Consider the following 113546-nt stretch of genomic DNA (forward strand, 5'->3'; position numbering starts at 1 on the left):
TCGCGGGTGCCGCCTTGGCGGCGCCGACGCAATATCCGCTGACCCTGGAGAACTGCCGCGAGAGCGTGACCTTCGCCGCCCCGCCCAAGCGCGTCGTCGCGATCGGCCAGACCCAGACCGAGATCCTCTACGCGCTCGGTCTCGGCGACCGCGTCGTCGGCACCGCCGTCTGGTTTTCGCCGGTCGCCAAGCCCTATGAGGCGGTGAACGCCAGGGTGAAGCGCCTCGCCGACAACGATCCGAGCTTCGAGGCGGTGCTCGCCCAGGAGCCCGACCTCGTCACCGCGATGTTCGAATGGCATGTCGGGCCGAACGGAATCGTCGGCAAGCGCGACCAGTTCGCCAAGGTCAAGGTGCCAACTTACGTCTCGCCGACCGACTGCGTCGGCAAGGACAATTCCGGCGCCGGCGACGGCGTGCGCACCCAGATGTTCACGATGGAGCTGGTCTATCGCAACATCCGCGAGTTCGGGCAGATTTTCGACGTCTCCGATCGGGCCGATGCGCTGATTGCCGAGCTGAAGGCGCGCGAGGACAAGGCGGTGCAGGCTGTCGCCAGCCTCAAGGCCAGGGACGTGCCGGTCGTGGTCTGGTTCTCCAGCAAGGACATCAAGGGCGACGGCTTCATGGCCGGCAAGAACGGCGTGCCCGCCTATATCCTGTCGAAGCTCGGCGCCCGCAACATCATCACCACCAACGAGGAATGGCCGCTGGTCGGCTGGGAGAGCATCGCCGGCGCCAACCCGGCTGTGATCGTCACCGTGAAGATGGATCGCCGCCGCTTTCCGGCCGATGATATCGAGAAGAAGCTCGACTTCCTCAAGACCGACCCCGTCGCCAGCAAGCTCGACGCGGTCAGGAACAACCGCATCGTGATCCTGGATGTCGGCGCCACCCGCGCCGGGCTCGACACGGTCGACGGTATCGAGACGCTCGCCAAGGCGATCTCCGGCTTCGGCCTCTCTCCTTGAGCCACGCTGCCCACGGCCCGAACTGGCCGGCGCGGATCGCGATCGCGCTGGCCTCGCTCGTCGCGCTCACCGTTTCGGTGGCGCTGGCGGTGACGATCGGCGAGATGCGCATCCCGTTTGATACGGCGCTGCGCGCGCTCGGCAATGGGCTGTTCGATCTCGATTTCCCGGTCAGCGCGATCCAGCAGGGCGTGATCTTCGATTATCGCCTGAGCCGGGCGCTGATGGCGGGACTCGGCGGTGGCGCGCTGGCGCTCTCCGGCGCGATCCTGCAGGCTCTGCTGCGCAACCCGCTGGCGGAGCCCTATGTGCTCGGCATCTCCGCCGGCGCCTCGACCGGCGCCGTCGCGGTGCTGATCCTCGGCGTCGGCATCGGCGGCACGGCGTTGACGGTCTCGGCCGGCGCCTTCATCGGCTCCTGCGCCGCGCTCGCGGTCGTGGCGCTGCTGGCGACGGGGGCTGGCGGGGCGAGCGATCGCGTCATCCTCGCCGGCGTCGCGACCTCGCAGCTCTTCAACGCGGCGACGGCGACCATCGTCACGACCATGGCCAGCGCCGAGCAGGCACGCGGCGTGATGTTCTGGCTGCTGGGAAATTTCGGCGGCGTGCGCTGGCCCGATCTCTGGATCGCCGCGCCGGTCGCTTTCATCGGCTTCGGCATCTGCATGCTGCACGCCAAGGCGCTCGACGCCTTCGCTTTCGGTGTCGATGCCGCCGCCTCGCTCGGCGTGGCCGTAACGCGGGTGAAGGTCGTGCTTTTCGCCACCACGGCGGTGATGACCGCGGTGATGGTTTCGATCGTCGGCACGGTCGGCTTCGTCGGGCTGATCATCCCCCATGCTGCCCGCTTCCTCGTCGGCTCCGGCCATGCCCGTTTGCTGCCGGCCTGCCTTGTCGTCGGCGCGATCTTCATGATCCTCGCCGACATCCTCTCGCGCGTGCTGATCCCGCAGCAGATCCTGCCGATCGGCGTGGTCACGGCGCTGTTCGGCGCGCCGGTCTTCGCGCTCATCCTCTACCGCGCGAGGCGTTCCGTATGACGCTCGCGACTCGTGAGGTGTGCTGGGGCGCCGCCGGCCGGATGATCGTCGACGGGGTGACGCTGCAGGCGGCCCCCGGCCGGGTGCTCGGGCTGATCGGGCCGAACGGCTCGGGCAAATCGAGCCTGCTGCGGCTGCTCTGCAGGCTGCGCAATGTCGCGAGCGGGGTGGTCACGCTCGACGAGCGCGACATCGCTGCAGTGCCGCGGCGCGAGCTTGCGCGACGTCTCGCCTTCGTCGAGCAGCAGGCGACAACCGAGATTCAGCTCTCGGTCTGCGATGTCGTCCGGCTCGGGCGCACGCCGCATCGCGCGGCGCTGGCATCGTGGAGCGGCGCCGACGAGGCGGCGGTGAACGAGGCGCTGGCGCGGGTCGGACTCACCGAGCGGCATGACCAGTTCTGGCACACGCTTTCGGGCGGCGAGCGCCAGCGCGTCCATATCGCCCGCGCGCTCGCCCAGGAGCCGAGCGAGCTGATCCTGGACGAGCCGACCAACCATCTCGACATCCAGCACCAGCTCTCGATCCTCGGCCTGGTCCGCCGCCTCGGCATCACCTGCATCATGGCGCTGCACGATCTCAACCTCGCGGCGATGTTTTGCGACGAGATCGCATTGCTGCATGAGGGGCGGCTGCAGGCGGCGGGGACGCCGGACGAGGTCCTGACCGCAGAGGCGATCCAGCGCATTTTTGGCGTCGCGGTCTCGATCCGCACGGGAGCGTCGGGGCGCCGGCACATCGAATATCTCATCGAGACGGAACGGAGGCAGTCATGAAGCCGGCCGAGGCGCAGACCCAGGTTTCCGATTACTGGACCCGGCGCGCGCCGGCCTTCGACGGCGTCGCCTCGCATGTGGCGCAGGCCTCGCTCTGGCGCGACGTCCTAGCTGCCGCCTTCGAAGCGGAGGAGGTGAAGGATGTCGTCGACCTCGGCACGGGCACTGGCGCCTGTGCGCTGATCGCCGCATCGCTGGGGCATCGCGTGCGCGCCTGCGACGGCTCCGCCGGGATGCTCATAGTTGCCCGGCAGGCTGCCGCGGCATCCGGCTTCGATGTCGCCTTCGAGCAGGCTCTGATCGAGGAGGCCTCTTTAGAGCCGGGCTCGGCCGATATCGTGACTCTGCGCAATGTGCTGTGGACGCTGCCCGATCCGATGGCGTCGCTGCGCAAGGCTCAATCCATCCTGCGTCCGGGTGGGCTGATCCTGGTCTCGGACGGGCTTTGGTCGGTCGCGGCCCAATACCGCTCGACCTATCCCGAGACGCTCGCCAACAGCCTGCCGCGCCATGACGGGCTGACGGAAGACGATGCCCGGGCGATGCTGAGCGAAGCCGGCTTCGGCCCGGCGCGGAGCTGGCAGCATCTGTTTCCGGCCTCGCCCTATCCCGGCGACGTGCCGATGTTCGTGCTGACGGCGAAGAAGGGCTGACGCGTCCGCCGATGCGAACAGGGCCGGCAAAGGCTCGGCTGCTCGCGATCGTCCATGTCCGGCATGTGAGGGCCGGTCGCGCTTCCTGCTGACGAAGCGCGGTGCTGCTCGGCTTTGGCTGGGCGGCTCGTTGAGGGCTTTTCCTTTCTCCGCCCACCATCCATTCCAACCCGTTCCGTCCCGCCGGCGCCCGCTTGAGCCAGACTCCGGCGCAAGCTGCGCGGCCCCGTTTTGCCATTGTTGTCGACAGTATTCAGGTTTTAGAGTCTGGAGCGCTTGTCATTCCTGCGTTGATCTGCAATTTATGTCGACAATAATGGTGGTGGCATGAGCCGCCGCTGCGATGCGAGGGACGGTCTGGCGATGGCGAGTGGCAGCAACAACGAACGGCCGGCTCCGGACGGCGTCCTCGTCGATATCGCCGACTATGTGCTGGGCTATCGTGTCGACAGCGCGCTCGCTTACGAGACCGCCCGCAACTGCCTGATCGACACGCTCGGCTGCGGGCTGGAGGCGCTGGACTATCCCGCCTGCACCAAGCTGCTCGGCCCGGTGGTGCCGGGCACCGTCGTGCCGAACGGCGCGCGCGTGCCCGGTACGCCCTACCAGCTCGATCCGATCCAGGCCGCCTTCAATATCGGCACGATGATCCGCTGGCTCGATTTCAACGATTGCTGGCTGGCGGCCGAATGGGGCCATCCGTCCGACAATCTCGGCGGCATCCTCGCCGTGGCCGACTGGCTGTCGCGCAGCGCGGTCGCGGCCGGCCGTCCTGCCCTGACGATGCGCGACGTGCTGACCGCGATGATCAAGGCCCATGAGATCCAGGGCTGCCTGGCGCTGGAGAACGCTTTCAACAAGGTCGGCATCGACCATGTCATCCTGGTCAAGGTCGCCTCGACCGCCGTCGTGGCCGGCCTGCTCGGCTTGAGCCGTGACGAGATCGTCAATGCGCTCTCGCTCGCCTTCGTCGACGGCCAGGCACTGCGAACCTATCGCCACGCTCCCAATGCCGGCTCGCGCAAGAGCTGGGCGGCGGGCGACGCCACCAGCCGGGCGGTGAAGCTCGCCTTGATCGCCCGGACCGGTGAGATGGGCTATCCTTCGGCGCTCACCGCCAAGACCTGGGGCTTCTACGACGCCTCGTTCCGTGGCCAGAGCTTCAAGTTCCAGCGCCCCTACGGCTCCTATGTGATGGAGCATGTGCTGTTCAAGATTTCCTACCCGGCCGAGTTCCACTCGCAGACAGCGGTCGAGGCGGCGATGAGCCTGCATCAGCGCCTGCGTGAGATGGGCCGCAGCAGTGACGACATCGCCTCGATCCGGATCAGGACGCACGAGGCCTGCATCCGCATCATCGACAAGCGTGGGCCGCTGCATAACCCCGCCGATCGCGACCATACCATCCAGTACATGGTCGCCGTGCCGCTGATCTTCGGCCGGCTCACCGCCGCCGATTACGAGGACGACGTCGCCGCCGATCCGCGCATCGATGCGCTGCGCGACAGGATCGAGTGTGTCGAGGATCCCGCCTTCACCCGCGACTATCACGACCCCGACAAGCGCTCGATCGCCAATGGCATGACCGTGACGCTGAAGGACGGGACGGTGCTGCCCGAGCTCGTGGTCGAATACCCGATCGGCCATAAGCGCCGCCGCGCCGATGGCATCCCGCTGCTCGAGGCGAAGTTCCGCACCAATCTCGCCCGCCGCTTCGTCGAGAAGCGCCAGCGCCGGATCCTCGATGTCTCGCTCGACCAGGCGAAGCTCGAGGCGATGCCGGTCCACGACTACGTCGACCTCTACTGCAACTGAGCGCCCATGCCCTATCTCGTCGCCTCGGAACTGCCCAGCGAACCGGCCGGCCAGCGCTTCCGCGCGCTGGTCGAGCGCGGCGGCATCCTGCGCCTGCCCGGCGCCCATAACGGCATGGCGGCGCTTCAGGCCAGGGCGGCCGGCTTCGAGGGCCTCTATCTCTCCGGCGCAGCGATGACGGCGTCGATGGGCCTGCCCGATCTCGGCATCATCACCGTCGACGAGGTCGCCTTCTTCATCCGCCAGATCGCCCGCGCCAGCGGCCTGCCGCTGCTGGTCGACGGCGACACCGGCTATGGCGAGGCGCTCAACGTCATGCACATGGTGCGCGTCTTCGAAGAGGCCGGCGCCGGCGCCGTCCATATCGAGGACCAGCTGCTGCCGAAGAAATGCGGCCACCTCAACGACAAGAAGCTCGCCGATGCCCATGACATGGCAGCCAAGGTCGCAGCCGCCGCCAGGGCCCGCCGGCACCTCTACCTGGTCGCTCGCACCGATGCTGCGGCCAGCGAGGGCATCGACGGAGCGGTCGCCCGGGCGAAGCTCTATCTCGAGGCTGGCGCTGACGCGATCTTCCCGGAAGCGCTGAACACCGCCGAGATGTTCCGCGAGTTCGCCAGGCGCGTACCCGGCGTGCCGCTGCTCGCCAACATGACCGAATTCGGCCGCACGCCCTTCTTCACCGCCGACGAGTTCGAGGCGATGGGCTATCGCATGGTGATCTGGCCGGTCTCCTCGCTGCGCGTCGCCAACAAGGCGCAGCAGCGGCTCTATGCGGCGCTGGCCCGTGACGGCGGCACCCACGCCATGGTCGACCAGATGCAGACCCGCGCCGAGCTCTACGGAACCATCGGCCTGCACGACTACGAGGCGCTCGACGCCTCGATCATCGAGACGATCATCCCCGAGGGCATGCCGCAGCGCGGGCGCAGCACCTGACGACGATCACGGCACCCGCGCCCGGCGCGGCAAGAGACGACCAGCCGAACAAGGCGGCGTAATCGACAACGGGAGGGAGACGACGATGCTGAAGCGTTTGACGATGGCCGGCGCGCTGGTGCTCGGGCTTGGTGTGACGACGGCCTTCGCCGATCCGGCGAAGGTGATGATCCCCGCCAATCCCGGCGGCGGCTGGGACGGGGCCGGCCGCCAAACCATGGCGGCGTTCGCCCAGAGCAAGATCTTCACCGACGGCGCCTCCTTCACCAACAAGGGCGGCGCGGCCGGCACGATCGGCCTCGCCGAATTCGTCCGCACGGCGAAAGGCGACGACAACGCCCTGCTGGTGACCGGCGTGATCATGGTCGGCGGCGTCATCACCAACAAGACGCCAGTCTCGCTGGCCGATACGACGCCGCTGCTGCGGCTCACCAACGAATACAACGCCATCGCCGTTCCCGCGAACTCGCCGATCAAGACGCCGCAGGACTTCATCGCGGCGCTGAAAGCCGACCCGAGCGCGCTCTCGGTCGGTGGTGGCTCGGCCGGCGGCGCCGACCATGTCATGCTGGCGCTGCTCGCCAAGCACGCCGGCGCGCCGGTCGCCAAGATCAACTTCGTCTCGTTCTCTGGCGGCGAGATTCTCGCGGCGCTCGGCGGCGGCAAGATCAAGGCTGCGATCTCGGGCGCCTCCGAGTTCCGGCAGTTCGCGGAATCGGGCCGCATCCGGATCATCGCCGTCTCCGGGCCGACCCGTGTCGAGGGCATCAATGCGCCGACGCTGAAGGAATCCAGCATCCCGGTCGAGATCGGCAACTGGCGCGGTTTCGTCGGTGCACCCGGCATGAGCGAGGACGCCAAGAAGCTCTGGCTCGAGCGCTTCGCCAAGCTGCACGAGACGTCGGCCTGGAAGGAGACTCTGAAGACGCAGGGCTGGGAGGACGCCTATCTCCCCGGCGACAAGTTCAGCGCCTTCCTCAAGGAGGAGGAGGCGAACTGGACGAGCGCGCTCAAGGACGTCGGCATCCTCAAATAGTCGCCACGCTGCCGGCACGTGGCTGACGGTCGCGTGCCGCGCCCAATCGATTCCGGGGAGCGGACGATCATGCCAGGCGCACAAGAAGCAGAGGTGCGAGCTCGCCGGCGCAAGCCCTGGTGGCTGGGGCTCGCCCTGGCCATCATGGGCGCGCTCTGGCTCAACGGCGCGCGGAGCATTTCCTCGACCACCAACTATATCGGCCTCGGACCGGCGGCGATTGTGCTGGCCGTCGGCCTCGGCCTGACCGTGCTGGGCATTCTCCTGGCCCTCCAGGCGCTGCGCGGGGAGTTTGCAGCCGTCGACGACGAAGCCGAGGCGCCGCCCTCGCGCTCTGCCTTCCTGCTGGCGCTGGCCGGGGTCGCTGTTCCGTTGGCGACGATGCGCTGGCTCGGCTTTCCGCTCACGGCGATGCTGGCCTTCGCCCTCGTCACCCATGCCTTCGGCTCGCGCCGCACAGCCCTCGACCTGGCGATCGGTTTCGCACTCGGCAGTGCGGCCTGGCTCGGCTTCTCCCGCCTCGGCATCAGCCTCGGCGGCTTTCTGCCGCTGATCGGGTGAGGCGATGGACATCCTGAACCAGCTCATCGGCGGCTTTGCCGTCGCGCTGCAGCCGATCAACCTGTTCTGGGCGTTCGTCGGCTGCGCGCTCGGCACTGCCGTCGGTGTCCTGCCCGGCATCGGCCCGGCCCTGACCATCGCCTTGCTGATGCCGGTGACGGCGCAGGTCAACCCGGCCTCGGCCTTCATCATGTTCGCCGGCATCCTCTACGGGGCGCTCTATGGGGGATCGACCACCTCGATCCTCCTCAACACGCCGGGCGAGAGCGGTTCGGTGATGACTGCGCTCGAGGGCAACCGCATGGCCCGCAGCGGCCGCGGCGCGGCGGCGCTGGCGACGGCGGCGATCGGCTCCTTCGTCGCCGGCACGATCGGCACGCTCGCGCTCACCTTCCTCGCCCCGGCGATCGCCGAGCTCGCCTTCGTCTTCGGCCCCGAGGACTATTTCGCGCTGATGGTGCTCTCCTTCACCTCGGTCGCGGTGGTGATGGGGCGTTCGCTGGTGCGCGGCTTCGCAGCGCTGGTCTTCGGCCTCGCGCTCGGGACGATCGGCATCGATACCCAGACCGGCCAGACGCGCATGGTCTTCGGCATGCTCGAACTGCTCGACGGCGTCTCCTTCACCGTGGTCCTGGTTGCGCTCTTCGCCATCGGCGAGACGCTCTATGTCGCGAGCCGGCACGCCTCGGCACCGCCCGCGATCAACCCGCTCTCCGGCGGCCACTGGATGACCCGGCAGGACTGGGCGCGCTCCTGGAAGCCCTGGCTGCGCGGCAGCGTCATCGGCTTCCCGATCGGGGCGCTGCCGGCTGGCGGCACCGAGATCCCGACCTTTCTCTCCTATGCGCTGGAACGGCGCCTGACGCCGCATCCCGAGGAGTTCGGCCAGGGCGCGATCGAGGGCGTCGCCGGGCCGGAAGCGGCCAACAACGCCGCCGCCGCCGGCATATTGGTGCCGCTGCTGACGCTCGGCCTGCCCTCGACCGCGACGGCTGCGGTCCTGCTCGCGGCGTTCCAGAATTATGGGCTGCAGCCCGGGCCGCTGCTCTTCGCCACCAATCCCACCCTGCTCTGGGGCCTGATCGCCTCGCTCTATATCGGCAACCTGATCCTGCTCATCCTCAACCTGCCGCTGGTCGGCATCTGGGTCAGGCTGCTGCTGATCCCGCGCCAGTACATCTATGGCGGCATCGTCGTCTTCGCGCTCGTCGGCGTCTGGGGCCTGTCCACCTCCTGGATCGACCTTGCCCTGATGTGCGGGCTCGGCCTGATCGGCTATGTCGCCCGCGTCTACGATTTCCCGGTGGCGCCGGCGCTGATCGGCCTCATCCTCGGCCCGCAGGCCGAGATCCAGCTGCGGCGGGCGCTTGCCGTCAGCCAGGACGATTGGAGCGTGCTGGTCGGCACGCCGATCTCGGCCTCGCTGCTCGCCATCGCGGCGCTGGTCCTCACCGTGCCGCCCTTGCTCGCCTGGCGGCGCAGGCGCGCCGAGGAGGCCGTAGCACAGCCCGCCTCAGCCGGCTGACCGGCCACCGCGCCGTCGCGCCGCGGGCCTGGCGCTTTCGGCGCTGGCGAGTGCGGCCTGCAGCGCGGTGCGCGCTGCCCGGATATGGCGGCGCATCAGGATCTCGGCCAGCTCGCCGTCGCGATGGCTGATCGCCTCGGTGATGCGGATATGCTCGTGCCAGGCCTCGCGGCCACGGCCGGGGACGGTCGAATGCAGCCGCCGGCACAGGCGCAGCCGCGGATAGAACTGCTCGCAGAGCAGCTCCGCCAGGATGGGATTGCCGCTGCCCTTGGCGATCCGGCGGTGGAAATCGGCCTCGGGCTCGTCCTGCAGATAGGCGCCCGTCGGGTTGCGCTCGATCTCGCCGCGGTGCCCCTGGACCAGCGCCTCCAGCGCGGCGATCTCCGCATCGCTCATGCTTTCGGCCGCAAGCCGCGCCGCCATGCCCTCGGTCGCCTCGCGGACGTCGAGCAGCGCCAGGAATTCGTCGGCGCTGGGCTGGGCGACGCGCGCGCCCTGGTTGGTGACGTAGCTGACCAGCCCGCGTTCCTGCAGGCGGCGGATCGCCTCGCGGACAGGGGCACGGCTGACGCCGTAGCGGCGCGCGATCACCGGCTCGCTCAGCTTCTCGCCCGGGGCGATCGCCCCCGTCACGATCGCGCTGGTCAGGGCGTCATAGAGCTTGTCGCCAATTCCGGGCCTGCCAGCCGGAACCGGATCCGAAAGCTCCGCTGTGTCCGGCTCGCCGGTCATCGCCATCGCCATTGTCGCCTTGCCGAGAGATCATGATTCCGGGGCGCGCGGAGTATGCGCGATTGCCGGGGCAGGGGGCACCGGAAAATCGATTGCCGGCTTGCCGCGCCGGTTGCCCTGACGGCCATGGGCATGCGGGCTTGCGCCCATCTCTGCCTTGAAGGCGAAAATGAAGGCCGAGGCCGAGCCGTAGCCCAGTTCCATCGCGGTCTGCGTCACTGACATCCCGCCGCTGAGCAGCTCGATTGCCCGGAACAGGCGCAGGCGGCGTTTCCATGAGCGCAGCGGCGCGCCGATCTCGGCCTCGAACCGGCGCGTCAAGGTCCGGCTGGAGAGGCCGAGCTCCCTTGCCCAGTTCGCGGCGCTGCGCTCGTCGGCCGGATCGAGATAGAGCGCCTCGCAGAGCGCGGCGAGGCGGCTGTCGCGTGGCCACGGCAGGGCTGTCGGCAAGGCCGGGGCGCGGCGCAACTGGTCGAGGATCAGGGTCACCACCCGGCTGCCATAGCCGTCTGCGTGGCCCTGGCCTTCGATCGCTGCCGCCTCGACGATCAGGGCCTTGAGCAGCGGCGACACCGCCAGGACCGTCGGGGCGAGCGGCAGCCCGCTCCCGGCCTCAGTCGCGATCCAGAGGCTCCGGAACTCCGCGCCGAGCAGAGATCCCACGCGATGCGGCACGCCCGTCGGCAGCCAGGCCGCTTGGTCCGGCGAGGTGATGAAGGTCTGCCCGATCGTGGAGACGCTCAGCACGCCGTCGATCGCATAGACCAGCTGATGCCAGTCATGGGCGTGCTCCGGGAAATGATGCCGGGGCGGAATCGATTGCGCCCGCATCGTCATCGGTCGCGGCGGCAGGGCTTCCGGCGGGGTGGTGATGATCGACCAGCTCATGGTGTCTCTGTTTTGTCCGGTATTCTATAGTTTTTGGCAAAGCGTCGAAAGCAGGTCAGCTGGCTTTCTGATAGGCGAAGGGAATGGACGGTGGGCCGGTGCGCTTGCTGCAACCGGTTCGTCGCTCGCATAAGCGGGGAGCGGGCTGCCGTATCGCCGGGCTTCACCGCCTGGCCCTCTAGGTCATCGCGCGTCCGAAGGGACGCGGTCATGATCTATCTTATTGTTGTCGCATCGGATTCTTCCGAAAAGTGGATTCCATTTTTCGGTCCGATGCTGGGGAGAACTCAGGTCGCCGCATGACCACGACATCCATTCTTCCGGACGCCGACGCGGCGATCTCGCTTCGGCAGGAGCGCAGCAATGTCCTGCGTCTGGCGATCTGCCAGGCGCTCGCCGGCGCCAACGCCACCGTCGTCTTCGCCACGGGCGCGGTCGTCGGCGACATGCTGGCGCCCAGCAAGGCCCTCGCGACCATGCCGGTCTCGATCTTCGTCGTCGGCATGGCGCTCTGCACGCTGCCGGCCGGCGCGATCGCGCAGCGTCATGGCCGCGGCATGGTGTTCATGCTCGGCACCGGCAGCGGTGTTCTCGCCGGAGTGCTGGCGAGCCTCGCCATGCTCGTCGCCTCGTTCTGGCTGTTCTGCCTCGCCACCTTCTGTGCCGGCGTCTATGCAGCGGTCGTCCTGTCCTTCCGCTTCGCCGCGACCGATTGCGCTGCGCCCGAACGGCGCCCGCGCGCCTTGTCGGCGGTGATGGCCGGCGGCGTCTTCGCAGGCGTCATCGGCGCGCAACTGGTGACGCATACGATGAACCTCTGGCCGCCCTATCTCTTCGCGGCCACCTATGTCGGCCAGGCGGCGGTCGCGGCGCTGTCCGCCCTCATCCTGCTCGGCGTCAAGCTGCCGATGCCGACTGCCGCGGAACAGGCGGGCGGCCGGCCGCTCGGCATCATCGTGCGCCAGCCCCGCTTCATCCTCGCGGTGATCTGCGGGGTCGTCTCCTACCTCCTGATGAACTTCCTGATGACGGCGGCGCCGCTGGCGATGAAGCTGTGCGGGCTCTCCCAGGAATCGGCCAATCTCGGACTGCAATGGCATGTCGTCGCCATGTACGGGCCGAGCTTCTGGACCGGGCGGCTGATCACGCGCTTCGGCGCGGCGAAGGTCGTCGCCGCCGGCCTCATCCTGACCGGGGCTGCGTCGGCGGTCGGGCTGTTCGGCATCGACGTCACACATTTCTGGGCGACGCTGATCCTGCTCGGCCTGGGCTGGAACTTCGGCTTCGTCGGCGCCTCGGCCATGGTGCTGGAATGCCACCGCCCGGAAGAGAAGGCCCGCGTGCAATCCTTCAACGATTTCGCGGTGTTCGGCACGATGGCGATCGGCTCCTTCCTCTCCGGAGGCCTGCTCTCCGCCTTCGGCTGGAACATGGTGCTGATGCTGTCCTTCGCACCCTTGCTTGTCGCGATCCTAGCCCTCGCGGTCGGGCGCCGTGCGACGGCATAGCGATGTCGAGCCAGCCCGCAAGCTGAGCGGGCATGACGTCGGCGGATAAGGCGTACTTGCTCGCCTCATCCGGAGTTTTGAATGCTTATACATATAAACTATTGTAATTGCTTGGATTTTTGATCTCGGCTAGGCTGGTCGCGTATTCGCCGCAGCTTATCGTTCCGAGCGTTTTTCCATGAACAGCCAGCCTCTCCTGTCAGTCTTGACCGGCGCCGGATGCCGCGATCGCGCCCGCGGCTTGCCCCGTCCGACGGCTATGCGCCCGGCAAGGACGGTCGCCAGCGCGGCGGTCTTCAAGGGCGAGACGGAGATCGGCATCGAGCATCATGGCGAGCTCTATCGTCTCAGGATCACCCGGCAGGGAAAGCTGATCCTGACCAAGTGATGGCCGCCCCCGGCGGGCAGCGCGCGGCCCAGATGGCGGCCTCGCGCGACCGCAAAGGCTCGATCCGGCCATGCCGTGATCGCGCCGCCAACCGCAAGGAATCGAGACCATGACCAGCGCCACTGAAACAGGCGTGCCGGACGGACGCCTGCCGAAGCGCCAGCGCCACAAGGTGGCGTTGCGACGCCTCGACGTCCTGCGCGTGATCGATCTCAGTCCGTCGATGCGCCGGGTGACACTGGGCGGGCCGGAGCTCGAAGGCTTCGCCAGCCTCGGCTTCGACGACCATGTGAAGATGTTCTTCGCGGCGCCCGGCGAGACAAACCCGGTCTTGCCGGTTGTCGGCCCGGATGGGCTGGCCTTCCCCGAGAGCAGTCCGCGGCCACTGGCGCGCGACTTCACGCCGCGGCGGCATGATCCGCAGGCGCGCGAGCTCGATATCGACTTCGCCCTCCTGCATGACGGGCCGGCCAGCAACTGGGCGGTGCAGGTCAAGCCGGGCGATTCGGCCTGGATTGCCGGCCCGCGTGGCTCCTTCATCGTTCCTTTCGATTTCGACTGGCATCTGCTGGTCGCCGACGAGACCGGGCTGCCTGCTCTGGCGCGGCGGCTGGAGGAGCTGCCACAGGGCAGCCAGGCACTCGCTTTGGTCGAGGTTGGTGGCGCAAGCGAGGAACTGCCGCTGCATAGCTCCGCCGGCATCGAGGTGGTCTGGGCTCATCGGGCCGCCGGGGCGCAACCCGGTGCGGCGCTGCTCGCGGCCCTGCCGGCTCTGGCCTTCCCCGATGGCGATTACTTCGCCTGGCTCGCCTGTGAATCCAGCGCCGCCAAGCAGCTGCGCAGCGTCCTCGTCGACGAGCGCGGCGCCAATCGCAAATGGGTTCGTGCCCACGGCTACTGGCGCCGCGGCGCCGTCGCCGTGCACGACGATTTCGACGAGTGAGGCGCCCCGCGCGCCATCCATCGACATCTGCCGAAGCCTAGAGGAGACCAGCAATGGCTGCCGACTTCGACCATGTGCTGACGCACGCCGAGCAGCAGCGCCTCGACGCCGCCCTGCAGAAGCTCTCGGGGAGGGCGACGCGAAGCGAGCCTGTGGCTCCGGCCCCGAGCGAATACGAGGAACATGTCTGGCTGGCGCAGCAGCAGGTTCCCGAGGCGGTGCTCAAGCATGTCGTAGCCTGCCGGCTAAGCGACGCGCCCGATCTGGCGCGCCTCATCGGCGCGATCCGCGATGTCGTGCGCGCCTGGCCCGGCCTGAATGCCCGTTTCCGCTTCAGCGAGGATGGCGAGCTGCACAAGCGCTTCGCCGGCGAAGAGGGGCGGATCGTCAGTCTGATCCGGGCCGAGACGCTGGAGCAGGCGATCGCGGCGATCTTCGATCGGCAGGCGGCAAGTTGGGACAGCGATGGCGAGCCGCCTTTCGAGGCGCTCGTGATTAGCTGCCCGCAGGAGACGGTTCTAGCGCTGGTCCTGCATCGCATCCTCGATGCGGCGCACCCTGCCGCGGAACTCCTGCTCGCACTTGGCAGGGCTTATGCGGGCGAGCCGGTCGCGCCTGCTACCTCCGCCGCCGTGGCGCGTACTCCCGGTACGCCACTGCTCGCCGCCGGCGAAGCCTCGGCCATGCTGCCGGCATGGATGCGCCGAAGTGGAAGCGTTGCGGGTCTCGACATCGTCGATTTCGGCAATCTCCGTGCCCCGCGGTCAGAGCAGGCGCTGGCCGGTCGATACGGCTCCGCGATCACGCTGGAGGCCCTGAACGGCCTCGCGCCGGATGCGTCTGATCAGGAGGTTCTCGCCCATCTCACCGCGCTGTTCGCCCGCTATTTGTCCGCTCTGTCCGGCAAGCGCGAGATCGATCTGCTGATTCCGAGCGGACCTGCCGCGCAGGTCTGCGATCCCCCCTCATCCGTCACCGGTGGAGACGCTGTCATCCTGACGGTGGACGCACAGGCTCCGGCGACGACGACCGTTCGTGCGATCCAGGACCGGCTCTGCCTGACGGCGAACGCTCCGACGCGCCGCGCGGGGAGGGCGGAGCGGCCCGTCCTGTTCGTCAATTGGCTCGACGATCCCGCGGATAGCTTGCAGATGCCGGGTGTGTCGATCGAGCGGTTGCCGTTGCCGACCCTGGAGACCCGCCCCGATCTCGCCTTCGCCGTTGGGCGTAGCAAGCAGGGCGGCGTCGCGGTCGAACTCGTGACCGGGCAGGGGCTTTCGCCGCTGGTCGGCCCCGTCCTGCTGGAGCGCTTCCTGGCCTGGCTGGGAGAGGGCGAGGCCGCCTTGCCGGGCGTCTCGCCGGCTGTTGCCGCCGACAAGCCGCAAGGCAGCAACGCCACTGCAGCCGAGGTGCCGGCAGTCGACGCCGTGGTGGCCCTGATCCTCGCCGAGTTCCGCGCCGCGCTCAACGCGCCGGCGCTGGGGCCGGACGATGACTTCTTCGACCATGGCGGCCACTCGCTGATCGCAACGCGGATCATCGGGCGCCTGCTCAGCCAGCATGGCATCGAGCTGCACTTCAACGACCTGTTCAGCTATCCGAGCGCCGCCGCGCTCGCGCTCAAGGCGCGCCGCACCGGCGAGGCGAGCCCGGAAGCGTCGCGTGCCGCGCCGATCGAGGAGGCTCCGAGCGCGCCGCTGTCGCTGGCGCAGGCATCGCTCTGGAAGGCCTATGCCGCCTTCGGCTTCAACGAGATCTTCAACCTACCCTTCGCGCTCGACTTCCTCGAACCGGTCGACGAAGCCCTGTACGGGCGTGCCTTCACCGACGTGCTTGAGCGTCATCCCGGCCTGCGCAGCCTGTTCCGGCGCGAGGACGAGAGGATTGTCCAGCAGGTCGTGCCGACGGCCGAGCTATCGCAGTACAAGTGGTTCTGGACGAGCGCCGAGAGCGTGGGCGTCGATCGCCGCGACGAGGCGCAACACCATTTCGATCTGGCGCAGGAACTGCCTTTCCGCCTGCGCTTCCTGATCGATCCGGCGACAAGCCGGCAGGTGCTGTCCTTCCTGTTCCATCACGTCGTGCTCGACGAATGGTCGGTCAACCTGATGATGGACGAGATCGCCTATTGCTACCGCGTGCGCGCGGCCGGCGGCATGCCGGTCTGGTCGGATGCGCCGGCGCCGTTCCACGAGTTCGCCCGGCTTCAGAATGCGGCCGGCGTCGACCAGGAGCATCTCGCCTACTGGACGAACATGCTTCACGGTGCGCCGGAGCCGCAGCCGATCCTTCGGCGTCAGGACCGAGCCGAGTCCGTCGGCGAGGAAGCGTCCGCTGCCGGCGGCTGGGTCGAGTTCAAGCTCGACCGGGAGGCGACGGAAGGGCTCTACGCCCTCGCCAAACAGAGCAGCGCTTCGCTGTTCAACGTGGTCTATGCCGGCATCGCCGCCTCGCTGCGCCAGCTCGGCTCACTCCCGGAACTGGTGGTCGGCACTTCGGCTTCGGGCCGCAGCGACGCCGCCTTCTTCGACACGGTCGGCTATTTCACCACCGTCGTCGCCCACCGCATCCGCTTCGACGAGGCGATGAGCCTGGGCGGGCTGGTCGGCCTAGTCAGGAACCTCGTCAACGAGTCGCTGCCATCGAGCGAGATCCCGATCGACCTGGTCGAGGAGGCGCTCGGCATGACCCCTGGCCGCGACCATCTCTTCGAGGTCTTCATCCAGATCCACGCCAAGAACAAGCTGAACGGCGAGCTGGGACTGCCGGACGGGCGCAGCATCACCTTCCGGCAGGTCGATCCCGAGCGGCACGAATCCATGCTCGGGCTGCACTTCGAGGTGATGGAGGAGGCCGATCTCGCCGGCGAGCGCTCGATCCGCGTGCTGATGAGCTATCGCTCGGAGCATTATGGGCCGCAGGAGGTCGAGAAGATCACGGCGACGACCAGCGGTGTCTTCACGCTGATGGGCCGGGCTGGTGGGGCGCAGGTGAGGCTGGCCGAGCTGGGCGCGCATCTGCCGGAGGGGTGAGCGCCCAAGGGCGCTGCCTTTTCGCCATGGTCGGGCTTGTCCCGACCACCCACGCCTTCCTTGATACAAGGCTGCGTTCAAGACGTGGATGCTCGCCACAAGGGCGAGCATGACGGCACTGTCGCGCTCAGATCAGGCCGAGTACATCCTCTCGCTGCTCCGCCAGAAGCTCCGCGACCGGCCGAGCCAGCGCCTCCGATGCGAGTGCCCGCGCGAGAAAGGCGGGCAGTTCATCGCCATGCCGCTCGAACGGTTCCCTGGCGAACATCGCCGGGTCGGCCGACATCGCGAATGACAGCTCGCTGCCATCGTCCTCGCCGCGTAAGGTGAGGTCGATGCCCTCGCCCTGGCCGCTGCCCATGATCTCCCGCGCCACCTTGCAGTCGTGGAAGCTTGGCGCGCTGAAAGGCAGGACGTTGATGAGCGGCGAGAAGAAATAGCGGCTACCCTCGGGCATGCCGTTGTCCATGGCGATCTGCTCGATCCGGTAGCGGCCATGGCGGCGCTGCGCCCGCAGCGTGGAGGCGTTCCCGCGCAGGACATCTTCAAGGCTTTCCCCCGGCCCGAATGAGAGATGGAACGGCAGGATGTTGACGACCATGGCGGGCGTGTGGGCGGCGAGGCTGCCCCAGCGACTCATGAAGGGCAGCCAGAAGGCGAGGACTTCACGCCCGTCGATCCGTTGTCGCGGCAGGCTGCGCGAGAGATAGAGTCCGGAGAGCAGCACAAGCAAATCGGGCCAGCCGATACCCGTCTCCGTTGAGAGCCGCCGCAAGCCCGCGCTCACATCTGCTGGCAGTATGCCATAGACCTCGTGCGGCGCTTCGCCTGCCTGCTTGTCGCCACGATGCAGCACCGGCAGCGGGGCATGCGCGGCGAACTCGCCTCGCCAATAGGCGCGGTCGCTCTCATGGCGGCGGCTGGCACGATAGGCTCCCTCTTCCGCGATGAAGCTGGCGAAGGGGTGGAAGGCGGGGCCGGCCTCGCCGCCGGTCAGGGCCTGCGAGTAGAGCTGGCCGCAGCGCTGCTCGATCAGCGTGAAACCATAGCCGTCGAGGACGATGTGGTGGGCGCGGATGTACCAGAGATAGCGTCGCTCACCGACGCGCATGAGCCAGGTCGCCGCAAGGCCGGCGCCGCGCAGGTCGAGCGGCGCCGCGACGTCCGCTTCCATACGGAGCCGCGCCTCCAGCAAGGGATCGGCGGCGCTCCTCAGGTCATATTGCTGGAGGACAGGCCGCAATTGCGGATCACAGCTCTGCAGCGGCGTCTCGCGGCCCTGCTCGACATGGAAGCGCACGCAGAGCGCGTCGGCTTCGGCGACCGTCTGGGTGATGGCCGCGACCAATGCCGGTTCGTCGGTCACGCCGTCAATATCGAGGCAATGCGCGACGGTCGCGATCGGCTCGTCGGGGTGAAAGGTGAACTCCTCCCAGAAATCGAGCTGCGGCAGGGTGAGCGGCATCAGGGCGCGGCGCGGATCGGCCTGCGACATGGAAATCTCCTGTTCGGACTATAGCATCGGACCGAAAAGTGGAATCCACTTTTCGGAAGAATCCGATGCGATAACAATGTGATAGATCATCGTGACCGCATCTATTCGGATGCGCGATGATCTATGCGGGCGGCGGCGCGTTGCCTCACCGCTCCTGATCGCGGAGCAGCAGCGCGACCTGCCCGGCATTGCGGCAGCGTAGTAGCTGATGCGGCGTCAGCTCGGCGTCGAGCTCGTCGCGGATACGGCTCGCCACGGATTTGAGGTGGGAAGGCAGCAGGCCGAGGCGGATGAAATCGGTGGCATCGTCGATCTCCGCCGAGGCCGGCTCGCCGAGCACGGCGAGGTAGAGGTCGAGGATTTTGCGGCTGCGCGAGTTGGCTGGCGGTGCCGTCTCTGCCGCCGCCGGTTCGCGGCGCTCGGCTGCAGCCGCGAGCAGCTCGCGGGCTTTGCGGCGGTCCGGCTTGCCGTTCGCCGAAAGCGGCAAGGCCTCGACTTCGACGAAGCGGGTCGGGACATGCGACTCCGGCAACACGCGCCTGGCATGGGTGCGCAGTTCGGCGGCGCTCGGCTTGCCCGCTTGCGCCGGCAGATAAACGACGCCGATCTCGGCCTCGCCGCGCTGCTCGACGCCGCAATCGACCACCAGCAATTGGCGGATCTCGGGGTGGGCGCCGAGCTCCGCCTCGATATCGGGCAGCGAGACACGCACGCCGCGAACCTTGACATAGCCATCGACCCGGCTGGCGAAGAGGATGTTGCCGTCATGGCGATAGCGGCCGCGATCGCCGGTGCGGAAGGCGCGCACCGGCTTGCCGGCTTCATCCGCGACGGTGACGAAATCGCTCTGGCCGAGCACGCCGTCCTGGAGATAGCCGAGCGCGACGTTGACGCCGGCGGTGTGGATGCGCCCGACGACCTCGGGCGGGCAATGCTCGCCGCGCTCGTTCAGGATGAAATAGCGATTGCCCGGTAGCGGCCTGCCATAGGGGACCTGCCCGGTGTCCTCAGGACCGATCTCGTGCCAGATGCTCCAGATCGTCGTCTCGGTCGGCCCACCGAGCGAGACGAGGCGCAGCGCCGGATCGAGACGGCGCAGTTCGGCGATCACCGCCGGCTTGATGTAGTCGCCGCCCTGGGCGATCAGCCTGAGCGAGCGCAGTTCGTCGCCGCGTCGGCAGGACAGCAGCATCTCCAGGATCGCCGGCACCGAACACCAGAGGCTGACCTTGTGCTCGGCGACGAGCCGGTTCCAGGCGATTGCGTCCTTCTCCTCGCCCGGCGCCGGCTGGACCAAGGTCGCGCCCGCCGTCAGGCAGCCGAAGACGTCGAAGATCGACATGTCGTGATGCAGCGGCGTCACCGAGATGAAGACGTCGCTTTCGTCGGCCTGCCAGTTCTCCAGCGTGCGGCCGATGACGTTCGAGGTCGCCCGGTTCGAGAGCACCACGCATTTCGGCCGGCCGGTGGTGCCGGAGGTGTAGAGGTAATAGGCAGGCTCATCGCTGGCCGAGAGCGCATCGAGCGCCGGCAACAGTGCCAGTGGATCGGCCGGCGCCTCGCCTGCCAGCAGGGACTCGGGCGTCGCCGCCTCATGTCCTGTGACCGGGACTGTCGATATCACCAGAGCCGGCCGGCAATTGGCGAGGAGATAGTCGAGCCGTTCCGGCGGTGAAGCCGCGTCGATCGGCACCCAGATCGCGCCGGAGAGCGCGCAGGCGAGTGTGATCGCGGTGTGCTCGGGCCCGCGCGGCAGGCAGATCGCGACGACATCGCCCTTGCCGACGCCGCGCTGCTGCAGCGCCGCCAGCGCCTTGCCCACATTCGTGCCGAGCTCGCCATAGGAGATCCGGCGGGCGCCTGAGATCAGGGCGATCTTGTCCTTGTCGCCGGCGAAGAGATTATCGGCGATGCGTTGCAGGAAGCGGCTGCAGGCGAAATCGCTCTCCGAGCCGTTGAGCCGGTGGTGGCCGAGGTCGAGCATCTCGCCCCGCACGGTCTCGAAGGCGTCGCGTTCGCAGATCGTGGCGACCTGCCGGTCGAGCGCGGCGAGGATGTCGCTGATGATTCCGCGGCCGATCGCCTCGCGGGCATGGTCGATCTCAATGACGAGAGTGCCCTCGTCATCGTCGCGGAAGCGGATATCGACGGCGACCTGCGGCGTCTGCGTCAGTCCGCCATGGCGGCGGATGCCGGCATCCGTCGCCAGTTTCGGCCAGCCGAGCCCGTTGGTGACGACGACGGGCAAGGCCGGCCCGCCGGGATGGGCGTTCATCAGGAGGCGGCTGATCTGGACGCCGGACTGGGAAAGATGCTCCAGTCCCTCCAGCACATCGCCCTGCAGGGCCTGCGCGCGCTCGCGGAAGCTGCCCTGCCGCGCATCCCAGTTGACGGCGATGAAGCTTGACCGGTTGGCGAGCTCGGCCGAGGCGGCGGGGGCGACGGGAATACCGATGCACAGCGCGCCTTCGCCCAGCCAATGCGACAGGGTTTCGAGAATGACGGCCGTCACCGCCGTATTCTTGAACAGGCGTTCCCTGGCGGCGAGGCGGCAGAGCGTAGTGAAACGCTCGCGGGCGATCGTCAGGCTCTCGCGCTCGTAGCGCGAGGCGGCAATTGCCTCCAGCGGCTTCGTCCAGGGCAGTTGCGGCGGGCCTTCGACGGGCTGGAGCTTGCGAGCCCAATAGGCGGCGTCGTCGCGCCGCTTCGCCTCGTCGGCCGGCAGCGGCAGGGCCGCAGCCTCCAGGCTTGGTGCTTCACCGCCCAGCAGCTCGACCAGCAGCGAGGCGATGGCGCGGCCGTCGAGGATCAGGGCATCGAAGCGGGTGAACAGCACGCAGGTCGTCCGGTCGGAATCATCCGCCTCCGGCTCCGGCAGGCGGAACGCCGTTACGTTCCAAGGTGAGCGCGCGAGGTCGAACAGGCGATGCGCATAGTCCTCACGCTGCCCGTCGATCCAGGCGAGCGCCTCGGCGTGTGACAGGCCGCGCAGGTCGATCTCGTCATGGTTGACGGTCGGCTCGGAGGAGACCCACGAGACTCGCCGCTGCGCGTCGATACGGGTGCGCAAGGCGGGATGCCGCCCGACCAACGCCAGAAGGCGCTGCGGCAGCGCCTGAATGTCGATCGCGCCGCGATACTCGCGGAACTCCTGCATGGCGACGCCGCCCAGCGGCAGATGCCGCTCGCGGCCGAGCAGATAGGCCTGCTGCAGGTCGGTCAGCGGCGTTTCGTCCCGGCCGTGGGCGCCGCCCTGCGCGGCATCGGAAAAATCATCCCGCATCGATCGTCTCCAGGAAGATGCGCGCGATCTCGTCGGAGGCGCCGCCGGAGCGGGCGCGGACGAGACGGGCGAGGCTGCGAGGCGTCGCCGCCTCGTCGAAATCCGCATGCGACGGCGCGCCGGTGGGGCAATAGCGGTCGAGGAAGCGGGTGATCTCGGCCTGGGCGGCCGCGCTGATCACGCTGCCCTGATGCACCGCTTCGCCCGGTGACAGGCGCCCGAGCAGGCCGATCAGCATGTCTTCGGTCGGGCTGGTGGTTTCCCGGGCCGGCCGTGCCTTCGCCGCCGGTGCAGCGTCGAGCGCCTCCGGCCGTGCGGCGATCTCGCGCAGCAGTGCGACATAGGCCTCGAAGGTCTCGCGAACCCAGGCTTCCGGCAGAGCGTCGAGGCGGACATCCCAGTTCACCAGGATACCACCGTCGCAGGCCGCGACCTGGGCATCGATCGCGACCTGCGGCCCCTGCGAGATCACCCAGTTCATCGGCCCGAAGACACGCCTGACGGTCTCGCTGAAGAGCTCGCCGCCGGAAAGCCCGAGCCCGGCGGTGAAGACGACCGGGGCAGTCTGGATCGAGCCGTGCAGCCGCGACAGGTCACGCATTACGCTGACGCCGGGATAGCCGTCATGGGCGATCAGCTCGACCATCTGCCGGCCGATCTTGCGGCACAGCTCCGCCAGCGTCGCAGGAGCAGCAAGGTCGATGCCGAGGATCAGCACGTTCGAGAAGTCGCCGACGATCCGCTCGACCTCGGGAACGAGCGGCACGCGCCAGAAGCTCGGCACGTTCAGGCGGAAGCGGGCCTGCCCCGTCGCCCGGCCGAGCACGGCGGCGAAAAGGCCGAGCGCCAGCACGGATGGCGTCACCCGCAGATCGCGAGCACGCCTCTCCAGTGCGCGTCGCTCATCGGATGAAAGCCGGGTTGCCAGGCGCTCGCTTGCCGGCTCTGCCGGAGCATGAGGCGCTGTGGGCATTTCCGGCGCCGGAGGGACCTCAGCGAGGCGGGCGCGCCACCAAACCCTGTCGCGCTCGCGCCGTTTCGCGCCGTTGGCTCCGGCGCCTACCCGGTCCAGCCAATCAAAGAAGCCGTGAGAGGCGGGCGCTTGCGGCTGATCGGGGTGCTCGTAGAGCCGGGCGAGATCCTCGATGACGATCCGGAAGCTGTTCGGATCGATCGCGATCATGTCGGTGTCGACATGCAGCCGGCAGAAGCCATCAGGCAGCAGGCTGAGGCCGAACGCTGCTGCCTCGCCGCGGGCGAGATCGAGCCGGCGATGGCTCCAGCTTCGGCGCTTGGCGAGGAGGCGGGCTTCTCGCGCATCCGCCGAGAGCTCCCGCATGTTCTCGACATCGAGCGGCAGCGGGTCGGCTGTCGGATCGAGGTGCTGGCAGCCTTCGGCATCGACCCGCAGCCGCAGCATCGGGTGCAGTCGGCAGAGCCTGCGAACGGCATCGCGCAGCCGCTCGGGCTCGAGGTCGCGCCCGTCGAACTCGCCATAAAGATGTGCCGTCACGCCTCCGAGGGAGGTGTGTGATTGGCGGCCAAACCAATAAGCCGCCTGCATAGGCGTCAATTGTCGCATGTTCATGGCATTTGTTTTGAAGATTTATAATCGATTACTGCAAATCGATTTCGATTGACATTGCTTCTTACGAAAGCAAGAAGCTGTCAATGTCTGCGATCAGCATCGCTGAATGAAGCCTCTTTAGAAGTAGAGTAACTTCAATGCTGGAAAGTTTAGCCTTGAAACAGAATCTTAATTTCAAATTTGGTGCTTTATTCGCATCGAATGGGCGAGAATTGTTGTCATCGGGAATCCATGAGTGGATCTCCGTGCCAGCCCATGGTGGCCAGGATCGCGGACAGGGTCTGCACGCGGCGGTTGAGGCAGCTTTCGAGCGAGCCAGGCGGGCAGGGCAGGGCAATCCGATCCTGATCGGCGCCATTCCCTTCGATGTGCGCGAGCCGTCCTGTCTTTATGTCCCGGCGGCCTATGAATGGCGCGAACAAGCCGCTCCGGTGGAGGCGGCAGGCGAGCAGCTGGACGTTCCCGACCTGCTCGATCAGCGCAGCCTTCCCGACGAGGACGGCTTCAAGAAGGCGGTCGAGCACGCCATCGTCAATTTCCGCCATAGTGATGTCCGCAAGGCGGTGCTGTCGGTGGTCCGCGAATTGCGCTTCGCCGGGAGCATGGATGTCGGCCGGCTTCTCGCCAGCCTGCGTGCTCAGAACAGCCAGGGCTATCTGTTCAGGATTCCCCTGCCTGACGAGGGCGAGCTCGTCGGAGTCAGCCCCGAATTGCTGATCTGCAAGCAGGGCGGCCGGATCGTCTCGAACCCGCTCGCCGGCTCGGCCAAGCGGCAACCCGATCCGCAGGCCGATCGCGCGGCGGCCGAGCAATTGGAGCGCTCGCAGAAGGACCAGTACGAGCACCGGCTGGTGATCGAGAACATCCGCTCGATCCTGGCGCCGCTCTGTGCTGAGCTCGACGTTCCCGACGCGCCGTCCCTGATGAGCACGGCGGCGATGTGGCATCTGTCGACCCGCATCGAGGGCGCGCTGAACGACCCGGCGATGACCGCGCTCCAGCTCGCCTGCATCATCCATCCGACGCCCGCGGTCTGCGGCTTCCCGACCGAGAGCGCCCACAAGCTGATCCGCTATGTCGAGCCCTTCGAGCGCGGGTTGTTCACCGGTCTGGTCGGCTGGTGCGACGCGCAGGGCAATGGCGAATGGGCGATCACCATCCGCTGCGGCATCGCCCGGCGCGACACGCTGCGGCTCTTCGCCGGCGCGGGCATCGTCGAGGCCTCCAATCCCGCCTCCGAATGGGAGGAGGTGCAGGCCAAGCTCGGCACCATGCTCAGCGCCTGCGGCCTCGCCGCCTGACATCGAAGGACCACGTGATGACCATCGATTTCCAGCGCTGGCCGGCGGAGCTCGCCGCGCGCTATCGTTCGCGCGGCTACTGGCTCGACCAGCCCCTGACCCGCATCCTCGACACGCAGCGGCAGGAGCGCCCCGACGCGGTCGCGGTCATCTGCGGCGACCGGCAGATCAGCTATGCCGAGCTCGACCGGAAAGCCTCGAACCTGGCTTTCCGATTGAGCGAAGCCGGGCTCGGCCAGGGCGACACCGCGCTGGTGCAGCTGCCGAACTGCGCCGAATTCTACATCGTCTTCTTCGCGCTGCTGAAGATCGGGGTCGCACCGGTCAATGCGCTCTTCAGCCACCGCAAGCTGGAGATGACCTCCTATGCGCAGCAGATCGAGCCAAAGCTGGTGATCGGCGCGCGCTCGCATGAGCTCTTCGCCGATGACAGCTTCACCGTCGAGCTCAGGGAGTTCTCGCCGCGCCTGTCGCTCGTGCTGCTGCTCGGCGGCAACCGCGCCTATAACGACCTCGAGCGCTGGCTGGCGTCGGAGACCAGCGCCGCCCCGGCCGGGGCGCCGTCGCCTGCCGACGAGGTCGCCTTCTTCCAGCTCTCTGGCGGCAGCACCGGCACGCCGAAGCTGATCCCGCGTACGCACAACGACTACGACTACAGCGTCCGGGCGAGCGCCGAGATCTGCGGACTCTCGCCGCAGACGCGCTTCCTCTGCGCGCTGCCGGCCGGGCACAATTTCCTGCTGTCTTCGCCCGGCGCACTCGGCGTCTTCCATACCGGTGGCTGCGTCGTGCTGGCGGCAAGTCCCGAGCCGCTCGCCTGCTTCTCTCTGATCGAGCAGCATCAGGTCGACATGGTCGCGCTGGTGCCGACGGCGGTGGCGCTCTGGCTGGAGGCGGCGGGGCGAGAGAAGCCCAGGCTCGACTCGCTCAAGCTGATGCAGGTCGGCGGCGCCAGCTTCGCCGAGGCGCTGGCCCGGCAGGTGCCCGGGGTGTTCGGCTGCGCGCTGCAGCAGGTCTTCGGCATGGCCGAGGGGTTGGTGAACTACACCCGTTTCGACGATGACGATGAGCTCGTCTTCACCACCCAGGGGCGGCCGATCAGCCCCGATGACGAGATCAAGATCGTCGACGAGGACGGTGACCCCGTTCCGGAGGGCGAGAGCGGCGAGCTGGCGACGCGCGGTCCCTACACCTTTCGCGGCTATTACCGGGCCCCCGAGCACAGCGCCAAGGTCTTCGACGCCGAGGGATTCTATTACTCCGGCGATGTCGTGCAGCGGGTTCGCGGCGGCTATCTGCGCGTGGTCGGCCGGGTCAAGGACCAGATCAATCGCGGCGGCGAGAAGGTCGCGGCCGAGGAGATCGAGAACCTCCTGCTGCGCCATCCTGAGGTGACGCATGCGGCGCTCGTCGCCATGCAGGACGCGCTGCTCGGCGAGAAGAGCTGCGCCTTCATCGTCGCGCGCGATGCGGCCCTGCGCGGGCCGGTTCTGAGGCGGCACCTGCTGGAGCTCGGCGTCGCCGAATACAAGCTGCCGGACCGCGTCCGCTTCATCGAGACGATGCCGCTCACCCCGGTCGGCAAGATCGACAAGAAGCGCCTGCGCGCCGAGCTCGTCTGATCCTTCTCATCCAGTTCACGAGAGATTCCATGGCCATTCCGCAGATCACCGACTATCCGATGCCGGCGGCGAGTGTCTTTCCGGCCAACCGCACACAATGGCGGCCCGATCCGAAGCGCTCCGTCCTGCTGATCCACGATATGCAGCGCTATTTCCTGCGCTTCTACGACGCGAAAGGCCAGTTGCTGCCGCAGCTGATCGGCAATCTCGTGCGCCTGCGCGACTGGGCGCGGGCCAATGGCGTGCCTGTGGTCTACACGGCCCAGCCGCATGAGCAGCCGGCCGGCGACCGGGCCCTGCTCAACGACATGTGGGGGCCGGGCCTCACCGTCGCCGCGCCTGATCTCCAAGAGGTCGTCGCCGAGCTGACGCCGGGGTCGGAGGACATCGTCCTGACCAAATGGCGCTACAGCGCCTTCAAGCGCTCCGACTTGCTGGAGCGGATGCGCGCGCTCGGCCGCGACCAGCTCGTGATCGGCGGCGTCTACGCCCATATCGGCTGCATGGTGACGGCGGTCGATGCCTTCATGAGCGACATCCAGCCCTTCCTGGTCGGCGACGCCGTCGCCGATTTCTCCGAGGCGGAGCATCTGATGGCGCTGCGCTATGTCGCGACGCGCTGCGGTGCGCTGGTCTCGACGCAGAGCCTGGCGGGGGTGGAGGAGCGTCCGCAGGCGACGCGCGAATGGCTGCAGGCGCGCGTGCTCGAGCTGGTCGAGGACGAGACCGAGCTCGATCCCGAGGAGAACCTGATCTACTACGGCCTCGATTCCGTGCAGGTCATGGTCCTCGCCGGCGAGTTGAAGGAACGCGGCATCATCGTCGGCTTCGACGATCTCGCCCGCGTGCCGACGCTGAACGGCTGGTGGTCGCTGATCGAGCAGCGTCGCCTGGCGGCGTGAGCCGGCACGCCGATGGAGAGTGGGCCAAAGCTGCTCCATCCCTGGCAAGGCGAGCCCATCGACTATCGCTGCGTCGCGATGCGCTTCACGCGGGAGCCCGGTCCGGGAGGCCTCAGCACTGCTCTGCCGGATCGGATCGCGCGCGCCGCCCCCCGGCGCCGCGCCGAATGGCTGGCGGGCCGGCACTGCGCCGGCGAGGCCCTGCGATTGCTGACCGGGCAGGGCGCCTGTCCCGGCATGGCGCCCGACCGCTCACCGGTCTGGCCCGACGGCACGCTCGGCTCGATCTCGCATAGCAGCAACGTGGCCGTCGCGATCGCTGCTCGCGCGGGCAGCTGCCTCGGTATCGGAATCGACATCGAGCGGGTCATGGACGGGCAGGGGGCGGGCGAGATCGCGCCCGAGGCACTGACACCTCGGGAGCGCCGTCATCTCGCGAATGACCCCTTCTCGGTGACGCTGGCCTTCTCGGCCAAGGAGAGCCTGTTCAAGGCGCTCCATCCGCTGCTGCGCCGGCCGATGTCCTTCCGCACTTCCGAGCTGATCGCTTGGGGTGACCAGGGCACGGCGCGTCTGCGCCTCGTCGAGGAGCTGTCGCCGAAGTTCCCTGCTGGCCGCGAGATCGAAGCCCGCTTTGCCCGCCTCGGCGATCTGCTGCTGACGCGGATGCTGATCCTGGCTTGATCGAGCCGACGCGCCACCCGCCTCAGCGCGGGTGGCGGAACTCAAGGATATGGAAGGGCGAGGCGGTCGGCGTGACCGCGGCGGTCTCGAAGCCGTTATCGGCGAGCAACTGCGAGAACTCGCCGGCGCTGCGCTCCTGCCCACCCATCAGCACCATCATCAGCAGGTCCTGCGAGGTCTCGTTCGGCCTGGCGCGGGCGGGATCGACCATGATGTCGACCACGACGAAACGCTCAGGCCCCTTGGTCGCGGCCTTGGCGTTGGCGAGGATCCGGCCGGCGGCTTCGTCGTCGAAGTCGTGCAGGATCCGGCTGAAGACATAGGCGTCGCCGCCGGAGGGGATCTCGTCGAAGAACGAGCCGTGCTGAACCCGGGCGCGTCCGGCCTGCATCAGCTCGGCGAAGCGCGGATTGAGCGCCTCGGTCGCCCGCGGCAGTTCGTAGAGCACGCCGGTCGTGCCGGGATTGCGGCCGAGCAATTCGGCCAGCAGCGAACCGTCGCCGCCACCGACATCGAGGATCGTCTCGCCGGCCGCGAACTGGATGTGGCGCACCGTGACGCCGATCAGGGCCGTCGCGATCGCGCGCATCTGGATATCGAAGCGCTCCTGCGCGGCCGCATCCTGGCCGAGCCAGCTGAAGAACGGGCTGCCATGGGCGAGCTCGAAGGCAGGGGTGCCGTGCCTGATCTGCTCGCCGAGCTGCTCCCAGGCGCGCCCATGCAGCGGATCGAGCTCGAAGCGGACCCAGGGCACCAGCGAATGTGGATGGCCGGGAACGAGGGCGCGCGTCGTCGGCAGGGCGACATAGCGGCCTGCATCATCGCGACCGATCACCTCTTCATTGACGAGGTGCCCGAGCAAGCGTGCCAGCAGCTCGGTCTTGCCGCCGATGTGCTGGGCGAGCTCGCCGGCGGTCTGAGGCCCCTCCTGCAGAAGGGCAGGGATGCCGAGCTCGACCGCGGTACGGATGCAATGGGAGGTGCGATAGGCAGCGATCTGCTGGAGCAGGCGCAAAGGCGGGCCGGGCGGCGGCGCAGCCGGGCGCGACAGGTCGTTCATGCGAACCTCCTTGCGGGATGGTGGGGGCGGGCAGGGGGGCGGCGGGCGCAATCGCTCCGCCGGCCCAGGACTGTCAGATGCGCTCTGCGCGCCCGCTCAGAACGTGCCCTTGATGCCGGCGCCGAACATGCGCGGCTCGGTCATGCTCGCCTCGGTACCGCCGATGCCGCGGTTCTGCTGCATATAGGTCGGCGCGCGCTCGTCGAAGATGTTCTTCACGTAGCCGTAGACCTGCAGATTGTCGGTGACCTGGTAGCTCGCGCGGAAGTCGGCGATCGTATAGGGTTTGATCAAGTAGAGGCGCGTATTGGCGACGTCGGAGTAATAGCCGTCGGTGTGGCGCAACTGGGCGGTGAGGTTGAGTTTGCTGGTGACGTCCCAGCTCACGCCGAAGCTCAGCATGTAGCCCGGCGACTTCGCGAACTCGTTGCCCTTGTAGCCGGTATTGGCGGAGATCTTGTCGATCTCGGTGCGCAGCAGGCCGGCGCCGGCCTTCAGCGTCAGATTGTCGAGCAGGCGATAATCGGCGCTGACCTCGAGGCCATAGGCATGGGCCTTCTCGGCATTGATCGCATAGGACTGGACCACGCCCGTCGTGAGCACGACCGGGATGAAGTACTGGGCGTTCTGGAAGTCGGTGTAGAACAGATTGCCACTGACGTTCAGCCGGTTGTTCAGCAGGCTGGCGCGGGTGAACAGCTCATAGTTCCACAGCGTCTCCTCCTTGAACGGCTGCCAGCGACCGGCGGTGAGATTGAGCGAGACGCCGCCGGGATTGTAGCCGCGATTGACCATGGCGCCGACGGTCCAGTCCGGCGTCACCGCATAGGCGATCGAAGCCTTGGGCAGCACGGCCTGGAAGGTCTTGTCGAAGTCGACGCCCTGCGCTGCAAAGACGGTGCGGCCGACGCGCTCGATCTGGTCCTGCTGGAAGCGCAGCGAGCCGGTGAAGGTCCAGCGATCGGTCAGGCGGTAGCTGAGCTCGCCGAAGACGCCGAGATTGCGCTTGGTGTCGTCGAAGGTCGACTGGCCGGTGAGGTAGAGGATCTCGTCGGTCTTGGTGTGGGCGTAGTAGATGCCGGCGACGCCGCTGATGACGTCGCTCTGGTCGCCATAGGTTACCCGGAGCTCGTTCGAGATGTTGCGCTGGTCGATATAGGCGTCGCCATTGCCGAGCAGGCCGGTCTTCCGGCTCACCGAGAGGTCGGTATATTGCGTCTGGTTGAAGACCTTGAAGCGGTTGCCGAAATCGTAGCTGAGGTCGAGGATGCCGGTGTTGCTGTTCTGCCGGAAGCTTGGCATCGTCGTGGTGATGTGCTTCAGCCGGTCGAATGGGGCCGAGGCCGCCTCCTGGCTCGGCCGGTTGCTCTCATTGCGCGAATAGGTCAGCTTCGCCTCGAAGCCGGGCAGCTCGCTCGGGCGCCACAGCAGCTTGGCGCGCAGGTTCAGATTGCGGAAATCCTGATCGGCATAGCGCGTCTGGAAGTTCGGGCTGATGTAGTCGATGAAGGTGTCGCGGCCGGAATAGTCGAGCGTGATACGCCCGGCGAGCTGGTCCTTGATGATCGGCCCCGACAGCATCAGCGCCGCGCGCCGCGTCGCATAGCTGCCGAACTCGGTCAGGAAGGCCGCTTCGCGCGTGAAGGTCGGATCCTTGGTGTTGACGATGATCGCGCCGGCGATGGCGTTGGCGCCCTGCGAGGTCGTCTGCGGCCCGCGGAACACCTCGATGCTCTTCACATCCCAGGGCGAGGTCGCGCCGAAATAGAACTCGTTGTAGCTGAGATAGTGGCCGTCGACATTGATCGTGGCGCGCGGCACCGTGCCGCCCCAGAACGAGTTCTGGCCGGTGAGCGGGCCTTGCGTGTCCTGGCCGCGGATGATCGGGGCGCTGACCGTGTCGGTGTAGGTCACGTTGGGCGTGCCGACCAGGATCTCGGATACGGTCGCATTGCCGGTGTGCGCCCGGGCGATGTCCTTGTCGGTGATGACCGAGACCGACGAGGCGGTGTTCCTGAGGTCGCGCTCGACCTTCTCGCCGGTGACCGTGATCGCATCGAGCTCGATCGTTCCCGCGATCGGGGCGGGATTGCTCTGCGCGAAGGCCGGTGTCGCCGCAGCGACGGCGATGAGCGATGCGAAGCTCACGCTGCGCATCAGGACAAGCTTGGACGACATGATGTTCCCCACCACCCGATAAAATCTCGCTGGCTGGGGACAGAGCCGTGGCTCGCGAGGTCACACTGAATGATCCTACAGTGTGGGATGCATTCCGCATGTCAACACGAAGCGGACACGGGACCGCCCTATTGCCGTCCCGCTGTGCTTTTCCGGTCGCAGTTTCGGGCCCGGCGCGGCGTGGTGTTTGGAAGCGCTCGAATGAGGGCGGTGCTTGTCCCCGGCAGGCTCAGGGTGTCACAAAGCGCGGGCCGGCATCTGCCGCGCTTTCCTGCCGCGATTCGCATGACGACCAGCCTCAGCACCAAACGTTCGCCGACGATCCAGTCGGTCTCGATCGCCGCCCGCTTCCTCGACACCCTGGCCAAGGCGGACGGGCCTCTGGTGCTGGGCGAGATCGCCAGGCGGGCGCGCACCGGCACGTCCACCGCCCATCGCTATATGCAGAGCCTGGTGCGGGAGGGGCTGGCGGCGCAGGACGACGTCACCGGCCATTACGATCTCGGCCCGGTCGCGCTCAGCATCGGGGTCCGCGCGCTCCGGCGCATCGACGCCGTCGAGGTCGCGGCCCGCGCGATGAAGGCGCTGGCCTCCGATATCGCGGCCAGCTGCGGCGTCGCGATCTGGACCGAACGCGGCCCGACCATCGTGCGCTGGTATCGCAACACCGACTTCGCGCTGAGCACGGTGACGCTGGGCGACGTCCTGCCTGTCGACAACACCGCTTGCGGCTTCGTTTTCCAGGCGCATCTGCCGAAGGAGGCGATCGCCGCCGCGCGCAAGCTGCAGCCGGCCTCCTTTCGCGGCAGCCGCCCGCCAGCCGAGATGCTCGATACCGTCAGGCGCGATAGCGGCGCGGAGCTGAACGAGCATCTGTTCTCGTTGCTGACCGGCAAGGCGGCGCCGGTGTTCAATGCGCTCGGCGAGATCGCCTGCGTCGTCACCACCGTCTCCTTCGTCAAGACAGCCGAGGCGCAGGGCCATCGCGCCGCCCTGTTCGCGGCGGCGCAGGCGGCGACGCGGGACTCGGGCGGCGCCTGAGCCGCATTATCGCGCCTCGTCGATCCGCAGATGCTGGCGCAGTGTCACGCCTTCATAGTCGCTGCGGAACAGGCCCCGCTGCGCCAGCGCCGGCACCAGTTCCTCCATGAACAGGCGTAGTGACTGCATCGAGCCGCCGGGGATCGCGATGAAGCCGTCGATCGCCCCCGCCTCGAACCAGTCGGTGATCTCGGCGAGGACGTCGTCGACGGTCCCGACCGCGACCCAATGAGCCGAGCCGACGACTTCCGGCCGCGCCAGCACCTGCGCCACCGTCGGCCCGTTCGTCTCGATGAAACGGCGCAGCAATTCAGCATGGGTGCGGCTGCGCACCGGCGTATCGGGGGGCGGCAGCATTTCCGGCGTCATCCGCGCCTCGGGCGGCAGGTCGCCGAGATCGAGTCCGAGGACGGACTTCACCATCTTGCGGCGCTGCTCGGAGGTGAGGTGAGCGTGCGCCCGCGCGTGCAGTGCCCAGGCCTCCTCGCGGGTCTCGGCGAGGAAGAAATGCAGGCCCGGCAGCACGCGTACCGAATCCGGGCTGCGGCCATGGCCCTGCGCACGCCGGCGAAGGTCGCCGCGCAATTCGATGCCGGCCTCGCGGTCGGGCATGGCGGCGAAGGTCGCGTCGGCGATCGAGGAGGCGAAGTCGCGCCCGATATCGGAGGCGCCGGCCTGGAACAAAGGCGGCGGCCCCGCTGCGTGGCCGGGCACGTTGAGCGGCCCTTTCACGCTGAAGAACTCGCCGTGATGGTCGATCGCGGCGCTCGGCGCTGTGCCCGTCAACGCCTCATGCGGATAGCTCTGCCAGAGCTGGCGCATGACGTCGGTGAACTCGGCGGCCTTGCGGTAGCGGATCTCCGGTGGCGGCATCGGCGCATCGCCGAAATTCTCCGCGCCCTCGATCGAGGTGACGATGTTGAGCCCGACCCGCCCCTTGCTGATCCAGTGCAGCGACTGGATCTGGCGGGCGACCACGAAAGGCGGGTTGAAGCTGGTCGAGACGGTGGTGACGAGGCCGATCTTGTCGGTTTGGCAAGCGAGCGCGGTCAGCAGCAGCGTCGGGTCGAGGCCGACGAAGCCGCTGCTGGCGGCGCCGGGATGCAGCAGGAGATAGTCGGGCTTGAAGACGAAATCGAGCTTGGCCTGCTCCGCCATCCGGGTCAGCGCGAGGTTGAATTCGACGGGATCGCGGGTCGGCCGGGCGTCCGGGTCTTCGGCCGTCCGGCCTTTCAACCAGGTCGGCGTCAGGCTCAGTCCGATGTGCAACTGTCTGGTCATGGTGATGGTCGTGTTCTGCTGCCCTTGCCGTCATTGCGAGCGAAGCGAAGCAATCCAGGGGACTTGCCGCTACGCCCTGCCGCCCCTGGATTGCTTCGTCGGCCTGAAGGCCTCCTCGCAATGACGGAGAACGGTGTGATCATGCTTGCCCCGCATCCGCCGCAGGGAGCGACGCCCGGGTCTGCCCTCTCGGCACGATGAGAGGGGTTCCCGCGACCGGATCGGGAATGACGATGCAGGCCAGGCCGAAGACCTGTTCGATCAGCTCGGCCGTGACGATGCCCGCCGGGCTGCCTTCGGCGACGATCGCGCCGTCCTTCATCGCGACGAGATGCGAGGCGTAGCGGCAGGCCTGGTTGAGGTCGTGCAGCACCGCGACGACCGTCCGCCCCTGCGCGTTGAGCTCGGCGAGCAGGTCGAGCAGCTCGATCTGGTGGGCGATGTCGAGGAAGGTCGTGGGTTCGTCGAGCAGCAGGATCGGCGTTTCCTGCGCCAGCACCATCGCGATCCAGACCCGCTGGCGCTGGCCGCCGGAAAGCTCGTCGACCGGGCGCGTCGCAAGCGTGTCGACGCGCGTCGCCCGCATTGCGGCGGCGACCGCCATTTCATCCGCCCTCGACCATTGCCGCAGGAAGAATTGATGCGGATAGCGGCCGCGGGCGACGAGGTCGGCGACGGTGATGCCGTCGGGGGCGATCGCGCTCTGCGGCAGGAGGCCGAGGCGCCGCGCGACCTCCTTGGCCGGGCGCTCGCCGATCTGCCTGCCGTCCAGGATCACCTGGCCGGCAGCGGGCGTGAGCAAGCGCGACAGGGCCCGCAGCAGGGTCGACTTGCCGCAGGCATTAGGCCCGACGATCACCGTGAACGAGCCGTCGGCGATCGCGACCGAGAGGCCGGTCGAGATCGTGCGCGCCTCGTAACGGAGCGTCAGCGCATCGGCGTGGAGGCGGGAATCGGGTCGCGAAGTACTTTTCAATTCTTCCAATCTACGATTGGCGTCGTCGAATTCGTGGCCTTCGACGCCATCCTTTCCTGCTCTTGTTGTGGTAAAGCAGTCATTGCGAGCGGTTTTACGCTCGATAACCGACTCTTTGATCACAGTCCATATTGCATGGCGGGATACGATCCGTCATGAGGAATGGCGCATATGCGCCCCGACGCGCAGCGGGTGAGTGGAGCCTGGCTCACGGCTCGCAGGACGACTAGCCAGATAGATCGACGATGCCCTTCATCAAGCTCTTCATCGCCATCATCACGATCGCAGCTGCCCTGATCGGAAACGGCCCGCCGGCCCGAAGTCAGGACGCTGGCTGGCCCCGTACCATCCGGCACGCCGCCGGCGAGTTGACGTTGGCCAGGAAGCCGCTGCGCATCGTCTCGACCACGCCGAGCGTCACCGGCATCCTGCTGGCGATCGAGGCGCCCCCGCTGGCGAGCACGGCGACGACGCCGAGCCCGCTCACCGATGCCAAGGGCTTCTTCTCGCAATGGGCCGGCGATGCCGACAAGCGCGGCGTCAAAGTGCTCTACCCCAACCTGAAATTCGACATCGAGGCGGTGCTCGGCTGGAAGCCGGACCTGGTGATCGCCTCGACCACCGGCGCCGACAGCATCCTCCAGCATCGGGCCGAGCTGGAAGCGCTCGGCGTGCCGACCCTGGTGGTCGATTATTCGAGCCGGAGCTGGCAGGAACTGGCAACTGAGCTCGGCAAGGCGACCGGCCTGGAAAAGGAGGCTGCCGCCGCGATCGCCCGCTTCGATGCCGATCTCGCCGCCGCAGCGGCCGCCATCGGCGTGAAAGGCAGGCAGGCCAGCATTGTCGGCTACAACATCGCCGGCAGCTATTCGGTGGCGCGGACCGTGAGCCCGGTTTCCAAGCTGGTCTCGGCTCTGGGCTTCGAGGTGGTCGGCCTGCCGGCGGAGCTGAAGCCGAATTCGGCGCGTCCCTCGGATTTCGAGTTCTTCTCGCGCGAGAACCTCTCGGCCGCGATCGCCGCCGACACCGTCCTGCTCCTGCGCGCGACGGACAAGGATGTGGAGGCTTTCCTGGCCGAGCCGGTGCTGGCCAATCACCCGGCGGTCACCGGCAAGCGGGTCTATCCGCTCGGGCTGACCTCCTTCCGCATCGATCCCTATTCCGGGCGCCAGATCATCGAGCGGCTGCGCGAAAGCTTCGCCAAGCGATGAGACGGCATAGGCGCCGGTGGTGGCTCGCCACCGGCACCATCGCGCTCGGCCTGCTGGCGCTGGCGAGTCTGGCGATCGGCTCGCGCCCGATCCCGCCCGCTACAGTCCTCGCCGCGCTGCGGGCCTATGATCCCGGCAATGATCTGCATCTGGTCGTCTGGCAGTTGCGGGTGCCGCGGCTGATCACGGCAGTTCTCGCCGGCGCCGCGCTCGGCCTCGCCGGAGCGATCATGCAGGCGGTCACCCGCAATGCCCTGGCCGAGCCAGGCCTGCTCGGCATCAACGCCGGCGCGGCGGTCGCCGTCGTGCTCGGGGTCACCCTGCTCGGCCTGACGCGGCCGATCCACTATGTCTGGCTCGCTGCGCTGGGAGCGGGCCTTGCCGGCGCCGCCGTGTTCCTGCTCGGGAGGGCGCACGAGACCGGGACCAATCCCGTCCGGCTCGTCCTCGCCGGCGCGGGGCTCTCGATCGTGCTCGGTGCGATCACCGGCATCATGGTGATCAACGCCTCGCCCATCGCCTTCGACAATTTCCGCCATTGGGCCGCCGGTTCGGTGGAGGGGGCGAGCTTCGAAGCCGCTGTCGTGCTGGCTGTCGGCGTCGCGGCGGGCTTCGGAATTGCCCTGTCGATTGTCGGTGGCCTCAACGTCCTGGCGCTGGGGCAGGAACTCGGCCAAGCCCTCGGAGCCGCGCCGCGTACGATCTGGCTGTTGGCCTGCCTGGCGGTGATGCTGCTGGCCGGCGCCGCCACCGCCGCGGCTGGGCCGATCGGCTTCGTCGGCCTGATCGCGCCGCATCTGGCGCGGGCACTCGCCGGCCCTGACCATCGCTGGATCCTGCCGTTCTCGGCGCTCTTTGCCGCGCTGCTCCTGCTCGGCGCCGATCTGGTCGGGCGCATGGTCGCAGCGCCTGCCGAGGTCGCCGTGGGGATCGTCGTCGCCCTTCTCGGCGGGCCCTTCTTCATCATCGCCGTACGCCGCTTCAAGGCGAGCCGGCCATGAGCGCGCTCTCCACGTTCCGGTTCGGTTCGTTCTCGCTGCGCTGGCGGCCGCGCACTGCGCTGGTCTGCGCAGTGCTTGTCGGGATTGCGTTTGCATTCGCGGTCGTCCTGCTGGGCACCGGCACGCTCGCCTTCGCGCCAGCCGAGGTCGTCGCCGCCTTGTTCGGCGGGGGTGAGAACCCGATGGCCGAGCGCGTGATCTGGGGCCTGCGCCTGCCGCGTGTCATCACGGCCGCTTGCGTCGGGGCGGCGCTCGGCATGGCCGGAGCGATCTTCCAGTCGATCTCGCGCAATGCGCTGGGCTCGCCCGACATCATCGGCTTCACCACCGGCGCGGCCACCGGCGCGATCGTGCAGATCATCCTGTTCGGCGCCGATCCCTTTGCCGTGGCGCTGGCGGCGGTGCTCTCGGGCATGGCAACGGCGGCGCTCGTCTTCCTGCTAGCGCTGAAGGGCCGCGTCACCGGCGGCTACCGGCTGGTGCTGGTCGGCATCGGCGTCGGTGCGACGCTGACGGGCGTCAACACGATGCTGCTGGTGGCGAGCGATCTCGACCGTTCGGTCTCGGCCCAGATCTGGCTGGCGGGCTCGCTTGCGGCGCGCAGCTGGTCGCATGCAATTCCGGCCGGCCTTGGCCTCATCCTGATCGCGCCGCTCGCGCTCCTGCATGCCCGGCGCCTCGCACTGCTCGAAATGGGTGACGAGGCCGCCAGTCAGCTCGGCGTCCCCGTCGAGCGCACGCGGCTCGCCATGGTGATGACGGCCGTCGGCCTGACCGCGATGGCGACGGCGGCGGCTGGACCGATCGCCTTCATCGCCTTGGCCGGTCCGCAGCTCGCGCGGCGCCTGTGCCGCTCGCCGGAGGTGGCGCTCCTGCCCGGCGCAGCGATGGGAGCAGTCCTGCTGCTGGCTGCGGACCTGGTCAGCCAGCGCGTCCCGTCCGGCCTCAATTTGCCGATTGGCCTGACGACCGGTCTCCTGGGCGGAATCTATCTGCTCTGTCGGCTGGCTCGCGACGATAGGGTCTGAGTGGCGATCACGCCTGCGGAGGTTCGTTGTCTCGTGACGAGTGAGGACCGCTCCGGCTGAGCAATTTGGAGAGTCATCGGTAGCCGGAACCTGCCGGCCGCCTCACGGCCGGTCATATCGTCATCGGCCGTCCTGTGTCGGTACGGATCTCTCTAACTGAGTCGCATTGCTCAAGGACTGCGCCATCCTACCGTAAAGGTCGAAACCCCACTCGGTTCCTGTGCAAGGACCAGTCCTTGCAGGTCCACTTCGCCGAATGGCGTTTGCGATGCAGCCGGTAGAAGAATGGCAATGCACCTGTGCGTTCGACGTTTCGGCAAGCCCCTGCACCTGGTCGAGGGGGAGCGCGTCCATTTCAGGGGCACGGAGTGCCGGATGAGCGATTAGCTCACAGAATTGGACAATCGATAAAGATCGCTAGACGGCGCGTCTGAATTTCAATAGTCAGATCGTGTCTAACCGATGATTTCTCTGGGGAAGGTTGGAGGGGTGACATGAGTGAAAAGATCGAAGAAGATAAGATTAAGTGCCAAAAATGTGGATCGACGCAAATTCAAGCCGAGAAAACTGGCTGGAGTATCTGGACAGGGCGTATCGGCGGTGGGAAATTGATGAATAATTATATGAAGTGCGGATTCAAGTGGAAGCCAGGATCTATTAAATAATTTTCTGTTTTTAAAAAATAAAATTTGTTACAAAAGCTAATATCAAATAGTCCGTTGTTTAATTTTTCACGGACTATTTGTTTTTATTAACGAGTCATTGGCTCAATCGATCCTGGATCTGGATCTTATCTCCAATAAGTGTCCGCGCCGTTACTTATATCTCCTTCGCCATCTCCCGCGTCAAGTCCTGATTCTGCTCAGGGGTGGTTGAAGAGCCTTCGACCGTCACCGGTGCGCTGGTGATGATGTTTGGCGCTCCTGCCGGAGTAGCCGAAGCAAGCTCATGCCCGCGGATTGGGTGCCCATCGCCGACAAATGCGCCATCAGCATACCGCCTCCCTGGCGTCGAACGCCTTCTGGTCAAGGGCTTCCTGGGCTCCAGGGTCTTCTGCGTGATGCATGCGTTGTTCTTGGGCGGCGGTCGGGCCCAAAATCAGCTGATTCTTGCGATTACAAGGGGTTAAAGCCGGAAAGGCTGGTGCTGCGAGAGAGGATTGAACTCTCGACCTCTCCATTACCAATGGAGTGCTCTACCACTGAGCTACCGCAGCAGGACCGGGATATGCTGGCGTTTCAGGTCACTTGAGGACCGGGAAGGCGCCGCGCCGTTCCGAAGCGGCGTCCTGATGCCACAAGCCCCGCCTCGACGCAACCTGTTACGCACATATCCCTGCACATGAAAATGAAGGGCGCCCAAGTACTCCGTTACCAACGGAGTGCTCGGCCTCGCTATGGCCGGCTGTTTTCAATCCGGCAGCAGCAGGCGCTGGTCGATGCGGAAGAGCCGACCGTCGCCGAGGAGATGGGCGGAAAAGCCGAGGCCGAACAGCGGCCGGAAGGCGGCGTCGCGGACATTGAGGCCGCCAGCATAAGCGCCCATCGCCGGCATGACGCAGCGGCTCGGCGACAGCGCAAAGCAGCGCCGGCGCAGCGCCCGGCCGCGCATGCGGACCTTGGCGGCGGGGTGCAGATGCCCGGCGATCTCCGGCAGCGCACCGGCCGGGCTCGGCTCGTGCCGCAGCCTGACGCCGCGCAGATCGAGCTCGTCGGCTACCCACCCGCCCATCGCAGCCGAGATCATCGGATCGTGGTTGCCGCTGATCCAGAGCCAGTCGCGGCCGGCCTGGAAGGCCCGCAGTGTCGATAAGCAGCTCTCGTCGATCCGCGCCTCGGCGCCGCGGTCATGGAAGGAATCGCCCAGCGCGATCACGCGGGCCGGCTGGTAGCGCAGGATCGCAGCGCCGAGCAGCCGCAGCGTCGCGGCGGAATCATAGGGCGGCAGCAGCACGCCGCGCGCTGCATAGGCCGAGCCCTTCTCCAGATGCAAATCGGCGATGACGAGCGTGCGCTCATCCGGCAGATAGAGCGCGCCGGAGAGATCGGGCACGGCAGCCAGCCGGCCGAGCATGAAGGCTTCGGCTGCCACCTCTCCCGTTTCCTTCGCCGCCAGGTTCACGCCATCGCCTCTTCGAGCATCTGCGCTTCCGCCTCGGCCAGGATCTCGTCGGCCGCTTCGCCATGGACCGCCTCGCGTCCGATCTCCAGCATGACCGAGACCGAGAGCGGCGATACGTGATCGAGCGGCTGATGCACGATTCGCCCGCTGATCCGTGTCAGCATCTGACCCAGGCGGCCGATGTCGAGCAAGCCCGTCGCCGCATCGGCGCGGGCGGCGCGTAAGAGTACATGGTCGGGCTGGTGCCGGCGCAGCACGTCGTAGACGAGGTCGGTCGAGATCGTCACCTGCCGCCCGCTCTTCTCCTGGCCGGGAAAGCGCCGCTCGATCAGGCCGCCGATCACGGCGCAGGAGCGGAAGGTCCGCTTCATCAGCGCCGATTCGGCCAGCCACTCCTCGAGATCGTCGCCGAGCATGTCCTGCGAAAAGAGCTCGTCGAGCGAGAGCGCCCCGCGCGCGATCGCCGCCGCCATGTCGCCGAGCGTCCAGACACCAAGGCCATAATCGTTGCAGACGAAGCCGAGCGGCTTCAATCGCGCCCGCTCCAGCCGGCGCGTCAGCAGCATGCCGAGCGTCTGGTGGGCGAGCCGGCCCTCGAACGGGTAGGCGACGAGGAAGAAACGTCCGGCCCGCGGAAAGGTCTCGACCAGGAGCTCGCCCGGCTTGGGCAGGCGCGATTTCAGGCGCTGCGCATGCAGCCAGGACGCGACTTCGTCCGGCAGCTTCGCCCATTCCTTCGGCGTCGCCAGGATGGCGCGCACGCGCGCAGCGAGGAAGGTCGAAAGCGGAAACTTGCCGCCGGCATAGGAGGGAATTTTGGGGTCGGTGCCGGCGGCGGTGCGCGAGCAGACCACCTCGTTCTCGACGATGCCCTCGAAGCGCAGCACCTCGCCGGCGAAGATGAAGGTGTCGCCCGGCGTCATCGTCTCGGCGAAGTACTCCTCCAGCTCGCCGAGCATGCGCCCGCCGCGGCTGAGCATCTGTTGACCGCCGGGGCGGGCCGGCCGCGAGCGGCCGAGCCGGACCTTGAGCATGGTCGATTCGACGATGGTGCCGACATTCATCCGATATTGCTGGATCACGCGGGCATTGCTGGCGCGATAGATGCCATCCTTGCTCCGCCGGAGCTTGGCGAAGCGCTCATAGCTCTTCAGCGCGTAGCCACCGGTCGCGACGAAATCGACCACCGCGTCGAAATCGGCACGTGCGAGGTCGGCATAGGGCGAGGCTGTCAGGACCTCCCGATAGAGCGCATCGGGCTCGAAACCGTCGGAGCAGGCGACCCCCAGCACATGCTGGGCGAGCACGTCGAGCGCCCCTAACCGCGGCGGCGGCGTGTCCTGCGCCGCCTCCGCCACTGCATCGAGCGCGGCGCGGCATTCGAGCAATTCGAAGCGGTTCGAGGGCACCAGCAGCGCCTGCGAGGGCTCGTCCATGCGATGGTTGGAGCGGCCGATGCGCTGCATCAGGCGGCTCGCCCCCTTGGGCGCGCCGACATTGATGACGAGGTCGACATCGCCCCAGTCGATGCCGAGATCGAGCGTCGCGGTGCAGACCACGGCTTTCAGCTTGCCCGCCGCCATCGCCGCCTCGACCTTGCGGCGCTGGCCGACATCGAGCGAGCCGTGATGCAAGGCGATCGGCAGCGTCTCCTCGTTCACGCTCCACAGCGCCTGGAACATGAACTCGGCCTGCATGCGGGTATTGACGAAGACAAGCGTCAGCTTGTGGGCCTGGATCGCGGCGTAGATGTCGTCGACGGCATGAGCGGTGATATGCCCCGCCAGCGGCAGCCGCCGCTTGGTGTGCATGATCCCGATCTGCGCTTGCGCGCCGCCCTTGACGGTGACGAGGCCGGACGGCGTGCCGGCACCGCCGAGATAGGCCTGCAGATCGGCCGGCTCGCGCACCGTAGCCGAGAGGCCGACCGCGCTCATCCCAGGCGCCAGTGCGCGCAGGCGGGCGAGATCGAGCGAGAGCAGGTCGCCGCGCTTGGAGGTGACGAGCGCGTGCAATTCGTCGAGCACGACACGGCGGAGCCCTGAGAAGAACGGCTTGGCATCGCGATGCGAGACCAGCAGCGCGAGCTGTTCCGGCGTGGTCAAAAGGATGTCCGGCGGGCGCTCGATCTGGCGGGCGCGCTTGGCCGGCGAGGTGTCGCCGGTGCGGGTCTCGACTTTGACGTCGAGCCCCATTTCCCGGATCGGCGTCTCCAGATTACGGGCGATGTCGACGGCGAGCGCCTTCAGCGGCGATACATACAGCGTGTGCAGTCCCTCGCGCCCGCCGCCGCGCTGGGTCAGCTCGACCAGCGAGGGCAGGAAGCCGGCGAGCGTCTTGCCGGCGCCGGTCGGCGCGACCAGCAGGGTCGAGCGCCCGGCCCGGGCTTCCTCCAGCAAAGCGAGCTGATGCGCTCGCACGCTCCAGCCGCGGCTGGCGAACCAGGCTGAGAAGGCCGGTGGGAGAGGCGAGGGCGCATCCATCGAGCGACAGAGATAGGCTCTGCCGAACGAAAAGGGAACGGCGGCTTTGCGTCATTCTCGGTTGACGTGCACGTCGAGTCGGCGGTCTCGTGATGAGGACGCGATGGTCGATGGCCCATTCGGCTTGAGATGCTCGGGGCAAGCCCGAGCATGACGCCAGCTTCAGCGTTCCGCGATCACGATCAGCCCTGGCACCGGCTCACCACGGTCGATCCGGGTGCTCTGCTGCTCTACGACCACTGGTTTCAGCCCGGCCTCGCCGAGCTTTTCCCTGATCCAGCCCTCGGCATGGGCGAAGCGCCGGTCTTGGCCGACGGTGATGCCCTCGCCCTCATGGCTCTGCACGGTGAAGGCGAGGAGGCCGCCGGCTTTGAGCACGCGCGCGCTCTGATGGAAGCACGGCGCGAGGTCGCCGAGATAGACGAAGACGTCGGCGGCAATGACGAGATCGGCCGAGGCGTCGGGCCGGCTCGCCAGGAAGGCGGTGAGGCCGGCGGTGGCGAGCTTGTCGTAGAGCGGGCCGCCGCCTTCGCGCATCTTGGTCTGTGCCTTGGCGATCATGCGCGGCGAGAGATCGCAGCCGGCGAGGAAGTCCGTCTCCGCCCGGATCGCTTCGCCCATCAGCCCGGTACCACAGCCGAGGTCGTAGACCGCCTCGAAATGCAAGGGCCGGCCGGCCTGTTCGCAGTGGCGAGCCAGCGCCTCCTTCAGCAGCGCCGGCGCCTGATATTGCAGCGTGCCGACGAGATGGCTGTCGAAGCGCTCGGCATAGCCGTCGAACAGTGCCCCCGAAAAATTCTCCGAGGTCGCCTGCTCGGCGGCGAGCGCGCCGATGCGGGCGAGGTCGAGCTTGGCGCCGACATGATCGTTCGGGTCGAGGTCGAGGCATTGCCGCCAGGCGGTCGCGGCCTCCTCATTGTGGCCGAGCGCTTCCTGGGCCAGCCCGTAGAGATGCCAGGCGGCGGTGAAACCGTAGTTCTCGGCGAGCGTTTGATCGAGGATGTCGATCGCCGCCTGCGGGTCGCCATCCTTCAATGCCGCCTCGGCCCAGGCATAGCGACGGTCGAGACGCTCGTCGCCGGAACTGGCGGAGTACACGCTGCTGCCCTTTTCGATCATGCTGCGGGTTTACCGGAGGCAGATGACACTGGCCAGACGATGAAGCCTTCCGATCTGCTGACGCCGACGCCGGCGGGGCTCTATTGCCCACCGGCCGACATCTACATCGATCCGGTCCGCCCGGTGGCGCGGGCGCTGATCACCCACGGCCATTCCGACCATGCCCGCGCCGGCCATGGTGCCGTGCTGGCGACACGCGAGACGCTGGCGATCATGGCGTTGCGCTATGGCGAGGCGTTCACCGGTACGCAGCAGGTGGTAGCGCCCGGCGAAAGCGTCCGCATCGGTGCGGTTGATTTCCGCTTCGTCCCGGCCGGCCATGTCCTCGGTTCCGCCCAGATCGTGGTCGAGCACAAGGGCCTGCGCATCGTCGTCTCCGGCGACTACAAGCGCGAGCGCGACCCGACCTGCGCGCCCTTCGAACCGGTCACCTGCGACGTCTTCATCACCGAGGCGACCTTCGGCTTGCCGGTGTTTCGCCATCCGTCGGCGAATGCCGAGACCGCGAAGCTCATCGATTCCGTTCGGCTCTTCCCCGATCGCACCCATATCGTCGGCGCCTATTCGCTGGGCAAGGCGCAGCGATTGATGGCGCTGATCCGCGAGGCCGGTTACGAGCGGCCGATCTATATCCATGGCGCGGTTGAAAAGATCACGGAGCTCTATCAGGCCGAAGGCATCCCGCTCGGCGAGATCCGCAAGGTCGAGCCAGGCGAGCGCAAGGGCGAGGGACGCAAGGCATTTGCCGGCGAGATCGTCATCTGCCCGCCGAGTGCGATCCAGGACCTCTGGTCGCGCCGCTTCCCCGATCCGGTCACCGCCTTCGCCTCGGGCTGGATGCGGGTCAGGGCGCGAGCCCGCCAGAAGGGCGTCGAGCTGCCGCTGATCATCTCCGACCATGCCGATTGGGACGACCTCCAGGCGACGATCCGCGAGGTCCAGGCGAACGAGATCTGGATCACCCATGGTGAGGCCGAAGCGCTGGCGCATTGGTGCGGCACGGTCGGCCTCAAAGGCATGCCGCTCCACCTCGTCGGTTATGGTGACGAGGGCGAAGCCGAGCCTGAAGTCAAACCGGCCGAGGCAGTCCCATGAACCGCTTTGCCTGGCTGCTCGACCGCCTCGCCTATGAGCCGCGCCGCAACGGCAAGCTCGCGCTGATCGCCGATTACCTGCGCACCACGCCCGATCCCGATCGCGGCTATGCGTTGGCGGCGATGACCGGCGGGCTGGTCTTCCAGAACGCCAAGCCCGGCCTGATCCGCGCTCTGATCGCCGAACGCACCGACCCGGTGCTGTTCGCACTCTCCTACGACTATGTCGGCGACCTCTCCGAGACGGTCGCGTTGATGTGGCCTAGCTCTTCCCTTCCCCCTTGTGGGGAAGGGAGAGGGATGGGGGTGGCTCCGCCTGGTGAGTGCTCAACTAGTCGTTCGCCCCCCACCCCAACCCCTCCCCACAAGGGGGAGGGGCTTCCTGCAGAGCCCGGTCACAATCGCGCGCCGCTCACGCTTCCCGATGTCGTCGCCGGCCTGCAAAAGTCCGGCAAGACCGAGATGCCGAGCCTGATCGCCTCCTGGCTCGATGCGCTCGACGAAACCGGCCGCTGGGCCCTGCTCAAGCTGATTACTGGAGCCCTGCGCATCGGAGTCTCCGCTCGGCTCGCCAAGACCGCTGCCGCGAGCCTCGGTGGCATTCCGGCCGACGAGGTCGAGCAGGTCTGGCACGGGTTGGAGCCGCCTTACACAGCGCTCTTCGCTTGGCTGGAGGGCAGGGCGCCGCGGCCGGAGGCGACCGATCCGGCGCCGTTCCGCCCGGTCATGCTCTCGCATGCGATCGAGGACAGCGATTTCGACAAGCTCGATGCGGGCGAGTTCGCGGCCGAATGGAAATGGGACGGCATCCGCGTCCAGGCCGTCGCCGGCACGCGGGCCGATGGCAGCCGCACCGTCCGGCTCTATTCCCGCACCGGCGAGGAGATCGGCGGCGCTTTTCCCGATCTGACCGAGGCGCTGACTGAGGATGGTGCGATCGACGGCGAGTTGCTGGTGATGCGGGACGGCGTCGTCCAGAGCTTCAACACGCTCCAGCAGCGGCTCAACCGCAAGCAGGTCACTGCCAAGATGCTTGCCGAATTCCCCGCCCATATCCGCGCCTACGACCTTCTGGCCGAGGGCGACGATGATCTGCGGGCCCATCCCTATACCGAGCGGCGCACGCGGCTTGAAGCCTTCCTCGGCAGGCTCGACAGCACCCGTTTCGACCTCTCGCCGCGCATTCACTTCGCGAACTGGGAGGAGCTGACCGAGGCCCGCGCCGACCCGGCTTCTGCCGGGGCTGGCGCCGATGCCGAGGCGGTCGAGGGCTGCATGCTGAAGCGGCTCGATTCGCCCTATCTGCCCGGCCGCCCCAAGGGCTACTGGTACAAATGGAAGCGCGATGCCCGGCTGGTCGACTGCGTGCTGATGTATGCCCAGCGCGGCCACGGCAAGCGCTCCTCCTTCTATTCCGACTACACCTTCGGCGTCTGGCGGGTCGGGGAGGCGGGCGCGGACGAGCTGGTGCCGGTCGGCAAGGCCTATTTCGGCTTCACCGACGAGGAACTGCTCGAGATCGACCGCTATGTCCGCAAGAACACGCTGAACCGCTTCGGCCCGGTGCGCGAGGTGACGCATACGCTCGTGAGCGGTCTCGTCTTCGAGGTGGCGTTCGAGGGGCTGCAGCGCTCGACGCGGCACAAATCCGGCATTGCCATGCGCTTTCCCCGCATCAGCCGCATCCGCTGGGACAAGCCGCCGGGCGAGGCCGACCGGATCGAGACGCTGGAGGCGCTGCTGCCTGCAAACTAGCGATCCTTTGTGGCTCCCTGCGATTGGAGCATTGACAGGGTCAGATGGCGGGCGCTTGAACTTTCAAGGGGAATCGCGCCGGCATCTTGCCGGGCATCGGCGCGCGGAGGGCATGATGACACGGATCGTGATCGCGGATGATCATCCGCTCTTCCGCGGCGCCTTGCGCCAGGCGGTCTCGCACGGGCTGGCGGGCTCGGAGGTCAGCGAGGTCGGCTCGCTCGAGGCGCTCGGCCAGGCGCTCGCCGAAGCCTCGGACATCGACCTCATCCTGCTCGATCTCAGCATGCCGGGCGTGCAGGGCTTTTCCGGCCTGCTCTTCCTGCGCGCCTCCTATCCCGAGATCCCGGTGATCGTGGTCTCGGCCAATGACGATCCGGCGGTGATCCGCCGCTGCATCGAGTTCGGCGCACTCGGCTTCCTGCCCAAGACCGCCGAGGTCGCGCAGATGGGCGAGGCGATCCAGGCCGTGCTCGATGGCGGCGTCTGGACCCCGCCGGGCGTCGATCTCTCCGCCCCGGTCGACCATGAGACCGCCGACATGGTCCGCCGCCTAGCGACGCTGACACCGCAGCAGGTGCGCGTCCTGATGATGCTGTCCGAGGGGCTGCTCAACAAGCAGATCGCCTATGAGCTCGGTGTCTCCGAGGCGACGGTGAAGGCGCATGTCTCGGCGATCCTGACCAAGCTCAACGTCGACAGCCGCACCCAGGCCGTGATCGCCGCCGCCAAGATCGCCGGCGCTGGCTGGGCGGCGCAGGGCGCTTCGGCGACGAGCTGAGCGCGCAGCGGTTGACGGCGGCGTTCAGGCCCGGTTCAAGCGGGGTCTGATTTGTCTCTCGCGGTCGATCCGAAGGGGATTCCCATGGCCAATGGCGGTGGCACCGAGCGTTTCCTGGGCGGTTCCGTCCTCAGCGTCCTCGTGCGCCTGTTCTTCATCTCGCTGCTGGTCGGCGCGGCCATGGCTTTCCTCGGCCTGTCGCCGCGTGGCCTGTTCGACTCGGCGCTGCGCTTTGTCCGCTCGCTCACCGATATGGGCTTCGATGCGGTCCGCGAGGTCGGCGGCTGGGCCCTTGCCGGCGCGCTGGTCGTCGTGCCGCTCTGGCTGATCAGCCGCCTCTTCGCCTCGAAGCGATAGGAGCGAGGTCGGCTTCGATCCGCGCTTGCCCCAGGGCGAGCCCGGTTTCGGCTGGCGCATCGATCAGCAGATGAGGTCGCCGGAATCATGATCGACACCGTCCTGGCAGCGAGGCACGGTAGTCAGCGATGAAGACGGTCATCGACTCCACCAACGCGTTGATCGACGGGCTCGCGGCGATACGCCGGCAATACGGCGTGCCCGAGCATTTTCCGCCAGACGTTCTTGCGGCGGCGGAGACGGCGGCGCAACGAGTGCCGACAAAGCATGTCGATCGGACCGATCTGCGCTTCGCCACGCTCGATCCCGCGACATCAACGGATCTCGACCAGGCTTTCGCCATCGAGCGCAGCGGCGCTGACCTGCTGCTCCATTACGCCATCGCCGATGTCGCCTGGTTCGTGGATGATGGCGGCGTCATCGATCAGGAGGCCTGGCGGCGCGGCAGCACGATCTACCTGCCTGACGGCAAGGCCGGGCTCTATCCACCGGTCCTCGCCGAGGGAGCTGCCAGCCTGTTGCCTGCGGGCCCCAGGCCGGCCGTGATCTTCACGACCAGGATAGACCCCGACGGGAATGTCCATCTCGACGGTGCCGAGCGCGCCATCGTTCGCAACACCGCAAAGCTCGCCTATGAAACCGTGGGCGAGACAGATCTGCCGCCCGATTTCGCGGAGCTGGCGCGCCGCATCGAAGGCGCCGAGAGCCGACGGGGCGCAGCGCGCGTGGACCCGCCCGAGCAGGAAGTCGCTCCTGTGGAAGGCGGCGGCTTCCAGCTGCTCTTCCGCCCGCGCCTGTTGGCCGAGGATCGGAACGCGGCCTTGTCCCTGGCCAGCAATGTCGCCATCGCCAACGCGCTTCTGACGGCGCGGACGGGACTGTTTCGGGTCATGCCCGAGCCGGATCAAAAGGCTGTCATGCGCCTGCGCCAGACCGCACGGGCCCTAGGGCTGGATTGGCCGGACACGGCACCGCTCGCCGAATTCGAGAAGACGCTCGACCCCGCCGACAGCAGTCACGCAGCCTTCATGCTGGCGGTGCGCAGGGCCAGCGGCGGCGCAAGCTATGTTCCCTATCGCGAAGGCTCGGTGCCCTGGCACGCGCCGATGGCGGCGACCTATGCGCACGCCACCGCTCCGTTGCGCCGCCTCGCCGATCGCTACGTGATCAGCGCCACCCTTGCGGTCGCGAACGGGCAAGCGGTGCCCGCGACAGTGACGGCCGCCTTCGAGACGCTTCCTGCCGTGATGGGAAGGGCCGATGCCCGCGACGGGCAGATCGAGCGCGCCGTAGTCAGCCTCGCCGAAGCCCTGATGCTCCAGGGGCGTGAGGGGCAGTCCTTCGAGGCTGTCGTGACCGACACGGATGATCACGCTCTGCGGATCCAGCTCTGCGACTTACCCGTGATCGCGCGCGTTCGTGGGCAGGGCGAAAAGCCGGGTGACAGGATCCGAGTCCGCCTCACGGCCGCCGACCCGTTACAGCATACGATCAGCTTCGAGCGGATAGGCAGCGGGCCATGACCCTGCGAGGTATGGCCTGGCAGCCGGCTCGGCCAAGTTGCGGGTCCGAGTGATCACAGCCTGCGGCGGCGCCAAGGACCGCCCGCCACCTATAGAGGGCCGTCGGATCTGCCGCCTCAGCCCATCTCGCCGCGCGCAATCGCCTCGGCGTCGCGCCCGACCAGGGCGTCAAGCCGCGGCAGCCCGGCCTTGCGCACCTGCATGTCGAGCCCGCGCTTGACCTCGCCGACCAGCCCCGGCCCCTTGAACACCATCGCCGAATAGAATTGCACCAGGCTCGCCCCGGCCCTGATCTTGGCGAAGGCGGTTTCGGCGGAATCGATGCCGCCGACGCCGATCAGTGGGAATCGCCGCTCCACGCGCAGAAAGGTTTCGGCGAGGATGCGGGTCGAGGCCGCAAAGAGCGGCTTGCCCGAGAGGCCGCCGGTCTCGGCCTTGTTGCCGCTGCGCAGGCTTTCGGGCCGCGCGATCGTGGTGTTCGAGACGATCATGCCGTCGACCTTGCGGCGGCGGGCGACCGCGACCATGCCGTCGAGCTCGGGCATGGAGAGGTCGGGCGCGATCTTGATCAGCACCGGCGTCGGCTTGCTCCCGGCATTGGCCTCATCGCGGGCGGCGAGGGTACGCGCGATCAGGTCGTCGAGTGCGCTCTCGGCCTGCAGGTCGCGCAGGCCGGGCGTATTCGGCGAGGAGACGTTGACGGTCAGGAAGTCGGCGAGCGGGGCCAGTCTCCCCGCCAGCACCGCATAATCGGCGCTGCGGTCGGCCGACTCCTTGTTGGCGCCGAGATTGACGCCGACGATGCCGCCCTTCTTCCGGCGTGCGGCGAGCCGCGCCGCGACCGCCTCCATGCCTTCGCTGTTGAGGCCGTAGCGGTTGATCACCGCCTCGTCTTCGGGCAGGCGGAAGACACGCGGGCGCGGATTGCCCGGCTGCGGCAGCGGTGTCACCCCGCCGATCTCGACGAAGCCGAAGCCGAGCCCGAGCGCGCCGTCGATCGCCTCGCCATTCTTGTCGAAGCCGGCCGCAAGCCCGACCGGATTGGAAAAGCGCAGGCCGAAGGCCTCGACCGCCAGCGACGGTGCATCGGCGGCCGGCCGCAACGGCGGCGCGGCGGCGAGGGCCGCGATCGTCAGCCGATGCGCCTGCTCAGCGTCGAGCTTGTGGATCAGCGGCCGCGCCAGGCCGAACAGCGCTCCGATCACGCGACATCCTCCGGCAAGACATCCTCTGGAAACACATGGCTGGCTTCGCCCGACGGCAGTGGCGCGATCCAGCGCGCCTGCCTCGGGTCGAGCGTGGCATAGAGATGCGGGAACAGCGCCCCGCCGCGCGAGGGCTCGTAACGCAAGGCCCCGCCGAACGCGGCGTCGTCGAAGGCGATCAGCAGCAGCCCGTCCTGGCCGGCGAAATGCCTGGCCGCGGTCTCGCGGACTTGCGATCCAGTCGAGAAATGGATGAAGCCGTCGGCGAGGTCGACCGGCGCTCCCTGGAAGAGGCCTGCGGCCTCGGCTTCGCGCCAGAGCGCCTCGGGACAGATCTTGTAGATGAGCGGCATGGCGCTGGACATATCGCCTGATGGCCGTCGGCAAAAGGGGAAAGCGTGTCGCGCCGGGCCGGTTCCCGGATTTCTTCAGCTGGGGGCTGGCAGCAAGCACGAATCAGATTGAATTCTTATCGAATAGGGGATATTTCCTATTTCAATCCCCGCTTTGCGCCGGCACCATCAGGAACGAGGCCTCTCCGCGATGCTGTCACATGACCAGATCTGGAGCGCGATCGATACGCTCGCCCAGCGCTACGGCCTGACGCCGTCGGGCCTCGCCCGCAAGGCCGGGCTCGACGCCACCACCTTCAACCGCTCGAAGCGCGTCGGCGCCGACGGGCGCGAGCGCTGGCCCTCGACCGAATCGATCGCCAAGATCCTCTCCGCCACCGGCGCCTCCTTCGACGAGTTCATGAACGTGCTGCGCCGCGGCGTGCCTCCGGCGCACACGATCCCGGTGATCGGCTTCGCCCAGGCGGGATCCGGCGGCTTCTTCGACGATGGCGGCTTCCCAGCCGGCTCGGGCTGGGACGAGGTCGCCTTTCCCGGCCTGCAGGACGAGAAGGCCTATGCGCTCGAGATCGCCGGCGATTCGATGCTGCCGCTCTATCGCGACGGCGACACCATCATCGTCTCGCCCGGCGCGGCGATCCGGCGCGGCGACCGGGTCGTGGTCAAGACCGTCGAGGGCGAGGTGCTGGCCAAGCAGCTCAGGCGCCAGACCGCGAAGACGGTCGAACTCGCCTCGCTCAACCCCGAGCATGCCGACCGGGTGCTGGCGCTCGCCGAGATCGCCTTCATGGCGCGGGTGATCTGGGCGAGCCAGTAGTGCGTCGGCCGGCGCCCGGCCGATCTCACGCCGCCGCGCGCCGGGCCGGCAGCGACACCGTGAACACCGCGCCGACCTCGGACGGCTCCAGCGCGATCATCCCGCCATGCAGCCGCACCAGCTCTGCGGCGATGGCAAGGCCGAGGCCGGTGCCGCCAGGATTGACCGAGCCGCGGAAGGCCTGGAACAGGTTGTCGCGCGCCCGCGGCGGCACGCCCGGCCCGTTGTCGGCGATGCGCAGGACGATCTCCTCATGGCGCCGGCCGGCACTGATCCTGAGTGCCGGCGTCCGTTCGCCGGCTTCCGCGATCCCGTCGAGTGCCTGGATGGCGTTGCGCATCAGGTTGGAGAGCACCCGCGCCATCTGGTCGGGATCGCAAGGGGCGATCACCTCGGCCGGCACCTCGTTGGCGAAGGCGATCGTGCCGTTCTCGCCGAGGCCGAGCAGTTCGGCCTGCTCAGCGACAAGCTGGCGCAGTGCCACATTGCGCAAGGCCGGCGTCGCCTCGGCAGCCCGGCCATAGGCGAGCGTCGCCTGGCAGAAATCGATGGCGCGCCCGAGTGTCGCGATCAGGCGCGGCGCGAAGCGCCGGATCTTCGGATCGCGCGTCTCGGTCAGCCGGTCCGACATCAATTGCGCTGCGGCCAGCATGTTGCGCAGGTCGTGATTGATCTTGCTGACGGCGAGGCCGAGCTCGGCGAGGTGCTTCTTGGCGCGAAGATCGTCGGCGAGTGTCGCCTGCATGCGCGCCAGCGCCCGCTGGGCCTCGCCGATCTCGTCGGCCCGCTCGGTCGGCTCGATGATCCGGCGCGGATTCTCCGGGTCGTGCTCGAATTCCATCACATTGGCGGCGAGGTGCCGGATCGGCTGCACGATCAGCCAGTTCAGGGTGAGATAGACCAGCCCGGCCGTCAGGATCGAGATGATCAGCGTGACCAGCGTCAGATTGACCGAGAATTTCAGCATGGCGCGGTGCAGCGGCCGCTCGTCGATGACGATCTCGACGAAGTCGGCGGCGCCGACCGCCTGCCCGACCACCCGGATCGGCATCTCATGCGAGGGGCTGACCAGCGTCGCCACCGATTCGACGATAGACTGCATCCAGCTCTGGTCGCGCAGGTCGACGGTCCTGGCGACCTCATGCGGCATCGAATCGAGGCTGAGCAGGCGGCGCGCGCCGCCGACACGGGCGGCGATGGCGGAGGCGCCGACGCCGGCGAGCAGCCGCTCCTCGCTGCCCTCGGGCAGGCCCTCGGCCGGGGCGTTTTCGAGCACGAGCACGGCGATCTGCGCCGCCGCGAGCCGATCGTTCAGCCAGTTGCGCCGGAAGTTCGCGACCGAGGGCAGGTAGATCAGCACCTCGGCCAGCATCACGAACAGGATGGTCAGGACCAGCAGCTTGGCCGAGAGGCCGAGCTGGGTCGGCCCGCGCGCTACGCTGATCGACAGGGTGTTGGGATCGAACCGTCTTACTGACATCAACAGCCAGTCTATCCGAAACGGCTGAGGAAGCCGATGAGGCGGCGGATGCCCGGCTTTGCCGCGAGCGGTGCGTGGAAGGACAGCGCCGCTTTCTGCGACAGCTCCGACAGGCTTTGGGATGGCGCGATCAGCCCGGCCATCTCCTTGACGTTCACCCGCTTCTGGACGGCGAGGCTCCAGGGCACGATCAATTCGGCCGCCTGGGCTCCGGCGATGACGACGCCGAGAATGCCGCCCTTGCGGTCGGTCATCAGCTTGATCAGCCCTTCTGTCTGCCGCTCGGCCTGGGCGCGTCCGCTCTCGGCATAGGGAAAGCGCAGCACCCGGATCTCGCCCTGCGCGCGCGCCTGCGTCTCGCTCAGGCCGACGCTCGCCAATTCGGGCCGGCCATGGACGGTACGCGGTACCCATTCGCGCCTGAGGCGGGTGGGCTGGCGGAACAGCGCATTGCGGAGCACGAGGCCGGCCTGATGCTGCGCGGCTTGGCTGGACATCGACCCGGCCGCCGCGCCGCCGGCACAATCGCCAATGGCGTAGATGTTGCGATTGGCGGTCCGCAGCGAGGTGTCGACGACGATGCCAGTCTCGTCGCTGCGGACGCCGGCGAGGTCGAGTTCCAAGCCTGCGATATTCGGCCGGCGCCCATTCGCGACCAGCAGATGCGTGCCGTCGACCTTGATGTCGCCGTCGAGCACGAGGCGGGGGCGCTGGCGATGGCTCTCTGCCCGCAGGATCGGCCGGCCTTCATGCAGGGCGATGCCGTCGCCGAGCAAGGCCCGACGGAGCACCCCGACCGCTTCGGGATCCTCGTCCAGCAGGAGCCCGTCCCGGGCGATCAGGGCGACCTCGCTGCCGAGTGCGCGCATCGCCTGCGCCAGCTCGACCGCAGCCGCCGCGCCGCCGAGCACGATCAGCCGCTCGGGGCGTTTCGCTAGCTCGAAGATGCTGTCCTCGGTCAGGAACGGCAGCTCGGCCAGGCCCGCAATGTCGGCCAGTGCCGGTAGCGATCCGGTCGCAACGACGAAGCGCCGCGCCTTGATCACGCTCTCGCCGACGGCGATCTGGCGGCGGTTCTGGAAACGCACCTCGCCCTTGAGCACGAGCACGCCCAGGGCAGCGAGGCGTTCGTCAGAGTCGTTCGCGGCCGATCTTGCCGACACCTGGTCGAGATGGGCGCGCACGCGCCCGTAATCGATCTCGCCAGCCCCCGCTGCGATGCCGAAGGCCTGGGCACCCGCGATGGCCCGCGCGCGCTCGGCTACGGCGCGCAGGGCCTGGCCGCGTGCGCCCTCGCCGAGGGCAAGCGCGCTGCCGCTCTGCCTGACCAGCACCGTCCGGACACCGAACAGCGCGGCAGCCGTCGCGACGGCGAGCCCGCCGGGGCCATCGCCGATGACGCAGATGTCCGGCGTCAGCGGCTCCTTGCTGGCTGCTGGGCTGGCGGTTTGGCTCACGCCGCGTCTCCCGGTCGCTATCTCGCTCGTGCAGATGCGTTGCCGCTGCGGCGGAATCAAGTTCGCGATCAACGATAGTAGGCTGGAAGCGGCCGATATCGGCAAGAAGATGGGGGCTCAGGCGATCTTGCGCGGCTCGTCGCCCTTGCTGAACTCCGACACCGGCTGCGGCCGGCCGAACAGATAGCCCTGGGCGCGCTGGGCGCCGAGCAACTGCACCGCCATGCGCTGCGCCTCGGTCTCGATCCCTTCGACCACGACGTTCATCGACAGGCGCCGCGCGAGCTGGCAGACCGCTTCGATCACCGCCTTGGAGGCCTCGTCGCTGTTGACGTCGCGGCTGAAGCTCTGGTCGATCTTCACCTGCGAGAACGGGTAGGTCGAGAGATAGGCGAGGGAGGAATAGCCCGTCCCGAAATCGTCGAGCGCGAACTTCACACCGATCGCGCGCAACTCGTTGATGACCTCGAGGGTCGTCTTGTTGTCCTCGATCAGCAGCGATTCCGTGACTTCGAGCGTCAGGCGGCCCGGCGCGAGATGGGCGAGCAGCAGCGCATTCTTGACGGTCTCGACGATCCGGCGCGGCTCGCGGAACTGCAGTGGCGAGATGTTGACGGAGACGCCGATGCCGCCGGGCCATTTCGCCGCGTCGCGGCAGGCCTGGCGGATCGCCCAGTCGCCCATGCCGGCGATCAGGCCGGATTGCTCGGCGATCGGGATGAAGATGCCGGGCGGCACCATGCCGCGTGTCGGATGCCGCCAGCGCATCAGCGCCTCGCGCGTCACGATCTCCTGCGTGCGCAGGTCGATGATCGGCTGGTAGTACAGCTCCAGCGCGCCTTCGGTGGTCGCCTGGCGCAGGTCGACCTCGATCTCGTGGCGTTCGAGCATCTCCTCGGCCATGGCCGGATCGAAGAAGGTCGCGGTGTTGCGGCCGGCCGCCTTGGCCTTGTAGAGCGCGGTGTCGGCATGGCGCAGCAGGTCGGCTGGCGTTGCGCCGTCGGCAGGTGCGAGCGCGATGCCGATGCTGGCGGTGACGTAGACGGTCTTGGTCTCCAGCTCGAAGGCGCGGTCCATCGCCTCGATCATGCGCTGCGCGATCATCCGGACCGTCGCGACGTCGGTCGCCGGCAGGATCAGCACGAACTCGTCGCCGCCGAAGCGGGCGAGAAGGTCGTTGTGGCGGATCGCGCTCTTCAGCCGCGCCGCTGTCTGAACCAGCACCCGGTCGCCGATGTCGTGGCCGAGATTGTCGTTGACCTGCTTGAATCCGTCGAGGTCGATATAGAGCAACGCGAAGGTCTCGCCGGTCCGTTCCTGCCGGCGGAAGGCCTCGGCGAGCTGCGAATTGAACTCGAAGCGGTTGGCGAGCCCGGTCAGCTCGTCGAAGCGCGCCATCTGCTCGATCCGTGCCTCGGTCGCCTTCCGCTCGGTCGCATCCTCGGTGAGCATCAGCACGCCGCCCTCGGCCGCGGGTGCGATGGTGACGACGAGCATGCGGCCGTTACGCGACTGCAATTCGTAGATGGCCGCCTGCTGCGTCGCCTGGACGCCGTCGAGGGCCGCCTTGATGTCGCGGACCTGCTCGGGCGTCATCACCTGCCGCTCGACCAGGAAGCGCGCGATCGCGCTGATCGGCGTGCCCGGCAGGGCGAGTGTCTCCGGAATGCCGTAAAGGGCTGCATGCGGCGCGTTCGAGACCGCGAGGTCGAGCTTGCGGTCGAACATCGCCAGGCCGTGGATCATCGTGTTGAGCGCGGCGTCGAGCGTCAGGTTCTGCGAGCGCAGCGCCGTCGCCAGCGCCTTGGACTGCTTGGTCGCGTCGCTCAGCGCCAGCAGGTTGCGATGCAGCGAGTTGGTGATCGCGATGTTGGCGACGACATAGAGGAAGGCGAAATAGCCGATGTACTGGTAGTACGGGTTGTGCGCCTGGATCAGGCCGACCGCCATCGGCACGCAGAAGGTCAGCAGCTGGACAGCGACGAATTTCGGCCGCCCGGCATTGCGCGCGACATAGCCGGAGGCGAGCGCGATCGTCGACGACACCGAGGTGATGTGGGCTGCGGGATCGTCCGTCCAGGCCAGCGCTGCATAGCAGCTGAAGCCGAGGACTGCGCTGAACACGGTCGCGCCGAAGAAATATTCCCGATCCCAGCGCGTGGTCTGGGCGAGCGTGTCCTCGGAATGATCGAGCCGGCGATAGCGGACCACGGTGATGATCCGCATGACGACGACCAGCGCGACGCAGATCGTCAGCACCATGAACAGCTCGGCCCGGGTCGCGATCCAGCACAGGAAGGGCGTGAGGATGCCGGCGATCCCGCCGGGGATGATCGAGCCCGGCGAGGAGAACAGCGAGGAGACCAGCAGGCGATAATCGGCGAGGTCGACCGCGCTCCGGCCGTCATGCCCGGCCGGCTGCTCCGCGATCGCTCTGTCGGCGCTGGCGCTATGCAACCGGTTCGCCACTCCCGCCATCCACTCCTGCCTCGTGACGGTCACTGGAGAGGCGGGTGAACGACCCCATCCTTTGCCGCATCATCTAACGGCTTTAAGAGGGAAAGGTAAAAGTTTCATGAGGGTTACGCGGCGGAGTCGCGCGATCGACGCGAACGCCGACCGCGCCGGGACTTTCCGCTCTCCGCTCAGGCGGCGCCGGCGTGGGCGAGCGCCTCCTCGGGGCCGCGCTGGTAGACGCGCGCCAGCATGCGGTCCTGCGTCTGGGCGATGCGCTGCAGCTTGGAGATCGCGCTCGGGTGCAGGCGCAGCATGCAGTCGGTCCAGAGCTGGCCGAGATATTCGAGCTCCTCGCGCAGGTTGCCGGCACGGCGGTTGAAGGCCGAGAACAGGGCGGTGCGCGCCGCGTGGATCGGCAGCGAGTCGGAGGCGTATTTGCGGATCCAGTCCTCGCCCGTGCCGGTCGGCACCACCGCTTCCAGCCCGCCGGCCGCCAGGAACTCGGCCGCGCTCATCTCCTCGCCGGATTGCAGCATGTGCTCGGCAGCGCGCGGGCCCATCCGGCGCGACAGCACGCCGACAGCGGTGATCGGGAAATGGTTGAACTTGATCTCGGGGTAGACGAACGAGGCCTGCTCCTCGGCGATCATGATGTTGCATGAGCGCGGCGCGTCGATGCCGCCGCCGATCGCCTTGGCGTGGATCGTCGACAGGGTGATGGCCATGCCGTTGAGGCCGCTGGCATTGCGCAGCGCACCTTCGACCGAGAGCCTGGCATATTCCGCCAAGGCCGGGCGGTCGTTCTTGGCGAGGCAGTCGAGATAGAAGTCGAGATCGCCGCCGAGGGTGAAGAACGGCCCCGTGCCGCGGAAGGCGAGGAAGCGCACCGGCGCGTTGTGATACTGGTCCGGCGCACCCCAGAGGTCGATGATCGATTGCTGCACCTTGCCGAGGCTCTCGAGCAGCTGCAGCGTGAAGACCGGCTTCAGCTCCGGCTTGATGGTGACCCAGAGCAGGCGCAGCTCCTGCTCATAGGCGAGCTGGACCTCCGGCAGGAAGCCGGCGTGATGGCGGATCGCCTCGATCACCTCTCCACCGGCGAGCTCGGCAGCGGCCTGTCCACCTGCCGTCGGTGCATAGCTCTGAAACATCGTCTCGTCTCCGCCTCGTCTCGCACCCCTCGACGCCGCCAAGGGTAGAGAAAGTTAATAATCTGTAAACGCAAACTGCCGGAAATGGTTAATTTCGTTAAACTTTGTCCGTTAATGCCGAAGTCGGCTCATGGCCTGGAAACGCATCCATCGGTTGTCCTGCTGTCGCCGCTATCGTTGCCGTCGATGCACGCAATGGGCGTGCCAGCATATCACTCGTCGGTCAGGGTTGCCGAGATAATAAAAATTTTACCAATCGCAGCGGGATCTTGCGGGCCGTCGGGTGCGGCGGGCGGCGATGTGCCGTTCGGGCGGGCGGCGGGGAGGCGCCGGCTGCCTTGGGGCAGGGCTGTCCCATCCGGAGACCGGCAGCGCCGCAGTTGTGCCGCAATCGATCGTGCAAGGAAGGTTGTGTCGCCGCCCCGGTCTTGTCCGGGCCGGGTTGAGCGGCTAACCATGAACCAACGCCTGCCGCCCCAGGGTTGCAGGCATTCCCACGAGCTGACGCCTTGAGCCGCCAGACCGAAGCCGAGGATGAGAGAAGGGCGCGCCTCGCCGCCGCCCTCCGCGAGAATCTCAAGCGCCGCAAGGCGCAGGCAAGGGCTCGGCGCGCCTCGGACACGACGGCCGAGGACACGCCGCCGCCCACCCAGGCCGACTCCCCCCGGTCCTGATCCCACCCTTTCCGGCCGGCATCTCCCGCCGGCTGTCCAGCAGGACGAGCCCTATGGACCGTATCCGCATCACCGGCGGCCAGCGCCTCAATGGCGTCATTCCGATCTCAGGCGCGAAGAATGCGGCGCTGCCGCTGATGATCGCGAGCCTCCTCACCGACGAGACGCTGACGCTGACCAATGTCCCGCGCCTCTCCGACGTCAGCGCGCTCTCGCGTATTCTCTCCAATCACGGCGTCGATCGTTCGGTCGCCGGCAAGCGCATCGGCCAGAGCGCCGAGACCGGCCAGACGGTGGCGCTGACCGCGCGCCAGATCGTCGACACCTGTGCGCCCTATGAGCTGGTCTCGACCATGCGGGCGAGCTTCTGGGTGATCGCGCCGATCCTGGCCCGCATGGGCGAAGCCAAGGTCTCGCTGCCCGGCGGCTGCGCTATCGGCACCCGCCCGGTCGACCTGCTGCTGATGGCGCTGGAGCGCCTCGGCGCCACCATCACCATCGAGGGCGGCTACGCGCTGGCCCGCGCCCCGAAGGGCCTCAAGGGCGCCGAGATCGTTTTCCCGAAGGTCACGGTCGGCGGCACCCATACCGCGCTGATGGCCGCTGTCCTTGCCGACGGCACTACGGTGATCGAGAACGCGGCGCGCGAGCCCGAGGTGGTCGACCTCGCCGTTTGCCTGAACAAGATGGGCGCCAAGATCGAAGGGGCCGGCACCTCCACCATCACCATCCACGGCGTCTCGCGCCTCGGCGGCGCTCATCATGCCGTGCTGCCGGACCGGATCGAGACCGGCACCTATGCCATGGCTGTGGCGATGACCGGCGGCGACGTCCTGCTCGAAGGCGCGCGCGCCGACCTGCTGCAGGCGGCGCTGGACGTGATGAGCCAGGCCGGCGTCGACGTTTCCGAGACCAATGAAGGCATCCGCGTCCGCCGCAATGGCGCCGCGCTGGAACCGGTCGACGTCACCACCGATCCGTTCCCGGGCTTCCCGACCGATCTCCAGGCCCAGCTCATGGCGCTGATGACCAAGGCCAAGGGCACTTCGCGCATTCGCGAGACGATCTTCGAGAACCGCTTCATGCATGTGCAGGAGCTCGCCCGGCTCGGCGCCAAGATCCGGCTCGACGGTGATGCGGCCTATGTCGACGGCGTCGAGAAGCTCACCGGCGCCCCGGTGATGGCGACCGATCTGCGCGCCTCGGTCTCGCTGGTCATCGGCGGCCTCGTCGCCGAGGGCGAGACGATGATCAACCGCGTCTACCATCTCGACCGCGGTTTCGAGGCGCTCGAGGCCAAGCTCGGCCGTTGCGGCGCGCAGGTCGAGCGCATCAGCGGTTGACGATAGGCGATAGCCTCGCCAGATAGGGCCTGGAGCATTTTCGAGCGAAGTGGACACCGGTTCGCGTGAAGAAAATGCGATAAGACAAGAGTCTCCATGTCCGATCCCGCCGCCGAGCCGCTGAAGCTGATCGCCCTGGACACCGACGACCTGTCGGTGATCTCGGCACATCTGCAGGATGCGGTGCTGAAGCGCGGCGACATCGCCTGGCTGCCGGGCGAGAAACGCTTCGCCTTGGCGCTGCGCCGTTTTGACTGGGAAGGCGCGGCGCAGGGGCAGAAGCGCCGCCGGCTCTCCGCCTTGCATTTCGAGCGCGTCACGGCCGCCCGCAGCACCAAGATCGCGGCGGGCGACGCCGTGCTCAGCCTGCTCGCGGTCACCTTCACCGGGAGCGACGACCCGGCCGGGCAGGTGACCCTGCATTTCTCCGACGGCGCCGCCATCCGCCTCGATGTCGAGTGCATCGAGGCGCAGATGAAGGATCTCGGTCCGATCTGGGAAGCCGTCGCGACGCCTGCCCACCCGGACGCCGGCTGAACCACACCTGCGGTCAGGATATCCCCATGCCGATCAGGCTTGACGCACGCGACGCCGGTTTCGAGCGGGAGTTTTCTGCCCTGCTCGCGATGAAGCGCGAGGTTTCCGAGGACGTCGACCAGGTCGCCGCCGCGATCATCGCCGATGTCCGCGCCCGCGGCGATGCGGCGCTGATCGACTACACCGAGCGCTTCGACAAGCTCACCTTGACGCCGCAGACCCTGCGCGTCACCGACAGCGAGATCGAGGCGGCCGTTGCCGCCTGCAGCCGCGAGCAGCTCGCCGCGCTTGAGACGGCTCGTGCCCGGATCGAAGCCTATCACCTGCGCCAGAAGCCGGCCGATTCCTGGTCGCGCGATGCGCTCGGGGTCGAGAGCGGCTGGCGCTGGAGCGCGGTCGAGGCCGTCGGGCTTTATGTGCCCGGCGGCACGGCAAGCTATCCCTCCTCTGTGCTGATGAATGCGGTGCCGGCCAAGGTCGCCGGGGTCGAGCGCCTCGTCATGGTCGCGCCGACGCCGCGCGGCGAGGGCAATCCGCTGGTGCTCGCCGCGGCCAGGCTCGCCGGCATCGACGAGATCTACCGGATCGGCGGGGCGCAAGCTGTCGCCGCGCTCGCCCATGGCACCGCGACGATCGCGCCCGTCGCCAAGATCGTCGGGCCCGGCAACGCCTATGTCGCCGCCGCCAAGCGCCGGGTCTTCGGCACGGTCGGCATCGACATGATCGCCGGCCCCTCGGAAGTGTTGGTCCTGGCCGATGCCAGTGCCAATCCCGACTGGATCGCCGCCGACCTGCTCGCCCAGGCCGAGCACGACACCGCCGCCCAGTCGATCCTGATCACCGACGATGCGGTGCTGGCCGACGCCGTCGAGCGCGCGGTCGAAGGGCAGCTCAAGACGTTGCCGCGCGCCGAGATCGCGGGCGCAAGCTGGCGCGACTTCGGCGCGGTCATCCTGGTCGAAGCGCTCGGCAAGGCGATCCCGCTGGTCGATCGGCTCGCGCCGGAGCATCTGGAGATCATCGCCGCCGACGCCGAGGGGCTGGCCGGGCGCATCCGCAATGCCGGGGCGATCTTCCTCGGCGGGCATACGCCCGAGGCGATCGGCGACTATGTCGGCGGCTCGAACCATGTCCTGCCGACCGCCCGCTCGGCCCGCTTCTCCTCCGGACTCGGCGTCCCCGATTTCATGAAGCGTACCTCGCTGCTGAAATGCGATCCCGAGGCGTTGCGGGCGCTCGCCGGCGCCGCGACCGAGCTTGCCGAGGCCGAGGGCTTGCAGGCTCACGCGCGTTCCGTGACGATCCGACTCAACGGCTGACGACAGGCAGGCGATTCTGCGCCTGCCCGGAGCTGGCGGAGGGGACATGTCGGAACGCAACCATCTGGTCGCCGTCACGCTCGACGAGGCCTCGCTCGGGCGCGGCAGCGCCGACCAGGAGCATGAGCGGGCCGTCGCGATCTACGACCTGATCGAGCGCAACCACTTCGCCCTGCCGGATTTCGATGGCGGTCCCTACGCCGTCCACCTTGCCCTGGTCGAACGGCGGCTCGCCTTCGAGGTGAAGAGTGCGGACGGCGCGCCGGTCGTCACCCACCATCTCTCGCTGACGCCTTTGAAGCGTATCATCAAGGACTACGAGCTGGTCTGCGACAGCTATTACGCCGCCATCCGCACCTCGACGCCCGCGCAGATCGAGGCGATCGACATGGGCCGCCGCGGCCTGCACGACGAGGCCGCGGTCCTGCTGGTCGAGCGGCTGTCGAACAAGGTCGAGATCGACAACGAGACCGCCCGCCGCCTCTTCACGCTGATCTACGCGCTGCACTGGAAGGGCTGAGCGCTTGGAGCCGCCCGTATCGCGCAAACTCCAGAGCGTACTGTTCATGTGCGCCTACAACGCGGTGCGCTCGCCCATGGCCGAGGCGCTGGCCAAGCACTTCTTCGGCAAGTCGATCTATGTCCAGTCCGCCGCCGGCAAGCGCAAGGGCGAGCTCGACCCCTTCGCGCTATCTGTCCTCGATGAGATCGGCATCGATGCGCACAAGCACAAGCCGAAGACGGTCGAGGAGCTGGAGGAATGGGAAGGGCTCAATTTCGACCTGATCATCTCGCTCTCGCCCGAGGCGCACCACAAGGCGCTGGAACTCACCCGCACCCTCGCCGCCGAGGTCGAGTACTGGCCGACCCCGGACCCGACCATCGTCCAGGGCTCCCGCGAGCAGGTGCTCGACGCCTATCGGGCCGTCCGCGACGGGTTGATGCAGCGGATCAAGACGAGATTGCGGTCCTGACCTCTACTGGATCAGGACCGCCCCGCCGCAGCGCACGCGGCTGACCCAGCTGTCGGCCTGTCCCAGCCCGATGCCGAGCGTGTTGAGCAGGCTCGTCAGCACCTGGTCGAGCGGTGCCGCGGCGCCGGCGATGACGCCGGAGACCGCCCCGTCCAGGCCGGGGATGGGAAGCCCGAGCCCCAGCAGCTCGACGCGCAGGTCGAGATCGCCGACCAGTCGCGACAATAGGCTCGCGACGAAATTCTGGGTCGAGGTCGTCTTCTTGTCGACGCGCTGGATCTCCGCGTAGCTGAAGCTGACCGGGGTCTCGCTGGTATTGCTGATCGTGACATGGGCACGGGCCGTCACCTTGGCGAGGCCGAGCAGGTCGAGCACCGTCGCGGCCGGAGGATTCGGCCTCGTGGTGAAATTGCTGAACTCGGTATTGGAGACCTGTCCGATCCAGGCATCCGCCACGGCCGGGGTCACGCCGAGCGTCACACGTGAGCTGGTGATGTCGCCGGCTCCGCAGGAGATCGCGGTCAGGCGGGCGGTCGCGGAGGCGAGCTCCAGATAGAGCGGCAGCTTGACCAGCGAGGCCTGGCCGCTGCCGACGAGGGTGAGCGTCAGCAGCAGGCGCGTCTGGGCGGTGTGGACGCTCGCGCCCGTCCGGCCGACGCGCACGAGGCTGGTCCCGACCGGCCGTTCGCCGATGGCGAGCTTGAGCGAGACGGAGGCGAGGCCGGGCACGTTGACTCCGAGCCCGAGATCGAGCTGGCGCGTGCCATTGGCGATCTGGGCCGCGGCTGAGATCAGGTCGAGCGCAGCCAGCGATGCCTTGAGCGGCACTTCCTCGCTCAATTGCCGGCTGCCGTAGACGCCGAACGAGACGAGGCTCTGCAGGTTGACGCGCTGGCCCGAGCCGCCCACGGCGCTGGCGAGGCGCCCCAGCGCCGCGATCGCATCGCTGCCCGCGCCCTGGTTGCGGGCCGCATCCTGGGCGGCCAGGACGACGTCGCCGATGCGGACACTGGCGCGGATGACCTCGTCGAAGGTCAGGGCAGAGATCGCGGCGCGCGTCGCCAGGCTCTTGGCGAAGCCGAACAGGTCGATCTTTGCTCGCGCCAGCCCCTCATAGTCCATCACCGATAGCGACAGGCTGGTTCCGAGCAGGCCGCCGAGCAGGCCGTTGAGAGCCCCGCCCTCGACGCGGACCAGCCGCGAGCCGATGGCGAAAGCCGCCTGCGCGTCCTGCGCGGCTGTCGCGCGCGTCACGATGGCGACGTCGCCATTCTCGCCGCCCAGGCTGGGGGCCAGGACACGGCCGAGGATCATCGGCGTGGTCGCCCGCATCTCGATGCGGGCGGCATTGGCCGCCGACCCGGAACCCTGCCGGAAGCGCGCCTCGGGCGCCAGTCGTGCATCGGGCGTATAGATGCCGGTCTGCACCATCTCGACGGTGTCCGCCGAAAAGCCGTTGCGGCCGGCGCTCGCCCGGGCTGCGCTCGAAGCGCGCTCGAGGTCGGCCGCGGCGGCGAGAGCCGCTAGGTCCGTGGCGGTCTGCTGCCGGCGCTTCTGGTAGAAGAAGCTCCCGACATCGACCGCCATGGTGCCGAAGCCGAAGAGGACCAGGGACGAGCCGGCAAAGACGATGGTCGAGAGGCCGCGGCGGTCGGCGAGGAACCTCCGGAGCGAGCGCATCATGATGGCCTCCTTGTCGGCCGATACCGGATCGGGTCAGTAGCCGCCGCGCTGGACGACGGCGCGGCGCTCGACGATCGGCATCGGCAGCGCGACGATCGAGCTGAGCCGGTTGAAGATGCTGTCCGAGTAGTCGTAGACGACCGTGACCTCGAAGCTCGGTGCCGGGGCGCCGAGGGCGCTCGTCCGGACCGTCAGCTTGTTCGGTTCGAGGAAGGCGTAGGAGCCGATGCTTCGCGTGATGAAATCGCGGGCCAGCCGCTCGCGCTCGGCATCGTCGAGTCCGGCGACGGACGCCCGCGCCGCTTCCGCGGCGAGCTGTTGCACGCCGTGATACACGCCGAAGGCGTGGCCGTAGCCGATGATCCCGAACAGGAGCATTAGCAGGATTGGAGCGACGAAGGCGAATTCGACCGCCGTGCTGGCCGATTGATCGGTTCCAAGTGCGAGAGGCGGATTGCGCATGGCGTGCTGCCTGTCATTTTCACAACTATAAGTTGTGGCAGCAGGCAATTGATGAAACGTAAAAGTTGTACTCTTGCCCTGGTCCAGGCTGTGAAGGTCTGGAAAGCGCTTAACAGAAATTTAAGAGACGGGGGGCAGGAACGTTGTTGAGGGCAACGTTACGTTAGCCATGCCGAAAGCCGAGCCGAGGATGAGCCCCGTCGCGATATCGACCGCATCCCGTTCCCGGCTCAGGCAGTGGCGCGACATCGGCTTGATCGCAGGCTTGGCGCTCTGCTCCGGCTTCCTGGCACTCGCAAGCCTGCCCGGCCCCGTCGCGGGGGCTCCGATCCCGCTGGCTGCGATCTTCCCGCCCTGGGTCTCCGGCGAGGAGGCGATGGCGCGCAGCCTGGCCTCCGGCGCCAGGATCCTGCGGCAGGGAGCGGCACCCTTCGTCGTCGTTCTCGCGCCGGAGACGGCAGCAAGGCCGTCCGGCGCGCTGCTGATGCTGCGCCTTGATGGCCTGGCCGGCTGCATCATCTCACCCGAGGCCGAAGCGAGCCGCTCATGACTTTGACTTTGCCCGGCCTTCGGGATCTGGTTGCGCGCTGCCTCATCGGCCTTGCTTTCCTTCATGTTCCGCTGCTCGCATTGGCGTCTCTAGCTCAGGCCGGCGACGGGCTGATCCCTGCGCTCAGCGCGTTGATGCTGGCGCTCGCAGCCCTGATCGCCTATCGCAGCGTCGGGGCCACGCTGCCGGCACAATGCGCGATCGCGATCGCCCTGATCGGCCAGGTTTCCATTTTGGTCGCCGTCTTCTCCGGGCACCCCTGGCAGCCCGACATGCACATGTATTACTTCGCCGTGCTGGCACTGCTCGCCGGCTTCTGCGACTGGCGGCCGATCATCCTGGGCGCCGCGCTTACGGCAGCGCATCATCTGGTGCTGCAATTCGTCCTGCCCGCCGCTGTCTTCTACCAGGGCGGCAATCTGCTGCGGGTCCTGCTCCACGCCGTCATCGTGGTGGTCGAGACCGCATTCCTTGCGGTGATCGCGGTGATGACCGCCCGCATCTTCGCGCAGACCGATGCCAATCTGCGCCGCGCCGAGGAGGTTGCCGAGCGCGAGCGCCTGGCGAGCGAACGCGAACGGGCCCTTGCCGACGATGCGGAGGCGCGCACCCAGCGCCTGCGCGCCATGGTCGAGCATTTCCGCGACGAGATGGACGGCGCCATGGCCGTCCTGGACAAGGCGTCGGAGGCGATGCAGGTCGATGCCCGCGGCCTCACCGGCGCCTCCGACCGGGCGCGCCAGCAGATCGCGCTTGTCTCGCGTGGCTCGACCGAGATGACGACCAGTATCGAGCAGACCGCGGCGGCCAGCCAGGAGCTCGCCTCTTCGATCGCCGAAATCGGCCGCAATGTCTCGCAGACGGCCGACAGCTCGCAATCGGCGGCAAAGCTGGCGCGTGCCGCCAGCACCGAGATCGAGGCGTTGGCTCACACCGGCGAAAGCGTTGGCGCCGTGGTGGAGATCATCCGCGGCATCGCCGCGCAGACCAGCATGCTGGCATTGAACGCGACGATCGAGGCGGCCCGTGCCGGCGCCATGGGCAAGGGCTTTGCCGTGGTCGCCAGCGAGGTGAAGACGCTCTCTTCGCAGACCGCGACCGCGACGGCGGAGGTGGCGCGCTCGATCGAGGCGATCCAGACCGCCTCGCAGCGCTCGCTCAAGGCGATCCGCGAAATCGTCTCGGCGATCGGCGAGGTCGAGACGGTCTCGATCGCGATCGCCTATGCGGTCGGCGAGCAGGACCGCGCCACTGCCGAGATCGCCAGGGAGGTCCAGATTTCCTCCGACGGCGTCAGCCGCAGCGCCCAGAGCCTGCAGAGCTTCGAGGCGGTGACCGAGCGTACCTATGCCGCCGCCGGCAGCCTGCAGAGTTCCTCCGACGATCTGGCTTCGCAGGCGCAGCGCATCCGCCGGGAAGTGGCCGAGTTCTGCGAGCGGGTCGCGGCGGCGTAGAGCATTGTCGAGCGGAGGGGATACCGGTTCGCGCGAAGAAAATGCGATAAGATTAAAAGCTACCAGGCGCGGCCGGGGCCGATAGCGTCTACGTCCAGCCAGTCGCCGAGCGTCGCCGCGATGTCGGCGAAGCTTTCGCGGCGGCCGATCGGGCCGGCTGTCACACCCGGTCCGAAGGCCAGGATCGGCACATGCTCGCGCGTATGGTCGGAGCCGGGCCAGCTCGGATCATTGCCATGGTCGGCGGTGATGACGGCGAGATCGCCGGGCTTGAGCAAGGCTTCGAGCTTCGGCAGATCGCGATCGAAGGCCTCCAGCGCAGCCGCATAGCCGGGAACATCGCGGCGATGGCCGTATTCGGTGTCGAAATCGACCAGGTTGACGAAGCAGAAGCCGCCATCGGGCAACTTCGCGAACGCCTCCAGCGCCGCCGCGAACATGGCGGCGTTACCGAAGGGCTTGATCTCCTCGCCGGTGCTGCGATGGGCGAAGATGTCGCCGATCTTGCCGACGGTGACGACCGGCCGGCCCTTGGCCGTCATCCGGTCGAGAATGGTCTCGTCCGGCGGCGGGATGGCGAAGTCCTTGCGGTTGCCGGTGCGGGTGAAGCCGGTCTCCTTGGTGCCGACGAAGGGCCGGGCGATGACGCGGCCGATCCTGAGCGGGTCGACCAGGACGCGCACCGTCTTGCAGAGCGCGTAGAGCCGCTCCAGGCCGAAATGCTCCTCATGCGCCGCGATCTGCAGCACCGAGTCGACCGAGGTGTAGCAGATCGGCTTGCCGGTCCTGATATGCTCCTCGGCCAGCTCGTCGATCACGGCCGTGCCCGAGGCATGCTTGTTGCCGAGGATGCCGGGCAGGGCGCCCTCGCGGATGATCGCGGCGACGAGGTCTGGCGGGAAGGTGTTCTCCAGCGCGGTGAAATAGCCCCATTTGAACGGCACCGGGCAGCCGGCGATCTCCCAGTGGCCTGATGGCGTGTCCTTGCCCTGACTAACCTCGACGCCGTAGCCATATTGCCCCTGCGGCGCCTTTGGCCGCGCCACGCCGGCGAGCGGCCTGCCGGTCGAAGCCTCGCAGGCATGGCTGAGGCCGAGCCGGGCGAGGTTGGGGATGTGGAGCGGTCCGCTGCGCAGCCCGTCGCGGTCGCCACGCCCCTCCGCGGAGGCTTCAGCGATATGGCTGAGCGTGTCGGAGCCCTCGTCGCCATAGGCGGCCGCATCCTCGGCGCCGCCGCAGCCGACGGAATCGAGCACGATCAGGATGGCGCGCGCCATCAGTCGCGCACCGCGGCGCTGTTCGCCGGCTCGAGGTTGAGGGCGGCGGCGAGCAGCGCCTGCGTATAGGCTTCGCGCGGGCGCTGGAAGATCTCTTCCGCCGGCCCTTCCTCGACCACCTTGCCGTTCTGCATCACCACTACTCGGTGCGACAGCGCCCTGACCACCTTGAGGTCGTGGCTGATGAAGAGATAGCCGAGCTTGCGCCTGGCCTGCAGCCCGCGCAGCAGCTCGACGATCTGCGCCTGCACGGACATGTCGAGTGCCGAGGTCGGCTCGTCCAGCACGACGAATTTCGGATCGAGCGCCATGGCGCGGGCAATCGCGATGCGCTGGCGCTGGCCGCCGGAGAATTCGTGCGGATAGCGATCCATGGTCGCAGGATCCAAGCCCACATCGGCGAGCGCCTGCGCCACGATCTCGCGCTGACGCTGATAGCTCAGCCCCTTCTGCTGGACGGTGAGCCCCTCGGCGACGATGTCGGCGACCGACATGCGCGGCGAGAGCGAGCCATAGGGGTCCTGGAAGACGACCTGCAGGTCCTTGCGCTTGGGCCGGACCGCCTTGCTTTTGAGCCCGTCGATACGGTCGCCGAGGAAGACGATCGGCCCTTCCGAAGCGATCAGCCTGAGGATGGCGAGGCCGAGCGTGGTTTTCCCTGAGCCGGATTCGCCGACGATGCCGAGCGTCTCGCCCTCGCGCACCTTGACCGAAATGCCGTCGACCGCCTTCACATGGCTTGTCGTGCGCCGCAGCAGCCCGGTCTTGATCGGGAACCAGACCTTGACCGGCCCCGCCTCCAGCAGGATCGGCGCGCCCTCCGGCACCGGCTCCGGCCGGCCCTTCGGCTCGGCGGCGAGCAGGCGCTGCGTATAGGCGTGCTGGGGATTGCCGAAGATCTCGGCGACCGGCCCGTGCTCGACGATCTTGCCTTTCAGCATGACACAGACCCGGTCGGCAATGCGCCGGACGATGCCGAGATCGTGGGTGATGAACAGGATCGCCATGCCGAGCCGCGCTTGCAGCTCCTTCAGCAGCGTCAGGATCTGCGCCTGCACGGTGACGTCGAGCGCCGTGGTCGGCTCGTCGGCGATCAGAAGGTCGGGCTCGTTGGCGAGCGCCATCGCGATCATCACGCGCTGGCGCTGCCCACCCGAAAGTTGGTGCGGATAGGCGTCGAGCCGGCTCGCCGCATCGCGGATGCCGACCAGCGTCAGCAGTTCGAGTGTCCGCTCGCGCGCCTTCTCGCCGCGCAGGCCCTTGTGCAGTTCGAGGATCTCGCCGATCTGCCGCGCAATGGGGTGCAGCGGGTTGAGCGAGGTCATCGGCTCCTGGAACACCATGGTGATGTCGTTGCCGCGGACCTTGCGCATCGCGTCCTCGTCGGCCGCGATCAGGTCCTGGCCGTTGAACAGCACCTTGCCGGAGGGGTGATGCGCCGCCGGGTAGTTCAGCAGCTTCAGGATCGACAGCGCCGAGACCGACTTGCCCGAGCCGGATTCGCCGACCAGCGCCAGCGTCTCGCCCTTTGCGATCGAAAACGAGACCTTGTCGACCGCGAGCGTCTCCTGCCCGCCCTGACGGAAGGCGACGGAGAGGTCCTGGACGGAGAGGAGGGGAGGAGAGGTCATATTTCAGGGGGTTCTTCGGAAAGCACTCGCTTTCGCAAGGCCTCTATTGCTGCTTCGGCTGTGTCGCCAACGGCGATCCAAGCTGGCGGCTCACTCCAGAAGTCCCTTGCGTCACCGTCTTGGCCTGATGGCCCGGCGCCGTCCTCGACGCAAAACGCAATGCGAGTAAGCCCGTTTTCAAAGGCGTCTGCAGCGGCAACCGCCAACCACCGACCCCCTGAGTATGTACCGCTGTAGCGATCTTCCACGACGGCGATAGGGTGTGTGACGTCTACGCCGAGCTTGGTCCATTCCAAGGCGGTCAACTTTTTGGTGAAGCGATATCCCTTGACGTCATGGTCATGCCTCGAAATCCGGATTATCTCCCGCACATCGCCTTTCAAGCGATGCGTGACGTAATGCATCCGATATTCGCTGATAATCAGGTCGTTGATGCCCGGGACTTGAATAGTGTGTCCGTCGACCGGCTTTTCAAGAAAGTGATCGAGTAGGTTGCGGAATTCGGTCGAGGCATGGTCCGGCCTAACATCCCTGACCTCGGCACCAAATTGATGAAGAGCAGCTTCGGCACTCGGTGCCAAATACAGCTTCAGTGAGCTACTCGCTGAAGTGCTGCCGAGGTCAGGGCCAAAGCGCGCGAAGAGAGCAGCCAGTGCACGCTCCGCGGAGATACCCTTTCCGTTGTCCAGATCGGCAACTGCCGAGATGATCGCCTGATCGAATGCGGTCGCTTCCTTCTCGTCGATATCGCTTTCTTCGATCGTCACCTTCACAATTCGGTCGGTCCCGACGCGCTCGCGAATATGCTGTGGGAACAACGAGCTATGATATCGCTCTAGGACGATGCGCTCCATGTCCTGCTTTCCTTGCAAGAGCGGGGTCACGCGAAGGTTTTCCTCGGGTCGAAGGCATCCCGCACCGCTTCGCCGATGAAGATCAGCAGCGACAGCATCAGTGCGATCACGGCGAAGCCGGAGAGGCCGAGCCAGGGCGCCTGCAGGTTCGCCTTGCCTTGCGCCAAGAGCTCCCCGAGCGAGGGCGAGCCAGGCGGCAGGCCGAAGCCGAGGAAGTCGAGCGAGGTCAGCGTGGTGATCGAGCCGTTGAGGATGAAGGGCAGGAAGGTCAGCGTCGCCACCATGGCGTTGGGGAGCAGGTGCTTGACCATGATCGCCCGGTTGGAGAGGCCGAGCGCACGCGCCGCACGGACATACTCGAAGTTGCGCGCCCGCAGGAATTCGGCACGGACGACGCCGACGAGCGCCACCCAGGAGAACAGCAAGAGGATGCCGAGCAGCACGAAGAAGCCGGGCGTGATGATCGCGGCGACGATGATCAGGAGGTAGAGCGCCGGGATCGAGGTCCAGATCTCGATGACGCGCTGGAAGATCAGGTCGGTCCAGCCGCCGAAATAGCCCTGGATCGCGCCGGCGGCGATACCGATCACCGAGGAGATCGAGGCCAGGATCAGCCCGAACAGCACGGAAATGCGGAAGCCGTAGATCAGGCGCGCGACGACGTCGCGGCCCTGATCGTCGGTGCCGAGCCAGTTCCATTCGAGCTCGCGGCAGGTCATGCCGCCGGTCCGCTCGGCGATGGGACGGCACTGCTCGTCCTTGAGCATCCAGGTCGGCGGGGCAGGGGCCGGCACCGGCAGGTCGAGATTGTGCGTGCGGTAGGAGTAGCGGATCGGTGGCCAGATCGCCCAGCCATTGCTGGCGATCTCCTTGGCGATCGTCGGGTCGCGATAATCGGTGGTGGCGAGGAAGCCGCCGAACTTCTCCTCGGGATAGTTGACGGCGACCGGGAACAGCGTCTCGCCCTTGTAGCGGACGATCAGCGGCCGGTCGTTGGCGATGAACTCGGCGAAGAGCGAGAGCACGAACAGGGTGAGGAAGATCCAGAACGACCACCAGCCGCGCTTGTTGGCCTTGAAGCTGTCGAGGCGGCGCCGATTGATCGGCGAGAGCTTGAGCCAGCCCTGCTTCATCTGCGGGGGCGCAGCTGCGGGTGCAGTCGAACGCAGGACCGGCGGCGGGGCGTCGAGGAGGGTGTCGCTCATCTCAGGCTTCCCGCGATTCGAAGTCGATGCGCGGGTCGACCCAGGCATAGGTCAGGTCGGTGATCAGGTGCACGACAAGGCCGATCAGCGAGAAGATGTAGAGATTGGCGAAGACCACGGGATAGTCGCGGTTGACGATCGCCTCGAAGGAGAGAAGCCCGAGCCCGTCGAGCGAGAAGATCGTCTCGATCAACAGCGAGCCGGCGAAGAGCGCATGCACGAAGGCGCCGGGAAAGCCGGCGATGACGATCAGCATGGCGTTGCGGAAGACGTGGCCATAGAGGACGCCGCGCTCCGACAGCCCCTTCATCCGCGCGGTCAGGACATATTGCTTCCTGATCTCGTCGAGGAAGGAGTTCTTGGTGAGCAGCGTCGAGGTCGCGAAGGCCCCGAGCGCCATCGCCAGCACCGGCAGGGCGATGTGCCAGAGATAGTCGCCCATCTTGCCGAGCAGACTGAGCTGCGCCCAGTTCTCCGAGGTCAGGCCGCGCAAGGGGAAGATCTGCCAGAACGAGCCGCCGGCGAAGAGCACGATCAGGAGGATCGCGAACAGGAAGCTCGGAATGGCGTAGCCGATGATCACGACCGCGCTGGTCCAGGTGTCGAAGCGCGAGCCGTCCTTGACCGCCTTGCGGATGCCGAGTGGGATCGAGATCGCATAGGAGAGCAGCGTCATCCACAGTCCGAGCGTGATCGAGACCGGCAGCTTCTCCTTGATCAATTGCAGCACCGGCGCATCGCGGAAATAGCTGCGGCCGAAATCGAAGGTCGCATAGTCCTTCAGCATCTTGAGGAAGCGCTCATGCGCCGGCTTGTCGAAGCCGAACTGCTTCTCCAATTCCTTGATGAAGGCGGGGTCGAGCCCCTGCGCGCCACGATAGGCCGAGCTTGAATCCATCGCCTGCGCCCCGGCATCGCCGCCCGAGCCGCCGCCGACGCGCTCGGCCGCGCCGCTATTGGGGTTGTTGAGCTGCGAGATGATCCGCTCGACCGGCCCGCCGGGCGCGAACTGCACGATGACGAAAGAGATCAGCAGGATGCCGAACAGGGTCGGCACCATCAGCGCCAGACGCCGGGCGATGTAGTTCAGCATTCCCGCTTATGCCTTCCCGATCCGCTTGGCCTTTTCGGGATCGTACCACCAGGTGCTCGGCGCGCCGGAACCGTATTTCGGCTTGGTCTGCGGGCGCTCGTACATGTCCCAATAGGCCAGCCACTCGCTGGCGTTCCACCACATCGGGATCCAGTAGCGCCCGGCTCGTAGCAGCCGGTCGAGGCACTTTGCGGCGACGACCACCTCGGCATAGCTCTTGGCCTGGCCGACCTTCTCGATCATCGCGTCGATTGCCGGGTCGGCGATCCCCCCGACATTGCGCGAGCCGCGCGTCTTGGCCGCTTCCGAACCGTAGACGACGCGCATCGTGTCGCTCGGGATGACGCTGCCGGTCATCGCCCGACTGATCACGTCGAAGTCGAATTCGTCGAGCCGGCGCTGGTACTGCGCCCCGTCGACGATACGCGAGGTCGCGTTGATGCCAAGCCGCTTGAGATTGGCCTGGAAGGGCTGGGTGTGCGGCTGCAGGGCAGGGGTCGAATCGAGGAACTCGATCTCGAAGGGCTGGCCGTTCGGCAGCTTCAGCACATTGCCGTCGCGCTTGCAGCCGGCGGCGCGCAGCATCTCGTCGGCTCGACGCAGCAAAGCGCGGTCGCTGCCCGAACCGTCCGAGACCGGCGGCAGGAAGGGCTCACCGAAGACCTCATCCGGCACCTTGCCGCGGAACGGCTCGAGCAGCGCGAGCTCTTCCGGCGAGGGCTTGCCGGCCGCCTTCGAATCCGAGTTCTCGAAATAGGAGGTCGCCCGCGAGAAGGACGAGAACATGATGTTCTTGTTGGTCCACTCGAAGTCGAAGGCGAGGCCGAGCGCCTCGCGGATGCGCGGATCGGTGAATTTCTCGCGGCGCAGATTGTAGATCCAACCCTGCGAGCCGATCGGCTCGGTCTTCGGCAGAGCCTCCTTCTTGACCTTGCCGTCGTGGATGGCGGGGAAATCGTAGCCGGTCGCCCAGATGCGCGAGGTGAACTCCTCCTGGAAGGTGATCACGCCGCTCTTGAAGGCCTCGAACGCCACCTGCCGGTCGCGGAAATACTCCCAGCGCACGCGGTCGAAATTGTTCTGGCCGACATTCACCGGCAGGTCCTTGGCCCAGTAGTCCGGCACCCGGTCGAACTCGATGAAGCGGCCCTGCTCGAAGCGTCCGACCTTATAGGCACCCGAGCCGAGCGGTGGCTCCAATGTCGAAGCCTCGAAATTGCGGCTCGACCAGTATTTCTCCGAGAACACCGGCAGGCCGGCGACGACGAGATGCAGGTCACGGTCGCGCTTCGGCGAGAGCTTGACCACGAGGAGGTCGTCGCTCTCGGCGATCGCCGATTCCATCTGGGCGAGGATCAGGCGGTAGGTTGGGTGGGCCTTGCTCTTGAGCAAGTTGAACGAGAAGGCCGCGTCTCCGGCTGTGACGCGCGAGCCGTCATGGAATTTCGCCTCCGGCCGCATCCGGAAGCGATAGGTGAGCTTGTCCGGGGAGACTGCGACGCTCTTCGCCAACAGGCCGTAGACGGTATTGGGCTCGTCGGCCGAACCGGCCATCAGGCTGTCGAAGCAGGCATCCATGCCGGCCGCGCCGTCGCCCTGCAGCACATAGGTGTTGAGCGTGTTGAAGGTGTCGAAGCTCTGATTGCCGCCGGCACGCTTGATCTGGACGGTAAGCGAGCCGCCTTTCGGTGCCTTCGGGTTCACATAGGCGAAATGCGGGAAGTCGGGCGGCAGCCCGAGCTCACCGAAGGTCGAGAGGCCGTGGACCTCGCTGTCCTGCGCGAGCGCCGTCGTCAGTGAGCCCGGCAGAACGGCCGCGCCTGCGAGCGCGCCGCCGGCTTCGAGCAGCCTGCGGCGGGTGATCCGGATCGCCATGCGATACCCCTTGCGATTCGTCGTCCGATTATGTCGTTGCGCTGAGACAATGCCAGCGTTGCTCGCATTCGTCGCGATGGTGACGGCAATTGCATGGCGTGGACATGCAAAAGCCGGGCTTTGGCCCGGCTTGCAAGGTCACGTTGGCGCGAGAAGCACTGCCAAATCAGGGCTTCGGCAGGGGCTTCGGCGAATCGGCGAGGCTGTTGAGATAGGCGACGACATCGGCGCGCTGATCGGGTTTGCTCAGGCCGGCGAAGGCCATGGCGGTGCCGGGGACGTAGGCCTTCGGGTTCTTCAGGAAGTGGTCGAGCGCCTCGGCGTCCCAGCTCTTGTCGTTGCGGCCCTTCATCGCGGCCGAATATCCGAAGCCGGCGACCGAACCCTCGGAACGGCCATAGACATCGAAGAGATGCGGGCCGACCTTGTTGGCGCCGCCCTTCTCGAAGGTGTGGCAGGCCTTGCAGGCGCCGACGGCCTTCTCGCCCTTGGCCACGTCGGCCTTGGCGAGACGCACCGCGATCGGCTCCTCGGCCGCTGCCGCCGGGGCGCCCGCGCCCCCCGCAGCCGCCGGCTCGAGGCTCGGCAGGTCGAAGCCCGGCACGGCCGGCTTCTTTGGGGTGAAGACGATGCCGGCGCCCATGTTCAGGGCCATCACGACGAGCAGCGTCGAGAGGCCCGCGCCAGCGATCTTGTTCAGTTCGATATTCATCGTCTCTCACAACCCCCGGCCCGCCCGTCGGCGGAGCAAGACAGCGCTGCGGCCGGACCCTTGCGGGAGCCGGCACGTCTGCGCTGCTTAACCGCTTTGCGCGCTGCATTGCAACTCGTATAAGCACGCACCGCTTTGAGACTTTTTGCCGCCCTGCGAGCTTTCCCCAGCCAATGCCCAATCCGCTGATCCTTATCCCGGCCCGCATGCAGGCGACGCGCCTGCCGGGCAAGCCGCTGGCCGATATCCTGGGCGAGCCGATGATCGTCCGTGTCTGGCGCCGTGCCATCGAGGCGCGCGTTGGCGATGTCGTGGTCGCGACCGATGACGAGCGCATCCTGGCGGCGATCGAGCAGGCCGGCGGCCGTGCGGTGATGACCAGCCCTGCGCACCAGACCGGCTCGGACCGGATCAAGGAAGCCGCCGACATCATCGACCCCAAGGGCGAGCACGACATCATCGTCAACGTCCAGGGCGATTTCCCCACCTTGGCGCCGACCGCGATCGCGGCCGCGGTCGAGCCGCTCGCCGATCCGGCCGTCGATATCGCGACGCTTGCCGGCGAGATCACCGAGGACGAGGAGAAGACCGCGCCGAGCGTGGTCAAGCTGATCGGCAGCGAGATTTCCCCCGGCCGGATGCGTGCGCTCTACTTTACCCGGGCGACCGCCCCCTATGGCGATGGCCCGCTCTATCACCATGTCGGCCTCTACGCCTATCGCCGCCGCGCGCTCGACCGCTTCGTCTCGCTGCCGCAGTCGCCGCTCGAATTGCGCGAGAAGCTCGAGCAGTTGCGGGCGCTCGAAGACGGCATGCGCATCGACGCGATGATCATCGATCATGTCCCGCGCGGCGTCGACACGCCCCCCGACCTGGACCGCGCCCGCGCGTTCCTGACATCCCGCGCCTGAGCCTGAAAGTCTCCAATGTCAGTCGTCGTTTCCTATCAGGGTGAGCCTGGAGCCTTCTCCTCGCAGGCCGCCCTCCAGGTCTTTCCGGATTGCGAGCTGCTGCCCTGCCGGACTTTCGAGGACGCGCTCGCCGCGGTTTCGGACGGTTCCGCCCGCTATGGCATGATCCCGATCGACAATTCGATCGCCGGCCGCGTCGCCGACATCCATCATTTGCTGCCGCGCTCCGGCCTGCACATCATCGGCGAGCACTTCCTGCCGATCCGCTTCCATCTGATGGCGGTCGAGGGCGCGACGCTGGCGACGCTGAAGACGGTGCAGAGCCACATCCACGCGCTCGGCCAGTGCCGCAAGATCATCCGCAAGCTCGGCCTCAAGGCCGAGGTCGCGGCCGATACCGCCGGCTCGGCCCGCCAGGTCGCCGAAGCGGGCGACCCGACGCGCGCCGCGATCGCCCCGCACATTGCCGCGGAAGTCTACGGCCTCAACATCCTGATGGAGGATATCGAGGACGAGAAGCACAACACCACGCGCTTCGTCGTGCTCTCGAAATATCCGGAGTTCGCCCGCCAGGGTTCGGGCAAGACGGTGACGACGCTGATCTTCCAGGTCCGCAACCTGCCGGCGGCGCTCTACAAGGCGCTCGGCGGATTCGCCACCAACGGCATCAACATGACCAAGCTCGAGAGCTATATGGTCGACGGCCATTTCTCGGCGACGATGTTCTACAGCGACGTCGAGGGTCATCCCGACGATCCGGCGCTGAAGCGGGCGCTCGACGAGCTCGCCTTCTTCTCCAAGGAGCTGAAGATCCTCGGCGTCTACCCGGCGCACGGATTCCGCGACAGCTTCCCCGAGCCGGGGGAGTAAGCCGGTCCCGCAGGCGGCGCCCCTTCACCAGGGGCGCGGGCCCTCCATCGTCGAGACATGGGCCGAGACCACCTTCCAGCCGAGATCGGGGAAGCGCACCCAGGTCTGGCTCTGGCGGCCGATGATCTCGCGCCCGCGCACCTTGAACTCCAGGTTCACCGTGGCGAGGTCGCGCCCGAGCGTCAGGATCTCCAGGCGGATCCGCTTTTCCTTGATGCCCGGGCCCGGCGGGCGGGCGACGCGGTGAGCGTGGATTTCGTCGAAGCCGTAACCGTTCTCGCCGAGCGCATAGCGGATGGTGTGGGGGCTGTTCCAGAAGGAGGCGTCGAGGACGTCGACCTCCTTGTCGATCAGCGCCTGCTCATAGCGCTCGAACAGCGCGCTGATCTCGGCGACGACATCGGGCAGGTTCGGGGTCAGGTCGCTCACGAAAGGGCCTCCATGGCTTGGGCGACGGCAATCAGGCTGGCGTCGGTGCCGCGTCCGCCGATGATCGACAGGCCGACCGGCGCGCCGTCCACGGTGGCACCGGGCAGGTTGAGCTGGGGCGAGCCGGTGAGGCCGCCTTGGGCGCAGAGACAAGTGATGCGATCGCGCAGCGGCTGCTGCTCCGGTGTCGGCAGGCCGCGCAGCGGCGCCGGGAAGGGCGTCGTCGGCAGGCAGAGGATCGTGCCCGCCGGCAGGAGATAGCGCAGCCGCGCCCGTGCTTCCTCGCGCATCAGCGCGGCCCAGTTGCGCTCGCTCGCGGGAACTTGCGAGCCGGCGATCAGCCCGGCGGCGACGCTGAAGGCCATGCGCGGATTGTGCCGTTCGATCCATGGCCTGAAGGTCTGCCAGGCCTCGACCGGCTGCAGGCTGCGCTGCGCGCGCGCCCAGACCGACAGCCCCTGCGGCGCCATGATCTCCTCGCGTGCCGGGCCGATGATCCGCTCCAGCTTACGGACCATCGGCCGCAGGGCCTCCGCGACTTCGGGGTCGGCGAAGCCGAAGGCATCGACCGCGATCAGCAGCTTCGTCGGCAGCGGGCCGGGTGCTTCGCCGAGCAGGACGGTCCCGACCTTCGCAAAGGTCCCGGCATCGCGCGCGAACCAGCCGGCGGTGTCTGAGCTCGGAGCCTGCGGCAGCAGTCCGGTGACGTCGAGCCGGCCATGCGTCGGCCGGATGCCGTAGATCCCGCAGAAGCTCGACGGTACCCGCATGGAGCCGCCGGTATCGGTACCCAGCGCGATGTCGCAGAGCCCTGCGGCGACGGCTGCCGCCGAGCCCGATGAGGAGCCACCTGGCACGCGCTCGGGCGCGGCGCTGTTGAGCGGAGTGCCGTCGAAGGCGTTCTCGCCGAGAATGCCGAGCGAGACCTCGTCGGTGATGGTCTTGCCGACGAATTCCGCGCCGGCATCCAGCAAGGTCTGCACTGCCCAGGCATGGCGGGTTGGGATGGGGTTCGCCTTGGCCCAGTCATGGTTGCCGCCACCGGTCGGCAGGCCGGCGACATCGAACAGGTCCTTGACGGCGAAGGTCAGCCCCGAGAGTGGCCCGCCCGGAGTGCCGGCGATCTGGGCGCGTGGCCCGGGGACGAAGGCGTTGACCGGGTCCGTCATCCAGGGCTCCGCAAAGATGTCATCGTCGGGGAGGCGCGCGACGGGTCAGGGCTCCTCGCCGTCCACCGCCCACGCCTTCAGGATCGTGTTGGCGATCGCCATGTGCGGCGGGCAAAACAGGTTGTCGGGGTGCTTGCCCTCCAGCATCTGCAGTGCCTCCGCCCGGCTGAACCAGCGGCCAGCTTCCAGCTCGGTGCCATCCAGCACGATGTCGTCGTTCAGCGCCTCGGCGATGCAGCCGATCATCAATGAGCCGGGGAAAGGCCAGGGCTGCGAGGCGATGTAGCGCACCGTGCCGGTGCGCAGGCCCGCTTCCTCCCAGGTCTCGCGCCTGACCGCGTCCTCGAAGGTTTCGCCCGGCTCGACGAAGCCGGCGATGCAGGAATACATGCCGGGCGCGAAACGAGACTGGCGCGCCAGCAGGCAGTTGTCGCCGCGCACCGCCAGCATGATCACGACCGGGTCGGTGCGCGGAAAATGCTGCGCGCCGCAGGCCTCGCATTGCCGCTTCCAGCCGGCCGAGCCGAGCTTGGTCGGCGCGCCGCATTGGGCGCAGCAGCGATGGCGCGCATGCCAGTCGAGCAGGGCCTTGGCCTCGCCGAGCGGGCCGACCTCCTCCTTCGGCACCAGACGCTTCAGCGCAACGCTGCGCAGGTCGGTGACGACGAGCACGGCTTGCTCGCGCAAGCCATCGAGCAGGTCGCGGTCGATCAGCCGGCCGAAGCGCGGTGCGCCGTCGGGAGCGAGCCCGAGGAAGACCTCTTCCTGCGCCGAGCCCAAGCCATCGGCGCCGCTCTCGTCGAACCAGATCGTCTGGGTCTCGGCGCCGGTCCGCAACAGGATCGGCGTCTCGCCGGCGACGACGGTGAAGCGCGTGTCGCTGCGGGCGCGCAAGGCGACGACCTCGTCCGGCTTGTCGCGCAGGTCGGCGCGTCGGTCGAGCGAGCTGGTGGCGAAGCCGGTCTGGGCTGAGCGTTCGGTGCGGCGGGAGGCGTCGTTCATGCCTCCCGTCCTACTCCGCTTTCGATCCGACCGGAACGGGGCGAACGCAGAATTATACGTATGCGAACAGTCGCGAGCGGTTGAGCCGCCTGCTCACTCCTTGCCGCGTCCGCGCAGCAGATGGATGATGCCGGAGAAGTCGGTGCCGCCTTCGCCCCAGGCATTGTGCAGCCCGTAGACCTGCGCCGCGGCCGAGCCGAGCGGGGTCGAGGCGCCGGCCGCCTGCGCCGCTTCCTGGGCGAGCTTCAGGTCCTTCAGCATCAGCGCCGAGGCGAAGCCGGGCTTGTAGTCGTTATTGGCCGGCGAGGTCGGCACCGGGCCCGGCACCGGGCAATAGGTCGTCAGCGACCAGCACTGACCCGAGGAAGTCGAGGCGACGTCGAACAGCGCCTGGTGCGACAGGCCCAGCTTCTCGGCCAGCACGAAGGCCTCGGAGACGCCGATCATCGAGATGCCCAGGATCATGTTGTTGCAGATCTTCGCCGCCTGGCCGTTGCCGGCGTCACCGCAATGCACGACCTTCTTGCCCATCGCCGACAGCACTGGCTCGCCGCGCTTGAAGGCGTCGGCGCTTCCGCCGACCATGAAGGTCAGGGTCGCGCCCTGGGCGCCGCCGACGCCGCCCGAGACCGGCGCGTCGAGCGAGAGGCAGCCGCGCTCGGCCGCGAGCGCATGCGCCTTGCGGGCGCTCTCGACATCGATGGTCGAGGAATCGATCAGCAGCGTGCCCGGCTTCACCGCCGGGAGGATGTCGGCCCAGACGCCCAGCACATGCTTTCCTGCCGGCAGCATGGTGACGACGATCTCGGCCTCTGCGACCGCTTCCTTGGCCGAGGCGGCGATGCCGACGCCGAGCGCCGCGGCCGCATCCTTGGAAGGCTGCGACAGGTCGAAGGCGGAGACCTTGTGCCCGGCCTTGACCAGGTTGCCGGCCATCGGCCCGCCCATATTGCCGAGCCCGATGAAAGCGATGGTGCTCATGGTCGTGTCCTTCCCGCTGTCGTTCGCGTCATGCTCGGGCTCAGACCCGAGCATCTCTTTCAGGAGATTCTCGGGTCTGCGCTTCGCTTCGCCCGAGAATGACGTCTGAGTCTCAATTCCCCTTGGCCCGCCCGACCAGCGAGCGCGCCACGATCATCCGCATCACCTCGTTGGTGCCTTCCAGGATCTGGTGGACCCGGAGGTCGCGGACGATCTTCTCGATGCCGTAATCGGCGAGATAGCCATAGCCGCCATGGATCTGCAGCGCCTGGTTGGCGACCTCGAAGCCGGTATCGGTGGCGACGCGCTTGGCCATGGCGCAGAGCTTGCTCGCATCGGGCGTCTTCTCGTCGAGCGCCGCCGCGGCGCGCCAGAGGAAGGTGCGGGCCGCCTCCAATTCGATCGCCATGTCGGCAAGCTTGAACTGCAGCGCCTGGAAATCGGCGATGCGTGAGCCGAAGGCCTTGCGCTCCTGGGCATAGCTGAGGGCCTTGTCGAGCGCGCCCTGCGCCCCGCCGATCGAGCAGGCGCCGATATTCAGCCGCCCACCATCGAGCCCGGCCATGGCGATCTTGAAACCGATGCCTTCCGGGCCGATCCGGTTGGCGACCGGCACGCGGCAGTTCTCGAAGATCACTGCGCGCGTCGGCTGGGCGTTCCAGCCCATCTTCTTCTCGTTGGCGCCGAAGGAGAGGCCGGGCGTGCCCTTCTCGACGACGATGGTCGAGATGCCGGAGGGGCCGGCCTCGCCGGTGCGGACCATCACGACATAGACGTCGGAGACTCCGGCGCCGGAGATGAACTGCTTCTGGCCGTCGAGGACATAATGGTCGCCGTCGAGCACCGCCTTGGTCTTCAGCGCCGCGGCGTCCGAGCCCGCGCCCGGCTCGGTCAGGCAATAGCTGGCCAGATGGTCCATGGTGCAGAGCTTCGGCAGGTATTTCTGCCGCTGCTCGTCCGACCCGTAGCGGTCGATCATCCAGGCGCACATGTTGTGGATCGAGATATAGGCCGCGACCGTCGGACAGCCCGTCGACAGCGCCTCGAAGATCACCGCCGCGTCGAGGCGCGACAGGCCGGAGCCGCCGACATCGTCGCGGATATAGATGCCGCCCATGCCGAGCGCAGCCGCCTGGCGCATTTCCTCGACAGGGAAATGCTTCTCCTCGTCCCAGCGCACGGCGTGCGGCGCCAGGGTTTCGGCAGCGAAACCCTGGGCCATGTCGCGGATCGCGATCTGGTCTTCGGTGAGGGAAAACACGATCCGATCCCCTTCGCCGTCGGCTCAGTTCATCGTCGGGATGACGAAGCTGGCGCCGTCCTTGATGCCAGACGGCCAGCGCGCCGTCACGGTCTTGGTCTTGGTGTAGAAGCGGATCGAATCCGGGCCGTGCTGGTTGAGGTCGCCGAAGGAAGAACGCTTCCAGCCGCCGAAGGTATAGTAGGCCAGCGGAACCGGGATCGGCACGTTGATGCCGACCATGCCGACCTGGACCTTCGAGGCGAAGTCGCGGGCAGCGTCGCCGTCGCGGGTGTAGATCGCGGTGCCGTTGCCGTATTCGTGGTCGTTGGTCAGCTTCAGCGCCTCGTCATAGCTCTCGGTGCGCAGCACGGAGAGGACCGGTCCGAAGATCTCCTCCTTGTAGATGCGCATGTCCTTGGTGACGTTGTCGAACAGGCAGCCGCCGACATAGAAGCCATTCTCGTAGCCCTGCATCTTGAAGTCGCGGCCGTCGACCACGAGCTTGGCGCCTTCGCCGATGCCGATGTCGACATAGGACTTGATCTTCTCCATCGCCGCCTTGGTGACGACCGGGCCGTAATCGGCCGAGGTGTCGGTCGAGGGGCCGATCTTCAAGCTCTCGACGCGGGGGATCAGCCGCTTCACCAGCTCGTCCGCGGTGGCCTTGCCGACCGGGACGGCGACCGAGATCGCCATGCAGCGCTCGCCGGCCGAGCCGTAGCCGGCGCCGATCAGCGCGTCGACCGCCTGATCCATGTCGGCGTCCGGCATGATGATCATGTGGTTCTTGGCGCCGCCGAAGCACTGCACGCGCTTACCATTGGCGCAGCCGCGAGCGTAGATGTACTCGGCGATCGGGGTCGAGCCGACGAAGCCGACGGCCTTGATGTCATGGTCGTCGAGGATGGCGTCGACCGCCTCCTTGTCGCCGTTGACGACATTGAGGATGCCGGGAGGTCCGCCCGCTTCGACGAACAGCTCGGCGAGGCGCATCGGCACGCCGGGATCACGCTCGGACGGCTTCAGGATGAAGGCGTTGCCGCAGGCGATGGCGGGGCCGAGCTTCCAGAGCGGGATCATCGCCGGGAAGTTGAACGGGGTGATGCCGGCGACGACGCCGAGCGGCTGGCGCAGCGAGTAGATGTCGATGCCCGGGCCGGCGCCGTCGGTGAACTCGCCCTTCATCAGGTTGGGCACGCCGAGCGAGAACTCGACGACCTCGACGCCGCGCTGGATGTCGCCCTTGGCGTCGGGGATGGTCTTGCCGTGCTCGCGGGCGAGCAATTCTGCGAGCTCGTCATTGTTCTGCGCGATCAGGTCGAGGAACTTCATCAGCACGCGGGCGCGGCGCTGCGGGTTGACCGCCGCCCATTTCGGCTGGGCTTCGAGCGCGTTCTCGACCGCGGCGCGCATGTCGGCGGCGGAAGCGAGGGCGACCTTGCCGATCACCGAGCCGTCCATCGGCTGGTAGACGTCGGCCGTGCGGCCCGAGGTGCCGGCGACATGCTTGCCGCCGATGAAGTGACCGATCTGACGCATGGCGTCCTCCTCCCAAAGTCTGTGAACGCTGATTGGCGCTACCCCTATCATTATCGTTTGCGCACGGCTATAGGCGGATATCGACCGAGGTCGTGCGAAAACACATATACGGGAGGAGCGCCATGGAACGGTTCGACTGGGACGACCTGCGATTCTTCCTTGCCGTCGCCCGTTCGGGCCGGCTCACCGCAGCCGCGCGCCGGCTCGGCGCCGACCATGCCACCGTCTCGCGCCGCATCACCTCGCTGGAGGAATCGCTCAAGGCCAAGCTGTTCGAGCGCCGCCCGCAGGGCTATGCGCTGACCGGCCATGGCGAGCAGCTCCTGGCCAAGGCCGAGAGCATGGAGACCGAGGCGCTGGCGATCCAGAGCGAGATCGGCGGCGCCGACATGGCGCTCTCCGGAACGGTCCGGATCGGGGCGCCCGACGGTTTCGGCTCGACCTTCCTCGCCTCGCGTTTCGCCGGTCTCGCCAAGGCCTATCCCGGGCTGGAGCTGCAGCTCATCGCCATGCCGCGTCTGCTCTCGCTGTCGAAGCGCGAGGCCGATGTCGCGATCACGCTGGCCCCGCCGAAGGAAGGCAAGGTCGTCGCCCGCAAGCTCTGCGACTATCGGCTTGGGCTCTACGCCGCACAGGACTATCTCGACGCCAACCCGCCGATCACGGCGGCCGAGGACCTCTTCGAGCATCGTATTGTCGGCTATATCGACGACCTGATCTTCACGCCCGAGCTCGATTATCTCGACGAGGTCGCCAAGGGCCTGCGCGCCCATATCCAGAGCTCGAGCGTGCTGGCGCAGATGAATGCCGTCGCGGCTGGTGCCGGCATCGGCGTGATCCACCATTTCATGGCGGTCGACGAGCCGAGGCTGGTGCCAGTGCTGCCCGAGAGCGTCTCGATCACCCGCTCATTCTGGCTGCTCGTCCATGCCGATCTCAAGGATGTCGCCCGGGTGCGCGCGGTCGTCGACTTCATCGTGCGCGAGTCGAAGGCGAACCGGGCGCTGTTGATGGGCGAGCTGGCGGCGGGCGGCGGCGCGCGCCTCGCCGCGGCAAGCTGAACTATTCCGCGAGGCGCACGCAGTTGCGCCCCTCGCGCTTGGCGGCGTAAAGCGCGCGATCCGCGGCGATCAGCTGCTGGTCGAAATGGCCGGCGCCATCGATCTCGGCGACGCCGATCGAAGCCGTCAGGGTGACCTGCTGGTCGCCGACGGTCAGCGTCTCATGCGAGACGTCGAGCCTGATGTGGTCGCTGAGGCGCATCGCCGCCTTGGCGTCGAGGCCGGGGAACAGGATGGCGAATTCCTCGCCGCCGATGCGGGCGAGCAGATGGCCGCTGCCCTCCACCGACTGGGCGAGGCAGCGCGCCACGCTGGCGAGCGCCTGGTCGCCGAAATCATGGCCGTGGCTATCGTTCAGCTGCTTGAAGTCGTCGATGTCGAGGATCGCGACGGCGCTCTTGCGTTTCTTCGCCTGCGCCTCCTCGATCAATCGGCCGGCATTGGCGAAGAAATGGCGGCGGTTGAACAGCCCGGTCAGCGCATCGCGCGAGGCGAGGCTATGGAGCTGCTCGAGCTGTTCGAGCGTCTCGACATTGCTCGCGATCCGGCATTGCAGCTCTTCCGGGATGAAGGGCATCGAGATGAAGTCGTTGGCGCCGGCCTTGAGGAAGCCGACCGAGACCATGCGGTCGCTCGATGAGGAGACGCCGATCAGGCGCAGCCGGTCGGAGGCGAACTCGCGGCGGATGCGCCGCGTCAGCTCGTAGCCGTCCATGTCCGGCATGTAGTAGTCGCTGACGACGAGCCGGATGTCGGGATTGTCCTTGAGAAGGGCCAGCGCCTCGGCCCCGGAGCCGATCTCGATCACCTGGTATTGCTGGACCTTCAGCATATGGGCGAGCAGCTTGCGCGTCGCCGAGGTGTCGTCGACGACGAGGATGCGGGTCTGGCGGTTGGCGAGCGCGCGCTTGGCGGTGGCGACCAGGGTCTCGAGCGTGAAGGCGCTGTCCTTGGGGACATAGTCGATGACGTCGCGCTCCATGATCCGGTTGCGCGTGTCGAGGTCGAAGCTCGCGGTGTGGACGATGGTCGGAATGCCGCGCTGCACGGTGAAGTCGATCGCTTCGCCGCGCGGCGCGTCCGGCAGGTTCAGGTCGACCACGGCCATGGTGTAGGCGGCGCGGTCCTCGGTGACGACCTCGTGCAGCTCGTTGAGCGACTGGCAGACGACGATCGGCAGGCGCAGCTCGGTCTCTAGGCGGCGCGACAGTGCCAGCGCATAGGTCCTGGAATCCTCGACGACGAGGATCTTGAGCTCCTCGGCGATGGGTTCGCTCTGGCGGCGGCCGGGGGTGCGATAGGCCATTGAGCTCACAGGTCCTCGGTCGGCGCCGTGAGAGGGCACGGCAGGTTTCGAGCTCTGCTTCGCAGCGGAAAGGCGAACTCCATGCGGCAGACCTTCCTGCCGTAACGTTAAATTGGGCTTAACTATGTCAGCTCGGATCGCCGGGATAAGCTGTTCTTATTGGCCTGTTGAGTGCGCGGTCGCGCGGTTCAGATCCGCCAAGGCAGGATGTTGGCCGGCAGCTTGCGACCGAGTGCGTCAAGGCCCAGCATCACCGCAAGGATCACCGCGCAGGCGCTGATCGCGACCGCCGCGGCTTCGCCGGCGAGCCCGGCCTCCTTCAGGCTGAACAGCACGACGCCGAGCGTCTCGGTGCCGGAGGACCAGAGCAGGGCCGAGACGGTGAGCTCGTTGAAGGCGACGAGGAACACCATCAGCCCGCTGACGGCGGCGGCCGGCGCCAGGATCGGCGCGACGATGAAGCGTAGCATCTGCCAGAGCGTGACGCCGTCGAGCCTGGCGGCTTCCTCATGATGCGCCTCGATCTGCGCCATCGCCGCGACGGGCGCCTTCAGCGCCAGCGGCAGGAAGCGGGCCATGTAGGCGAAGAGGATGATGAAGGGCGTCGCGTAGATGCTGACGCCGATCAGCGGCAGCGGCTTCAGGAACATCAGGATGCAGGCGATCGCCAGCACGACGCCCGGCAGGGCGTAGGGTAGCTCGATAACCACGTCGACGACGCGCCGGAGCTTGCCCATGCGCCGCTCCAGCCCGTAGGCGAAGGCGATCGAGAGCAGGGACAGCAGCACGGCAGCCGTGCCGGCGAAGAGGAAGGAATTGCGGAAGGCACGCACCGTCACGTCCTGCCGGAGCAGCACTTCGGCAAACTTGTCGAAGGTGAGGTTCTGCCAGGTCAGCGCGACGCCGAGCGCCGGCGTCAGCGCCTCGCCGAGCAGCGCCAGCAGCGGCAGGCCGAGCTTGATGGCGATCAGCAGCCAGAGCCCGGCGGCAATGAGCGGCCGGGCGGCACCCAGTTGCCAGAACGGCTGCAGGGGCCGCTCGATCTCGACCTTGCCGCCGCCGCGGCGCGTCGCGATCAGGCCGGCGACGATGCCGAAGCCGGCGACGAGCGCGACGAGGAGCGAGAGCGCAGCCGCATCCGGCAAGCCGGCCGGACCGAAGCTGGACAGCCGGCGATAGATCAGCGTCGGCAGAGTGAGGTAGTTCACCGGCAGGCCGAGCAAGGCCGGGATGCCGAAATTGCCGATGCCGGCGACGAAGGCGAGCAACGCCGCGGCGATGATCTGCGGTCGCAGCACGGGCAGCAGGATGCGTCCGACGATGGTGGCGGGCGCCGCGCCTTCCATCTGCGCCGCCTCGACCAGCGCCTGCGGCACGCTGCGTAGGCCGGTCCAGAGCGTGATCGCCACCAGCGGCGCATGATGCAGCGCCATCACCAGGATGATGCCGCCGCGACCGAGCAGGGGATTGGGCGTGCCCGGCGCCGGCGCGAGGCCGAGCATGCCGAGCAGGGCCGAGTTCGGCGCGAACAGGCTGAGGAAAGCGAGCGCCGCCACCTGCGGCGCGATCATCATCGAGAAGACCAGCGCGAAGGCGAGCGGGCGCTTGCCGCGGACATCGGTGACAGCGAGCAGGATCGCCGCCGTGCCGCCGATCAGCAGCGCTCCGAGCGCCGACAGGCCGGCCGTCTCAAAGGTGTGCAAGGTCGCGTTGACCGCGGCGCGGCTGGTGATCTCCGCCAGCGCGCCTTCGGGAGCGAATTGCCAGCCAGGCGCGAAGGCGGCGGCGAGCAGGCGCAGGAAGGGCAGGGCACCGAACAGCGTTGCGCAGAGCAGCACCAGCGCCGGCAGGCCAAGGCCGGCCGGCAAGGCAAGGCCGGGCAGCGCCGGGCGGATGCCGGTCTGCCTTAGCTCTGCGGGGGCTGCGAGCGTCATCGTGTCGGTGCCTGAGACTGGATCTTGTCCGGGCTCAGCCTTCGAAGATCGCGCTGAAGCGCTTGCGGGCGGCCGGCTCGTCGGCCAGCGCCTTGGCGGCGTCGAACGGCATCAGCTTGATCGCGCCGCGGGCGGGGTAGCCGGCCGGCAGGGCGACGTCCGGATGGGCCGAGACATAGCCCTGCTTCAGCGCCAGTTCCTGGCCGTCCTTGGAGATCAGGAAGTCGACGAAAGCCTTGGCAGCCTCCGGGTTCTTGCTGCTCTTCAGGATCGCGACCGGCTCGCTCACCGCCGAGACACCTTCCTTCGGAAAGACGAACTCGACCGGCGCGCCCTTGGCCTTCTCGCGGATCGGCATGAAGTCGACGATCATGCCGTAGAGCTTCTCGCCGGTGGCGACCTGGCGCAGGATGTCGCCATTGGCGCCGGCGGCGAGCGTGCCGTTCTCCTTCAGCTTCTCGTAGAAGCTCCAGCCGCCGGGCAGGTTGCCGGTCAGCGTGATCGTGTGGATCATCGCAGCGCCCGAGTTCAGCGGGCTCGGCATGGCAAGCTGGCCCTTGGCCTCGGGCTTGGCGAGGTCGAGCCAGCTCTCCGGCTTCAGTGCCGCCTTGCTGTTGTAGACGATGCCGGTGGTGATCAGCTTGGTCGCGAACCACATCTTCTCGGGATCGTGCACGCCGGCCGGGAAGGCCGAGACGTCGGCCTTGTCATGGGCGAGCAGGCGGCCTTCCGTCTTCAGGCCTTCCATGGTCACGGCGTCGGCGATCAGCAGCACGTCGGCCTGCGGCGCACCGGCCTCGATCTCGGCCCGGAGCTTGGCCATCACGCGCGGCGTGCCGTCGCGCACGAAGCTGATCTCGACCTTGGGGTATTTTGCCTTGAAGGCGTCGATCGTCTGCTGGGCGTCGGTGTTGGGTTGGCTGGTGTAGAGCACCAGCTTGCCTTCGACGGCGCCGGCAGCATTGAGAGCCGGGAGGGCCAGGCCGAGCGCGAGGGCGGCGGTGGCAGCAAGGGCGCGCATATGAAACTCCGCTGGTCTGCCGCGCGGCGAGATCGCGCGAACATCAGGATATGGATTGTGCAGCGCGGGGTAAGCTGCACTCATGACACATCCGTGACGCCGTCCTCTTTGACGCGGCCGAGCTGCGCCGTCAAAGCCGATTCATACAGGTCTGGCGGACGGGGCGGAGGAAGCCTCCGCTCGAACGTCGCATGAAAATCGTGCAACCCAGCCGCTTGTGAGTTGCATGGCTCATCGACTAGTGTTTATGAGGAGCGAGCAAAAAAGCTCAATTTAAACGTTTGAAATGGGAGGATGCCATGAAATCCGTGCGCTCTCTGGCTGCCGGCGCAGCCTTGGCCGCCATCGCCGCCGGCTGGTCCGGAGCGGCGCTCGCCCAGGAGACGGTGACGGTCTGGTTCACCAAGGGCTTCTACAAAGGCGAGGACGATGCGTTGCTCGCCGTCGTAGACAAGTTCCAGAAGGCGACGGGCGTCAAGGTCGACCTCTCCCTCTATGCCACCGAGGACTGCGTCACCAAGTCGGTCGGCGCCGTCCAGGCGGGCACGCCGCCCGATGTCGGCTTCTGCACCACCTATGATTTCCGCACCACCGGGCAGTGGGCCTTCGAGGGCAAGCTCGAGGACGTCAGCGACGTGCTGACGCCGATCAAGGATCAGATCCAGCCGCAGGCGCTGGCGACGACCTTCCTGATGAACGACAAGACCAAGAAGAAGGCCTACTACGCCTTCCCGGTCCAGCAGCAGATGATGCACATCACCTACTGGAAGGACATGCTGGAAGAGGCCGGCTTCAAGGAAAGCGACATCCCAAAGGGCTGGGACGGCTACTGGGACTTCTGGTGCGACAAAGTCCAGGGCGCGCTGCGCGCCAAAGGCAAGCGCATCTACGCCGTCGGCCATCCGATGGGCGTCGCCGCCTCGGACACCTTCTATTCCTTCCTGACCTTCGCCAACGCCTTCAACGCCAAGGTCGTCGACGAGAACGGCAAGATCGTGCTCGACGAGCCGGCCAACAAGGCGGCGATGGTCAAGGCGGTGAAGGACTATTCCAATATCGCCCAGCGCGGCTGCACGCCGCCTTCCTCGGTGAACTGGCTCGACCCCGACAACAACGTCGCCTTCCACAACCGCACGACGGTGCTGACCCACAACGCCACGATCTCGATCGCGGCCAAGCACCTCGACGACATGAACAACCAGGCCCTGACGCAGGAACAGCGCGACCAGGCCAAGAAGAACTATTACGACAACATCCGCACGGCCGAGTTCCCGAACAAGCCGGACGGCTCGCCGATGACCAACCTCGCCGCGGTCAAGACCGCCGTCGTCTTCGCCGACGGCAAGAACAAGAAGCGGGGCAAGGAGTTCATGGCCTTCATGATGAAGGATGAGAACCTGCGTCCCTTCGTCGAGGGCTCGGTCGGCCGCTGGTTCCCGACCACGATCGAGGCCGCCAAGGCCGAGTTCTGGACGGGCGCCGATCCGCACCGCAAGATCGTCTACAAGCAGTACACGGACGGCACCGTGCCGTTCCAGTTCGTCTACAACTACAAGTTCACCACGGTGAACGCCGAGAACGTCTGGGCCAAGGCGGTCAACCGCGTCGTCCAGGACAAGATCTCGCCCGAGCAGGCGGTCGACGAGATGATCGCCCGCATCAAGCAGATCGCCGGCTGACGCCGGTCTGACGCAAGCTGATGAATACGGCATCCCGCGGCGCTCGCGCCGCGGGATGCCGGCCCATCTTCGCTGCCGGGCGTATCGAGGGAGAACACGATGACCACCACGGCGATGGCACCCCCCGCAACCGTTTCAGCCGATGCCACCTCCGGGCAGGCGCGCGACCGCGTGCTCTGGGGCGTGCTGATGCTCGCGCCCTATCTCCTCGTCTTCGCGGTGATGGTGGTCTATCCCGTCGCCTACGGCCTCTGGCTCGGCCTCAACTGGCAGTCCTACAAGGCGCTCTTCGCCGACCCGATCTTCATCCGCACGATGGTCAACACCGTCGTCTTCCTGTTCATCGCGGTGAACCTGAAGTTCATCATCGCGATGATGCTGTCGGGCTTCTTCGTCCAGCAGCGCGCCTGGGTCCGCATCATCCTGGTGCTGTTCATCCTGCCCTGGGCGGTGCCGTCGATCCCAACCATCCTGTCCTTCCGGATCATGCTCAACCCTGAGAACGGCATGATCAACCAGCAGCTCTTCCAGTGGTTCGGCATCGTCGAGGGGCCGGGCTGGCTGACCGACCCGAAGCTGGCCTTCGCCTCCTCGATCGTCGTCCATATCTGGAAGTCGCTGCCGTTCTGGACGCTGATCCTCGTCACCGGCCGCCTCGCCATCGCAGCCGACCTTTATGAGGCCGCCAGCGTCGACGGCGCCAACAAATGGCAGCAGTTCCGCTTCATCACCTGGCCGTCTTTGGCGACGCTCTATGTCACCTCGACGCTGCTCTCGATGATCTGGACGCTCGGCGACTTCAACAGCGTCTACCTGCTCACCGGCGGCGGCCCGGGCGACCTCAACCATGTGCTGGCGACGCTCGGCATCCGCTATATGCGCAACAACAATCTCGACCTCGGCATCGCCTCGATCATCTGCGCCATGCCGCTGATCCTGCCCATGGTCTGGTTCATGGTGAAGCGCCTCTCGAAGGGAGCCGAGTGATGAAAAAGGTTCTCGACGAGGGCAAGCTGATCCTGATCGCCATTCCCGTGCTGATCTGGACGCTGCTGCCGATCTACCACCTCTTCGTGTTGTCGATCTCTACGCAGGAATCGATGCTCGCCGGCAAGCTCTGGCCGGAGAAGCCGACGCTGCAGAACTTCCAGATCGTCTTCAACCAGCAGCACTACTACCTGACGAATTTCTGGGTGCAGCTGTTCAACAGCTTCCTCATCGCGATCGCGACCGGGCTGATCACGCTGTTCATCGCGACCTGCGCCGCCTTCGCCATCTCGCGGCTGAAGGCGCCGGGCGGCCGCTCGATCATGAACTTCGCCCTGGCGACCTATCTGATCCCCGCCGCCTTCCTCGCCATCCCGATGTACAAGGCGATGGGCACCTTCGGCTTGCTCAACACCCGCGTCGCGCTGATCCTCGCCATGGTGGCGCTGGCTTCGCCCTATGCGATCTGGGTGCTGAAGCAGGCGTCCGACAAGCTGCCCAAGGAGCTCGACGAGGCCGCGATCATGGACGGCGCCAACTCGCTGCAGCTCTTCCGGCTGGTCTACCTGCCGCTGATGAAGCCTTCCATGGTGGTGATCGGCATCTATGCGCTGCTGCTGGCCTGGAACGAGTATCTCTACGCCTTTCTGCTGCTCTCCAGCGAGAAGGCGGTGCCGCTCGCCGTCGGCCTCGGCCTCTTCCTCTCGGCCGACGATGCGCCCTGGAACCTCTTGATGACGGCCGGTCTGATCTACGCCATCCCGCCGGCGGTGATCTATTACGGCTTCCGCAAGAACATGGTCTCTGGCCTGACCGCGGGCGCCGTGAAGAGCTGACGACGGCATCGGCGAGGCGACCCGGCGAGAGCTGATGCAGAGCCGGGTTGCTTCGCTTTCGCTCGCAATGACGGTCGGCAGGCCTCATATTGGCGGCAGGATCGATGACAACCCTTACGGATGACGTGATGACCGCCTCAAAGCTAGACCAGCTCCGCGCCATGACCACCGTGGTCGCCGACACCGGCGACATCGAGGCCGTGCGCCGGCTGAAGCCCGTCGATTGCACCACCAATCCGACGCTGCTGCTCAAGGCGGTGGAGACGCCGGCCTATGCCGGTCTCGTCGAGGAGGCGATTGCCTGGGGTAAGCGCCAGGGTGGTGCGGGCGCGGTCGAGGCGGTCTGTGACCGGCTGGCCGTCACCTTCGGCACCGAGTTGACCAAGATCGTCCCCGGCCGGGTCTCGACCGAGGTCGATGCCGATCTCTCCTTCGATACCGAGGCGACGATCGCCAAGGCGCGCGCCATCATCGCCGCCTATAAGGAGCGCGGCGTCGGGCGCGAGCGCATCCTGATCAAGATCGCCTCGACCTGGGAGGGCATCCAGGCTGCTCGCGTCCTTCAGGCCGAGGGTATCGACTGCAATCTGACCCTGCTCTTCGCCTTGCCGCAGGCGGTCGCGGCGGCCGATGCCAAAGCCTTCCTGATCTCGCCCTTCGTCGGCCGCATTCTCGACTGGCACGTCAAGGCCGGCGGCGGCCCCTATACGCCTGAGACCGATCCCGGCGTCGTCTCGGTCCACGGCATCTACAGCTATTACAAGGCCTATGGCATCGACACGGTGGTGATGGGCGCTTCTTTCCGCAACACCGGCGAGATCGAGGCGCTCGCCGGCTGCGACCGGCTGACGATCGGCCCCGGCCTGCTCGACGAGCTCGCGGCGGCGACCGGCGATCTCCCGCGCAAGCTCTCGCCGGAGACATCAGGCAAGGCTCCGGCCAAGCTCGATCTTGACGAGAAGGCCTTCCGCTTCGCCATGAACGAAGACGCCATGGCGACGGAAAAACTCGGCGAGGGCATTCGCGGCTTCGTCAAGGATCTGCGCAGCCTGCGCAAGCTCGTCGCCGCCAAGCTCGACGAGGCCAAGGCGGCGTGAGCCCGGCGGCTTCGCTGAAGGTCGCCGTCGTCACCGGCGGCGCCAAGGGCATCGGTCGCGCCGTCTGCGAACGGCTTGCCGCCGATGGCTTCCTCCCGGTCGTCTGGGATCTCAAGGAGGGCGAGGGCGGTCACGCCTTCGTCGCCTGCGACGTCACCGACGAGGCGCAGGTCGCCGCCGCGCTCGAACGAACCGAACGTGAGCACGGACCGGTCGCGGTGCTCGTTAACAATGCCGGGCTGACCGGTCCCTCGACCACGGTTGCCGAGACGCCATTGGCGCAATGGCAGACGATTCAGGCGGTCAACCTGACCGGCACTTTCCTTTGCTCGCGCACGGTCGCAGCCGCGATGGTGCCGCGCGGCTATGGCCGCATCGTCAACATAGCCTCGCTGGCCGGCAAGGAAGGCACGCCGACACTCTCGGCCTACAGCGCCGCCAAGGCCGGCGTGATCGCGTTGACCAAGGCGCATGGTAAGGAACTCGCCGGCAGCGGCGTACTGGTCAACGCCGTGGCGCCGGCGGCGATCGAGACTGAATTGCTGCAGCAGATGAGCGCCGAAACGGTTGCGGTCATGATCGGCAAGAGCCCGCTGAAGCGGCTCGGCAAGGTCGACGAACTGGCGGAGCTGGTCGCCTGGCTCGCCAGCGAGAAATGCAGCTTCTCGACCGGCGCCGTCTTCGATCTCTCGGGTGGCCGCGCGACCTACTGAGCCTGCGCGGTGGCGTTGGGATCGACCTTGGTCATCGCAGGAATGACCGGCGCGGTGGCTGACGGCGTGAAATAGGCCCGTCCGCGTGCCGCGGCCGCTTCCAACGTCTGCTGTTGGGCCTTCGGCAGCCGCTTGGTGTCTTCCAGCGCTGTGAACGCGCTGCTCGCATGCTCCGAGGAGCGTTGTCCGTCGAAGACGACAATTCCACGGCTGGTCACGACGATGTCGCCCTTCCGCAGCGTCGGATCGCGCAGATACCAATAGCTGTCGCTGGCCGCATCGAGCTTGACCGCGGGCTCCGCCGGCTTCGTGCTGGCCTGTCGGAGCTTGCTGGGCTTCGGCTTGATGGCCGGTCCGTCCGGAATGCCGACCGCGGCGGGCGGGGTCGGATTGCCGAAGATCGCCCGGGTGAGATCGTCGAGGAAGCCCGCAGCCTGTGCCTGCGGCGCCATGGCGAGGCCGAAGCTGCCGGCAAGGCCGATCGCCAGGATCATCCGTCGTGTCATGGTCGAACCTCCTGTTCGTGCACTGCCCGGTTGCGTCGCGCTTGTTCGCGTCAGTGCCGCAATCGATCGGAGCAGGCGCCGCTCCTCTCAAACGAGGCACGGCCAGGAAAGTTCGATCGCTCCGTTGCATCACCATTGCGCCGGGCCACATGCCGGCGGCTGCGTACACGATTGCGCGCGTGCTCTGGCGGGTGTGGCGGCGCGGGTGTAGGCATCCGGTCTCGTCCACGCAGGCTGGGCCGGCTGTCATGGCGATCCGCTCTCTCCTCGCGCTGCTGCTATCCGCCACCCTTGCGACAGGGGCGGCGGCCGAGCCCTCAGGCGCGCTTCGGCAGGGATCGGGCGAAGTCTCCTTCACCGCCAGGCGCTTCGGCGTGCCGACGGCCTCGGGCATCTTCGATCGTGTCGACGGCGCCGTTGCGCTCGATTTCGAGCATCCCGAGCGCAGCCGCATCAGGATGACGATAGAAACAGTCTCGCTTCACACCGGCACCGCTTTGGTCGACGGCTTCATCAAGGGCGAGAGCATGCTCGATGTCGGCCACCACCCAACGGCGAGCTTCGTCTCCGAACAGGTCAGCCGCATCGACGGTCGCAGCCTCGCGATCCGCGGCCGGCTGACGATCCGCGGTACCACGCAAGCGGTGAACGTCAGCGCGATCGCCGAGCGCGACCCGGCGGAGTTGCGGCCCGGCGAGCGGCTTCCCTTCCGTGCGACCACAGCTTTCTCGCGCAACGCCTTCGCCATCGGGCGCGACGTCAACGTTGTAGACGATCAGGTCGATCTGGCGATCCGCGGCGAGATTCTCCGCTGAGCGGCGCTCGTCCTCGCAGGAGAGGGCTCGGATTTGCGATGCGCCCGAGACGCTGGCATCCCCTGATCATCGTGCTGCACTGGCTGACGCTGGCGCTGATCCTCGTGCAGTTCGGGCTGGCGCGGCTGATGCGCGACGAGACGCGCGACCTGATCAGCCGCTTTCCGCTCTACCAATGGCACAAATCCATCGGGCTCACGGTCGCGGCGCTCGTCTTCCTGCGCCTCCTGTTGCGGCTGGCCTTGCCGGAGCCGCAGTCGCTCGCCCTGCCGGCCTGGCAGGCGCTCGCCGCGGCAAGCGTCCGGGCCGGGCTTTATCTCTGCCTGCTCGCGCTGCCGCTGACCGGCCTGCTGATGGTCTCGGCGGCGCCGATCCAGATCCCGACGCTGTTCTATGGCTGGATCGCCGTGCCGCACCCGATCGGCCCGGACAAGGCGATCTACGAGGCGATGCTGCGCCTGCACGAGGCGCTCTTCACCACGCTGGCCGTGCTCGCCGCGATCCATGCCGGCGCGGCCCTGTTCCATCAGTTCGTGCTGAAGGACGGGCTGATGCGCCGGATCTGGTTCGGTCGCGATCAGCCCTTGCCCTGAGCCTCCAGCGCCTCGGCGCGGATGGTCGAGAGCGATTTCGCCGGGGTGATCGCCTCGGGATCGAGCAGGCAATGGATGATCGCCGGCTTGCCGCTGGCGACGGCGCGTTCGAAGGCCGGCGCGAACTCCTCGGTCGTCTCGACCCGCTCACCATGGCCGCCGAAGGCCTTGGCATAGGCGGCGAAGTCGGGGTTCTTCAGCATCGTCGCCGAGACGCGGCCGGGATAATGCTTCTCCTGGTGCATGCGGATCGTGCCGTACATGCCGTTATCGACGACGATGACGATCGCCGGCAGGTCGTACTGCACCGCCGTCGCGAAATCCTGGCCGTTCATCAGGAAGCAGCCATCGCCGGCGAAGGCGATCACGGTGCGGTCAGGGAAGAGCCGCTTGGCGCCGATCGCCGCCGGCACGCCATAGCCCATCGAGCCCGAGGTCGGCGCCAACTGCGTCGCGAACTTGGTGAAGCGGTGGAAGCGATGCACCCAGGTCGCGTAATTGCCGGCGCCATTGCATAGGATCGCATCGGCCGGGAGGTTGCGGCGCAGCCAGGTCACCATCTCGCCGGGATGGAACTTGCCCGGCACCGGCGCCGGCTGCTCGCTCCAGGCGAGATAGGCGTCATGCGCTTGGGCCGCCGCGCCGGCCCACGGGATCACCTGCGGCGGATGCACCGTCTCGAGCGCCGCGCAGAAGGCGGTCGGCGAGGCGTTGATCGCCAGCTCCGGCCGGTAGACGCGGCCGAGCTCTTCCGCATCGGGGTGGACATGCACCAGCGGCCGGCCGGGATTGGGAATGCCGAACAGCGTGTAGGACTGGCTCGGCATTTCCGACAGGCGCCCGCCGACCAGGAGCACGAGGTCGCTGTCCTGGATGCGCTTCAGCAGCTTCGGATTGGGGCCAATGCCGAGATCCCCGGCGAAGTTCGGATGATCGGCCGGGAAGACCATCTGCCGGCGGAACGAGACCGCGACCGGCAGGTCGAAGCGCTCGGCGAAGCGCTGGAAGCGTGCGATCGCCTGCGGGTCCCAGCGCGAGCCGCCAAGGATGGCGATCGGCGCCTTCGCCGCCCAGAGCCGCTTCTGCAGGTCGATCGTCTGCAGCAGGGAAGGGTGCGTCTCGGTGACCTGATAGGGCTGCGCATCCGGCACGTCGGCGAGGTCGGTCAGCACGTCCTCCGGCAGCGCGATCACCACCGGGCCGGGCCGGCCGGCGGTCGCGACATGGAAGGCGCGGCTGATGATCTCGGGAATGCGCGCGGCATCGTCTATCTCGGTCGCCCATTTCGTCATCGTGCCGAAGACGGCGCGGTAGTCGAGCTCCTGGAAGGCCTCGCGCTCGCGCATGCCGCGTTCGATCTGGCCGACGAACAGGATCATCGGCGTCGAATCCTGGTCGGCGATATGGATGCCGGGCGAGGCGTTGGTCGCGCCGGGGCCGCGCGTCACGAAGCAGATGCCGGGCTTGCCGGTCAGCTTGCCGGCGGCTTCCGCCATCATCGCCGCGCCGCCTTCGGCCCGGCAGATCGTGACCTTCATGTCGGCGTCGTGCAACGCATCGAGCACGGCAAGATAGCTCTCGCCCGGCACACAGAAGGCGTCGGTCGCGCCATGGATCAGGAGTTGGTCGACGAGGATCTGCCCGCCAGTGCGCTCAACCATTGTGCGGCCCTCCCCAGGCCGGATCGTTCAGGATGTCCTCGGCATGCTCGCCGAGGCGCGGGCTCGGACGGCTCGCGACCTGCCTGACGCCGTCGAGCACGATCGGCGAGGCGACGGTCGGGGTCGAGCCGGCTTTGGCCGCCGGGTTCTTCAGATCGACGCGCACACCACGGGCCTTGACCTGCGGGTCGGCGAAGACCTCCTCGATCGTGTTGATCGGGCCGGCCGGCACGCCGACCGCCTCCAGCTTCGCCAGCAGGTCGAGCTTGGCGAAACGGCCGGTCAGCGCATTGAGGCGCGCCGTCAGGGCGACGCGGTTGGCGACGCGTGAGCGGTTGTCGAGATAGTCGGGCTCGGCTGCGAAGCCGGCATCGCCTACCACCTCGCAGAGCTTGCGCCACTGCCCGTCATTGCCGGTGGCGATGATGATGTGCCCGTCCGCCACCGGGAAGACGTCATAGGGCACGATGTTTGGGTGGGCGTTGCCAAGGCGCTGCGGCGCCTTGCCGGAAGTGAGATAGTTCATCGCCTGGTTGCCGAGCACGGCGACCTGGGCATCGAGCAACGCCATGTCGAGGACAGCGCCTTCGCCTGTCGTATCACGCCGGCGGAGCGCAGCGAGGATGCCGGTCGTGGCGTAGAGGCCGGTATAGATGTCGGCGACGGCATAACCCGCCTTCATCGGCGCGCCCTGCGGCTCGCCGGTGACCGACATCGGCCCGCCCATGCCCTGGACCAGGAAGTCGTAGCCGGCGCGTGGCGCATAAGGGCCGTCCTGGCCGAAGCCGGTGACCGAGCAATAGATCAGCCGCGGATAGGCCTTGCGCATCGCGGCGGCATCGAGCCCGTATTTGACGAGCCCGCCGACCTTGAAGTTCTCGATCACCACATCGGCATGGGACGCGAGGCGGTGCACCAGCGCCTGGCCTTCCTCGGTGCGGAAATCGGCCGTGATCGAGCGCTTGCCGCGATTGGCCGAGTGGAAATAGGCGGCGGAGAGATGCTCCTCGCCCGTGCCCTCGACGAAGGGCGGCCCCCATTTGCGGGTATCGTCGCCCTCCGGCGCTTCGACCTTGACGACATCGGCGCCGAGATCGGCAAGGAGCTGGCCGATCCAGGGGCCTGCGAGGATGCGCGCCAGTTCAAGGACGCGCAGGCCGGCGAGGGGAGGGGTCATCCTGCTACGCTGCTCCGCTCGCCAAGAATTGCCGGACTATGATCGGCCATCAGCCGAGCCACGATCCGCGCGATATTATGTGCATCGTCAGCACCACGATGATGCTGGCCTTCCAAGCGCATTCCGTAGGCCTCCAAGGCGCGAGCCATCCCCATCTGCTTGCTGCGTCCGGTCAGCTGCGCATGCAGCGCCTTGCCGTTGATGTGCTCCGACCCAAAGGGGTAGTCGACCTGCTTGTGCTCGCAATCGCGTGTGAACTGCTTGCGATCGTAGTCGCCCCAGGACAGCCAGATCCGGTTTTCCACGTCGAACTGGGTCACCAGCTTGCTGCAGGCTTCCGAGAAGAGCAGGCCGTCAGAGACATCATCGGCCCGGATGCCGGTCAGCTCCGTGCAGAACGGGCTGACCTGCGATAGCTCGGGACGGACCTTCAGCGATTGAGGCGGCGTGATCGCCCCTGTCTTCGTATCCAGCACGCAGATGCCGATCTCGATGATCTCGTTGACCTGGCCGGGTGGGGGCTCCCCCTCCCAGCAGGTCGCTTCGACATCAACGATGTTGATCAGCATGACGCGTTGGATATCTCAGAAGAACGCCTGCAGCCCGGTGACGGCCCGGCCGAGGATCAGCGCGTGGACGTCGTGCGTGCCCTCATAGGTGTTGACCGTCTCGAGGTTCGCCGCATGGCGCATGACATGGTACTCGATCGAGATGCCGTTGCCGCCGTGCATGTCGCGGGCTGCGCGGGCGATGTCGAGCGCCTTGCCGCAATTGTTGCGCTTCACCAGGGAGATCATCTCCGGCGCCATCTTGCCTTCGTCGAGCAGGCGGCCGACCCGGAGCGAACCCTGCAGGCCGAGCGTGATTTCGGTCACCATGTCGGCGAGCTTCTTCTGGAAGAGCTGCGTCTGGGCGAGGGGCTTGTTGAACTGCTTGCGGTCGAGCCCGTATTGGCGGGCGCGGTGGAAGCAGTCTTCGGCGGCGCCCATCGCGCCCCAGGAGATGCCGTAGCGGGCGCGGTTGAGGCAGCCGAACGGACCCTTCAGGCCCGAGACGTTCGGCAGCAGGTTCTCTTCCGGCACGATCACGCCGTCCATGACGACTTCGCCGGTGATCGAGGCACGCAGCGAGAGCTTACCGCCGATCTTCGGGGCGGAGAGACCCTTCATACCCTTTTCGAGGATGAAGCCGCGGATCTGGTTGTCATGCGCAGCCGACTTCGCCCAGATGACGAAGACGTCGGCGATCGGCGAGTTCGAGATCCACATCTTCGAGCCGGTCAGCTTGTAGCCGTCGGCGACCTTCTCGGCGCGGGTCTTCATCCCGGCCGGATCGGAGCCGGCGTCGGGCTCGGTCAGGCCGAAGCAGCCGACCCATTCGCCCGAACCGAGCTTGGGCAGGTACTTCTTGCGCTGGTTCTCGTCGCCATAGGCGTAGATCGGGTACATCACCAGCGAGGACTGCACGCTCATCATCGAGCGGTAGCCGGAGTCGACGCGCTCGACCTCGCGGGCGACGAGGCCGTAGGAAACGTAGTTGGCGCCGGCGCAACCATATTCCTCAGGAACGGTCACGCCGAGCAGGCCGAGTTCGCCCATTTCGTTGAAGATACCGCGCTCGGTCTTTTCCTCGAGATAGGCCTCGGCGACGCGTGGCTGCAGTTTCTCCTGCGCGTATTGGCGGGCCGTGTCGCGGATCAGCCGCTCATCCTCGCTGAGCTGCTCGTCGATCAGGAAGGGGTCTTCCCAGTTGAACTCCGCCAGCTTGTGGCTATGGGCGGTCTTGCGCGCGGCCTCGGCCATGGTGCTCTCCCTGTTTTTCCTTGCCCACCGTCATTGCGAGGAGCGTAGCGACGAAGCAATCCAGGGGGGCGTGGAGCGCTGCCGCCCCTGGATTGCTTCGCTGCGCTCGCAATGACGGTGTGGTTCCTCAGTTCACAATCTCACGCATCCACGTCGAAGCTGACGCCCTGCGCCAGCGGCAGCGTGGTGCCGTAGTTCAGTGTGTTGGTGGAGCGGCGCATATAGGCCTTCCAGGCGTCCGAGCCGGCCTCGCGGCCGCCGCCCGTCTCCTTCTCACCACCGAAGGCGCCGCCGATCTCGGCGCCGGACGGGCCGATATTGACGTTGGCAATGCCGCAATCCGAGCCCTCGTCGGAGACGAACAGCTCGGCTTCGCGCATGTTGAGCGTGAAGATCGAGGAGGACAGGCCGGCGCCGACCGCGTTCTGAATCGCGATCGCGTCCTCGATCGACTTGTACTTCATCACATAGAGGATCGGCGCGAAGGTCTCGCGCTCGACCGGGCCGCACTGGCTGGGCATCTCGACCAGGGCGGGGCGGACATAGAAGCCGCCGGAGCCGACATCGACCTTCTCGCCGCCATGCACCTTGCCGCCCTCGGCCTTGGCCTCGGACAGCGCTTTCTGCATGCCCTGATAGGCGGCCTCGTCGACCAGCGGGCCGACTAGGATGCCGGCCTCGCGCGGATCGCCAATTTTCACGGAGCCGTAGACCTTGGCGAGCTTCGGCACGAGCTGGTCGTAGACGCTCTCATGCACGATCAGGCGGCGCAAAGTAGTGCAGCGCTGGCCGGCGGTGCCCATCGCCGCGAAGGCGATGCCGCGCAGGGCGATGTCGAGATCGGCGGAAGGGGCGACGATCGCGGCGTTGTTGCCGCCGAGCTCCAGGATGGCGCGGGCGAAGCGGGCGGCGAGCTTCTGGCCGACCTCCTTGCCCATCCGGGTCGAGCCGGTGGCGGAGACGACGGGGACGCGATGATCCTGCACCAGGATGTCGCCGAGCTCGCGGCCGCCGATCAGGATTTCCGAGAGGCCGACCGGGGCCTCGGGACCGAAGCGCTTCATCGTCTTCTCGACGATCGCCTGTACGGCGAGCGCGGTCAGCGGGGTCTTTTCCGACGGCTTCCAGACGACGCTGTCGCCGCAGACGAAGGCGAGCGCCGCATTCCACGACCAGACCGCGACCGGGAAGTTGAAGGCCGAGATCACACCGACCACGCCGATCGGGTGCCAGGTCTCCATCATGCGATGGTTCGGGCGCTCCGTTGCGATGGTGAGACCGTAAAGCTGGCGCGACAGGCCGACGGCGAAGTCGCAGATGTCGATCATCTCCTGGACCTCGCCGAGGCCCTCAGAGGTGACCTTGCCGGCTTCCAGCGTCACCAGCAGGCCAAGATCGGCCTTGTGGGTGCGCAGCTCCTCGCCGAGCAGGCGGACGAACTCGCCGCGCCGCGGCGCCGGCACCTTGCGCCAGGCGAGATAGGCGGACTGGGCCCGGCCGATCGCGGCTTCCGCTTCCGCCGGCGAGGTCTCGCGCAGCGTCGCGACGGTCTCGCCGGTGATCGGCGAGCGGGCGCTGAGGCCGGCGCCCGCATAGGCGCTGTCGGCCACACCGAGGCGCTTCAGCAAGGCGAGGGCATCGTTTGGAAGGGAGGTCGTCATGGTTCGCCTGTCTTCTGTCGCCCGCGCGATATCCGCGCTGAGCTGTTGAAACCCGTCGTCATCCCGGACGCAGCAAAGCGGAGATCCGGGATCCATGCTTGAGCCTCAATCGGAAAGGCTCTGGAATGGATCCCGGGCCTCCCTGCGGTCGCCCGGGATGACGGTGAGTGGAAACCCACCAATTCAGCCGTGACAATGCCCTCTTCCAGTCGCTCTCCGCAATCGATATGTTCTCACGACTTGATGAGTTGAGATCATGATCTCGGAGATCGTTCCCGGCCGCCTCTCGGTGCCCTCGCTCTCGGCGCTCGCCGCCTTCGAGGCAGCGGCACGCCATGGCAGTTTCACGCGCGCCGCCGAGGAGCTCAACCTGACGCAAGGTGCCGTCAGCCGCCAGATTGCGCTGCTGGAACAGAATCTGGGCCTCAAGCTGTTCGAGCGCGTGAAGAAGCGCGTCAGCCTGACGCCGGCCGGCGGCGCCTACGCCGCCGAGGTGCGCGACGGGCTCTCGCGACTGGCAGCCGCGACGCTTTCCGCCATGGCCTTCCGCGGCGGCGCCGGCCTGCTCCATCTCGCCATCCTGCCGACCTTCGGCACGCGCTGGCTGATCCCGCGTTTGCCGCGCTTCACCGAGGCGCATCCCGGTGTCACCATCAATTTCTCGACCAAGCTGGTGCCTTTCGACTTTGCCCATGATGCCGCCGACGCCGCCATCCATTTCGGGCTTCCGGTCTGGCCAGGCGCGCGGTTGCACCGCCTGATGGGCGAGGAGGTCGTCCCAGTCGCGGCGCCGGCGCTGGTGGCGCGGGCCGGGATCAAGGAGGCCGCCGACCTGCTGCGCCAGCCCTTGCTGCAGCAATCGACCCGGCCGCGGGCCTGGGCCAATTGGCTGGAGCAACAGGGCCTGCCGCCGGAACGGGCGCTGATGGGGCCGCGCTTCGAGCAGTTCGCCATGGTGGCACAGGCGGCGGTGGCGGGGCTCGGCGTTGCCATCGTCCCGCGCATCCTGGTCGAGGAGGAATTGCGCTCGGGCGCGCTCGTCATTCCGGTCGATCGGCCGGTGCGCGGCCCGGAAGGCTATTACCTCGTCTACCCCGAGGCCAAGGCGAGCCTGCCGGCGGTGGTTGCCTTCCGCGACTGGCTCGTCGGTGAATGTGAGGGGATGAACTAGCCTCTCGACAAGCGCGGGTTGAGTCGTCATTCATGCGCTGAGATCACGAACCATCGCTCGCGCAGGTCACTCATGTCTTCCGCTTCAGCCTCGGCCGACATCGTCATCGTCGGGGGCGCCGCGATCGGCTCCTCCGTTGCCTATCACCTTGCCAGCGACCCTGGCTTCAGGGGCAAGGTGATTGTGGTCGAGAAGGACCCGACCTACCGGCTCTCGGCCTCGGCTCTCTCGGCCGCGTCGATCCGCCAGCAGTTCTCCAGCGCGGTGAACATCCGCGTCTCGCTCTTCGGCATCGCGTTTTTGCGCAACATAGGCCAGCACCTGTCGGTCGACGGCGAGGCGCCCTCGATCGATCTGCACGAGGGCGGCTATCTCTACGTCGCCGGCGATGAGGGGCGTAAGGTTCTCGAACAAAACCAAAGGCTTCAGCAGCAGGAAGGTGCCGATGTTGCGCTTTATGCTGCAGAAATGCTGCGCAGCAAATTCGGCTGGCTCAACACCTCGGATCTCCTCTGCGGCACCTATGGCGTCAGCGGCGAGGGCTGGTTCGATGGTTGGGCCCTGCTTCAGGCTTTCCGCAAGAAGGCGCGTTCGCTCGGCGTCGAATATCGCCAGGGCGAGGTCACTGGCTATGTGGTCGAAGGCGGCCGCGTCACCGGCGTCGAGCTGGCTGATGGCAGCCGCATCGCCTGCGCTGCGGCAGTCAACGCCTCGGGCACCCATGGCGCCAGGCTCGCCGCGACCGCCGGCGTCGCCATCCCCGTCAAATCGATGAAGCGCTATGTCTACAGCTTCACCTGCAAGGGCGAGGTCGACAACTGCCCGCTGCTGATCGACACCTCCGGCGCCTATGTCCGCCCCGAGGGCAAGCGCGGCAACGACGGCCAGATGTTCATCTGCGGCTCCTCGCCGCCGGAGGAACTCGATCGCGAATGGGTCGAGACCGACGCCGATGTCGAGGATGTCGACTGGTCCTTCTTCGAGGAATATGTCTGGGCGCCGCTCGCCCATCGCATCCCGGCTTTCGAGGCGATCAAGCCCGGCCGCGCCTGGGCCGGCCCCTATGACATGAACGGGCTCGACGGCAACGCCATCCTCGGCCCGGCCGTCGGCGTGCCCAATCTCTATCTCGCCAACGGCTTCTCCGGCCACGGCCTGCAGCAATCGCCGGCGGTCGGCCGCGGCCTCGCCGAGCACATCGTCAACGGCCGCTACCTCACGCTCGATCTCGCCGATCTCGGCCATGAGCGCATCGTCGCCGGAACGCCCCTGCGCGAGGCCAACATCATCTGATATCAACTCCTGCCAACCCTCATCCTTCGAGACGCCGCCAAGGCGGCTCCTCAGGATGAGGGCTGATGGGAATGACCGTTGGTGGGAGTGCGCGTCATGATCGACACGGCCTATGTCACGACCATGGCGCGCTACAACCGCTGGCAGAACCGCAGCCTCTACGAGGCGGCGGACACACTCACCGACGAGGCGCGCCGGCAGGACCGGGGCGCCTTCTTCCGCTCGATCCACGGCACCTTCTGCCATCTGCTCTGGGCCGACCAGACCTGGCTGTCGCGCTTTGCAGGGACGCCGAAGCCGGCCGTGCCCAATCGCGAGTCTTCGACGATGATCGCGGACTGGCAGGAGCTCAAGGCCGCACGTCGCGATTTCGACAAGACGATGCTGGGTTGGGCAGAAGATCTCTCGCCGGAATGGCTCTCCCAGGATGTGACCTGGATCGCGAGCTTGACCGGTCAGCAGATGACGATGCCGGCGCCGATCCTCGTCATGCATTTTTTCAACCACCAGACCCATCATCGCGGTCAGGTCCATGCCATGCTGACGGCGGCGGGAGCGAAGCCGGATGATACCGACCTGATGCTGGTGGAGCTGCGCGGATAAGAAGGCGCGTCATTCCCGGGCGGAGCGAAGCGCAGACCCGGGAATCTCATGACGAGAAGGCGCTGACCGGGACCTCCTCCGGCCTGGAATGCTCGGGTCAAGCCCGAGCATGACGCGTCTTGGTCATTCTGCCGCTTTCACTCTGCGCCGCGGCCGTGGTTCCTTTTCTTCATCCTCGTCATCCCCGACATCATCCGGGATCGCCGCCGTCGTATGCTGGCTCAACTTCTGGAACAGGCCGAGCCCGACCAGCGCCGCCACCGCGACCAGCATCAGCAGGGACGGGAACAGGATGTCGGCCGGCTTGTCGCGCGCGGCCTTGGTGATCAGCACCAGTGATTCCAGGCTGAGCGCGACGATGATGATCGTCATGAACTTGGTCAGCGAGCCGCGTGCCTCCGCCGGCCGCCGCAATTCACGGTCGGCGATGACCTCCTCCTCGAACAGGAACTTGCCGACATCGGCGACCGCGACTGCGATGATCACCAGACCGATCCCGTCGAGCATGGTGTCGAGCGCGCCTTCGCCGGTTCGGAAGCCGGTGAAGGTGCGCGAGACCGCGACCGCCATCAGCAGGACGGAAGCCAGCAGCAAGGCGCCCGCGATGCCGGAATAGAGCAGGCGGCTGAATAAGGTCATCGCGCGAATCCCCCCGTGGTGCTGCGCCATGAACCCGGCAGACGGCGACTCGTTCCCGCCACCTGCTGCCAGGGGCGTCATCGCGGGATGGCGGCGATGCAGCGGCGTCATGGGCTTACGCCTTGCGGGCGTTTCGCCGGCAATGCCATGGTCGCGCACCTTGCGGCCGGAGCGCGCCATGATCGACACGAGCAACCTGATCGCCTTCATCCTGCTCGCCTTCGGCATGGTGCTGACGCCGGGGCCGAACATGATCTACCTGATCTCGCGCTCGATCTCGCAGGGGCCGGGCTCGGGCCTGATCTCGCTCGGCGGCATCGCGCTCGGCTTTGTCTTCTATGTTGTCTGCGCTGCCTTCGGCATCACGGCGCTGCTCTTCGCCGTTCCGTACGCTTATGACGCGCTGCGACTGGTCGGCGCCGCCTATCTGCTCTGGCTCGCCTGGCAGGCGGTTCGGCCGGGTGGCAGCTCGCCGTTCCATGTCCGCGAGCTCAAGCATGACGGGCCGCGCAAGCTCTTCATGATGGGCTTCCTCACCAGCCTGCTGAATCCGAAGATCGCGATGTTCTACCTGGCGCTGCTGCCGCAGTTCATCGATCCGGCTGCGGGCAGCGTGCTGGCGCAGTCGATCATCCTTGGCTTCATCCAGATCATCGTCTCGGTCAGCGTCAACACGCTGATCACTTTCGCCGCCGGCGGCATCGCCATCTTCCTGCGCACGCGTCCGTTCTGGTCGCTGGTGCAGCGCTGGCTGATGGCGACGATGCTCGCCGGCTTTGCCGTGCGCATGGCGGCCGAAGCGCGCCGCTGATCGGCAATCCGCAACGATTTCTGCACGTTTAGCAGGGCTTTTGCATCGCGCAGTTCGGTCGTGGACAGCCGGTGATGCCGGGCGCGGTGCACAGGGCAGGGGTTTTTCATGAGTATCGCCAACGGCCGGGTCCTGCTCGCAATGCCGGGCCCGACCAATATTCCCGATCGCGTCCTCCAGGCGATGATGCGCCCGGCCGAGGAGCTTGCCTCGAAGACGATCGTCGACCTGACCGAGACCCTGCTGGACGATCTCAAGGCGGTCTTCCGCACGACGGGAGAGACTTTCCTCTATGCCGCCAACGGCCATGGCGGCTGGGAAGCGGCGCTGACCAATGTCCTCTCGCGCGGCGACAAGGTGCTGGTGCTCGCCAGCGGCCGCTTCGCCATCGGCTGGGGCGAGATGGCCCGCTTCATGGGGGCGGATGTCGAGGTGCTCGCGGGGTCCTGGCGCGCGGCTGTCGATCCGGCAGCGGTGGAAGCGCGCTTGCGGCAGGACAGGGATCACGCGATCAAGGCTGTGCTGACGGTCCAGATCGACACCGCCTCGGGCGTGGTCAACGACATCCAAGCGATCCGCCGCGCCATCGATGCCGCCGGCCATCCGGCGCTGTACATGGTCGACGGCGTCGCCGCGCTCGGCTGCATGCCGTTCGAGATGGACGACTTCGGTGTCGACGTCGCGATGTCCGCATCGCAGAAGGGGCTGATGACACCGCCCGGGCTCGCCTTCGCCGCGGCGAACGGCAAGGCGCTGCATGCGCACCGGCAGGCGAATATGCGCACGCCCTATTGGGATTGGACCGCGCGCCTGGACCCGCTGCTCTACATGAAGCATTGCGGCACGCCGCCCGAGCATCTGATGTTCGGCCTGCGCGCCGCGCTCGACATGATCCTCACCGAGGGCCTCGAAGCCGTCTGGCGGCGCCACGCCTTGCTGGCGGCTGCGACGCAGGCTGCCATGTCGAAATGGGCAGAAGGCCAGGTCCTGAGTTTCAATGTTGTCGAGCCGTCGCAGCGCGCCCCGTCGGTCACCACCATCCTGGTCGACGGCGATCCGGCTGAAATCACCGACTATGCGCGGGACGTCTGCGGCGTGACGCTCGGCCTCGCCATCGGCGATCTCACCGGCAAGGCCTTCCGCATCGCCCATATGGGCCATGTCAACGCGCCGATGGTGCTGGGCAGCCTGAGCGCGGTCGAGATGGCGCTGCAGGCGAAAGGCATCCCGCATGGCGATGGCGGTGTCGCCGCTGCCATCGCCTATCTCGGCGCCAATGCGCGCGAGGTGGCGGCCTAGCCGCCCCGCCGGGGCGGATCGCTCAAATACCGTCTCAAGCCGCCGAGACGCGCTGCAGGAACTGGTGAACCGCGCTCTCGAGCTCTTCGGCCTTGCCTTCGAGCGCCGTGGTCGAGGCGAGCACCGCGCTCGCGACCTCATGGGTCTGGTTGGCCGAGCCGCGGATATTGTTGGTGGTCTGTGCCAGGTATTCCGTGCCGGTCGCGACTTCAGCGATGCTGCGACTGATGACATGGGTCATCTGGCCCTGCTCCTCCAGGGCTGCCGCGATCGAGATCGTCCGCTCGTCCATGTCGGCCATGCCGGCGGTCAGCCTGGCGATCGTCTCGACCACGCCGGAGGTCGCCTGCTTGATCTCGGCGATCTGCCCGGCGATGTCCTGCGTCGCCAGCGCGGTCTGGTGCGACAGGCTCTTCACCTCGGCGGCGACCACGGCGAAGCCCTTGCCGGCATCTCCGGCGCGCGCCGCCTCGATCGTGGCGTTGAGCGCCAGGAGATTGGTCTGCTCGGCGATGCCGCGGATCAGGGCGACGATGCCGTCGATGCGCTGCACGGACTGGTCGAGCACGTCGACCGAACCGGCGGTGGTGCGAGCGCAGCCGTTCATCTCGGCGACCAGCGCCTGTGAGGTACCGAGCTGGCGATCGATCGCCGTGATCGCGGTCGAGAGCTGTTCCGTCGCGGTGGCAACGTCCGAGACGTTGCGCGAGGATTGCTCGGAGGTCGAGGCCACGGCGGTGACCTCGCCATTGGCGATGTCGGCGATCTCGTTCAGGGAGGCGGCGCGGCCCCTCAGGCCGCGGATATCCTGCAGGACCGTATCGAGTGTCGCGACGAACTGCGTGTTGAAGCCGGCGACGATGTCCTGCGTCGTCTTGCGGCGCGCCGCCTCGCGCTCCATGTCGCGCAATTGCGCCTGATGCAGCTCCTCGGCCTGCGCGGTGGCGTCGCGGCGCGCCTCGTTGGCCATGTCTCCGGCGGCGGCGAGGGTTCTGCTCTGTTGCTGGACGATCCAGAGCAGAAGGCCGAGTTGGATGAGAACGCAGGCGAAAAAGAGGGCATCGTCCTGCAACGCCAAGCCCGCTTGAGGCAGGGATGAGTGGAGAATGGCGACATGGCCGAGCGCGACGATGGTGACCGCCACGAGCGGTTGCCAGGCGCACCATCCGGCCGAGAGCGTCAGCATGATCAGGAGCACGGCGTGGCCGGCTTCGTGCCATTCGGTTCCCTTGAGCGCATAAGTGAAGGCGAGCGCGCTGCAGGTCGCTCCCAGCGAAAGGACGAGCTGCGTTGCCACCCCGGCCGGGTCGCGCCGCCAGACGAGGGTCCCCAAGGCTGCCAGCCCGACCGTCGTCAGCAGGGGGAGCAGATGTTGGACGGTGCCGGACGCGAACGTGGCCAGCAGCGTGGCCGGCACGCAAAGCCAGAGCAGCAGCGTCAGCGCCTCGCCGACGCGCAACCGTAGCTGCGTCAGATAGGTCGCGGCGGAATCTGTCTGCATTCGCCGATAGCCTGTGAGCGTCCGATTTGGGACGGCCGATGGAAGCCGGCAGGCCAATCCCCCCTCTGCAGCCTGCCTGGCCTGGCTGAATTTTCGCTTAACCAAGCCGGCAATACCGGCCGCAATCGCCCCGTCCAGGCCGGGCCGCGCCGGAGGTCTGCCGGGCTTGCGTGCCTCTCCTATCGGCGCTCGCGCGGCTTGGCTAAGCTCATCGCCGCATCATCAGCCGGAAGCCCAACATGACCGACACGACACAGGAAGAAGCCCGCATCCTCGCCTGGCTCGGCGAGCGCAAGCAGGCGATGATCGATCTGCTGCGCGAGATGGTCGACACCGATTCCGGCTCCTACGACAAGGCCGGCGTCGACCGGGCCGGGCAGGTGCTGGCCCGTTTCCATGAGGCGAACGGGCTCTCCGTCGAGATCGTGCCGGATGCGCGCTATGGCGATGCGGTCAAGGCGCGGCTGCCCAACCCGACCGCGAACGACCAGCGGCCGATCCTGCTGCTCGGTCACCGCGACACCGTCTTCCCCGAGGGCGAGCCGACTCGCCGGCCCTTCACCATCCGTGACGGTCGCGCTTATGGGCCGGGCGTCGCCGACATGAAGGCGGGTCTCGTGATCGAGGCCTTCGTCGCCGCCGCCTTCGCCGCCAATGGCGGCCTCAAGGCGCCATTGATGATGCTGACCACCAGCGACGAGGAGATCGCCTCGCCGTCGTCACGCCCGGTGATCGAGGCGGCGGCGCGCGAGTCGCGTTGTGTCTTCAACGCCGAGCCGAGCCGGTTGCCGTCCGGTACGGATTACGGCCGCGACCACAAGCAGTCGATCACCTCGGGCCGCAAGGGCGGCGTCTTCATGCGCGCCGAGTTCCTGGGCAAGGCGGCCCATTCCGGCGCGAACTACGAGAAGGGCGTCTCCGCCATCGTCGATCTCGGCCACAAGATCCCGCGCTTGCAGGGGCTGACCGATCTTGCCGCCGGCGTCACCGTCAATGTCGGGCTGATCGGTGGCGGCCAGACCGTCAACACCGTCGCGCCATCGGCCTGGTGCGAGATCGACCTGCGCTACAAGACGGCGGCGCAGCGTGCCGAGCTGGTCGAGGCGATCCGCGAGATCGTAGAGACGCCGGTGGTGGAAGGTTCCTCGGCCAAGCTGATCATCAAGGGTGAGTTCGTCCCGCTGGAGCAGACGCCGGATTCGCTCCTGCTCTACGACACCTATCGCGAGGCGGCGGCCGGCCTCGGCATCGCCGTGACCGCGGAGTACACCGGCGGCTGCGCCGATTCCGGCTTCACCGCGGCGCAGGGCTGCCCGACTCTGTGCAGCGTCGGCCCGGTCGGCGGCATGGCCCATACGCCGGACGAATTCCTCGAGGTCGAGAGCATCGTTCCGGCGGCGCAGACCCTGGCGCTGGCGGTGATGCGGACGGCGGCGAGGATGGAGTGAGGTAAGGCGCGTCATGCTCGGGCTTGACCCGAATATCTCAGGCCGGAGGAGGCTCCGCTTGGCGCCTTTCCGTCCCGAGATTCTCGGCTCTGCGCTGCGCTCCGGCCGAGAATGACGGCATAGAAAAGGGCGCCGCTTGCGCGGCGCCCTTCGTTTTTTATGACTGAGAGAAAGCTCAGTTCAACGCGACGCCCGCCGGCCGGTGCTCGCTCGCAGCGGTGAACTCGCCGAGCATCAGCCCTGCGGGTCCGACCGTGACCGGCACGGTCTCGTCGTCGCGGATCGCGCCCGAGAGCAAGAGCTCCGCCAGCGGATCCTGCACCGACTTCTGGATCACGCGCTTCAGCGGGCGCGCGCCATAGGCGGGGTCGTAGCCCTTCTCGGCCAGCCAGTCGCGCGCCTCAGGCGAGAGGTCGAGCGTGATCTTGCGGTCGACCAGCAGCTTGGCGAGCCGGGCCATCTGGATGTCGACGATCGCACCCATGTCCGCGCGCCGCAGGCGGTGGAACAGGATGATGTCGTCGATCCGGTTCAGGAACTCCGGCCGGAAGGCATGGCGGACCACGCCCATCACCTCGTCGCGCACGACGTCGCTGTCCTGGCCATCCGGCTGGTTCACCAGGAACTCCGAACCGAGATTCGAGGTCATGATGATCAGCGTGTTGCGGAAGTCGACGGTGCGGCCCTGGCCATCGGTCAGACGCCCGTCGTCGAGCACCTGCAGCAGGACGTTGAACACGTCCGGATGCGCCTTCTCGACCTCGTCGAACAGCACGACCTGATAGGGCCGACGCCGCACGGCTTCGGTCAGCGCGCCGCCTTCCTCATAGCCGACATAGCCGGGAGGCGCGCCGATCAGCCTGCTGACCGAGTGCTTCTCCATGTATTCGGACATGTCGAGCCGGACCATCGCCGTCTCGTCGTCGAACAGGAATGCCGCCAGAGCCTTCGTTAGCTCGGTCTTGCCGACGCCGGTGGGGCCGAGGAACATGAACGAGCCGATCGGCCGGTTCGGATCCTGCAGGCCGGCGCGGGCGCGCCTGACCGCCTTGGAAACGGCCTCGACCGCTTCCTCCTGGCCGACGACGCGGGCGCCGAGGCTCTGCTCCATATGCAGGAGCTTCTCCTTTTCGCCCTCCAGCATCTTGTCGACCGGCACGCCGGTCCAGCGGCTGACGACCTGCGCGACATGGTCCGGCGTCACCGCCTCCTCGACCATGCCGGAGCTGTCGCCCTTGGCCTCGATCTCGGCCAGCGCCTTCTCGAGCTGCGGGATCTCGCCATAGGCGAGCTCGCCGGCACGCTGGTACTCGCCCTTGCGCTGGGCCTGGGCGAGCTCGTTGCGCGCGTTGTCGAGCTTGGTCTTGATCTCTGCAGCCTGGCCGAGCTTGTCCTTCTCGGCCTTCCAGGTCGCGGTGATCGCAGCCGAACGGGCCTCGAGCTCGGCAAGCTCGGATTCGAGCCGCTTCAGCCGCTCCTTCGAACCGGCATCGCTTTCCTTCTTCAGCGCCTCCTGCTCGATCTTCAGCCGGACGATCTCGCGATCGATCGAGTCGAGTTCCTCGGGTTTGGAATCGACCTGCATGCGCAGGCGCGCCGAGGCCTCGTCGACGAGGTCGATCGCCTTGTCCGGCAGGAACCGGTCGGTGATGTAGCGGTTCGACAGCGTCGCGGCCGAGACCAGCGCCGAGTCGGTGATGCGCACGCGATGGTGCTGCTCGTACTTCTCCTTCAGGCCGCGCAGGATCGAGATCGTGTCCTCGACAGTCGGCTCGTCGACGAAGACGGGCTGGAAGCGCCGCGCCAGTGCCGCATCCTTCTCGACATACTTCCGGTATTCGTCGAGCGTGGTCGCGCCGACGCAGTGCAGCTCGCCACGGGAGAGGGCGGGCTTCAGCAGGTTGGACGCATCCATCGCGCCGTCGGTCTTGCCGGCGCCGACCAGGGTGTGCATCTCGTCGATGAACAGGATGACCCCGCCCGCCGCGGCCGAGACCTCGGAGAGCACGGCCTTCAGCCGCTCCTCGAACTCGCCGCGATATTTCGCGCCGGCGATCAGCGCGCCCATGTCGAGGGCGAGCAGTTCCTTGTCCTTCAGGCTCTCGGGTACGTCGCCGTTGACGATGCGCAGCGCCAGCCCTTCCGCAATCGCGGTCTTGCCGACGCCGGGCTCGCCGATCAGCACGGGATTGTTCTTGGTGCGGCGGCTCAGCACCTGGATGGTGCGGCGGATTTCTTCGTCGCGGCCGATCACCGGGTCGAGCTTGCCCTCGCGCGCCGCGGCCGTGAGGTCGCGCGCGTACTTCTTCAGCGCGTCATAGCCCTGCTCGGCCGAGGCGGAATCGGCGGTGCGGCCCTTGCGGATCGCCTCGATCGCCGCGTTGAGGCCCTGCGGCGTGACGCCGGCCTTGGCCAGGATCTTGCCGGCCTCGCTGTCCTTCTCGATCGCGAGCGCGAGCAGCAGCCGCTCGACCGTGACGAACGAGTCGCCGGCCTTCTCCGCTGCCTTTTCGGCGGTGTCGAAGACACGC

Annotated in this window: 95 protein-coding genes, 1 tRNA gene and 1 pseudogene (2 of these 97 only partly in view); 51 read left to right on the top strand and 46 right to left on the bottom strand. The window is 67.3% G+C overall.

Annotation, left to right across the window (positions count from 1 at the left end; genetic code table 11):
* The 9 genes from AC3WLC_RS10795 to AC3WLC_RS10835 form a co-directional block, all read left to right on the top strand.
* Positions 1-971: the 3' portion of an ABC transporter substrate-binding protein gene (locus tag AC3WLC_RS10795; protein ID WP_493683923.1), read on the top strand. 67 nt of this gene lie to the left of the window's left edge; 971 of the gene's 1038 nt are visible here — the last part of the coding sequence; its start codon lies beyond the left edge, outside the window; the stop codon is at positions 969-971.
* Positions 968-2011, top strand: coding sequence for a FecCD family ABC transporter permease (locus AC3WLC_RS10800; protein ID WP_493683924.1), 1044 nt, complete (start codon positions 968-970; stop codon positions 2009-2011). Before AC3WLC_RS10795 ends, AC3WLC_RS10800 begins: the two co-directional genes overlap by 4 nt.
* A complete protein-coding gene (locus AC3WLC_RS10805; RefSeq protein WP_493683925.1) occupies positions 2008-2787 on the top strand; it encodes an ABC transporter ATP-binding protein in 780 nt (259 codons plus the stop codon). The genes AC3WLC_RS10800 and AC3WLC_RS10805 overlap by 4 nt, the downstream gene beginning before the upstream one ends.
* Complete coding sequence (locus tag AC3WLC_RS10810) at positions 2784-3440, top strand: class I SAM-dependent methyltransferase (RefSeq protein ID WP_493683926.1); 657 nt, start codon at positions 2784-2786, stop codon at positions 3438-3440. Before AC3WLC_RS10805 ends, AC3WLC_RS10810 begins: the two co-directional genes overlap by 4 nt.
* Before the next feature lie 363 nt (positions 3441-3803).
* Positions 3804-5255 carry a bifunctional 2-methylcitrate dehydratase/aconitate hydratase gene (locus AC3WLC_RS10815; RefSeq protein WP_493684538.1) on the top strand — a complete coding sequence of 484 codons (1452 nt, stop codon included), beginning with the start codon at positions 3804-3806 and terminating at the stop codon, positions 5253-5255.
* Positions 5256-5261: 6 nt separating this feature from the next.
* Positions 5262-6194 carry a methylisocitrate lyase gene (gene prpB, locus AC3WLC_RS10820; RefSeq protein WP_493683927.1) on the top strand — a complete coding sequence of 311 codons (933 nt, stop codon included), beginning with the start codon at positions 5262-5264 and terminating at the stop codon, positions 6192-6194.
* A gap of 85 nt (positions 6195-6279) precedes the next feature.
* Complete coding sequence (locus AC3WLC_RS10825; protein ID WP_493683928.1) at positions 6280-7230, top strand: Bug family tripartite tricarboxylate transporter substrate binding protein; 951 nt, start codon at positions 6280-6282, stop codon at positions 7228-7230.
* Between the two features lie 69 nt (positions 7231-7299).
* Positions 7300-7791, top strand: coding sequence for a tripartite tricarboxylate transporter TctB family protein (locus AC3WLC_RS10830; protein ID WP_493683929.1), 492 nt, complete (start codon positions 7300-7302; stop codon positions 7789-7791).
* Positions 7792-7795: 4 nt separating this feature from the next.
* The gene (locus AC3WLC_RS10835; protein ID WP_493683930.1) at positions 7796-9316 is read left to right on the top strand and encodes a tripartite tricarboxylate transporter permease; all 1521 of its coding nucleotides are present in this window, start codon (positions 7796-7798) and stop codon (positions 9314-9316) included.
* Here the strand turns inward: AC3WLC_RS10835 and AC3WLC_RS10840 are convergent.
* Both AC3WLC_RS10840 and AC3WLC_RS10845 read right to left on the bottom strand, forming a co-directional pair.
* Positions 9305-10057: a GntR family transcriptional regulator gene (locus AC3WLC_RS10840; RefSeq protein ID WP_493683931.1), complete on the bottom strand. Its 753-nt coding sequence runs from the start codon at positions 10055-10057 to the stop codon at positions 9305-9307. The two genes, AC3WLC_RS10835 and AC3WLC_RS10840, sit on opposite strands and share 12 nt — an antisense overlap.
* Before the next feature lie 24 nt (positions 10058-10081).
* Entirely contained in the window at positions 10082-10939 is an 858-nt protein-coding gene (locus tag AC3WLC_RS10845; RefSeq protein WP_493683932.1) for an AraC family transcriptional regulator, read from the bottom strand.
* A 299-nt stretch (positions 10940-11238) separates the two neighbouring features.
* Between AC3WLC_RS10845 and AC3WLC_RS10850 the strand changes: the two genes are divergently transcribed.
* From AC3WLC_RS10850 to AC3WLC_RS10865, 4 genes are all read left to right on the top strand, one after another.
* Positions 11239-12447: an MFS transporter gene (locus tag AC3WLC_RS10850; RefSeq protein WP_493683933.1), complete on the top strand. Its 1209-nt coding sequence runs from the start codon at positions 11239-11241 to the stop codon at positions 12445-12447.
* 259 nt (positions 12448-12706) lie between these two features.
* Positions 12707-12835 (top strand): hemin uptake protein HemP, encoded by a 129-nt coding sequence (gene hemP, locus AC3WLC_RS10855; protein ID WP_493684539.1) that lies wholly within the window; start codon positions 12707-12709, stop codon positions 12833-12835.
* Between the two features lie 109 nt (positions 12836-12944).
* Positions 12945-13778 carry a siderophore-interacting protein gene (locus tag AC3WLC_RS10860; RefSeq protein ID WP_493683934.1) on the top strand — a complete coding sequence of 278 codons (834 nt, stop codon included), beginning with the start codon at positions 12945-12947 and terminating at the stop codon, positions 13776-13778.
* Between the two features lie 53 nt (positions 13779-13831).
* Positions 13832-16810: a condensation domain-containing protein gene (locus AC3WLC_RS10865; RefSeq protein WP_493683935.1), complete on the top strand. Its 2979-nt coding sequence runs from the start codon at positions 13832-13834 to the stop codon at positions 16808-16810.
* 127 nt (positions 16811-16937) lie between these two features.
* Here the strand turns inward: AC3WLC_RS10865 and AC3WLC_RS10870 are convergent, their stop codons facing one another.
* From AC3WLC_RS10870 to AC3WLC_RS10880, 3 genes and pseudogenes are all read right to left on the bottom strand, one after another.
* On the bottom strand, positions 16938-18305 hold the full coding sequence (locus tag AC3WLC_RS10870; RefSeq protein ID WP_493683936.1) for a condensation domain-containing protein: 1368 nt from the start codon (positions 18303-18305) through the stop codon (positions 16938-16940).
* Positions 18306-18450: 145 nt separating this feature from the next.
* Positions 18451-21537, bottom strand: a pseudogene (locus AC3WLC_RS10875) (amino acid adenylation domain-containing protein); the annotation flags it as partial.
* A gap of 40 nt (positions 21538-21577) precedes the next feature.
* Entirely contained in the window at positions 21578-23176 is a 1599-nt protein-coding gene (locus tag AC3WLC_RS10880; protein WP_493683937.1) for a condensation domain-containing protein, read from the bottom strand.
* Positions 23177-23313: 137 nt separating this feature from the next.
* Here AC3WLC_RS10880 and AC3WLC_RS10885 point away from each other — a divergent pair, with 137 nt between their 5' ends.
* From AC3WLC_RS10885 to AC3WLC_RS10900, 4 genes are read left to right on the top strand one after another with little or no spacing between them, the layout of a single operon-like run.
* Complete coding sequence (locus AC3WLC_RS10885; protein ID WP_493683938.1) at positions 23314-24477, top strand: isochorismate synthase; 1164 nt, start codon at positions 23314-23316, stop codon at positions 24475-24477.
* A gap of 17 nt (positions 24478-24494) precedes the next feature.
* A complete protein-coding gene (locus tag AC3WLC_RS10890) occupies positions 24495-26099 on the top strand; it encodes a (2,3-dihydroxybenzoyl)adenylate synthase (RefSeq protein WP_493683939.1) in 1605 nt (534 codons plus the stop codon).
* A gap of 29 nt (positions 26100-26128) precedes the next feature.
* Positions 26129-27001 carry an isochorismatase gene (locus AC3WLC_RS10895; RefSeq protein WP_493683940.1) on the top strand — a complete coding sequence of 291 codons (873 nt, stop codon included), beginning with the start codon at positions 26129-26131 and terminating at the stop codon, positions 26999-27001.
* Between the two features lie 12 nt (positions 27002-27013).
* On the top strand, positions 27014-27685 hold the full coding sequence (locus tag AC3WLC_RS10900) for a 4'-phosphopantetheinyl transferase family protein (RefSeq protein ID WP_493683941.1): 672 nt from the start codon (positions 27014-27016) through the stop codon (positions 27683-27685).
* Between the two features lie 22 nt (positions 27686-27707).
* Here AC3WLC_RS10900 and AC3WLC_RS10905 read toward each other — a convergent pair whose 3' ends face one another.
* Both AC3WLC_RS10905 and AC3WLC_RS10910 read right to left on the bottom strand, forming a co-directional pair.
* Positions 27708-28745 (bottom strand): methyltransferase, encoded by a 1038-nt coding sequence (locus AC3WLC_RS10905; RefSeq protein ID WP_493683942.1) that lies wholly within the window; start codon positions 28743-28745, stop codon positions 27708-27710.
* A gap of 96 nt (positions 28746-28841) precedes the next feature.
* Entirely contained in the window at positions 28842-30923 is a 2082-nt protein-coding gene (locus AC3WLC_RS10910; protein WP_493683943.1) for a TonB-dependent receptor, read from the bottom strand.
* 285 nt (positions 30924-31208) lie between these two features.
* Between AC3WLC_RS10910 and AC3WLC_RS10915 the strand changes: the two genes are divergently transcribed.
* Positions 31209-31964, top strand: coding sequence for an IclR family transcriptional regulator (locus tag AC3WLC_RS10915; protein WP_493683944.1), 756 nt, complete (start codon positions 31209-31211; stop codon positions 31962-31964).
* Between the two features lie 6 nt (positions 31965-31970).
* Here the strand turns inward: AC3WLC_RS10915 and AC3WLC_RS10920 are convergent, their stop codons facing one another.
* Together AC3WLC_RS10920 and AC3WLC_RS10925 are read right to left on the bottom strand one after the other, a co-directional pair.
* Positions 31971-33251: an NtaA/DmoA family FMN-dependent monooxygenase gene (locus AC3WLC_RS10920; RefSeq protein WP_493684540.1), complete on the bottom strand. Its 1281-nt coding sequence runs from the start codon at positions 33249-33251 to the stop codon at positions 31971-31973.
* Between the two features lie 133 nt (positions 33252-33384).
* Positions 33385-34230 carry an ABC transporter ATP-binding protein gene (locus AC3WLC_RS10925; RefSeq protein ID WP_493683945.1) on the bottom strand — a complete coding sequence of 282 codons (846 nt, stop codon included), beginning with the start codon at positions 34228-34230 and terminating at the stop codon, positions 33385-33387.
* A 236-nt stretch (positions 34231-34466) separates the two neighbouring features.
* On the opposite strand from AC3WLC_RS10925, the gene fepB reads away from it, so the two are divergent.
* The 4 genes from fepB to AC3WLC_RS10945 all read left to right on the top strand — a co-directional run bounded on the left by fepB (position 34467) and on the right by AC3WLC_RS10945 (position 38126).
* Positions 34467-35432: a Fe2+-enterobactin ABC transporter substrate-binding protein gene (gene fepB / locus AC3WLC_RS10930; RefSeq protein ID WP_493683946.1), complete on the top strand. Its 966-nt coding sequence runs from the start codon at positions 34467-34469 to the stop codon at positions 35430-35432.
* On the top strand, positions 35429-36433 hold the full coding sequence (locus tag AC3WLC_RS10935; RefSeq protein ID WP_493683947.1) for a FecCD family ABC transporter permease: 1005 nt from the start codon (positions 35429-35431) through the stop codon (positions 36431-36433). The genes fepB and AC3WLC_RS10935 overlap by 4 nt, the downstream gene beginning before the upstream one ends.
* Complete coding sequence (locus tag AC3WLC_RS10940; protein WP_493683948.1) at positions 36430-37461, top strand: FecCD family ABC transporter permease; 1032 nt, start codon at positions 36430-36432, stop codon at positions 37459-37461. The genes AC3WLC_RS10935 and AC3WLC_RS10940 overlap by 4 nt, the downstream gene beginning before the upstream one ends.
* Positions 37462-37955: 494 nt before the next feature.
* Positions 37956-38126: a hypothetical protein gene (locus tag AC3WLC_RS10945; protein ID WP_493683949.1), complete on the top strand. Its 171-nt coding sequence runs from the start codon at positions 37956-37958 to the stop codon at positions 38124-38126.
* A 476-nt stretch (positions 38127-38602) separates the two neighbouring features.
* Here AC3WLC_RS10945 and AC3WLC_RS10950 read toward each other — a convergent pair.
* The 4 genes from AC3WLC_RS10950 to AC3WLC_RS10965 all read right to left on the bottom strand — a co-directional run bounded on the left by AC3WLC_RS10950 (position 38603) and on the right by AC3WLC_RS10965 (position 43163).
* Positions 38603-38677: transfer RNA gene (locus tag AC3WLC_RS10950), tRNA-Thr, on the bottom strand.
* Positions 38678-38871: 194 nt separating this feature from the next.
* Entirely contained in the window at positions 38872-39582 is a 711-nt protein-coding gene (pdeM, locus tag AC3WLC_RS10955) for a ligase-associated DNA damage response endonuclease PdeM (protein WP_493683950.1), read from the bottom strand.
* The gene (locus AC3WLC_RS10960; protein WP_493683951.1) at positions 39579-42065 is read right to left on the bottom strand and encodes a ligase-associated DNA damage response DEXH box helicase; all 2487 of its coding nucleotides are present in this window, start codon (positions 42063-42065) and stop codon (positions 39579-39581) included. The genes pdeM and AC3WLC_RS10960 overlap by 4 nt, the downstream gene beginning before the upstream one ends.
* 162 nt (positions 42066-42227) lie before the next feature.
* Complete coding sequence (locus AC3WLC_RS10965) at positions 42228-43163, bottom strand: class I SAM-dependent methyltransferase (protein ID WP_493683952.1); 936 nt, start codon at positions 43161-43163, stop codon at positions 42228-42230.
* Between the two features lie 60 nt (positions 43164-43223).
* Between AC3WLC_RS10965 and AC3WLC_RS10970 the strand changes: the two genes are divergently transcribed.
* The 5 genes from AC3WLC_RS10970 (at position 43224) to AC3WLC_RS10990 (ending at position 48694) form a co-directional block, all read left to right on the top strand.
* Positions 43224-44279, top strand: a complete 1056-nt coding sequence (locus AC3WLC_RS10970; RefSeq protein ID WP_493683953.1) for a ligase-associated DNA damage response exonuclease — start codon at positions 43224-43226, stop codon at positions 44277-44279.
* Entirely contained in the window at positions 44276-46033 is a 1758-nt protein-coding gene (locus AC3WLC_RS10975) for a cisplatin damage response ATP-dependent DNA ligase (protein ID WP_493683954.1), read from the top strand. Before AC3WLC_RS10970 ends, AC3WLC_RS10975 begins: the two co-directional genes overlap by 4 nt.
* Positions 46034-46148: 115 nt before the next feature.
* The gene (locus tag AC3WLC_RS10980; RefSeq protein ID WP_493683955.1) at positions 46149-46814 is read left to right on the top strand and encodes a response regulator; all 666 of its coding nucleotides are present in this window, start codon (positions 46149-46151) and stop codon (positions 46812-46814) included.
* An 84-nt stretch (positions 46815-46898) separates the two neighbouring features.
* Positions 46899-47171, top strand: coding sequence for a DUF6460 domain-containing protein (locus tag AC3WLC_RS10985; protein WP_100961135.1), 273 nt, complete (start codon positions 46899-46901; stop codon positions 47169-47171).
* 128 nt (positions 47172-47299) lie between these two features.
* The gene (locus AC3WLC_RS10990; protein WP_493683956.1) at positions 47300-48694 is read left to right on the top strand and encodes an RNB domain-containing ribonuclease; all 1395 of its coding nucleotides are present in this window, start codon (positions 47300-47302) and stop codon (positions 48692-48694) included.
* Between the two features lie 116 nt (positions 48695-48810).
* On the opposite strand, the gene AC3WLC_RS10995 is transcribed toward AC3WLC_RS10990, so the two are convergent.
* Both AC3WLC_RS10995 and AC3WLC_RS11000 read right to left on the bottom strand, forming a co-directional pair.
* A complete protein-coding gene (locus AC3WLC_RS10995; protein WP_493683957.1) occupies positions 48811-49899 on the bottom strand; it encodes a quinone-dependent dihydroorotate dehydrogenase in 1089 nt (362 codons plus the stop codon).
* Complete coding sequence (locus AC3WLC_RS11000; RefSeq protein ID WP_493683958.1) at positions 49896-50252, bottom strand: DUF952 domain-containing protein; 357 nt, start codon at positions 50250-50252, stop codon at positions 49896-49898. The genes AC3WLC_RS10995 and AC3WLC_RS11000 overlap by 4 nt, the downstream gene beginning before the upstream one ends.
* A gap of 190 nt (positions 50253-50442) precedes the next feature.
* On the opposite strand from AC3WLC_RS11000, the gene AC3WLC_RS11005 reads away from it, so the two are divergent.
* Positions 50443-51069 (top strand): S24 family peptidase, encoded by a 627-nt coding sequence (locus tag AC3WLC_RS11005; protein ID WP_291673348.1) that lies wholly within the window; start codon positions 50443-50445, stop codon positions 51067-51069.
* Positions 51070-51094: 25 nt separating this feature from the next.
* Here AC3WLC_RS11005 and AC3WLC_RS11010 read toward each other — a convergent pair whose 3' ends face one another.
* The 4 genes from AC3WLC_RS11010 to AC3WLC_RS11025 all read right to left on the bottom strand — a co-directional run bounded on the left by AC3WLC_RS11010 (position 51095) and on the right by AC3WLC_RS11025 (position 57614).
* Entirely contained in the window at positions 51095-52549 is a 1455-nt protein-coding gene (locus AC3WLC_RS11010; RefSeq protein ID WP_493683959.1) for a sensor histidine kinase, read from the bottom strand.
* Between the two features lie 11 nt (positions 52550-52560).
* Complete coding sequence (locus AC3WLC_RS11015) at positions 52561-54006, bottom strand: dihydrolipoyl dehydrogenase family protein (RefSeq protein ID WP_493683960.1); 1446 nt, start codon at positions 54004-54006, stop codon at positions 52561-52563.
* A 117-nt stretch (positions 54007-54123) separates the two neighbouring features.
* Positions 54124-56475: a putative bifunctional diguanylate cyclase/phosphodiesterase gene (locus AC3WLC_RS11020; RefSeq protein WP_493683961.1), complete on the bottom strand. Its 2352-nt coding sequence runs from the start codon at positions 56473-56475 to the stop codon at positions 54124-54126.
* A 176-nt stretch (positions 56476-56651) separates the two neighbouring features.
* Positions 56652-57614, bottom strand: a complete 963-nt coding sequence (locus AC3WLC_RS11025) for an enoyl-CoA hydratase-related protein (protein ID WP_493683962.1) — start codon at positions 57612-57614, stop codon at positions 56652-56654.
* Positions 57615-58341: 727 nt separating this feature from the next.
* Between AC3WLC_RS11025 and murA the strand changes: the two genes are divergently transcribed.
* The 5 genes from murA to AC3WLC_RS11050 all read left to right on the top strand — a co-directional run bounded on the left by murA (position 58342) and on the right by AC3WLC_RS11050 (position 62461).
* The gene (murA, locus tag AC3WLC_RS11030) at positions 58342-59631 is read left to right on the top strand and encodes a UDP-N-acetylglucosamine 1-carboxyvinyltransferase (RefSeq protein ID WP_493683963.1); all 1290 of its coding nucleotides are present in this window, start codon (positions 58342-58344) and stop codon (positions 59629-59631) included.
* A 96-nt stretch (positions 59632-59727) separates the two neighbouring features.
* Entirely contained in the window at positions 59728-60168 is a 441-nt protein-coding gene (locus tag AC3WLC_RS11035; RefSeq protein ID WP_493683964.1) for a DUF2948 family protein, read from the top strand.
* 26 nt (positions 60169-60194) lie between these two features.
* Positions 60195-61487, top strand: coding sequence for a histidinol dehydrogenase (hisD, locus tag AC3WLC_RS11040; protein ID WP_493683965.1), 1293 nt, complete (start codon positions 60195-60197; stop codon positions 61485-61487).
* Positions 61488-61533: 46 nt separating this feature from the next.
* Positions 61534-62007, top strand: a complete 474-nt coding sequence (locus AC3WLC_RS11045; RefSeq protein WP_493683966.1) for a UPF0262 family protein — start codon at positions 61534-61536, stop codon at positions 62005-62007.
* Between the two features lie 46 nt (positions 62008-62053).
* On the top strand, positions 62054-62461 hold the full coding sequence (locus AC3WLC_RS11050) for an arsenate reductase/protein-tyrosine-phosphatase family protein (protein WP_493683967.1): 408 nt from the start codon (positions 62054-62056) through the stop codon (positions 62459-62461).
* A gap of 3 nt (positions 62462-62464) precedes the next feature.
* On the opposite strand, the gene AC3WLC_RS11055 is transcribed toward AC3WLC_RS11050, so the two are convergent.
* A complete protein-coding gene (locus AC3WLC_RS11055) occupies positions 62465-64144 on the bottom strand; it encodes a pilus assembly protein TadG-related protein (protein WP_493683969.1) in 1680 nt (559 codons plus the stop codon).
* Between the two features lie 33 nt (positions 64145-64177).
* Positions 64178-64606, bottom strand: coding sequence for a TadE/TadG family type IV pilus assembly protein (locus AC3WLC_RS11060; RefSeq protein ID WP_493683970.1), 429 nt, complete (start codon positions 64604-64606; stop codon positions 64178-64180).
* 190 nt (positions 64607-64796) lie between these two features.
* Here AC3WLC_RS11060 and AC3WLC_RS11065 point away from each other — a divergent pair, with 190 nt between their 5' ends.
* Positions 64797-65156, top strand: coding sequence for a hypothetical protein (locus AC3WLC_RS11065; RefSeq protein ID WP_493683971.1), 360 nt, complete (start codon positions 64797-64799; stop codon positions 65154-65156).
* A complete protein-coding gene (locus tag AC3WLC_RS11070) occupies positions 65153-66610 on the top strand; it encodes a methyl-accepting chemotaxis protein (RefSeq protein WP_493683972.1) in 1458 nt (485 codons plus the stop codon). Before AC3WLC_RS11065 ends, AC3WLC_RS11070 begins: the two co-directional genes overlap by 4 nt.
* 59 nt (positions 66611-66669) lie before the next feature.
* On the opposite strand, the gene AC3WLC_RS11075 is transcribed toward AC3WLC_RS11070, so the two are convergent.
* From AC3WLC_RS11075 to AC3WLC_RS11105, 7 genes are all read right to left on the bottom strand, one after another.
* Complete coding sequence (locus tag AC3WLC_RS11075) at positions 66670-67887, bottom strand: phosphopentomutase (RefSeq protein WP_493683973.1); 1218 nt, start codon at positions 67885-67887, stop codon at positions 66670-66672.
* The gene (locus AC3WLC_RS11080) at positions 67887-69518 is read right to left on the bottom strand and encodes an ABC transporter ATP-binding protein (protein WP_493683974.1); all 1632 of its coding nucleotides are present in this window, start codon (positions 69516-69518) and stop codon (positions 67887-67889) included. Before AC3WLC_RS11080 ends, AC3WLC_RS11075 begins: the two co-directional genes overlap by 1 nt.
* Positions 69515-70372 carry a hypothetical protein gene (locus AC3WLC_RS11085; protein WP_493683976.1) on the bottom strand — a complete coding sequence of 286 codons (858 nt, stop codon included), beginning with the start codon at positions 70370-70372 and terminating at the stop codon, positions 69515-69517. The genes AC3WLC_RS11080 and AC3WLC_RS11085 overlap by 4 nt, the downstream gene beginning before the upstream one ends.
* 26 nt (positions 70373-70398) lie before the next feature.
* On the bottom strand, positions 70399-71577 hold the full coding sequence (locus tag AC3WLC_RS11090; protein WP_493683977.1) for an ABC transporter permease: 1179 nt from the start codon (positions 71575-71577) through the stop codon (positions 70399-70401).
* A 1-nt stretch (position 71578) separates the two neighbouring features.
* Entirely contained in the window at positions 71579-72670 is a 1092-nt protein-coding gene (locus AC3WLC_RS11095; protein ID WP_493683978.1) for a microcin C ABC transporter permease YejB, read from the bottom strand.
* A 6-nt stretch (positions 72671-72676) separates the two neighbouring features.
* Positions 72677-74545: an extracellular solute-binding protein gene (locus AC3WLC_RS11100; protein ID WP_493683979.1), complete on the bottom strand. Its 1869-nt coding sequence runs from the start codon at positions 74543-74545 to the stop codon at positions 72677-72679.
* A 166-nt stretch (positions 74546-74711) separates the two neighbouring features.
* The gene (locus AC3WLC_RS11105; RefSeq protein WP_493683980.1) at positions 74712-75257 is read right to left on the bottom strand and encodes a c-type cytochrome; all 546 of its coding nucleotides are present in this window, start codon (positions 75255-75257) and stop codon (positions 74712-74714) included.
* Between the two features lie 173 nt (positions 75258-75430).
* Between AC3WLC_RS11105 and AC3WLC_RS11110 the strand changes: the two genes are divergently transcribed.
* Entirely contained in the window at positions 75431-76168 is a 738-nt protein-coding gene (locus tag AC3WLC_RS11110) for a 3-deoxy-manno-octulosonate cytidylyltransferase (protein WP_346363495.1), read from the top strand.
* Positions 76169-76183: 15 nt separating this feature from the next.
* Positions 76184-77038 carry a prephenate dehydratase gene (locus AC3WLC_RS11115; RefSeq protein ID WP_493683982.1) on the top strand — a complete coding sequence of 285 codons (855 nt, stop codon included), beginning with the start codon at positions 76184-76186 and terminating at the stop codon, positions 77036-77038.
* A gap of 24 nt (positions 77039-77062) precedes the next feature.
* On the opposite strand, the gene hpxZ is transcribed toward AC3WLC_RS11115, so the two are convergent.
* From hpxZ to AC3WLC_RS11145, 6 genes are all read right to left on the bottom strand, one after another.
* Positions 77063-77467, bottom strand: coding sequence for an oxalurate catabolism protein HpxZ (hpxZ, locus tag AC3WLC_RS11120; protein WP_493683983.1), 405 nt, complete (start codon positions 77465-77467; stop codon positions 77063-77065).
* Positions 77464-78636, bottom strand: a complete 1173-nt coding sequence (locus tag AC3WLC_RS11125) for an amidase (RefSeq protein ID WP_493683984.1) — start codon at positions 78634-78636, stop codon at positions 77464-77466. The genes hpxZ and AC3WLC_RS11125 overlap by 4 nt, the downstream gene beginning before the upstream one ends.
* A 45-nt stretch (positions 78637-78681) precedes the next feature.
* Complete coding sequence (nudC, locus tag AC3WLC_RS11130; RefSeq protein WP_493683985.1) at positions 78682-79638, bottom strand: NAD(+) diphosphatase; 957 nt, start codon at positions 79636-79638, stop codon at positions 78682-78684.
* Between the two features lie 93 nt (positions 79639-79731).
* Positions 79732-80673 (bottom strand): 3-hydroxyisobutyrate dehydrogenase, encoded by a 942-nt coding sequence (gene mmsB, locus AC3WLC_RS11135; RefSeq protein WP_493683986.1) that lies wholly within the window; start codon positions 80671-80673, stop codon positions 79732-79734.
* 58 nt (positions 80674-80731) lie between these two features.
* Positions 80732-81883, bottom strand: coding sequence for an isobutyryl-CoA dehydrogenase (locus tag AC3WLC_RS11140; protein ID WP_493684541.1), 1152 nt, complete (start codon positions 81881-81883; stop codon positions 80732-80734).
* 21 nt (positions 81884-81904) lie between these two features.
* Positions 81905-83401, bottom strand: a complete 1497-nt coding sequence (locus AC3WLC_RS11145) for a CoA-acylating methylmalonate-semialdehyde dehydrogenase (protein WP_493683987.1) — start codon at positions 83399-83401, stop codon at positions 81905-81907.
* 122 nt (positions 83402-83523) lie between these two features.
* On the opposite strand from AC3WLC_RS11145, the gene AC3WLC_RS11150 reads away from it, so the two are divergent.
* A complete protein-coding gene (locus tag AC3WLC_RS11150; protein WP_493683988.1) occupies positions 83524-84462 on the top strand; it encodes a LysR family transcriptional regulator in 939 nt (312 codons plus the stop codon).
* Between the two features lies 1 nt (position 84463).
* On the opposite strand, the gene AC3WLC_RS11155 is transcribed toward AC3WLC_RS11150, so the two are convergent.
* The 3 genes from AC3WLC_RS11155 to AC3WLC_RS11165 form a co-directional block, all read right to left on the bottom strand.
* Complete coding sequence (locus AC3WLC_RS11155; RefSeq protein ID WP_493683989.1) at positions 84464-85768, bottom strand: diguanylate cyclase; 1305 nt, start codon at positions 85766-85768, stop codon at positions 84464-84466.
* Positions 85769-85956: 188 nt separating this feature from the next.
* The gene (locus AC3WLC_RS11160) at positions 85957-87702 is read right to left on the bottom strand and encodes an ABC transporter permease (protein ID WP_493683990.1); all 1746 of its coding nucleotides are present in this window, start codon (positions 87700-87702) and stop codon (positions 85957-85959) included.
* 34 nt (positions 87703-87736) lie between these two features.
* Positions 87737-88723, bottom strand: coding sequence for an ABC transporter substrate-binding protein (locus tag AC3WLC_RS11165; protein WP_493683991.1), 987 nt, complete (start codon positions 88721-88723; stop codon positions 87737-87739).
* Between the two features lie 308 nt (positions 88724-89031).
* Between AC3WLC_RS11165 and AC3WLC_RS11170 the strand changes: the two genes are divergently transcribed.
* From AC3WLC_RS11170 to AC3WLC_RS11190, 5 genes are all read left to right on the top strand, one after another.
* Positions 89032-90402 (top strand): ABC transporter substrate-binding protein, encoded by a 1371-nt coding sequence (locus tag AC3WLC_RS11170; protein WP_493684542.1) that lies wholly within the window; start codon positions 89032-89034, stop codon positions 90400-90402.
* Between the two features lie 114 nt (positions 90403-90516).
* A complete protein-coding gene (locus AC3WLC_RS11175; protein ID WP_493684543.1) occupies positions 90517-91389 on the top strand; it encodes a carbohydrate ABC transporter permease in 873 nt (290 codons plus the stop codon).
* A complete protein-coding gene (locus AC3WLC_RS11180) occupies positions 91389-92225 on the top strand; it encodes a carbohydrate ABC transporter permease (RefSeq protein WP_346363508.1) in 837 nt (278 codons plus the stop codon). The genes AC3WLC_RS11175 and AC3WLC_RS11180 overlap by 1 nt, the downstream gene beginning before the upstream one ends.
* A 128-nt stretch (positions 92226-92353) precedes the next feature.
* Positions 92354-93322: a transaldolase gene (gene tal / locus AC3WLC_RS11185; protein WP_493683992.1), complete on the top strand. Its 969-nt coding sequence runs from the start codon at positions 92354-92356 to the stop codon at positions 93320-93322.
* The gene (locus AC3WLC_RS11190; protein WP_493683993.1) at positions 93319-94035 is read left to right on the top strand and encodes an SDR family NAD(P)-dependent oxidoreductase; all 717 of its coding nucleotides are present in this window, start codon (positions 93319-93321) and stop codon (positions 94033-94035) included. Before tal ends, AC3WLC_RS11190 begins: the two co-directional genes overlap by 4 nt.
* Here AC3WLC_RS11190 and AC3WLC_RS11195 read toward each other — a convergent pair.
* Positions 94029-94541, bottom strand: coding sequence for a hypothetical protein (locus tag AC3WLC_RS11195; protein ID WP_493683994.1), 513 nt, complete (start codon positions 94539-94541; stop codon positions 94029-94031). The two genes, AC3WLC_RS11190 and AC3WLC_RS11195, sit on opposite strands and share 7 nt — an antisense overlap.
* 248 nt (positions 94542-94789) lie before the next feature.
* Here AC3WLC_RS11195 and AC3WLC_RS11200 point away from each other — a divergent pair, with 248 nt between their 5' ends.
* Entirely contained in the window at positions 94790-95356 is a 567-nt protein-coding gene (locus AC3WLC_RS11200) for a YceI family protein (RefSeq protein WP_493683995.1), read from the top strand.
* Between the two features lie 38 nt (positions 95357-95394).
* Entirely contained in the window at positions 95395-95949 is a 555-nt protein-coding gene (locus tag AC3WLC_RS11205; protein WP_493683997.1) for a cytochrome b, read from the top strand.
* Here AC3WLC_RS11205 and AC3WLC_RS11210 read toward each other — a convergent pair.
* The 5 genes from AC3WLC_RS11210 to amaB form a co-directional block, all read right to left on the bottom strand.
* Positions 95934-97610, bottom strand: a complete 1677-nt coding sequence (locus AC3WLC_RS11210) for a thiamine pyrophosphate-binding protein (protein ID WP_493683998.1) — start codon at positions 97608-97610, stop codon at positions 95934-95936. The genes AC3WLC_RS11205 and AC3WLC_RS11210 overlap by 16 nt on opposite strands.
* The gene (locus tag AC3WLC_RS11215; protein WP_493683999.1) at positions 97603-98787 is read right to left on the bottom strand and encodes a CaiB/BaiF CoA transferase family protein; all 1185 of its coding nucleotides are present in this window, start codon (positions 98785-98787) and stop codon (positions 97603-97605) included. Before AC3WLC_RS11215 ends, AC3WLC_RS11210 begins: the two co-directional genes overlap by 8 nt.
* On the bottom strand, positions 98784-99356 hold the full coding sequence (locus tag AC3WLC_RS11220; RefSeq protein ID WP_493684000.1) for a 3'-5' exonuclease: 573 nt from the start codon (positions 99354-99356) through the stop codon (positions 98784-98786). The genes AC3WLC_RS11215 and AC3WLC_RS11220 overlap by 4 nt, the downstream gene beginning before the upstream one ends.
* A gap of 15 nt (positions 99357-99371) precedes the next feature.
* Positions 99372-100589 carry an acyl-CoA dehydrogenase gene (locus AC3WLC_RS11225; protein ID WP_493684002.1) on the bottom strand — a complete coding sequence of 406 codons (1218 nt, stop codon included), beginning with the start codon at positions 100587-100589 and terminating at the stop codon, positions 99372-99374.
* A 140-nt stretch (positions 100590-100729) separates the two neighbouring features.
* Entirely contained in the window at positions 100730-102250 is a 1521-nt protein-coding gene (amaB, locus tag AC3WLC_RS11230; protein WP_493684003.1) for an L-piperidine-6-carboxylate dehydrogenase, read from the bottom strand.
* 256 nt (positions 102251-102506) lie between these two features.
* Here amaB and AC3WLC_RS11235 point away from each other — a divergent pair, with 256 nt between their 5' ends.
* The 3 genes from AC3WLC_RS11235 to AC3WLC_RS11245 all read left to right on the top strand — a co-directional run bounded on the left by AC3WLC_RS11235 (position 102507) and on the right by AC3WLC_RS11245 (position 105317).
* Entirely contained in the window at positions 102507-103421 is a 915-nt protein-coding gene (locus AC3WLC_RS11235; RefSeq protein WP_493684004.1) for a LysR family transcriptional regulator, read from the top strand.
* Positions 103422-103493: 72 nt separating this feature from the next.
* Positions 103494-104714, top strand: a complete 1221-nt coding sequence (locus AC3WLC_RS11240; protein WP_493684005.1) for an NAD(P)/FAD-dependent oxidoreductase — start codon at positions 103494-103496, stop codon at positions 104712-104714.
* 96 nt (positions 104715-104810) lie between these two features.
* The gene (locus AC3WLC_RS11245) at positions 104811-105317 is read left to right on the top strand and encodes a DinB family protein (protein WP_493684006.1); all 507 of its coding nucleotides are present in this window, start codon (positions 104811-104813) and stop codon (positions 105315-105317) included.
* A 123-nt stretch (positions 105318-105440) separates the two neighbouring features.
* On the opposite strand, the gene AC3WLC_RS11250 is transcribed toward AC3WLC_RS11245, so the two are convergent.
* On the bottom strand, positions 105441-105956 hold the full coding sequence (locus tag AC3WLC_RS11250; protein WP_493684007.1) for a GNAT family acetyltransferase: 516 nt from the start codon (positions 105954-105956) through the stop codon (positions 105441-105443).
* Positions 105957-106134: 178 nt separating this feature from the next.
* Here AC3WLC_RS11250 and AC3WLC_RS11255 point away from each other — a divergent pair, with 178 nt between their 5' ends.
* On the top strand, positions 106135-106767 hold the full coding sequence (locus AC3WLC_RS11255; RefSeq protein WP_493684009.1) for a LysE family translocator: 633 nt from the start codon (positions 106135-106137) through the stop codon (positions 106765-106767).
* A gap of 108 nt (positions 106768-106875) precedes the next feature.
* On the top strand, positions 106876-108066 hold the full coding sequence (locus AC3WLC_RS11260) for a pyridoxal-phosphate-dependent aminotransferase family protein (RefSeq protein ID WP_493684010.1): 1191 nt from the start codon (positions 106876-106878) through the stop codon (positions 108064-108066).
* A gap of 34 nt (positions 108067-108100) precedes the next feature.
* On the opposite strand, the gene AC3WLC_RS11265 is transcribed toward AC3WLC_RS11260, so the two are convergent.
* A complete protein-coding gene (locus AC3WLC_RS11265) occupies positions 108101-109567 on the bottom strand; it encodes a methyl-accepting chemotaxis protein (protein WP_493684011.1) in 1467 nt (488 codons plus the stop codon).
* Positions 109568-109806: 239 nt separating this feature from the next.
* On the opposite strand from AC3WLC_RS11265, the gene AC3WLC_RS11270 reads away from it, so the two are divergent.
* Entirely contained in the window at positions 109807-111015 is a 1209-nt protein-coding gene (locus AC3WLC_RS11270) for a M20 family metallopeptidase (RefSeq protein WP_493684012.1), read from the top strand.
* Between the two features lie 175 nt (positions 111016-111190).
* Here the strand turns inward: AC3WLC_RS11270 and clpB are convergent, their stop codons facing one another.
* Positions 111191-113546 carry the 3' portion of an ATP-dependent chaperone ClpB gene (gene clpB / locus AC3WLC_RS11275; protein ID WP_493684013.1) on the bottom strand. 266 nt of this gene lie beyond the right edge of the window, so only the last 2356 of its 2622 coding nucleotides appear in the window; its start codon lies off the right edge, out of view — the gene reads right to left on this strand; the stop codon is at positions 111191-111193.

The sequence above is a fragment of the Allobosea sp. GW821-FHT03A12 genome (assembly GCF_058986765.1).

Coding starts and splice junctions, on each gene's coding strand:
- AC3WLC_RS10805 (WP_493683925.1), top strand. CDS start 2,008: ATGACGCTCGCGACTCGTGAGGTGTGCTGGGGCGCCGCCGGCCGGATG.
- AC3WLC_RS10810 (WP_493683926.1), top strand. CDS start 2,784: ATGAAGCCGGCCGAGGCGCAGACCCAGGTTTCCGATTACTGGACCCGG.
- AC3WLC_RS10815 (WP_493684538.1), top strand. CDS start 3,804: ATGGCGAGTGGCAGCAACAACGAACGGCCGGCTCCGGACGGCGTCCTC.
- prpB (WP_493683927.1), top strand. CDS start 5,262: ATGCCCTATCTCGTCGCCTCGGAACTGCCCAGCGAACCGGCCGGCCAG.
- AC3WLC_RS10825 (WP_493683928.1), top strand. CDS start 6,280: ATGCTGAAGCGTTTGACGATGGCCGGCGCGCTGGTGCTCGGGCTTGGT.
- AC3WLC_RS10830 (WP_493683929.1), top strand. CDS start 7,300: ATGCCAGGCGCACAAGAAGCAGAGGTGCGAGCTCGCCGGCGCAAGCCC.
- AC3WLC_RS10835 (WP_493683930.1), top strand. CDS start 7,796: ATGGACATCCTGAACCAGCTCATCGGCGGCTTTGCCGTCGCGCTGCAG.
- AC3WLC_RS10840 (WP_493683931.1), bottom strand. CDS start 10,057: ATGGCGATGACCGGCGAGCCGGACACAGCGGAGCTTTCGGATCCGGTT.
- AC3WLC_RS10845 (WP_493683932.1), bottom strand. CDS start 10,939: ATGAGCTGGTCGATCATCACCACCCCGCCGGAAGCCCTGCCGCCGCGA.
- AC3WLC_RS10850 (WP_493683933.1), top strand. CDS start 11,239: ATGACCACGACATCCATTCTTCCGGACGCCGACGCGGCGATCTCGCTT.
- hemP (WP_493684539.1), top strand. CDS start 12,707: ATGCGCCCGGCAAGGACGGTCGCCAGCGCGGCGGTCTTCAAGGGCGAG.
- AC3WLC_RS10860 (WP_493683934.1), top strand. CDS start 12,945: ATGACCAGCGCCACTGAAACAGGCGTGCCGGACGGACGCCTGCCGAAG.
- AC3WLC_RS10865 (WP_493683935.1), top strand. CDS start 13,832: ATGGCTGCCGACTTCGACCATGTGCTGACGCACGCCGAGCAGCAGCGC.
- AC3WLC_RS10870 (WP_493683936.1), bottom strand. CDS start 18,305: ATGTCGCAGGCCGATCCGCGCCGCGCCCTGATGCCGCTCACCCTGCCG.
- AC3WLC_RS10880 (WP_493683937.1), bottom strand. CDS start 23,176: ATGAACATGCGACAATTGACGCCTATGCAGGCGGCTTATTGGTTTGGC.
- AC3WLC_RS10885 (WP_493683938.1), top strand. CDS start 23,314: ATGCTGGAAAGTTTAGCCTTGAAACAGAATCTTAATTTCAAATTTGGT.
- AC3WLC_RS10890 (WP_493683939.1), top strand. CDS start 24,495: ATGACCATCGATTTCCAGCGCTGGCCGGCGGAGCTCGCCGCGCGCTAT.
- AC3WLC_RS10895 (WP_493683940.1), top strand. CDS start 26,129: ATGGCCATTCCGCAGATCACCGACTATCCGATGCCGGCGGCGAGTGTC.
- AC3WLC_RS10900 (WP_493683941.1), top strand. CDS start 27,014: ATGGAGAGTGGGCCAAAGCTGCTCCATCCCTGGCAAGGCGAGCCCATC.
- AC3WLC_RS10905 (WP_493683942.1), bottom strand. CDS start 28,745: ATGAACGACCTGTCGCGCCCGGCTGCGCCGCCGCCCGGCCCGCCTTTG.
- AC3WLC_RS10910 (WP_493683943.1), bottom strand. CDS start 30,923: ATGTCGTCCAAGCTTGTCCTGATGCGCAGCGTGAGCTTCGCATCGCTC.
- AC3WLC_RS10915 (WP_493683944.1), top strand. CDS start 31,209: ATGACGACCAGCCTCAGCACCAAACGTTCGCCGACGATCCAGTCGGTC.
- fepB (WP_493683946.1), top strand. CDS start 34,467: ATGCCCTTCATCAAGCTCTTCATCGCCATCATCACGATCGCAGCTGCC.
- AC3WLC_RS10935 (WP_493683947.1), top strand. CDS start 35,429: ATGAGACGGCATAGGCGCCGGTGGTGGCTCGCCACCGGCACCATCGCG.
- AC3WLC_RS10940 (WP_493683948.1), top strand. CDS start 36,430: ATGAGCGCGCTCTCCACGTTCCGGTTCGGTTCGTTCTCGCTGCGCTGG.
- AC3WLC_RS10945 (WP_493683949.1), top strand. CDS start 37,956: ATGAGTGAAAAGATCGAAGAAGATAAGATTAAGTGCCAAAAATGTGGA.
- AC3WLC_RS10960 (WP_493683951.1), bottom strand. CDS start 42,065: ATGGATGCGCCCTCGCCTCTCCCACCGGCCTTCTCAGCCTGGTTCGCC.
- AC3WLC_RS10970 (WP_493683953.1), top strand. CDS start 43,224: ATGAAGCCTTCCGATCTGCTGACGCCGACGCCGGCGGGGCTCTATTGC.
- AC3WLC_RS10975 (WP_493683954.1), top strand. CDS start 44,276: ATGAACCGCTTTGCCTGGCTGCTCGACCGCCTCGCCTATGAGCCGCGC.
- AC3WLC_RS10980 (WP_493683955.1), top strand. CDS start 46,149: ATGACACGGATCGTGATCGCGGATGATCATCCGCTCTTCCGCGGCGCC.
- AC3WLC_RS10985 (WP_100961135.1), top strand. CDS start 46,899: ATGGCCAATGGCGGTGGCACCGAGCGTTTCCTGGGCGGTTCCGTCCTC.
- AC3WLC_RS10990 (WP_493683956.1), top strand. CDS start 47,300: ATGAAGACGGTCATCGACTCCACCAACGCGTTGATCGACGGGCTCGCG.
- AC3WLC_RS11000 (WP_493683958.1), bottom strand. CDS start 50,252: ATGCCGCTCATCTACAAGATCTGTCCCGAGGCGCTCTGGCGCGAAGCC.
- AC3WLC_RS11005 (WP_291673348.1), top strand. CDS start 50,443: ATGCTGTCACATGACCAGATCTGGAGCGCGATCGATACGCTCGCCCAG.
- AC3WLC_RS11010 (WP_493683959.1), bottom strand. CDS start 52,549: ATGTCAGTAAGACGGTTCGATCCCAACACCCTGTCGATCAGCGTAGCG.
- AC3WLC_RS11025 (WP_493683962.1), bottom strand. CDS start 57,614: ATGTTTCAGAGCTATGCACCGACGGCAGGTGGACAGGCCGCTGCCGAG.
- murA (WP_493683963.1), top strand. CDS start 58,342: ATGGACCGTATCCGCATCACCGGCGGCCAGCGCCTCAATGGCGTCATT.
- AC3WLC_RS11035 (WP_493683964.1), top strand. CDS start 59,728: ATGTCCGATCCCGCCGCCGAGCCGCTGAAGCTGATCGCCCTGGACACC.
- hisD (WP_493683965.1), top strand. CDS start 60,195: ATGCCGATCAGGCTTGACGCACGCGACGCCGGTTTCGAGCGGGAGTTT.
- AC3WLC_RS11045 (WP_493683966.1), top strand. CDS start 61,534: ATGTCGGAACGCAACCATCTGGTCGCCGTCACGCTCGACGAGGCCTCG.
- AC3WLC_RS11050 (WP_493683967.1), top strand. CDS start 62,054: ATGTGCGCCTACAACGCGGTGCGCTCGCCCATGGCCGAGGCGCTGGCC.
- AC3WLC_RS11055 (WP_493683969.1), bottom strand. CDS start 64,144: ATGATGCGCTCGCTCCGGAGGTTCCTCGCCGACCGCCGCGGCCTCTCG.
- AC3WLC_RS11060 (WP_493683970.1), bottom strand. CDS start 64,606: ATGCGCAATCCGCCTCTCGCACTTGGAACCGATCAATCGGCCAGCACG.
- AC3WLC_RS11065 (WP_493683971.1), top strand. CDS start 64,797: ATGAGCCCCGTCGCGATATCGACCGCATCCCGTTCCCGGCTCAGGCAG.
- AC3WLC_RS11070 (WP_493683972.1), top strand. CDS start 65,153: ATGACTTTGACTTTGCCCGGCCTTCGGGATCTGGTTGCGCGCTGCCTC.
- AC3WLC_RS11075 (WP_493683973.1), bottom strand. CDS start 67,887: ATGGCGCGCGCCATCCTGATCGTGCTCGATTCCGTCGGCTGCGGCGGC.
- AC3WLC_RS11080 (WP_493683974.1), bottom strand. CDS start 69,518: ATGACCTCTCCTCCCCTCCTCTCCGTCCAGGACCTCTCCGTCGCCTTC.
- AC3WLC_RS11085 (WP_493683976.1), bottom strand. CDS start 70,372: ATGGAGCGCATCGTCCTAGAGCGATATCATAGCTCGTTGTTCCCACAG.
- AC3WLC_RS11090 (WP_493683977.1), bottom strand. CDS start 71,577: ATGAGCGACACCCTCCTCGACGCCCCGCCGCCGGTCCTGCGTTCGACT.
- AC3WLC_RS11095 (WP_493683978.1), bottom strand. CDS start 72,670: ATGCTGAACTACATCGCCCGGCGTCTGGCGCTGATGGTGCCGACCCTG.
- AC3WLC_RS11100 (WP_493683979.1), bottom strand. CDS start 74,545: ATGGCGATCCGGATCACCCGCCGCAGGCTGCTCGAAGCCGGCGGCGCG.
- AC3WLC_RS11105 (WP_493683980.1), bottom strand. CDS start 75,257: ATGAATATCGAACTGAACAAGATCGCTGGCGCGGGCCTCTCGACGCTG.
- AC3WLC_RS11110 (WP_346363495.1), top strand. CDS start 75,431: ATGCCCAATCCGCTGATCCTTATCCCGGCCCGCATGCAGGCGACGCGC.
- AC3WLC_RS11115 (WP_493683982.1), top strand. CDS start 76,184: ATGTCAGTCGTCGTTTCCTATCAGGGTGAGCCTGGAGCCTTCTCCTCG.
- AC3WLC_RS11125 (WP_493683984.1), bottom strand. CDS start 78,636: ATGACGGACCCGGTCAACGCCTTCGTCCCCGGGCCACGCGCCCAGATC.
- nudC (WP_493683985.1), bottom strand. CDS start 79,638: ATGAACGACGCCTCCCGCCGCACCGAACGCTCAGCCCAGACCGGCTTC.
- mmsB (WP_493683986.1), bottom strand. CDS start 80,673: ATGCTCGGGTCTGAGCCCGAGCATGACGCGAACGACAGCGGGAAGGAC.
- AC3WLC_RS11145 (WP_493683987.1), bottom strand. CDS start 83,401: ATGCGTCAGATCGGTCACTTCATCGGCGGCAAGCATGTCGCCGGCACC.
- AC3WLC_RS11150 (WP_493683988.1), top strand. CDS start 83,524: ATGGAACGGTTCGACTGGGACGACCTGCGATTCTTCCTTGCCGTCGCC.
- AC3WLC_RS11155 (WP_493683989.1), bottom strand. CDS start 85,768: ATGGCCTATCGCACCCCCGGCCGCCGCCAGAGCGAACCCATCGCCGAG.
- AC3WLC_RS11160 (WP_493683990.1), bottom strand. CDS start 87,702: ATGACGCTCGCAGCCCCCGCAGAGCTAAGGCAGACCGGCATCCGCCCG.
- AC3WLC_RS11165 (WP_493683991.1), bottom strand. CDS start 88,723: ATGCGCGCCCTTGCTGCCACCGCCGCCCTCGCGCTCGGCCTGGCCCTC.
- AC3WLC_RS11175 (WP_493684543.1), top strand. CDS start 90,517: ATGGCACCCCCCGCAACCGTTTCAGCCGATGCCACCTCCGGGCAGGCG.
- AC3WLC_RS11180 (WP_346363508.1), top strand. CDS start 91,389: ATGAAAAAGGTTCTCGACGAGGGCAAGCTGATCCTGATCGCCATTCCC.
- tal (WP_493683992.1), top strand. CDS start 92,354: ATGACCGCCTCAAAGCTAGACCAGCTCCGCGCCATGACCACCGTGGTC.
- AC3WLC_RS11195 (WP_493683994.1), bottom strand. CDS start 94,541: ATGACACGACGGATGATCCTGGCGATCGGCCTTGCCGGCAGCTTCGGC.
- AC3WLC_RS11200 (WP_493683995.1), top strand. CDS start 94,790: ATGGCGATCCGCTCTCTCCTCGCGCTGCTGCTATCCGCCACCCTTGCG.
- AC3WLC_RS11205 (WP_493683997.1), top strand. CDS start 95,395: ATGCGCCCGAGACGCTGGCATCCCCTGATCATCGTGCTGCACTGGCTG.
- AC3WLC_RS11210 (WP_493683998.1), bottom strand. CDS start 97,610: ATGGTTGAGCGCACTGGCGGGCAGATCCTCGTCGACCAACTCCTGATC.
- AC3WLC_RS11215 (WP_493683999.1), bottom strand. CDS start 98,787: ATGACCCCTCCCCTCGCCGGCCTGCGCGTCCTTGAACTGGCGCGCATC.
- AC3WLC_RS11220 (WP_493684000.1), bottom strand. CDS start 99,356: ATGCTGATCAACATCGTTGATGTCGAAGCGACCTGCTGGGAGGGGGAG.
- AC3WLC_RS11225 (WP_493684002.1), bottom strand. CDS start 100,589: ATGGCCGAGGCCGCGCGCAAGACCGCCCATAGCCACAAGCTGGCGGAG.
- amaB (WP_493684003.1), bottom strand. CDS start 102,250: ATGACGACCTCCCTTCCAAACGATGCCCTCGCCTTGCTGAAGCGCCTC.
- AC3WLC_RS11235 (WP_493684004.1), top strand. CDS start 102,507: ATGATCTCGGAGATCGTTCCCGGCCGCCTCTCGGTGCCCTCGCTCTCG.
- AC3WLC_RS11240 (WP_493684005.1), top strand. CDS start 103,494: ATGTCTTCCGCTTCAGCCTCGGCCGACATCGTCATCGTCGGGGGCGCC.
- AC3WLC_RS11245 (WP_493684006.1), top strand. CDS start 104,811: ATGATCGACACGGCCTATGTCACGACCATGGCGCGCTACAACCGCTGG.
- AC3WLC_RS11250 (WP_493684007.1), bottom strand. CDS start 105,956: ATGACCTTATTCAGCCGCCTGCTCTATTCCGGCATCGCGGGCGCCTTG.
- AC3WLC_RS11255 (WP_493684009.1), top strand. CDS start 106,135: ATGATCGACACGAGCAACCTGATCGCCTTCATCCTGCTCGCCTTCGGC.
- AC3WLC_RS11260 (WP_493684010.1), top strand. CDS start 106,876: ATGAGTATCGCCAACGGCCGGGTCCTGCTCGCAATGCCGGGCCCGACC.
- AC3WLC_RS11265 (WP_493684011.1), bottom strand. CDS start 109,567: ATGCAGACAGATTCCGCCGCGACCTATCTGACGCAGCTACGGTTGCGC.
- AC3WLC_RS11270 (WP_493684012.1), top strand. CDS start 109,807: ATGACCGACACGACACAGGAAGAAGCCCGCATCCTCGCCTGGCTCGGC.